This is a genomic window from Streptomyces sp. cf386 (assembly GCF_900103585.1).
Taxonomy (GTDB): domain Bacteria; phylum Actinomycetota; class Actinomycetes; order Streptomycetales; family Streptomycetaceae; genus Streptomyces.
Genome location: NZ_FNHV01000003.1, coordinates 56,557 through 171,311 on the forward strand (window position 1 = coordinate 56,557; position 114,755 = coordinate 171,311).

General features: G+C 70.3%; 101 protein-coding genes and 3 pseudogenes (1 of these 104 running past the window's edge). 53 read left to right on the top strand and 51 right to left on the bottom strand.

All coding sequences use genetic code 11. The features are described 5' to 3' along the window. Positions 1-439, top strand: partial view of an N-acyl-D-amino-acid deacylase family protein gene (locus BLU79_RS08155; RefSeq protein WP_093904987.1) — the 3' portion only. The gene continues 1,184 nt to the left of window position 1, outside the view; 439 of the gene's 1,623 nt are visible here — the last part of the coding sequence; its start codon lies beyond the left edge, outside the window; the stop codon is at positions 437-439. 4 nt (positions 440-443) lie between these two features. Here BLU79_RS08155 and BLU79_RS08160 read toward each other — a convergent pair whose 3' ends face one another. Together BLU79_RS08160 and BLU79_RS08165 are read right to left on the bottom strand one after the other, a co-directional pair. Next, positions 444-1,379 carry a S1 family peptidase gene (locus tag BLU79_RS08160; protein WP_093904988.1) on the bottom strand — a complete coding sequence of 312 codons (936 nt, stop codon included), beginning with the start codon at positions 1,377-1,379 and terminating at the stop codon, positions 444-446. A gap of 271 nt (positions 1,380-1,650) precedes the next feature. Then, a complete protein-coding gene (locus BLU79_RS08165; RefSeq protein ID WP_143052472.1) occupies positions 1,651-2,481 on the bottom strand; it encodes a hypothetical protein in 831 nt (276 codons plus the stop codon). Between the two features lie 125 nt (positions 2,482-2,606). Between BLU79_RS08165 and BLU79_RS08170 the strand changes: the two genes are divergently transcribed. From BLU79_RS08170 to BLU79_RS08185, 4 genes and pseudogenes are all read left to right on the top strand, one after another. Beyond that, on the top strand, positions 2,607-3,818 hold the full coding sequence (locus tag BLU79_RS08170; RefSeq protein WP_093904990.1) for a pyridoxal phosphate-dependent aminotransferase: 1,212 nt from the start codon (positions 2,607-2,609) through the stop codon (positions 3,816-3,818). A 103-nt stretch (positions 3,819-3,921) separates the two neighbouring features. Next, positions 3,922-4,332, top strand: coding sequence for an SCO4983 family protein (locus tag BLU79_RS08175; protein ID WP_093904991.1), 411 nt, complete (start codon positions 3,922-3,924; stop codon positions 4,330-4,332). Positions 4,333-4,425: 93 nt separating this feature from the next. After that, positions 4,426-5,280, top strand: a pseudogene (locus BLU79_RS08180) (VWA domain-containing protein); the annotation flags it as partial. A gap of 19 nt (positions 5,281-5,299) precedes the next feature. Continuing rightward, a pseudogene (locus BLU79_RS08185) lies at positions 5,300-5,901 on the top strand (hypothetical protein). Here the strand turns inward: BLU79_RS08185 and BLU79_RS08190 are convergent. Both BLU79_RS08190 and BLU79_RS08195 read right to left on the bottom strand, forming a co-directional pair. Next, a complete protein-coding gene (locus BLU79_RS08190) occupies positions 5,891-7,624 on the bottom strand; it encodes an Ig-like domain repeat protein (RefSeq protein ID WP_177000934.1) in 1,734 nt (577 codons plus the stop codon). The pseudogene BLU79_RS08185 and the gene BLU79_RS08190 overlap by 11 nt on opposite strands. Before the next feature lie 303 nt (positions 7,625-7,927). Beyond that, a complete protein-coding gene (locus BLU79_RS08195; protein WP_093904992.1) occupies positions 7,928-9,751 on the bottom strand; it encodes a phosphoenolpyruvate carboxykinase (GTP) in 1,824 nt (607 codons plus the stop codon). Between the two features lie 331 nt (positions 9,752-10,082). Between BLU79_RS08195 and BLU79_RS08200 the strand changes: the two genes are divergently transcribed. The 4 genes from BLU79_RS08200 to BLU79_RS08215 all read left to right on the top strand — a co-directional run bounded on the left by BLU79_RS08200 (position 10,083) and on the right by BLU79_RS08215 (position 13,871). Then, a complete protein-coding gene (locus BLU79_RS08200; protein ID WP_093904993.1) occupies positions 10,083-10,829 on the top strand; it encodes a PAQR family membrane homeostasis protein TrhA in 747 nt (248 codons plus the stop codon). Positions 10,830-10,932: 103 nt separating this feature from the next. After that, positions 10,933-12,474, top strand: a complete 1,542-nt coding sequence (locus tag BLU79_RS08205; RefSeq protein ID WP_093904994.1) for a DHA2 family efflux MFS transporter permease subunit — start codon at positions 10,933-10,935, stop codon at positions 12,472-12,474. 5 nt (positions 12,475-12,479) lie between these two features. Further along, a complete protein-coding gene (locus BLU79_RS08210; protein WP_093904995.1) occupies positions 12,480-13,109 on the top strand; it encodes a TetR/AcrR family transcriptional regulator in 630 nt (209 codons plus the stop codon). A gap of 33 nt (positions 13,110-13,142) precedes the next feature. After that, positions 13,143-13,871, top strand: a complete 729-nt coding sequence (locus BLU79_RS08215) for a Mut7-C RNAse domain-containing protein (protein WP_093904996.1) — start codon at positions 13,143-13,145, stop codon at positions 13,869-13,871. A 36-nt stretch (positions 13,872-13,907) separates the two neighbouring features. Here the strand turns inward: BLU79_RS08215 and BLU79_RS08220 are convergent, their stop codons facing one another. From BLU79_RS08220 to BLU79_RS08240, 5 genes are all read right to left on the bottom strand, one after another. Beyond that, entirely contained in the window at positions 13,908-16,325 is a 2,418-nt protein-coding gene (locus BLU79_RS08220) for a galactose oxidase family protein (protein WP_093904997.1), read from the bottom strand. Beyond that, positions 16,322-17,536 carry a glycosyltransferase gene (locus BLU79_RS08225; protein WP_093904998.1) on the bottom strand — a complete coding sequence of 405 codons (1,215 nt, stop codon included), beginning with the start codon at positions 17,534-17,536 and terminating at the stop codon, positions 16,322-16,324. Before BLU79_RS08225 ends, BLU79_RS08220 begins: the two co-directional genes overlap by 4 nt. Continuing rightward, on the bottom strand, positions 17,533-19,182 hold the full coding sequence (locus BLU79_RS08230) for an ArnT family glycosyltransferase (protein WP_093904999.1): 1,650 nt from the start codon (positions 19,180-19,182) through the stop codon (positions 17,533-17,535). The genes BLU79_RS08225 and BLU79_RS08230 overlap by 4 nt, the downstream gene beginning before the upstream one ends. Further along, on the bottom strand, positions 19,179-20,453 hold the full coding sequence (locus BLU79_RS08235; RefSeq protein WP_093905000.1) for a glycosyltransferase: 1,275 nt from the start codon (positions 20,451-20,453) through the stop codon (positions 19,179-19,181). Before BLU79_RS08235 ends, BLU79_RS08230 begins: the two co-directional genes overlap by 4 nt. 191 nt (positions 20,454-20,644) lie before the next feature. Continuing rightward, positions 20,645-22,678 carry a thioredoxin domain-containing protein gene (locus tag BLU79_RS08240; protein WP_093905001.1) on the bottom strand — a complete coding sequence of 678 codons (2,034 nt, stop codon included), beginning with the start codon at positions 22,676-22,678 and terminating at the stop codon, positions 20,645-20,647. A 71-nt stretch (positions 22,679-22,749) separates the two neighbouring features. On the opposite strand from BLU79_RS08240, the gene BLU79_RS08245 reads away from it, so the two are divergent. After that, a complete protein-coding gene (locus BLU79_RS08245) occupies positions 22,750-23,226 on the top strand; it encodes a hypothetical protein (RefSeq protein WP_143052473.1) in 477 nt (158 codons plus the stop codon). A gap of 111 nt (positions 23,227-23,337) precedes the next feature. Beyond that, positions 23,338-26,538 (top strand): ATP-binding protein, encoded by a 3,201-nt coding sequence (locus BLU79_RS08250; RefSeq protein ID WP_093905003.1) that lies wholly within the window; start codon positions 23,338-23,340, stop codon positions 26,536-26,538. A gap of 90 nt (positions 26,539-26,628) precedes the next feature. Here BLU79_RS08250 and BLU79_RS08255 read toward each other — a convergent pair whose 3' ends face one another. Both BLU79_RS08255 and mca read right to left on the bottom strand, forming a co-directional pair. Further along, on the bottom strand, positions 26,629-26,889 hold the full coding sequence (locus tag BLU79_RS08255) for a hypothetical protein (RefSeq protein WP_177000936.1): 261 nt from the start codon (positions 26,887-26,889) through the stop codon (positions 26,629-26,631). Then, positions 26,882-27,763: a mycothiol conjugate amidase Mca gene (gene mca / locus BLU79_RS08260; protein ID WP_093905005.1), complete on the bottom strand. Its 882-nt coding sequence runs from the start codon at positions 27,761-27,763 to the stop codon at positions 26,882-26,884. The genes BLU79_RS08255 and mca overlap by 8 nt, the downstream gene beginning before the upstream one ends. A gap of 103 nt (positions 27,764-27,866) precedes the next feature. Between mca and BLU79_RS08265 the strand changes: the two genes are divergently transcribed. Beyond that, entirely contained in the window at positions 27,867-28,265 is a 399-nt protein-coding gene (locus tag BLU79_RS08265) for a DUF4307 domain-containing protein (protein WP_093905006.1), read from the top strand. A 211-nt stretch (positions 28,266-28,476) separates the two neighbouring features. Then, positions 28,477-28,977, top strand: coding sequence for a transcription elongation factor GreA (greA, locus tag BLU79_RS08270; protein ID WP_093905007.1), 501 nt, complete (start codon positions 28,477-28,479; stop codon positions 28,975-28,977). Positions 28,978-29,068: 91 nt separating this feature from the next. On the opposite strand, the gene BLU79_RS08275 is transcribed toward greA, so the two are convergent. From BLU79_RS08275 to ilvA, 3 genes are all read right to left on the bottom strand, one after another. Then, positions 29,069-29,923, bottom strand: a complete 855-nt coding sequence (locus BLU79_RS08275; protein ID WP_093905008.1) for an ABC transporter permease — start codon at positions 29,921-29,923, stop codon at positions 29,069-29,071. Further along, positions 29,920-30,897, bottom strand: coding sequence for an ATP-binding cassette domain-containing protein (locus BLU79_RS08280; RefSeq protein WP_093905009.1), 978 nt, complete (start codon positions 30,895-30,897; stop codon positions 29,920-29,922). Before BLU79_RS08280 ends, BLU79_RS08275 begins: the two co-directional genes overlap by 4 nt. A 194-nt stretch (positions 30,898-31,091) precedes the next feature. Next, on the bottom strand, positions 31,092-32,321 hold the full coding sequence (ilvA, locus tag BLU79_RS08285) for a threonine ammonia-lyase (protein WP_093905010.1): 1,230 nt from the start codon (positions 32,319-32,321) through the stop codon (positions 31,092-31,094). Positions 32,322-32,484: 163 nt separating this feature from the next. Between ilvA and BLU79_RS08290 the strand changes: the two genes are divergently transcribed. The 3 genes from BLU79_RS08290 to BLU79_RS08300 all read left to right on the top strand — a co-directional run bounded on the left by BLU79_RS08290 (position 32,485) and on the right by BLU79_RS08300 (position 34,158). Further along, a complete protein-coding gene (locus BLU79_RS08290; protein WP_177000971.1) occupies positions 32,485-32,991 on the top strand; it encodes a MarR family winged helix-turn-helix transcriptional regulator in 507 nt (168 codons plus the stop codon). A gap of 409 nt (positions 32,992-33,400) precedes the next feature. Then, complete coding sequence (locus BLU79_RS08295; RefSeq protein ID WP_093905011.1) at positions 33,401-33,913, top strand: sigma factor-like helix-turn-helix DNA-binding protein; 513 nt, start codon at positions 33,401-33,403, stop codon at positions 33,911-33,913. After that, entirely contained in the window at positions 33,910-34,158 is a 249-nt protein-coding gene (locus BLU79_RS08300) for a hypothetical protein (protein ID WP_093905012.1), read from the top strand. The genes BLU79_RS08295 and BLU79_RS08300 overlap by 4 nt, the downstream gene beginning before the upstream one ends. A 13-nt stretch (positions 34,159-34,171) precedes the next feature. Here BLU79_RS08300 and BLU79_RS08305 read toward each other — a convergent pair whose 3' ends face one another. After that, positions 34,172-35,326 carry a cystathionine gamma-synthase gene (locus BLU79_RS08305; protein ID WP_093905013.1) on the bottom strand — a complete coding sequence of 385 codons (1,155 nt, stop codon included), beginning with the start codon at positions 35,324-35,326 and terminating at the stop codon, positions 34,172-34,174. A 304-nt stretch (positions 35,327-35,630) separates the two neighbouring features. On the opposite strand from BLU79_RS08305, the gene BLU79_RS08310 reads away from it, so the two are divergent. The 3 genes from BLU79_RS08310 to BLU79_RS08320 all read left to right on the top strand — a co-directional run bounded on the left by BLU79_RS08310 (position 35,631) and on the right by BLU79_RS08320 (position 38,579). Continuing rightward, entirely contained in the window at positions 35,631-36,749 is a 1,119-nt protein-coding gene (locus BLU79_RS08310; RefSeq protein ID WP_093905014.1) for a hypothetical protein, read from the top strand. A 156-nt stretch (positions 36,750-36,905) separates the two neighbouring features. Next, positions 36,906-37,571 carry a HEAT repeat domain-containing protein gene (locus tag BLU79_RS08315; RefSeq protein WP_093905015.1) on the top strand — a complete coding sequence of 222 codons (666 nt, stop codon included), beginning with the start codon at positions 36,906-36,908 and terminating at the stop codon, positions 37,569-37,571. Between the two features lie 3 nt (positions 37,572-37,574). Next, a complete protein-coding gene (locus BLU79_RS08320; protein WP_093905016.1) occupies positions 37,575-38,579 on the top strand; it encodes a MerR family transcriptional regulator in 1,005 nt (334 codons plus the stop codon). Between the two features lie 120 nt (positions 38,580-38,699). Here the strand turns inward: BLU79_RS08320 and msrA are convergent, their stop codons facing one another. Next, positions 38,700-39,212, bottom strand: a complete 513-nt coding sequence (gene msrA / locus BLU79_RS08325; RefSeq protein ID WP_093905017.1) for a peptide-methionine (S)-S-oxide reductase MsrA — start codon at positions 39,210-39,212, stop codon at positions 38,700-38,702. A 517-nt stretch (positions 39,213-39,729) separates the two neighbouring features. Here msrA and BLU79_RS08330 point away from each other — a divergent pair. Genes BLU79_RS08330 through BLU79_RS08340 form a run of 3 tightly spaced genes read left to right on the top strand, consistent with a single transcriptional unit; the run spans position 39,730 to position 43,316 of the window. After that, positions 39,730-42,144, top strand: a complete 2,415-nt coding sequence (locus tag BLU79_RS08330) for a glycoside hydrolase domain-containing protein (protein WP_256333204.1) — start codon at positions 39,730-39,732, stop codon at positions 42,142-42,144. Between the two features lie 57 nt (positions 42,145-42,201). Continuing rightward, positions 42,202-42,651, top strand: a complete 450-nt coding sequence (locus tag BLU79_RS08335; RefSeq protein ID WP_093905019.1) for a hypothetical protein — start codon at positions 42,202-42,204, stop codon at positions 42,649-42,651. Further along, positions 42,648-43,316, top strand: coding sequence for a M15 family metallopeptidase domain-containing protein (locus tag BLU79_RS08340; protein ID WP_177000937.1), 669 nt, complete (start codon positions 42,648-42,650; stop codon positions 43,314-43,316). Before BLU79_RS08335 ends, BLU79_RS08340 begins: the two co-directional genes overlap by 4 nt. 106 nt (positions 43,317-43,422) lie before the next feature. On the opposite strand, the gene BLU79_RS08345 is transcribed toward BLU79_RS08340, so the two are convergent. Further along, the gene (locus tag BLU79_RS08345) at positions 43,423-44,256 is read right to left on the bottom strand and encodes a carbon-nitrogen family hydrolase (protein ID WP_093905020.1); all 834 of its coding nucleotides are present in this window, start codon (positions 44,254-44,256) and stop codon (positions 43,423-43,425) included. Between the two features lie 101 nt (positions 44,257-44,357). Between BLU79_RS08345 and BLU79_RS08350 the strand changes: the two genes are divergently transcribed. After that, the gene (locus tag BLU79_RS08350) at positions 44,358-44,822 is read left to right on the top strand and encodes an SRPBCC family protein (RefSeq protein WP_093905021.1); all 465 of its coding nucleotides are present in this window, start codon (positions 44,358-44,360) and stop codon (positions 44,820-44,822) included. A gap of 99 nt (positions 44,823-44,921) precedes the next feature. On the opposite strand, the gene BLU79_RS08355 is transcribed toward BLU79_RS08350, so the two are convergent. Beyond that, a complete protein-coding gene (locus tag BLU79_RS08355; RefSeq protein WP_256333205.1) occupies positions 44,922-45,878 on the bottom strand; it encodes a helix-turn-helix domain-containing protein in 957 nt (318 codons plus the stop codon). 182 nt (positions 45,879-46,060) lie between these two features. Here BLU79_RS08355 and BLU79_RS08360 point away from each other — a divergent pair, with 182 nt between their 5' ends. Beyond that, a complete protein-coding gene (locus BLU79_RS08360) occupies positions 46,061-47,101 on the top strand; it encodes an NAD(P)-dependent alcohol dehydrogenase (RefSeq protein WP_093905022.1) in 1,041 nt (346 codons plus the stop codon). 66 nt (positions 47,102-47,167) lie between these two features. On the opposite strand, the gene BLU79_RS08365 is transcribed toward BLU79_RS08360, so the two are convergent. From BLU79_RS08365 to BLU79_RS08375, 3 genes are read right to left on the bottom strand one after another with little or no spacing between them, the layout of a single operon-like run. Next, a complete protein-coding gene (locus tag BLU79_RS08365; protein ID WP_093905023.1) occupies positions 47,168-48,220 on the bottom strand; it encodes a FecCD family ABC transporter permease in 1,053 nt (350 codons plus the stop codon). Between the two features lie 35 nt (positions 48,221-48,255). After that, positions 48,256-49,242, bottom strand: a complete 987-nt coding sequence (locus tag BLU79_RS08370) for a FecCD family ABC transporter permease (RefSeq protein ID WP_093905024.1) — start codon at positions 49,240-49,242, stop codon at positions 48,256-48,258. A 32-nt stretch (positions 49,243-49,274) separates the two neighbouring features. Then, the gene (locus BLU79_RS08375) at positions 49,275-50,333 is read right to left on the bottom strand and encodes an ABC transporter substrate-binding protein (protein ID WP_093905025.1); all 1,059 of its coding nucleotides are present in this window, start codon (positions 50,331-50,333) and stop codon (positions 49,275-49,277) included. Between the two features lie 219 nt (positions 50,334-50,552). Here BLU79_RS08375 and BLU79_RS08380 point away from each other — a divergent pair, with 219 nt between their 5' ends. Next, positions 50,553-50,936, top strand: a complete 384-nt coding sequence (locus BLU79_RS08380; RefSeq protein WP_093905026.1) for a VOC family protein — start codon at positions 50,553-50,555, stop codon at positions 50,934-50,936. Between the two features lie 12 nt (positions 50,937-50,948). On the opposite strand, the gene BLU79_RS08385 is transcribed toward BLU79_RS08380, so the two are convergent. Continuing rightward, positions 50,949-51,719: a group II truncated hemoglobin gene (locus BLU79_RS08385; RefSeq protein WP_093905027.1), complete on the bottom strand. Its 771-nt coding sequence runs from the start codon at positions 51,717-51,719 to the stop codon at positions 50,949-50,951. Beyond that, positions 51,716-52,000, bottom strand: coding sequence for a YceI family protein (locus BLU79_RS08390; protein WP_093905028.1), 285 nt, complete (start codon positions 51,998-52,000; stop codon positions 51,716-51,718). The genes BLU79_RS08385 and BLU79_RS08390 overlap by 4 nt, the downstream gene beginning before the upstream one ends. A 24-nt stretch (positions 52,001-52,024) precedes the next feature. Between BLU79_RS08390 and BLU79_RS08395 the strand changes: the two are divergent. After that, positions 52,025-52,660, top strand: a pseudogene (locus tag BLU79_RS08395) (sigma factor-like helix-turn-helix DNA-binding protein); the annotation flags it as partial. An 85-nt stretch (positions 52,661-52,745) separates the two neighbouring features. Here the strand turns inward: BLU79_RS08395 and BLU79_RS08400 are convergent. The 5 genes from BLU79_RS08400 to BLU79_RS08420 all read right to left on the bottom strand — a co-directional run bounded on the left by BLU79_RS08400 (position 52,746) and on the right by BLU79_RS08420 (position 60,816). Next, positions 52,746-56,054: a S8 family peptidase gene (locus BLU79_RS08400; RefSeq protein WP_256333206.1), complete on the bottom strand. Its 3,309-nt coding sequence runs from the start codon at positions 56,052-56,054 to the stop codon at positions 52,746-52,748. Between the two features lie 196 nt (positions 56,055-56,250). Beyond that, the gene (locus BLU79_RS08405) at positions 56,251-56,934 is read right to left on the bottom strand and encodes an ABC transporter ATP-binding protein (RefSeq protein WP_093905029.1); all 684 of its coding nucleotides are present in this window, start codon (positions 56,932-56,934) and stop codon (positions 56,251-56,253) included. Positions 56,935-57,342: 408 nt separating this feature from the next. Beyond that, complete coding sequence (locus BLU79_RS08410; RefSeq protein ID WP_093905030.1) at positions 57,343-58,821, bottom strand: ABC transporter permease; 1,479 nt, start codon at positions 58,819-58,821, stop codon at positions 57,343-57,345. A 156-nt stretch (positions 58,822-58,977) separates the two neighbouring features. Next, positions 58,978-60,228: a L,D-transpeptidase gene (locus BLU79_RS08415; protein WP_093905479.1), complete on the bottom strand. Its 1,251-nt coding sequence runs from the start codon at positions 60,226-60,228 to the stop codon at positions 58,978-58,980. 225 nt (positions 60,229-60,453) lie between these two features. After that, positions 60,454-60,816, bottom strand: coding sequence for a hypothetical protein (locus BLU79_RS08420; RefSeq protein WP_093905031.1), 363 nt, complete (start codon positions 60,814-60,816; stop codon positions 60,454-60,456). 161 nt (positions 60,817-60,977) lie between these two features. Here BLU79_RS08420 and BLU79_RS08425 point away from each other — a divergent pair, with 161 nt between their 5' ends. Then, positions 60,978-61,274 carry a hypothetical protein gene (locus BLU79_RS08425; protein ID WP_093905480.1) on the top strand — a complete coding sequence of 99 codons (297 nt, stop codon included), beginning with the start codon at positions 60,978-60,980 and terminating at the stop codon, positions 61,272-61,274. 42 nt (positions 61,275-61,316) lie between these two features. Then, entirely contained in the window at positions 61,317-62,078 is a 762-nt protein-coding gene (locus BLU79_RS08430; protein ID WP_256333207.1) for a hypothetical protein, read from the top strand. Between the two features lie 92 nt (positions 62,079-62,170). On the opposite strand, the gene hutH is transcribed toward BLU79_RS08430, so the two are convergent. The 5 genes from hutH to BLU79_RS08460 all read right to left on the bottom strand — a co-directional run bounded on the left by hutH (position 62,171) and on the right by BLU79_RS08460 (position 68,991). Then, positions 62,171-63,709: a histidine ammonia-lyase gene (gene hutH, locus BLU79_RS08435; protein WP_093905033.1), complete on the bottom strand. Its 1,539-nt coding sequence runs from the start codon at positions 63,707-63,709 to the stop codon at positions 62,171-62,173. A gap of 155 nt (positions 63,710-63,864) precedes the next feature. Next, positions 63,865-65,013, bottom strand: coding sequence for a GGDEF domain-containing protein (locus BLU79_RS08440; protein ID WP_093905034.1), 1,149 nt, complete (start codon positions 65,011-65,013; stop codon positions 63,865-63,867). A 113-nt stretch (positions 65,014-65,126) separates the two neighbouring features. Further along, a complete protein-coding gene (locus BLU79_RS08445; RefSeq protein ID WP_093905035.1) occupies positions 65,127-65,927 on the bottom strand; it encodes an enoyl-CoA hydratase/isomerase family protein in 801 nt (266 codons plus the stop codon). Between the two features lie 929 nt (positions 65,928-66,856). Continuing rightward, positions 66,857-67,987, bottom strand: coding sequence for an adenylate/guanylate cyclase domain-containing protein (locus BLU79_RS08455; RefSeq protein WP_093905036.1), 1,131 nt, complete (start codon positions 67,985-67,987; stop codon positions 66,857-66,859). 143 nt (positions 67,988-68,130) lie between these two features. Continuing rightward, positions 68,131-68,991, bottom strand: a complete 861-nt coding sequence (locus tag BLU79_RS08460; RefSeq protein ID WP_093905037.1) for a biotin--[acetyl-CoA-carboxylase] ligase — start codon at positions 68,989-68,991, stop codon at positions 68,131-68,133. Positions 68,992-69,101: 110 nt separating this feature from the next. On the opposite strand from BLU79_RS08460, the gene BLU79_RS08465 reads away from it, so the two are divergent. Together BLU79_RS08465 and BLU79_RS08470 are read left to right on the top strand one after the other, a co-directional pair. Beyond that, positions 69,102-70,724, top strand: a complete 1,623-nt coding sequence (locus tag BLU79_RS08465; RefSeq protein WP_093905038.1) for an acyl-CoA carboxylase subunit beta — start codon at positions 69,102-69,104, stop codon at positions 70,722-70,724. A 17-nt stretch (positions 70,725-70,741) separates the two neighbouring features. Next, complete coding sequence (locus BLU79_RS08470; protein ID WP_093905039.1) at positions 70,742-70,951, top strand: acyl-CoA carboxylase epsilon subunit; 210 nt, start codon at positions 70,742-70,744, stop codon at positions 70,949-70,951. A gap of 31 nt (positions 70,952-70,982) precedes the next feature. On the opposite strand, the gene BLU79_RS08475 is transcribed toward BLU79_RS08470, so the two are convergent. After that, on the bottom strand, positions 70,983-72,122 hold the full coding sequence (locus BLU79_RS08475) for an SGNH/GDSL hydrolase family protein (protein ID WP_093905040.1): 1,140 nt from the start codon (positions 72,120-72,122) through the stop codon (positions 70,983-70,985). 130 nt (positions 72,123-72,252) lie between these two features. On the opposite strand from BLU79_RS08475, the gene mmpB reads away from it, so the two are divergent. Further along, positions 72,253-72,381: a morphogenic membrane protein MmpB gene (mmpB, locus tag BLU79_RS48910; protein ID WP_093905041.1), complete on the top strand. Its 129-nt coding sequence runs from the start codon at positions 72,253-72,255 to the stop codon at positions 72,379-72,381. A 45-nt stretch (positions 72,382-72,426) separates the two neighbouring features. Further along, entirely contained in the window at positions 72,427-73,047 is a 621-nt protein-coding gene (locus BLU79_RS08485) for a Maf family protein (protein ID WP_093905042.1), read from the top strand. On the opposite strand, the gene BLU79_RS08490 is transcribed toward BLU79_RS08485, so the two are convergent. Continuing rightward, positions 73,016-73,516, bottom strand: coding sequence for a hypothetical protein (locus tag BLU79_RS08490; RefSeq protein WP_093905043.1), 501 nt, complete (start codon positions 73,514-73,516; stop codon positions 73,016-73,018). The two genes, BLU79_RS08485 and BLU79_RS08490, sit on opposite strands and share 32 nt — an antisense overlap. A 376-nt stretch (positions 73,517-73,892) precedes the next feature. Here BLU79_RS08490 and BLU79_RS08495 point away from each other — a divergent pair, with 376 nt between their 5' ends. Continuing rightward, positions 73,893-75,665 (top strand): acetyl/propionyl/methylcrotonyl-CoA carboxylase subunit alpha, encoded by a 1,773-nt coding sequence (locus tag BLU79_RS08495; RefSeq protein ID WP_093905044.1) that lies wholly within the window; start codon positions 73,893-73,895, stop codon positions 75,663-75,665. A gap of 132 nt (positions 75,666-75,797) precedes the next feature. Beyond that, positions 75,798-76,418 (top strand): TetR/AcrR family transcriptional regulator, encoded by a 621-nt coding sequence (locus BLU79_RS08500; protein WP_093905045.1) that lies wholly within the window; start codon positions 75,798-75,800, stop codon positions 76,416-76,418. Between the two features lie 110 nt (positions 76,419-76,528). On the opposite strand, the gene BLU79_RS08505 is transcribed toward BLU79_RS08500, so the two are convergent. Then, a complete protein-coding gene (locus BLU79_RS08505; RefSeq protein WP_093905046.1) occupies positions 76,529-77,479 on the bottom strand; it encodes a DeoR/GlpR family DNA-binding transcription regulator in 951 nt (316 codons plus the stop codon). A gap of 166 nt (positions 77,480-77,645) precedes the next feature. Next, the gene (locus BLU79_RS08510; protein WP_093905047.1) at positions 77,646-79,094 is read right to left on the bottom strand and encodes an NAD(P)H-quinone dehydrogenase; all 1,449 of its coding nucleotides are present in this window, start codon (positions 79,092-79,094) and stop codon (positions 77,646-77,648) included. A 96-nt stretch (positions 79,095-79,190) separates the two neighbouring features. Here BLU79_RS08510 and BLU79_RS08515 point away from each other — a divergent pair, with 96 nt between their 5' ends. The 4 genes from BLU79_RS08515 (at position 79,191) to BLU79_RS08530 (ending at position 83,841) form a co-directional block, all read left to right on the top strand. Next, complete coding sequence (locus tag BLU79_RS08515; protein ID WP_093905048.1) at positions 79,191-79,628, top strand: gamma-glutamylcyclotransferase family protein; 438 nt, start codon at positions 79,191-79,193, stop codon at positions 79,626-79,628. A gap of 154 nt (positions 79,629-79,782) precedes the next feature. Beyond that, entirely contained in the window at positions 79,783-80,607 is an 825-nt protein-coding gene (locus tag BLU79_RS08520) for a purine-nucleoside phosphorylase (RefSeq protein WP_093905049.1), read from the top strand. 269 nt (positions 80,608-80,876) lie between these two features. Continuing rightward, positions 80,877-82,508, top strand: coding sequence for a phospho-sugar mutase (locus BLU79_RS08525; RefSeq protein ID WP_093905050.1), 1,632 nt, complete (start codon positions 80,877-80,879; stop codon positions 82,506-82,508). A 142-nt stretch (positions 82,509-82,650) separates the two neighbouring features. Next, positions 82,651-83,841 (top strand): hypothetical protein, encoded by a 1,191-nt coding sequence (locus BLU79_RS08530; protein ID WP_093905051.1) that lies wholly within the window; start codon positions 82,651-82,653, stop codon positions 83,839-83,841. 282 nt (positions 83,842-84,123) lie between these two features. On the opposite strand, the gene BLU79_RS08535 is transcribed toward BLU79_RS08530, so the two are convergent. Both BLU79_RS08535 and BLU79_RS08540 read right to left on the bottom strand, forming a co-directional pair. Continuing rightward, a complete protein-coding gene (locus BLU79_RS08535) occupies positions 84,124-85,803 on the bottom strand; it encodes a hypothetical protein (RefSeq protein ID WP_093905052.1) in 1,680 nt (559 codons plus the stop codon). Between the two features lie 104 nt (positions 85,804-85,907). Continuing rightward, the gene (locus tag BLU79_RS08540) at positions 85,908-86,582 is read right to left on the bottom strand and encodes a PH domain-containing protein (protein ID WP_093905053.1); all 675 of its coding nucleotides are present in this window, start codon (positions 86,580-86,582) and stop codon (positions 85,908-85,910) included. A gap of 276 nt (positions 86,583-86,858) precedes the next feature. Here BLU79_RS08540 and deoC point away from each other — a divergent pair, with 276 nt between their 5' ends. From deoC to BLU79_RS08565, 5 genes are all read left to right on the top strand, one after another. Next, positions 86,859-87,821: a deoxyribose-phosphate aldolase gene (deoC, locus tag BLU79_RS08545; protein WP_093905054.1), complete on the top strand. Its 963-nt coding sequence runs from the start codon at positions 86,859-86,861 to the stop codon at positions 87,819-87,821. Positions 87,822-87,826: 5 nt separating this feature from the next. Beyond that, positions 87,827-89,263 carry an aldehyde dehydrogenase family protein gene (locus BLU79_RS08550; protein ID WP_093905055.1) on the top strand — a complete coding sequence of 479 codons (1,437 nt, stop codon included), beginning with the start codon at positions 87,827-87,829 and terminating at the stop codon, positions 89,261-89,263. After that, entirely contained in the window at positions 89,256-90,176 is a 921-nt protein-coding gene (locus BLU79_RS08555; protein WP_093905056.1) for an aldehyde dehydrogenase family protein, read from the top strand. Before BLU79_RS08550 ends, BLU79_RS08555 begins: the two co-directional genes overlap by 8 nt. 190 nt (positions 90,177-90,366) lie before the next feature. Beyond that, positions 90,367-91,002, top strand: coding sequence for a uridine kinase family protein (locus BLU79_RS08560; RefSeq protein WP_093905057.1), 636 nt, complete (start codon positions 90,367-90,369; stop codon positions 91,000-91,002). Between the two features lie 58 nt (positions 91,003-91,060). After that, on the top strand, positions 91,061-91,402 hold the full coding sequence (locus tag BLU79_RS08565; protein ID WP_093905058.1) for a DUF6281 family protein: 342 nt from the start codon (positions 91,061-91,063) through the stop codon (positions 91,400-91,402). 196 nt (positions 91,403-91,598) lie between these two features. Here the strand turns inward: BLU79_RS08565 and BLU79_RS08570 are convergent, their stop codons facing one another. Next, positions 91,599-92,345 (bottom strand): SigE family RNA polymerase sigma factor, encoded by a 747-nt coding sequence (locus BLU79_RS08570; RefSeq protein ID WP_093905059.1) that lies wholly within the window; start codon positions 92,343-92,345, stop codon positions 91,599-91,601. Positions 92,346-92,611: 266 nt separating this feature from the next. Here BLU79_RS08570 and afsQ1 point away from each other — a divergent pair, with 266 nt between their 5' ends. The 5 genes from afsQ1 to BLU79_RS08595 all read left to right on the top strand — a co-directional run bounded on the left by afsQ1 (position 92,612) and on the right by BLU79_RS08595 (position 96,643). After that, positions 92,612-93,289: a two-component system response regulator AfsQ1 gene (gene afsQ1, locus BLU79_RS08575; RefSeq protein ID WP_093905482.1), complete on the top strand. Its 678-nt coding sequence runs from the start codon at positions 92,612-92,614 to the stop codon at positions 93,287-93,289. Continuing rightward, complete coding sequence (locus BLU79_RS08580) at positions 93,286-94,887, top strand: sensor histidine kinase (protein ID WP_093905060.1); 1,602 nt, start codon at positions 93,286-93,288, stop codon at positions 94,885-94,887. The genes afsQ1 and BLU79_RS08580 overlap by 4 nt, the downstream gene beginning before the upstream one ends. A gap of 5 nt (positions 94,888-94,892) precedes the next feature. Further along, complete coding sequence (locus BLU79_RS08585; protein WP_177000972.1) at positions 94,893-95,543, top strand: hypothetical protein; 651 nt, start codon at positions 94,893-94,895, stop codon at positions 95,541-95,543. 231 nt (positions 95,544-95,774) lie between these two features. Continuing rightward, entirely contained in the window at positions 95,775-96,326 is a 552-nt protein-coding gene (locus tag BLU79_RS08590; protein ID WP_093905061.1) for a VanZ family protein, read from the top strand. A gap of 107 nt (positions 96,327-96,433) precedes the next feature. Further along, complete coding sequence (locus BLU79_RS08595; protein WP_093905062.1) at positions 96,434-96,643, top strand: PspC domain-containing protein; 210 nt, start codon at positions 96,434-96,436, stop codon at positions 96,641-96,643. 127 nt (positions 96,644-96,770) lie between these two features. Here the strand turns inward: BLU79_RS08595 and BLU79_RS08600 are convergent, their stop codons facing one another. After that, entirely contained in the window at positions 96,771-98,045 is a 1,275-nt protein-coding gene (locus BLU79_RS08600) for an MFS transporter (protein WP_093905063.1), read from the bottom strand. A 63-nt stretch (positions 98,046-98,108) separates the two neighbouring features. Between BLU79_RS08600 and BLU79_RS08605 the strand changes: the two genes are divergently transcribed. After that, complete coding sequence (locus tag BLU79_RS08605; RefSeq protein ID WP_093905064.1) at positions 98,109-99,068, top strand: LysR family transcriptional regulator; 960 nt, start codon at positions 98,109-98,111, stop codon at positions 99,066-99,068. Between the two features lie 71 nt (positions 99,069-99,139). On the opposite strand, the gene BLU79_RS08610 is transcribed toward BLU79_RS08605, so the two are convergent. Continuing rightward, complete coding sequence (locus BLU79_RS08610) at positions 99,140-99,901, bottom strand: alpha/beta hydrolase (protein WP_093905065.1); 762 nt, start codon at positions 99,899-99,901, stop codon at positions 99,140-99,142. A gap of 137 nt (positions 99,902-100,038) precedes the next feature. On the opposite strand from BLU79_RS08610, the gene BLU79_RS08615 reads away from it, so the two are divergent. The 3 genes from BLU79_RS08615 (at position 100,039) to BLU79_RS08625 (ending at position 102,939) form a co-directional block, all read left to right on the top strand. Next, entirely contained in the window at positions 100,039-101,202 is a 1,164-nt protein-coding gene (locus tag BLU79_RS08615; protein ID WP_093905066.1) for an adenosine deaminase, read from the top strand. Positions 101,203-101,339: 137 nt separating this feature from the next. Then, positions 101,340-101,723: an ATP-binding protein gene (locus BLU79_RS08620; RefSeq protein WP_093905067.1), complete on the top strand. Its 384-nt coding sequence runs from the start codon at positions 101,340-101,342 to the stop codon at positions 101,721-101,723. 196 nt (positions 101,724-101,919) lie between these two features. Next, positions 101,920-102,939, top strand: a complete 1,020-nt coding sequence (locus BLU79_RS08625; protein ID WP_093905068.1) for a sigma-70 family RNA polymerase sigma factor — start codon at positions 101,920-101,922, stop codon at positions 102,937-102,939. Here BLU79_RS08625 and BLU79_RS08630 read toward each other — a convergent pair. Then, positions 102,823-103,209, bottom strand: coding sequence for an STAS domain-containing protein (locus BLU79_RS08630; RefSeq protein WP_143052474.1), 387 nt, complete (start codon positions 103,207-103,209; stop codon positions 102,823-102,825). The two genes, BLU79_RS08625 and BLU79_RS08630, sit on opposite strands and share 117 nt — an antisense overlap. A 166-nt stretch (positions 103,210-103,375) precedes the next feature. On the opposite strand from BLU79_RS08630, the gene BLU79_RS08635 reads away from it, so the two are divergent. Next, complete coding sequence (locus BLU79_RS08635; RefSeq protein WP_093905069.1) at positions 103,376-104,296, top strand: AEC family transporter; 921 nt, start codon at positions 103,376-103,378, stop codon at positions 104,294-104,296. Between the two features lie 96 nt (positions 104,297-104,392). Here the strand turns inward: BLU79_RS08635 and BLU79_RS08640 are convergent, their stop codons facing one another. From BLU79_RS08640 to BLU79_RS08675, 8 genes are all read right to left on the bottom strand, one after another. Then, positions 104,393-105,670 (bottom strand): thymidine phosphorylase, encoded by a 1,278-nt coding sequence (locus tag BLU79_RS08640; RefSeq protein ID WP_177000938.1) that lies wholly within the window; start codon positions 105,668-105,670, stop codon positions 104,393-104,395. A gap of 93 nt (positions 105,671-105,763) precedes the next feature. Further along, a complete protein-coding gene (locus BLU79_RS08645) occupies positions 105,764-106,171 on the bottom strand; it encodes a cytidine deaminase (protein WP_093905071.1) in 408 nt (135 codons plus the stop codon). Beyond that, a complete protein-coding gene (locus tag BLU79_RS08650; RefSeq protein WP_093905072.1) occupies positions 106,168-107,433 on the bottom strand; it encodes an ABC transporter permease in 1,266 nt (421 codons plus the stop codon). The genes BLU79_RS08645 and BLU79_RS08650 overlap by 4 nt, the downstream gene beginning before the upstream one ends. Continuing rightward, positions 107,430-108,551, bottom strand: a complete 1,122-nt coding sequence (locus tag BLU79_RS08655) for an ABC transporter permease (RefSeq protein WP_093905073.1) — start codon at positions 108,549-108,551, stop codon at positions 107,430-107,432. The genes BLU79_RS08650 and BLU79_RS08655 overlap by 4 nt, the downstream gene beginning before the upstream one ends. Beyond that, positions 108,551-110,137, bottom strand: coding sequence for an ABC transporter ATP-binding protein (locus BLU79_RS08660; RefSeq protein ID WP_093905074.1), 1,587 nt, complete (start codon positions 110,135-110,137; stop codon positions 108,551-108,553). The genes BLU79_RS08655 and BLU79_RS08660 overlap by 1 nt, the downstream gene beginning before the upstream one ends. 219 nt (positions 110,138-110,356) lie before the next feature. Further along, a complete protein-coding gene (locus BLU79_RS08665) occupies positions 110,357-111,406 on the bottom strand; it encodes a BMP family lipoprotein (RefSeq protein WP_093905075.1) in 1,050 nt (349 codons plus the stop codon). A 333-nt stretch (positions 111,407-111,739) separates the two neighbouring features. After that, positions 111,740-112,795, bottom strand: coding sequence for a BMP family lipoprotein (locus BLU79_RS08670; protein WP_093905076.1), 1,056 nt, complete (start codon positions 112,793-112,795; stop codon positions 111,740-111,742). 420 nt (positions 112,796-113,215) lie between these two features. Continuing rightward, positions 113,216-114,436, bottom strand: coding sequence for a M20 family metallopeptidase (locus tag BLU79_RS08675; protein WP_093905077.1), 1,221 nt, complete (start codon positions 114,434-114,436; stop codon positions 113,216-113,218). Positions 114,437-114,755: the final 319 nt, after the last annotated feature.

Genomic DNA, 114,755 nt, shown 5'->3' on the forward strand with positions numbered 1-114,755 from the left:
GCTGGGCTCGACGATCCTCCAGCATGTCGGCCACGAGGAGAACGTGCGGACGATCATGCGGCACAGCGTCCACACGGGCGGCTCGGACGGCATCCTGCAGGGCACGAAGCCGCATCCGCGGGCGTACGGCACGTTCCCGCACTATCTCGGCCGCTATGTGCGGGAGTTGGGGGTGCTGTCGCTGGAGGAGTGCGTGGCCCATCTGACCTCGCGCCCGGCGGCGCGGCTGCGGCTGCCGGACCGGGGGCTGGTCCGCGAGGGCTACCGGGCGGACCTGGTGCTCTTCGACCCGGCGACGGTAGCGGCGGGCTCCTCCTTCGAGGAGCCGCGCACGCTACCGACGGGCCTCCCGTACGTCCTGATCGACGGCCGTTTCGTGATCGACGACGGCCGCCGTACGGACGTACTGGCGGGACGGGCGATCCGTAGAACCGCCTAGCCGGTTACGGCTTGGGCAGCACGCACCCGCTGGCGCTCAGGTCGAGCTTGTTGTCGACGCCGAAGCAGGCGTGGATCTGGTAGATCTCCTGGGCGTAGTTGATGCCCTGGCGGACGGTGACGTTGCCGCTCTCGTCCACCTCGCACGGGTTGTTGACCGTGCAGCGCTCGCCGTCCTCGTTGCCGGTGTTGTTGACGGCGACGACCTGGTTGGTGGCCTGGTCGATGACGGGAGAGCCGGAGGTGCCGCCGATGGTGTTGCAGGCGGAGGTGTAGCGGACCGAGTCCTTGAAGGTCCAGTCGCCTTCCTTGAGCTGGTACGCGAATCCGTCGATGTTGCAGTTGTACAGCCGCTTCCAGTAGCCGGAGGCGACGGTGATGGCGGTGCCCTTGACCGGGTGGGTGTCGGCCACGGTGAGCGGGTCGATGCTGTACGAGCTCTTGATCTGCGCGTACGTCGTGGTGAGTTGGTAGAAGGCGACGTCCGTGTCGGTCATCGTCCCGTAGGCGATCTTGCTGGCCCGCAGGGTGGCGACCCGGCTGCCCGAGGCGTTGAGCAGTCCGAATGTACGGCTGGAGGCCTGGTCGACGACGACATCGCCGGGTCCCGGCATGCCGGTCTCCAGACAGTGGCCGTTGGTCATCACCAGCGCCGGGTCGTTGGCCTCCGTGTCCGGGAAGCGGACGACGGAGCCGGAACAGTTGCTGAGCGCGACGGTGCCCGCGAAGCTGACGGCCTGGGCCTTTGGGTTCCGGTTCAGGACCTGGCCGAGGGTGTCCGCGGTGGAGGCGACGGTGTCATTGACCACCGACGTGACCGAGCCCGTGTCCACGCTCTTGCCGAAGGAAGCGGCCGAATCCACGGGAGCCGCGACCGCGGGTGCGGCGCCGGCCCCGGCTATCGCCAGGGCGAGGAGGGCGGCGCCGAGCGGTTTTCTCATGTGGGGGTCCCCTCATACGAGGAGGGTGACCGAAGAATCTCCGGCCACCCGCACTTTTGTCATGCGCATTCTCACGCAGGAGGGGGGTGCGGACAAGGACTTGATTACCGGTGAGTTCGGGCCGTAGGGCTTTCCCTATCACGGCGGTTGAGGGATACCGGGCCGACGGCGCAGGACGTTCACGAGAGGGCGATGGGATCACCACAGTCGGGGCGCTCGGGGCGGTCACCCGCGCTTCACGCGCCGAGTGCCATCCCCACCTCCCCGGCCTTCATTCGGGCTTCTTGGTGTTTCCCTGCCCCCGCCCCGGATTGCCGTCCGAGTTGCCCGGCAGGGTCGCGGTGGCCGTGGCGGTGGGTGCGGAGGGGGCCGTGGCGGTGGCGGTCGGGCCGGTCGAGGGCTCATCCGTCTTGCCGTCGTCGTCGGTGTCGTCCGACGCGGACGGGCTCGCCGAGGTACTCGGGGAGGTGGTTCGCGACGGATCGCCGCCCTCGGAGCGACGGGCACCGGCCGACGCACCCGAGGAGAGCTCCTCCGGCGCCGCCGAGTCGCCGGACGTCGTGCTCGTCCGGTCGCCCTTGGTCTTCGCGCCACCCTCCGACGAGGACCCGGACAGGGAGAACCCGGCTATCAGCGCCCCGACGGACAGCGCCCCCACGACACCGGCGGCCACAGCGACGCGCCGCGAACGCCAGAGGCCGGGCCGGACGGCGGGCTGGTGCCGGCCTCGGTGGCTGCGGCGGCCGCCGCGTTCCGCGTCGTAGTCGTCGGCGTAGTCGTAGCCGTCCTCGTAGACATAGTCGTAGCCACCGCCGGATCCGGAGGCGCCGCCGGCACCGCGGCCCTCATGGACACCGTCCGCCTCGCCGACCACCCGAGGCAGCTCGGCCGTCTCGTCGTATGCGTTCTGCCACCCGTGGGCGGCCGCCGGGTCGGCGTACGCCTCGTACTCAGGGGACGGCTCAGCCTGCGGGTGATACACGTTCAGCGCCTCGGGCTCATCGGCCGCCCGGCTCCCGCCAGGGGTGTCGTACGCACCGGGCGTACCGTTCGCGGCGTTCACCCCGTACGTTCCGTTCTCGTGGTCAGACGGCCTGGACATGACCGCGCATTCTAGGGACGGGAGCGCCCACGGGACAGCTACCGGCGATAACAGCCCAAACCCACGCGTCTCACGTGTCGGAAAACACGGCCCAAGGGGCTTTACCGAGCCGTAAGCTCCTTGACATGCAGGTGATCCAGTCGACCAAGCTCGCCAACGTCTGTTACGAGATCCGGGGCCCGGTGCTCGAGGAGGCGATGCGGCTCGAGTCGGCGGGGCATCGGATCCTCAAGCTGAACACCGGAAACCCGGCCGCGTTCGGCTTCGAGTGCCCGCCCGAGATCCTGGAGGACGTCCTCCGCAACGTGTCGTCGGCCCATGGCTACGGCGACGCGAAGGGCCTGCTGGCCGCGCGCCGGGCCGTCGTCATGCACAACCAGACCCTCGGCATCGAGACCGACGTCGAGCACGTTTTCATCGGCAACGGCGTCTCCGAGCTGATCGTCATGGCCATGCAGGGGCTGCTCGACGACGGTGACGAGGTGCTCGTCCCCGCCCCCGACTACCCCCTGTGGACCGCCGCCGTGTCCCTGTCCGGCGGCACCGCCGTCCACTACCGCTGCGACGAGCAGTCCGACTGGATGCCCGACCTCGCCGACATCGAGCGCAAGGTCACCGACCGCACCAAGGCCATCGTCGTCATCAACCCCAACAACCCGACGGGGGCGGTCTACGACGAGGCCATGCTCCGGGGACTGACGGACATCGCCCGGCGGCACAACCTCCTGGTCTGCTCCGACGAGATCTACGACAAGATCCTCTACGACGACGCCACGCACACCCCGACCGCCGCTGTCGCCCCCGACCTGCTCACCCTCACCTTCAACGGCATGTCGAAGGCGTACCGGGTCGCCGGGTACCGGGTGGGGTGGATGTCGATCTCGGGCCCCCGCGCCCACGCCGACTCCTACATCGAGGGCCTCACGATCCTCGCGAACATGCGGCTGTGCGCGAACATGCCCGGTCAGCACGGGGTCGTGGCCGCGCTCAGCGGGCGGCAGTCCATCAAGGACCTGGTGCTGCCCGGGGGGCGACTGAAGGAACAGATGGATGTCGCCTACGAGCTGCTGACGCAGATCCCCGGCGTGACATGCGTACGGCCGAAGGGCGCGCTGTATCTCTTCCCGCGCCTCGACCCCAACGTGTTCAAGATCAAGGATGACCGGCAGATGGTCCTGGACCTGCTGCGACGCGAGAAGATCATGGTCGTCCAGGGTTCGGGCTTCAACTGGCCGGAGTCGGATCACTTCCGGGTGGTGACCCTGCCGACGGTCACGGATCTGCGGGACGCGGTGGGGCGGATCGCGCGGTTCCTGGACGGCTACAGCCAGCCGTGACGCTCACGCTGAGTGTACGCGCGGTCCTGTTTTGTGAACCGCTCAACTTTAGACGAAATCTAAGCTAGGATGGTTTCCTGTCAGCGCACAGGAGGCCATCCCCATGTACGAACCGATCCGCACCAAGTCGGTCCACAGCACGATGGCCGGCGACCCCACGGACTTTCCGCATCGCTCGCGTGAGGAAGAGCTGGACATTCAGCTCGCGAGCCATCTCGCTGCGCTGCTTGCCGTGACGGATGAGTTGCGCGCGGCGGCGCCCTCGGAGGACCTGGACGTCGCGGCCGAGCGGCTCGCCGGCCAGGTGGCCCGGCTCCGGGAGGGACGTAAGCCGGCCCGGGCGGCCGGCTCCGCCACTGACCCGAGGGTTGCGGCGCTGCACGAGCGTGCGCATGCCCTTGCCGGGCGGGCGTTGGTCGTTGCCGCGTCCCGTGCCGACACCGCTGCCGCGATTCTCGCCGCCGAGCGGATGGATGCGCATGCTGCCGCGCAGGAGCTGACCGGCGTCGGCTGAACGCCCCTTTGAACGGCCCCGGTCCGCGTGCACCCGCAGCGACGCGCGGACCGGGTGCCACAGCTCTGCGTTGGCCTTGGCCGCGTTCGCCGTTCCGTCCTCAAGGGCATCCCGGGCCTCACCGTGATCCGCCCCAAGGACGGCGTCGTCACCGCCGACCACCCGCTCTCCTCCCTCGCCTCGACGAACGCCGCGACCCGCGACGACGTCCGCCGCCTCACCGAGGCCCTGCGCACCGAGGACGTCCAGCGGCTGATCACCGAGCGCACCCATCGCCGCCCGGTGGTCGCCTCCGTCCCGCCCGCGTCCGGCCTCGACACCGGCCGTCGGCGCGAACTGCCCTTCCCGGGCAGCCGTTCCGTCGCCGACGGACTGCTCGACGCGTACGAGAACGAGCTGCGCCGCCCTTCCAGGACGGTCTACGTCCTCGACACCTCGGGCTCGATAGAGGGCGACCGCCTGGAACAGCTGAAGCGGGCGCTCACCGACCTCACCGGCGACTTCCGCGAACGCGAGGAGGTCACGCTGATGCCCTTCGGATCGGGGGTGAAGAGCGTGCGCACCCATGTCGTGGAGCCGGCCGACCCGAAGGCCGGGCTGGACGGGATCCGCAAGGACACCGAGGCGCTGTCGGCCGAGGGCGACACCGCGATCTACACCTCGCTGGAGGCGGCGTACGACCATCTGGGCACCGGCCGGGACACGTTCACGTCGATCGTGCTGATGACGGACGGCGAGAACACCACCGGCGCCGAGGCGGCGGACTTCGACGCCTTCTACGCCGGGCTCGACCGCGACCGGCGGGAGACGCCCGTCTTCCCCATCCTCTTCGGCGACTCCGACGAGTCCGAGCTGAAGCACATCGCCGAGCTGACCGGCGGCCGCCTCTTCGACGCCCAGGAGGGCTCGCTGGACGGCGCCTTCGAGGAGATCCGTGGCTACCAGTAGGACGGCCGCCGGTAAGGCGTTGGCGTATCTGGAGTCCCGCAAGAACATCGCGGGCAGCGCGTGCGGGCTGGTCGGCCTGGTGCTGACGTTCACGGGGGTGGCGGGCCCGTACTGGCCCGTCGTGGTCGCGGGACTGTACGGCGCGGGAGCGCTGATCGCCCCGCCGGAGCGGCCCGCACCGCCCGACTTCCCGGATCCGTCGGCCCAGCTCGACGAGTTGCGGGCGACTTCGAGAAGCTGCGCGGCTATCTGACGGACATCGAGCTGCCGGTCACGGCCGCCGCCCGGCTGCGTGAACTCACCGAACTGCTGGCCGCGTTGCTCGACCGGGGCTGGGTGGCCGAACTGCTCGCGCACGATCCGGAGGGCGTGCATGTGCTCTCCCGGATCGTACGGCGCGATCTTCCCGAGGCCGTCGACAGTTTCGTACGGACGCGGTGGTGGACGCGGATGACGCCCGGCACCGAGTCCCCCGAACTGCATCTGGAGCGGCAGCTCGGCCTGTTGAAGAAGGATGCCGAGCGCCTGGCGGCGGGCCTGCGCGAGGCGGAGCCCCGCCGCCAGGAGTCCCACACCCGGTACCTGGAGGACCGGGGCGGGACGGGTGGCATCAGCGCCTGACGTAGACCGTCGCCGAGGCCGTCGACGCCTGGTGCAGGTCGTCGCCGGGCCAGCTCACCGTGTAGGTCGCGTTGCCCCGGGTGCGCGGCAGGTCGTTGATCGTGAACGTGCCGTCGGCGGCGACCGTCACCGACGACAGCGTGCCGGTGCCGAGCCGGTCCGTGCGGGTGACCTTGAGGACCGCACGGTCGGGCAGCGCCTTGCCCTGCGCGGTGAACGTGCCGGTGATCTCGACGCCCGTGCTCAGCGAGCCCTCCTCGGGCGCCGTGAGCGCGATCGAGGTGGGCGCCTTGCCGACGGACACCGTGGTGGTGACGTCCTCGGCGGGGCGGTGGGTCAGGTCGCCGAGGAAGGAGACGGTGTAGGTGGCGTCGCCGACGAGGTCGGGCTCGTCGAGGACGGTGAACGTGCCGTCGTCCTTGACGGTGAAGGTGCCCAGCTCGTGGGTGCCGTTCGCGTCGGTGCGGGTCGCCTTGACCTTCAGGGGCTCGGCGGGCGCCGGGCCGTCCTGCTCCAGCTTGCCGCGCACGGCGAGCGGTTCGCCGGCCGCGGCAGCGGCGGGGCTGTGGGTGAGACCGCCGGTGAAGCGGGCGTCGTACTGGACGGCCGGGGGCTGGATGATGTGCAGCCAGTACTGGCTGCCGGCCGCGTTGGTGGTCACCGCGAACAGCCGGGAGCCGTCCGCCGCCCACTCCAGGCCGCGCGGCACCACCCGGTCGCCGTCGAGGCTGCCCTCGAAGACGAACTCCAGCGGGGCGGTGGAGTCGGTCGGGTCGGCGGGCTGCACCAGCAGGTCCGGCGTCGAGCCGGTGGCCGAGGCACCGCGCGCGATGTACGTGCCGTCGCCGCCGAAGGCGACCGCACTGGCGGTGGCGCCGGACGGGAGCGCCGGGTAGCCGGTCGCCGCGTCCGACAGGTCGGCGGTGTTGAGCAGCCGGGTGCCGGCGGTGGAGTCGGCCACGGCGACCTTGCCGCCGTCGGCGGACAGCGCCAGGTCCTTGAGGTCCAGGGCACCCTTGCCCTCGGCGTCGGCGAAGCGCCGTGCGCCCTCGCGCACGGGGCTGGGGCCGCTGGTGTCGTACACGGTGAGGAAGGGGTCGGCCGCCTTGGCGTTGAGCGGCTGGCCCATGAGCATCTTGTCCCCGGCGCCGGCTTCCAGCAGGAGATCGCCGAAGTCGTTCCAGCCGGTGCGGGTGTGCGTTCCGTTGATGACCGCGTCCAGGTAGGTCTCGGCGGTGGCGCACTGGGAGACGTTGGACGCGAACGGCGTCGTGAAGTAGACCTGGCCGCCGGACTGGGCGACCTCGCGGCCGCAGTAGTCGGTGTTGGCGTAGGCCACGACGGTGCGCTCGTAGGTGGTGGTGTCGATGGCTTCGATCCGGTCGCGCAGTCCGGCGTAGAGCTTGCTGCCGTCGGCGCTGACCGCCAGGCCGGAGACATGGGCCTGGTTGGTGGTGATCGTCGTGAGGCGCTCACCCGCGAAGTTGTAGACGGTGATGGTGCCGGAGTTGAGGTAGTAGCCGACGTTGCTGTCCGCCACGAAGACACGCTGATGGACGTTGTCGACGGCCAGCGCCGAGTACGACGAGATCGGCAGCTTGGCCACGGAGTCGGACGCCGCCGCGTGCGCCGCCGGTGCCGCGGCGACGGTCAGGCCGGTACCGGCGAGTGCGGCGGCGAGCAGCGTGGCCGCGAGACGTCTGGGACGGTGTGCAGTATTCAACTGTGCCCCCCACAGGCTGAATTGAGCGGCACTGGGATCAGTGACACTCCTGTGGAGACCATGAAACAGTGGTGAAGATCCCGCGATCAAGGCGGCGCGACCGCACAGGGGAGCGAATACAGGCGAAGGCCTGCCGCCGCGCTCCTCCCATCGGGGCGGACGGGAACGCGCGACGACAGGCCCCGAGCCCCGCACGCCGTTGTACGGAACCTCGCCGGTCTGTGATGCACCGCGGCCGGCCGTGACGATATTGCTGGTCAGGGCACGATCGGAGCCGGCCGCGGCGTTTAAGGGAGGGCTACCTCAGCCCAGGCGCGCAACCAACGCGCGGTACTCGTCCCACAGCTCCTTCGGCGTGTGCTCACCGAAGGTGTTGAGGTGGTCGGGAACGAGCGCGGCCTCCTCGCGCCAGACCTCCTTGTCGACGGTGAGAAGGAAGTCCAGGTCGGAGTCCGACAGTTCCAGACCGTTGGTGTCGAGGGCGCCCTTCGCCGGCAGGATGCCGATCGGGGTCTCGACGCCCTCGGCCCTGCCGTCGAGGCGCTCGACGATCCACTTCAGGACGCGGCTGTTCTCGCCGAAGCCGGGCCAGACGAACTTGCCCTCGTCGTTCTTGCGGAACCAGTTGACGTAGTAGATCTTCGGCAGCTTGGCCTGGTCCTTGCCCTGGGCGACCTCGACCCAGTGGGCCATGTAGTCGCCCATGTTGTAGCCGCAGAAGGGCAGCATCGCGAACGGGTCGCGGCGCAGCTCGCCGACCTTGCCCTCGGCGGCGGCGGTCTTCTCGCTGGCCACGTTGGCGCCGAGGAACACGCCGTGGTTCCAGTCGAAGGACTCCGTCACCAGCGGTACGGCGGTGGCGCGCCGGCCGCCGAAGAGGATCGCGGAGATCGGCACGCCCTTGGGGTCCTCCCACTCGGGCGCGATGATCGGGCACTGGGAGGCCGGGACGGTGAAGCGGGCGTTGGGGTGGGCGGCCGGGGCGTCCGAGGACGGCGTCCAGTCGTTGCCCTTCCAGTCCGTCAGGTGGGCCGGGGTCTCCTCCGTCATGCCCTCCCACCAGATGTCGTTGTCGTCGGTGAGGGCGACGTTGGTGAAGACGGAGTTGCCCCACAGCGTCTTCATCGCGTTGGCGTTGGTGTGCTCACCGGTGCCGGGCGCGACGCCGAAGAAGCCGGCCTCGGGGTTGATGGCGTACAGGCGGCCGTCCTCGCCGAAGCGCATCCAGGCGATGTCGTCGCCGATCGTCTCGACGGTCCAGCCGGAGATGGTGGGCTCCAGCATGGCGAGGTTGGTCTTGCCGCAGGCGGAGGGGAAGGCGGCCGCCACGTACTTCGACTCGCCCTGCGGCGGCGTCAGTTTGAGGATCAGCATGTGCTCGGCGAGCCAGCCCTCGTCGCGCGCCATCACCGACGCGATGCGCAGGGCGTAGCACTTCTTGCCGAGCAGGGCGTTGCCGCCGTAGCCGGAGCCGTAGGACCAGATCTCGCGGCTCTCCGGGAAGTGGGAGATGTACTTGGTCTGGTTGCACGGCCAGGGGACGTCCGCCTCGCCGGGCTCCAGCGGGGCGCCGACGGAGTGCACGGCCTTCACGAAGAAGCCGTCCTCGCCCAGCTCGTCGAGGACGGCCTGTCCCATGCGGGTCATGGTGCGCATGGACACGGCGACGTACGCGGAGTCGGTGATCTCCACGCCGATCGCGGAGAGCTTCGAGCCGAGCGGGCCCATGCAGAACGGGACGACGTACATCGTCCGGCCGCGCATCGAGCCGCGGAAGACGCCCTTCTCGCCGGAGAAGACGTCGCGCATCGCGGCGGGGTCCATCCAGTGGTTCGTCGGGCCGGCGTCCTCCTCCTTCTCGGAGCAGATGAAGGTCCGGTCCTCGACGCGGGCGACGTCGGTCGGGTCGGAGGCGGCGTAGTAGGAGTTGGGGCGCTTGATCGGGTCGAGCTTCCTGAAGGTGCCCTTCGCGACGAGCTCCTCGGACAGGCGCTCGTACTCGGCCTCGGATCCGTCGCACCAGACCACGCTGTCCGGCTGCGTCAGTTCGGCGATCTCGTTGACCCACGAGACGAGTTCCCGGTGGTGGGTGGGGACGACGGGGGGAGCCGCGATGTCGCGCGCCACGGTTGCTCCTAAGTGAGGGATTTTGTCCTGAATATGCCCTTGTATGCCCCGTGGGGGCCGCGACCCGGATGCTGCGCTGACTGGATCTTCCCGCGCTCATCCGGTGCCGACCGCACTCATTTGATCATCCGACGCGTCTGCGCATATGTCCAGAGGGCGTCACAAGTGAGCGGCGTGAGGATCGCCACTCATCCAGATGTTTTCGATGCGTCACCACGGCTTCACCGCGGGTGCGCCCATTCCGGGTACCCCATGAGACGATGGCCACTTCCGGACGTCCATCCGGCCGCCCTGACGCGTAACTTACGGCTCCGTAGGTACGATGCCCCGCATGACTGCGCCCGTCCCCGACGCGCCCAGGGACACGCGAGCCGCCGGCCGCGGTTCCGACGCGCCCTCCTTGCCGCATCAGATCGCGCACCACGCCCAGCACCTCACGGACGAGATAAAGCCCAGACTCCGGGGCTGGCTGCATCTGGGCATGTTCCCGGCCGCGCTCGTCTCGGGCCTGGTGCTCACCGCCCTCGCGGACTCGGCGCGAGGCCGCCTCGCCTGCGGGATCTTCGCCCTCACGGCCTGCCTGCTGTTCGGCGTGAGCGCGCTGTACCACCGGGGTAACTGGAGCCCGCGGATGGACGGCATCCTGCGCCGACTGGATCACGCCAACATCTTCCTGATCATCGCGGGCACGTACACGCCCCTGACGATGCTGCTCCTGCCGGGAGCCAAGGGTCAGTGGCTGCTCTGGGGCATCTGGGGCGCCGCCGCCGCGGGCATCGTCTTCCGGGTGTTCTGGGTCGGCGCCCCGCGCTGGCTCTACACGCCCTGCTACATCGCGATGGGCTGGGCGGCCGTCTTCTTCCTGCCCGACTTCATGCGCACCGGCGGCATCGCGGTGCTGGTCCTGGTGATCGTCGGCGGTCTCCTCTACAGCGCGGGCGGCGTGATCTACGGCATCAAGCGCCCGAACCCGTCACCGCGCTGGTTCGGCTTCCACGAGGTCTTCCACTCCTTCACGCTGGCGGCGTTCATCACGCACTACGTGGGGATCTCACTGGTGGCCTACCAGCACGCGTAGCCCACCGCACAGCTCCTTCGAGGGCCACGGCTTGCGAGCCGTGGCCCTCTTTCACGCCCAAAAACATTGACAGCCCCTCTCTTTTGAGAGTTACTCTCATTTCATGGTTACTGTCACCACAGATGAACGCCGTTGGTGGGCGCTCGGCGCCCTGGTCGCGAGCATGCTCACGCTCGGCTTCGACATGACGATCCTCAACGTGGCGCTGCCGACGATGGCCGCCGACCTCGGCGCGAGCACCGGCGAGCAGCAGTGGATGGCCGACGCGTACGTCGTCGTCTTCGCGGCGCTGATGCTCCCCGCGGGCCTGCTCGGCGACCGCTTCGGCCGGCGGCGGATGCTGATCACGGGGCTCGGGATCTTTCTCGTCGGGTCGCTGGTCGGCGCGCTGGCCGGCGACGTGAACACGGTGATCGCCGCACGAGCGGTGATGGGCGTCGGAGCGGCCCTGGTCACCCCGCTCGCGCTCGCCGTCCTGCCCTCGCTGTTCGGCCCCGACGAGCGCACCAAGGCCGTCGGCATCGTCTCCGCCGCCTCCGCGCTGGGCCTGCCGCTCGGCCCGATCATCGGCGGCTGGCTGCTGAACCACTTCTGGTGGGGCTCGGTCTTCCTGGTCAACGTCCCGATGGCCGCGATCGGCATCGCCGCCTGCGTCTTCCTGCTCCCCGAGACCCGGGACCCGGCCTCCCCGAAGGTGGACACCCTCTCCACCGCGCTCACCGTGACCGGCCTCGGCGCGCTGATCTACGCGATCATCGAGGTGCCCACGCGAGGCTGGGGCGACGCCCTGGTCCTGGCCGTGTTCGCCGCCTCCGTCGTGCTGATCGCCGCGCTGGTCCTGCGCGAGCGGCGGGTCGAGCGGCCGATGCTCGACATGAGCCTGCTCGCCCACCGCGGCTTCCTCCTCAACACGATCGCCGCGACCCTGGTGATGTTCGTCCTGACCGGCCTGCTGTTCGTGCTGCCGCCGTACCTCCAGGCGGTCCTCGGCCACGACGCCCTCGGCACCGGCGTCCGGCTGCTGCCGATGATGGGCGGCATCCTGGTCGCCTCCCGGACGGCCCCGCCGGTCGTCACCCGGTTCGGCGCGCGGGCCACGGTGAGCGCGGGCCTGGTGGTGCTGGCCTTCGCCGCGTTCCTCGGCAGCCGTACGACGGTCGACTCCGGCTACGGCTTCACCGCGCTGTGGCTCTCCCTCACCGGTCTCGGCTTCGGCTTCTCGCTCATGCCGGCCATGAGCAACGCCCTGGGCACCCTGCCCCGCGACCGCGCCGGCAGCGGCTCCGGGCTGCTGATGACCTTGCGTCAGGTCGGCGGCGCGATCGGTATCGCGCTGCTCGGCAGCCTGCTCTCCAGCGCCTTCCGGGACCGGCTCGACGTCACCGGGCTGCCCGCGCGGGCCGCCGACACCGCCGGGGAGTCCGTGGTCGCGGCGCACCTCGTCGCCGAGCGGGCGGGTTCGGCGCAGCTCGCGGCCTCCGCGAACGGCGCCTACGTCCACGGCATGGGCCTCGTCCTGCTGGTGTGCGGCCTCGCGGCCCTCGTCGCCGCGCTGCTGGCGGCGGCGTTCCTGCCGGGCACACCCCGTACCCAGAGCCCCGAGAACCCGGACATGGCTGCGGAGCGGGCCGATGCCCGACAATGACCCCCATGACCCCCGCACGCCGCTCTCCCCTCACCGACCGTCCCCAGCTGGGGCTTCGTGAACGGAAGAAGATCAAGACCCGGACGACGATCCGCGACGCGACGTACGCGCTCATCCGGGAGCAGGGCTACGACGCCACCACGATCGAGCAGATCGCCGAGCGCGCCGAGGTGTCGCCGTCCACGGTCTTCCGCTACTTCCCGACCAAGGAGGACATCGTCCTCACGGACGAGTACGACCCGATCCTGTTGGAGGAGCTGCGCAAGCGGCCGGCGGACGAGCCGTGGATGGAGTCCCTGCGGTACGTCATGAAGCTGGCCGTCACCGCCGCGACTCAAGAGGATCCCGAGGCGATCCGGCTGCGCTCGCACCTGCTTGTCCAGGTCCCCGCGGTGCGGTCCCGGATGCTGGAGAGCATGTCGGTCACCGGCCGGATGCTCTCCGAGGCCATCGCCGAGCGCACCGGCCTGCCACAGGACAGCTTCGAGGCGCGGGTCTTCACGATGTCCCTCATAGGCGGCCTCGCGGAGATCTCCCTGTACTGGGCGGAGAAGGACTTCCAGGACGACCTGGGCGACCTCCTCGACCGCGCCCTGGACGTCATCGAGCACGGCCTCCCCTCGAAAAACACCTGAGGCACGAGCGCGGGGCCGTGACATCCTGGCCGGGTGAACGGTCCCGAGATCCAGGTCGAGTTCGCCCCCGAGCTGCGCGTGTTCCTCCCCAACGGGCGGCGCCAGGACGGTGCCGCCCAGGTCGCCGCCGACGGTGTCTCGACCCTCGGCCATGTCGTCGAGTCCCTCGGCGTCCCGCTGACCGAGGTCGGCACCCTGGTCGTGGGCGGCCGGTCGGTGCCGGTGTCGCACATCCCGGCGGCGGGCGAGTCCGTGGCCGTACGGCCCGTCGAGCGCCCCCAGCGGGTGCCCGGCGCTCCCCTGTGCTTCCTGCTCGACGTCCACCTCGGCACCCTCGCCCGCCGTATGCGCCTGCTCGGCGTGGACACGGCGTACGAGTCGACGGACATCGGCGACCCGGCCCTCGCCGCCCGCTCGGCCGCCGAGCAGCGGGTCATGCTCAGCCGCGACCGGGGCCTGCTGCGCCGCCGCGAACTGTGGGCCGGCGCCTATGTGTACAGCACCCGCCCCGAGGACCAACTCCGCGACATCCTCGACCGGTTCCGCCCCGAGCTGCGCCCCTGGACGCGCTGCACCGCCTGCAACGGCCTGCTCAAGCAGGCCACCAAGGAGGAGGTGGCGGAACAGCTGGAGGGCGGGACGCGGCGGTCGTACGACGTCTTCGCGCAGTGCACCCAGTGCGGGCGGGCGTACTGGAAGGGCGCGCACCACGAACAGCTGGTAGCCATCGTGGAGCGCGCCCTCGCGGACTACGCGAACTAGGAACCAGGACTGAGAACCAGTCCTGAGAACCAGTAACTAGCGCTTGCTCACATCACCCTTCCCGCAGGCGATTCCGTCCCTGTTCCTGTCCAGCCGCAGCGGGTCGTCCTTGCCGTTGACCTTGAGGCGGCCGTAGTCGTTCTTCTTCAGCCAGTCGCAGCGGGACTTCGTCGTCGCTTTCACGGTCGGCGGGAAGTCCGTCGGGACGCACACGTTGGCGGAGCCGTAGTGCCGGTCGCAGCCGGAGACGGTCGGGCTGACCTTCTGGGACGTGCGCTTCTTGCCGGGGCCCGTGACCTTGCCCTTGAGGTTGTCGGCGAAGTCGTGGACGTGGGCCGAGGAGTCGGTGGCGCCGAGGGCCTGGGGGCCCTGGAGGTGCACCCACTTGGCGACCGACGGGACGCCGTTCGCGTCGACCGCGAAGAGCATGTACCAGCCGGGCGGGGCCAGGTTGGGGTTGCTCGTCACGTTCAGGTCGACGTTGTTGCCGTCCACCGACAGCGGGAGGTCCAGGAAGCGCTGGTTCGGGTCGGAGGAGTGCGTGACGGCGGCCGGGCGGATCAGTTCGGCCTTGGCGATGGGCCGGTCGACGGTGATCCGCTGGGTGTCGCCGTACGTCCACTCGGTGTCGATCAGCGAAGTGATCGTCGGGCGCTCGCCCTTGAGGAGATAGGGCGGGGTGTAGACCGACACGTCGTGGTTCCAGGTGCCGTTGCCCGGGTTGTCGCCCGTCGTCATCACGCGGCCGTCGGGCAGCAGGAACGCGGAGGAGTGGTAGCCGCGCTCCTCCGGGTCCGCCGCCACCGGGTCGAAGGTGTTGGTCGCCGGGTCGTAGATCGACGACTCGTACACCGGGTCAGCCCGGTTGTGGAGGGCGCCGCCCGTCTCCAGGACCTTGCCGTCGGGCAGGAGTACGGCGGAGACGTACATCTTGCCCTGGTTGCCGGTCTGCGGGACCTTGCCGCCTCCCACGTCGACCTGGCCCTGCGGGATCGGGGGCCCGGCGACGTAGGACGGGTTGGGCTGCTTGAGGTCGATGACGTCGGTGAGGCGGTTCGCGTCCGGGTTGGAGTCGATGTTGCCGCCGCCGATGGTGAGGACCTTCTGGTCCTGGGCCGGGGGCAGCAGCACGCTCGCGGACTGGTCGCGCTGGTCCTTGTTCTGCAGGCCGGGGATCTGGGTGACCGTGTTGGCGTCGTAGTCGTAGATCGCCGAGCCGGTGCCCGGGATGTTGTTGCCGAAGACGTGGCTGCCGGAGTAGAAGAGGCGGCCGTCCTGCATGAGGATCATCGACGGGTACAGGCCCCAGTAGGACCAGGTCTGGTTGACCTTCCAGAGCTCCAGCCACTTCTGCTCGGCGTCCGACCACCGCTCGGCGGTCACCGAACCGGTCGAGTCCTCCTTCAGCCCGCCGAAGGAGATCACGTCACCGTTGCCGAGGACGGTGGCCGACGGGTACCAGTGGCCGTCGTTCATGTCGTTGGTCTTGCTGTACGTCTCGGTGGCCGGGTCGAAGATGTACGAGTCCTTGTAGCCCTGGTAACCGATCGTGCCGTCGGCCGACGGATAGCCCTTGTTGCCGCTCATCACGAGCACCCGGCCGTCGTCGAGCTGGACGTGCCCGGCGCAGAACATGTCCTTGGGCGTCGGGATCTGCTTGTACGTGCCGTTCTGCGGGTCGTAGACCGCGCTGGTGAACGTGCCCGCCTCGAACATCGTCGCGTCGTTGCCGGAGCCCGCGATCAGCAGCACCTTGCCGTTGTGCAGGACGACGGAGTGCATGGAGCGCACGGGGTTCTTGGTCGGCAGCACGTCCCAGCGGCCGTTCGCGCACTCCTCGGCCGTCCCCGTACACACAGGGTCCGGGACCGGGTCGGCGACCTGGTCCATCGTGTAGTCGTCGGTGGTGACGGAGCCGGTGCCGTAGACGGAGACGCCCCAGGCGATCCGGTCGGTACCGGCGGGCACCTCCGGGGTGCGGACCGTGGCCTCGGTCCAACTGCCCGCCATCTCCAGCGTCTTGAGGTCGGTCCAATACTGCCAGCCCGCCGTGGGGTCGTGCCGGAAGAGGGTGACCGAGGTGTCGGGGGTGGTCGACTTGTACCAGAGCCCCAGGTCGTACTGCTTGCCCGGCGTGACGACGGGCGCGCACTCGGCGGACTCGGTGATCAGCGCCTTGCGGTCGCCGTCGACGCGGCGGGTCAGCGACACCTTCATCGCCTTGGAGCCGCTGTGGGCGTCGGCCACCGTCTCGAAGGTGAAGTCGTTGTCGCCCCAGCCGGACTTCTTCCAGCAGTAGGGCATGTCGTCGGTGCCGGCGGTCTCGAAGCCGGGGTTCTTGATGAGGTTGGCGGCGGAGGCGGACTGGGGCGAGGTGAGGAGAAGGCCTCCGGTGAGGCCGACGACGGCCAACAGGGCCGTTCTCCGTCCGGATCGCAAGCGGCTGGGTCTCATGCAGTACTCCTTGCGGTGCGGCTCCCGCGCCCGGCTTCCTTCCGGCCCTTCCGGTCCCGGCGCGGCAGATAGACCAGCGCTTCGGTACCGCCGAAGCGCAGGACGAAGGTGATGACCAGGGCCAGTGCCGTGGCGGGCAGCACGGCCAGCCCGAACTGCCCGACGAGCAGCGCGATCAGCGGGATGCGCAGCACCAGGTCGGCGTTGGCGAGCAGCGCGAACCGTACGGTGCGGTCGGCCCAGTGGCGGTGCTGCCGCCGGTCGCGGAACAGCAGCTTCTCGATGAGCAGGAAGTTCCAGGCCACGCCGAACTGGTTGGCGACGATCTCCGCGGGGAGGTAGTGCAGCCCCGCCTCGGTCATCGCCCACAGCGCGGCCAGGTTCGGCACGAAGCCGGTCAGGCCGATCAGCCCGAACACCACCATCCGGGCCAGCGGGTCGGCCGTACGCAGCCCGGCGAGGTGCCGCAGGAAGCGCCGGCCCTCCGCCGCCGTGGACTTGGACTCCCCCGCGAACCGCTCCTGGAACACGAACGGCACCTCGGTGACCTGGCGCGGGCGGCTCCGTACGGCCAGCTCCAGCAGGATCTTGTAGCCGAGCGGCTTCAGCGCCTCCGCCGTGATGTCGCTGCGCCGGATGGCGAAGAAGCCGCTCATCGGGTCGCTGATGCCGTGCAGCCGGCGCGGGAAGAGGGACTTGGTCAGCCAGGTCGCCGCCCGCGACACGGCCACCCGGTAGCTGCCCGCGAGCCCGGCCCGGCTGCCGCCCTTGATGTACCGGGAGGCGACGACGAGCCCGGCGTTCGCGCGCTCGCCGGTGGCGACCAGATCCGGGACCAGGGACGGCGGATGCTGGCAGTCGCCGTCCATGACGACGATCCAGTCCGACCCGGCCGCCTTCATCCCCTCGACGACCGCACCGCCGAGCCCGCCGACGGGGTCGTCCCGGTGGATGACGGTGACGGGGAACGGGCAGTCCTGCGCCGCCTCCTCGATGACCTGCGGAGTGTCGTCGGTGGAGTCGTCCACGAAGACGACCTCGCAGGGCAGCCGGGACGGCACCGACTCGGTGATCTGGTGCAGCAACTGCCGTACGTTCGCCGACTCGTTGAAGGTCGGGACGACGATGGTGACGGCGCCCGGCTCGGGCACCTCCACGGCCTCCATCGACGCATCGCCCAGCTCCTCGGGGGCGGTGTACTCCTGGCTCATCGAAGGCCTCCGGAGGCTGTCTGGATCTGGCGGATCTCGACGCGGTCCTCGCCGCTGCCGAAGACCGCGACGGGCGTCGAGTGCTCGATGGCCGCCTTGACGTTGGGCAGGTCGACCGCGTCGCGGCGCACCGTCGGCGAGGCGACGACGTAGTCGAGGTCCTTCCAGCCGCGCGGCATCGTCTTCGTCACGGCCGGGTCGAGGTCGGCCTTGTAGAACCAGATGACGCCGAGCCCCGGCTTGTACCCGGCGTGCACCAGGTCCAGCCACAGCGCGTCGTCGACGAGGACGCGGGTGTCCTTCGGGTCCTCCACCTCGGTGGACAGCCACTTCGAGGCGGCCTGGTAGGGCGCGTTGGCGTCGGCGGTGACGGCGGTGCGGCCGCCGTCGTACCAGCGGGGTACGACATAGGCGCCGGCGGAGATCGCGAGCACGGCCGCGAGGGCGTACCGCCCGCCGGTGACGTACCGGTGCTCGGCCTCGGACCGCCACCGCCGCAGCACGGCGTGGGCGACGGAGGCCGTTCCGCCGGCGAGGACCAGGGCGAGGAACGGCAGCGCCTGGATGACGTACATGGCGGGCAGGTAGCCGCTGGGGCGCATGGCCACCAGGGCGAGGATCACCACCGCGAACGAGGGTCCGGCGAAGGCGCGGGCGGTGACCGACCAGCGCCAGGTGACCAGGAGCAGCAGCGCGCCCGCGAGGCCGCCGACGATGAGGACGCGGTCGTAGTAGAGCCACGACTGGAGCACACCGTGGGAGCCGGACCCCTGGTCGAGGATGAAGCCCGAACCGGGCCTGGTCATCTGGTACTTGATGCCGTCCCACAGCGAGACGTGCCCGCCGCCGGGCAGCAGCTCGCCCTTCAGCAGGGCGAACAGGGGATACGACAGACCGATCAGGGCGCAGGCGGTGACGGCGCCGGTCAGGGCGAACTTGCGGGTGTCGCGGTGGCTGTGCCGCCACATGGTGACGAAGACCGCGGGGAGGACGAAGAGCATCGTCTCCTTGGTCAGCACGGCTGTGGCGGCGGCCATCCCGGCGCCGAAGTGGTGCCAGAGGTGGCGGCTCGGCGAGGCGGCGAGGGCGAAGGCGAGGAGCGTCCACATCACCGCGAGGTTGTCGAGGAAGATCTCCCGCTGGAGGACGACCGACAGCGGGGACAGCCCGAACAGGACCATGCCGAGCCCGGCCGCCCAGCGCGGCAGGGAAAGCCGCCGACCGAGGACGTACACCAGGACCGCGCTGACCGCGCTGACGACCAGCATCGCGGCGCGCATGGAGCCGACGGTCATCGACTCGGGGCTGAGCGCGGCCGGTATCCAGGTCAGCAGGGCTATCTGGATCCAGCCCAGCGGCGGGTGGTCGTACCAGTAGGTGTAGTGGGCGAGGCCCCGGCCCTCCTGAACGGCCCAGGCCTGGGCGAGGTAGGTGCCCTCGTCGTCGCTGAGGGTGGGGTAGTCGGAGATGTTCCAGCCCTGCACGACGAGGATCGCCACCAGGAGCGCACCGCACAGGAGCAGGTCGGGGCGGGAGGACCGGAGACGGCTCGACGGGTCTGTTCGACCGGTCGAACGCGTTTCAGGGACAGGCTGTCTCTGCGCGGGGACCTTCGGAGTGGTCACCGCGGGAAGGGTGGAGGTCACGCAGGGACGTCCTCTCGGAGGTCGCGGGTCACGTCGAAAAAAAAGTGCGCGCCGACGTGGCTGGTCAACTCCCAGTCGTTCTGGCCGCGCTGCTCACGCCATACGGCGCGGACGGCGGCTCCGGCGAGGAGTACCTGGTAGAAGGGGCCGCCCACGACGAGCTTCACGTAGTGCGCGAAGCGCACGCGAAGCCCGTACTGCTTGCCGAAGTCGTGCAGTCCGACGACCTCGAAGACGAAGGTGACGAGCGCGGTGACGGCCGGCAGGAAGGTGATGAAGGCGACGCTCACGGGCACGTCGAGGAAGACCGCGATCGCGATGTTGAGCGGGATGATGAGCCCGGTGAAGGCCTGCATGAACGGCGTCATGAGGGTGTACCGGGCGAGCAACCGCTGCCCGAAGGTGGGCAGTTGCCGCCAGTCCTTCTTCCGGTAGACCTGAAGGAAGCCCTGGTTCCAGCGGGTGCGCTGCTTGAGCAGCGACATGAGGCTGCCGGGCGTCTCCTCCTTGGTCACCATGTCGGAGTCGTAGGCGACGACGACCTTCTTGCCGACGCTGGAGAGCCGGACCCCCAGGTCGCAGTCCTCGGCGAGGCAGTTGGGATCCCAGCCGTCGGCTTCCCTGAGCACGTCGGTGCGTACGAAGACGGTGTTCCCGCCGAGCGGGATGAACCCCTTCTGCGCGTGCAGATGCAGCCTCGACCGGAACCAGAAGAAGTACTCCAGGCAGTTGCGCAGGCTGTACCAGCTGGAGTGGAAGTTGATGAGCTGGACCCCGCCCTGGACCACGTCCGCGCCGGTCGTGCGGAACGCGTGGTCGACATGGGCGAGCAGCTCCGGATGGACCTGGTCCTCGGCGTCGAAGACCCCGACGACATCGCCGCGGCAGTGCGGCAGCGCCGTGTTCATGGCCTTCGGCTTGTTCTTCTTCTCGTGGGTGTCGACGACGACGCGGACGCGCGGGTCGCGTGCCGCGGCCTTCTCGGCCACCTCCGTGGTCTCCGGGTCGTCGTGCCCGACGATGACGATGATCTCGAAGTCGGTGTGTGTGGACTCCAGCAGCCGCTGGATGGTGTGGTCCAGCACGGCTTGTTCGTGCCGGGCCGGCAACAGCAGCGAGAACGACACGTGCTCGCCGCCGTCCGGTCTGCTGAACCGGGTGGAGGCGAGCACTTCGGGCGTACGCCACGCGTGCATCTGCCACCACAAGGTGAAAGCCGCCATCCAGAACAAGGCCAGCGAGACGACGGCTATGAAGACAGACGTCAGCAACAGATCCCCCCAGATCCCCAATGCCCCCTGCCGCGACAGTGAGCTACATCTGTCGCGGAACTGTGTAGACATTAAGGGCGATCTGTGAAGTCCGCAGGCCGTTTCAGTGAAGAGCGCGTTTCATCACAACGATCCCCGAGAGTGAACAATTCGAACACAGCATGCGTAAGTGCCCCGCGCCCGCCGTCGTTTCAGCTGCTCAGCGCGGTTTTCAACCGGCTCGGATCGGTGGTCGGGGCATCGCAGGTGAAGTTACGGCAGACATAGGCAGCGGGTTCCCCCTGCTGCAACGGCCGGTCGGCGAGGAGCGGAAACTCGTCACTCTCCGGAGTTCCCACGGCCACGACTGCGCCCGGGGCGGTGCCCAGAAGTGCCGTACGGTGCAGGGCCCTTGTGCCCTCGTCGGCCAGGGACGGACCGACCACCGCGACCTCACGCGGCCCGTCGAGGTTGGCCTCGGCGACGGCCAGACCCCAGCCGATGAAGCGGGGGACGCGCGGGCCGAGGGCCTTCACCACGCCCAACGCCCGCTCGGCGGCGGTGCGGTGGGGCTCGGCGCCGGTCTGCGCGGCATAGCTCAGCAGGGCGCCGGCCGCCGCGGTCCAGCCGGACGGGGCGGCGTTGTCCGTGGGGTCCTGCGGGCGGCGGATCAGCTGCTCGGCGTCGGCGGCGGTGTCGTAGAGGGCGCCGGACTCCGCGTCGGTGAAGCGGGCGAGGACGTGGTCGAGCAGGAACCCGGCGAACTCCAGCCAGACGCCCTCGCCGGTGACGGAGGCCAGCGCGAGGAAGCCCTCGGCGACGTCGGCGTAGTCCTCCAGCACACCCGCGTTCGCGCCGACCTGGCCGTCCTTGCTGGTGCGGGCGAGACGGGCGTGGTCGTCGAGGTGCAGCCGCACGAGGAGGTCGGCGGCGCCGAGGGCGGCGTCCACGAGGTCGGGGCGGTCGAAGAAGGCGCCGGTCTCGGCGAGGGCGGCGATGGCGAGGCCGTTCCAGGCGGCGACGATCTTGTCGTCGCGCCCGGGGGCGGGGCGCGTGTCACGCTGCCGGAGGAGCCGTTCGCGGATCGACGAGATTTTCTCGGCGTCGAACAGCCCGTCCTGCTGCGGAAGTTGCAGAACCGAGGAACCGTGCTCGAACGTGCCCTCCTCCGTCACACCGAAGTAGCGGGCGGCGAGCTCGGCGTCGTCGTCGCCGAGCACCTCGCGCAGCTGCTGCGGGGTCCAGGCGTAGTAAGCGCCCTCGACGTGCTTGCCGGTCCCGTCGTCGCTGTCGGCGTCGAGCGCGGAGGCGAACCCGCCCTCGTTGGTGCGCAGTTCGCGCACCATGAAGTCGGCGGTCTCCAGCGCGACCCGGCGAGCGAGCTCGGAGCCCGTGGCGCGCCAGAGGTGGGCGTAGACACGACACAGCAGGGCGTTGTCGTACAACATCTTCTCGAAGTGCGGCACGACCCAGTCACGGTCGACGGAGTAGCGCGCGAATCCGCCACCCAGCTGGTCGTAGATGCCGCCCCGGGCCATCCGCTCACAGGTGTCCTGCGCCATCTCCAGCGCACCCTCGGAGCCGGTCCGCACATGGTGGCGCAGCAGGAACTCGATCACCATGGACGGCGGGAACTTGGGCGCCCCTCCGAACCCGCCGCGCTGCGGGTCGTACTCCCGGGTGAGCCCGAGCAGCGCCTGCGCCAGCTCCGGCGCGCCGGGTGCCTCGGGGCCGCCGTAGGAGATCTCCCGCCCCGCGAGGTCCCGCACGATCTTCCCCGCGACCTCGGCGACCTCGTCCCGCCGGTCGGCCCACGCACTGCGCACACCCTCCAGCACCTCCCGGAAGGACGGCATGCCGGAGCGGGGGGCGGGCGGGAAGTAGGTGCCGAAGTAGAAGGGCTCGGCGTCCGGGGTGAGAAACACGGTCATGGGCCAGCCGCCCTGGCCGGTGGCCGCCTGGACGGCCTCCATGTAGACGGCGTCCACGTCGGGGCGTTCCTCGCGGTCGACCTTGACGCTGACGAAGTGGGCGTTGAGGTAGTCGGCGGTCTGCTGGTCCTCGAAGGATTCGTGGGCCATGACGTGACACCAGTGACAACTGCTGTAACCGACACTGAGCAGGACCGGTTTGCCGCTCTTACGGGCCTCCTCGAAGGCCTCGGCCGACCACGGCCACCAGTCGACGGGGTTGTCCGCGTGCTGGAGCAGGTAGGGGGACGTCTCGTGAGCCAGTCGATTCGGCATGGGGTCCATCCTGCCGCAGTACCCGGGATACGCCGGACAGCACATGGGTCGGTGCGCTAACGTCCTGATGCATGAATATGTCGGCGGACGCATACTCAGCCATATTCGCGGGATTCGGCTGTCTGGTCTCGGCCCTGGCCATCCTCCACCTGGCCCGGCAGACCAGATCCCTGGCCGAACAGACCAAGGTGGGCCACGACCAGGCGGCCCTCGCGACGAACCACACCATCCTGTCGTCCTTACGGGAACTCAACTGCCAGCTGGCGCAGCGGGAGTTGCTCGGGTTCTTCTACGACGGCGTGGACTGCCCTCCGGAGCACGCCCGGCACCGCGAGGTGACCGTCATGGCCGACACGCTGGCCGACATCCTGTGCTCGGGGCTGCACGCCCACGAGACCATGGCGGCCACCGAGAGCCTGGGGCCGTGGCGCGCGTACTGCCTCGACATGCTGCGGCGCAGCCCCGTTCTGCGGTCGCGCGTGAGCGCCGACGGGGTGTTCTGGCCGCATCTGGACCGGCTCCGGCAGCGGGCCGACGGCTCCGTCTGATCGCCCGCGCGTCCCCGCCCGGCCTCGGGACCGCCTCGGCCCTCTCCCCACAACGCCCCGTCCGCCGCACACTTGACCAAGAACGCCGTTGCCGCCGGAGGGGGACCTGACATGCGTGACAGCCATCGGACCGATGCCGAGCGGCTGTTGGCCCGGGCCGTGGAGGAGGAGGTGCGGCGCTCGGGTGGGCGAGTCGACGGGCAGGTGCTGTTGTCGCGGGCGCGTGGGGCGTTGGACTCCATGGCGCAGACCGCGGCCGAGGAGTACGAGGCGTACACCCGGGCGCTCGACGAGGCGGAGGCCGGCCGGCTGACGTTCGGTCAGCGGTTCGCGCGGGAGGGCGGTGCGACGCCGCTGATGGTGGCGGGCGTCGCCGCGGTCGCGGCCGTCGTATCCGACCTGGCCCTCGGCACGGGCCCGACCACCGCCGTCGGCGCGGGCGTCACCGTGGGCGTGGTCGGCGCGGCGGCCACGGTCGTGAAGGTGGCCGGCGCCCATCTGCCCGCCGCGCACCACCGCGCGGGCGCCGTAAGCCAGCCCGGCGGCCCGGAACAGCTGCGGCTGCAGTGGCTGACGGCGCTGGAGGTACGGGGTATCCGCCCGTTCCTCGACCAGCAGCGGGTGCTGAGCGCGTCCACCGGCCCGAAGAAGACGGGGCCGCGACTGAAGGGCGCGGACAAGAGCGCGGCGGCCCGGGGGCGCAGTGTGCTGGAGCAGTCGTTCGGTCAACTCCCGGACCCGGCGGGTCCGTTCGCGGGCCGCAGGCAGGAGATGTCCCGTATCCGGCAGTGGGTGCAGGCGGCGCGCGCGAGTACGGAGACCAAGCCGACGGTCGTCGTGCTGCACGGGGCGCCCGGAAGCGGTCGTACGGCACTGGCGGTCCGTGCGGCCCATGATCTGAAGGACCAGTTCCGCGGCGCGTGCGTGGTGGATCTGCGCGGCGACACCGCCGAGGAGCCGCCGCTGTCGACGAGAGACGCGCTGCTGCATCTGCTGAACCGTTTGGGCGCCCCTCGCGAGCAGCTTCTGTTCCGGGAGCGCTCCTCGGCCGACCAGCAGGTCAAGCGGCTGAGCGAGCTCTACCACCAGCACCTCACCGGCCTGCCGGTCACGGTCGTACTGGACGACGCCTCGGACCCGGAGCAGGTCCGCACCCTCGTCCCCGAGCGCTCCGACAGCCTGGTCCTGGTCACGGCCCGCGAGCCCCTCGACCTGCCCGCGGACCTCGCCGCCTGGGTGCACGAGCTGCCGGTGGAGTCGCTGGACGCGGCGGGCGCGGAGGAGCTGCTGACGGTTGCGGCGCAGGATTCCTCCGGCCCCTACGACGCCGAATCCGCCGACCTGATACGGCAGTTGTGCGGCGGACTGCCGCTGGCGCTGCGCATCGCGGGCTCGTCGCTGGGCCCGCGTTCACCGCGCACACTGGCGACGGATCTGGGCGCGTACGGCCCGGTGGAGCCGATCGAGCGGGTGCTGTGGCTGCGCTACACCGACCAGTCGGAGGCGGGGCGGCGTCTGCTGCGCAGGCTGGCTCTGGCCGGCCGGGCCTCGCTGGGCGCCGCGGCGGCGGCATCGCTCCTGGCCACAGATGAGGCGGAGGCGACCCGCCATCTGGTGGCCCTGTCCCGGTCGGGCCTGATCGACCACGTCCGCGGCAGCCGTTACCGCCTGCACGACCTGGTCCGCGCCTTTGCCCACGCCCGCCTCCTCGACGAGGAGGAGCCGGCGGAGCGTACGGCGGCACAGGAGCGGCTGATCGTGAACTACGGGGAGCTGGCGGACTCCGTACTGCGCCTGGTCGACGGCAACATGTCGACCCGCTCGGACCGCTTCAGCCCGCACGGCTTCACCTCACTGGACGACGCGCTGCGCTGGCTGGACGACGAGTCGAGCTTCATCACGGCGGCCCTTCGGCACGCGGAGGACGTGAACCAGGCGGCGGTCCTGAATCTGCTCGGCGCCCTGTGCGACTACTGCCTCCTGCGGGGCGACCTCTACCGCCTCGGCGAGATCAGCGAGCTGGCGCAGGCCGTGGACCAGGGCCTGCTGGTCCGCTCGGTGCAGTGGCGCACCGGTATCGCGGCCCGTCAGCTCGGCGAGCTGGACAAGGCCCGCACGACCCTGTCCTCGGTGGTCGACCTCTATATGGAGGCCCACCACGACGCGGGCGCGGCCCGCGCCCTGTGCTCCCTCGGCATCACGCTGCACCACCAGGGCAACCTCACCGAGGCGGCGGCGAAACTCCGCGAGGCCCTGGACCTGCAGTCGGCCCCCGCGCTGGCGACGGACCGCGCCTGGACGATGCACGCGCTGGCCGCGGTGGAGCGGGACCGCGGCCGGATCTCCGAGTCGCACACCCTGCTGGCCGACTCCCTGGCCCTGCACCGCGCCGGCGAGTCGATCCACGGCGAGGCGTGGGCCCACTTCCAGCTGGGGCAGCTGAGCCTGCGCATGGGCGACGTGCCGCGCGCGGAAGCAGATCTGCGGACGGCTTTGGACCTGTACGGCCGTACGCGCGACGCCCGGGGCGAGGCCTGGGCGATGACCCAGCTCTCCCGCGCCCGTCTGGTCGCCGGCGATCCGTCCCCGGCGGTGGACGGACTGCGCCAGGCTGCCTCCCGCCACCGCGACAACGAGGACGCACGCGGCGAGGCCTGGTCCGTCTACTACCTGGGCCAGGCTCTGGAGGAGACGGGCAACCTGGATCTGGCGGTCCGCGAGCTGGAACGTTCCCGCACGATGTTCTCCCGTATGCGCGACGTGTACGGCCTCGCCTGTGCCCGCCACCACTCGGCCCGGGTGACCCGCGACCAGCGGGCGGCCCAGACGGGCTCGTTGAAGAACTCCGGGTTCGCCCGCCAGCTGCTGATGGACGCCCGCGCCGACTTCCAGCGCATCGGCGTCGCCCACGGCGAGGCATGGACGTGCCTGGAGCTGGCGGTGGTGGACGCCGGGAACACCCGGACACAGCAGGCGCTGACGCTGTGCGACGAGGCGGTGGGCCTGTTCGCGTCGTACGACGACCGGAGAGGCGAGGACTGGGCCCGCTTCCTGCGCTGCACACTGCTGCCGTACGCGGCACCGGGCGGTGTCGAGATCGGCACCGCCGTGGCACAGGAGGAGCTGGCACAGCTGGGACGCGACGGGCATGCGCTGCGGGACGGGAAGCTGAGCGACTACGTCGAGGCGTATCTGCTGTTGCTGGAACGGGGCGTGAACCTGGAGGCCGGATGGCAGGCCTGGCGGCTCGGCATGGTGCCGAACCGCCACGCACGGGAGGTCATGGGCGTGCCGGTGACGGCCCGGCAGTGAGCCGGCCGCCCAGCCGCCCACCGGCAGGTGCCGAACCAGCCGAACGCCCGCGTCCGGCCGGTGCCGAACCGGACGGACGCCCGGTCGCCCTCAGCCCTGCTTCGACCCCGCCGGGCCGGTCGCCTCGGCGCTCTCGCCGGAGACCGGTGCCTTCGGCTCCGGGGGCTCCTTGAAGTCGACCCTGTTCATGTGGCGGTTCATGGACCTCATCAGGCCCCACACCGCCAGGGCCATCACCGCGAAGACGATGAAGCCGAGGACACCGGGGGTGACCTTGTCCTCGTCCACCTCCTTGGCGAGGGTGACGAGCTGTGTCATTGCCAGGCTTGCGCTTGCGCTCATGTCAGGCATTGTCGCGGACGCCCGCGAAGAGGTCGTCCTCGGGGAGGGACGTATCGACGAGGGACTTCGCCAGCTCGTACTCCTCCGTCGGCCAGACCTCCTTCTGGAGCTCCAGCGGGACACGGAACCAGCCGCCGTCGGGGTCGATCTGGGTGGCGTGCGCGATCAGTGCCTTGTCGCGAATCTCATAGAAGTCGGCGCAGGGGACATGCGTGGTGATCGTGCGCCCGACGCGCTCGAACTCGTCCCAGCGCTTGAGCCAGTCCCCGTACGGCGACTCCATGCCGCGCTCGAGCAGCGCGTTGTGCAGGGCCTCGGTGCGGGGGCGGTTGAAGCCCTGGTTGTAGTAGAGCTTGAGCGGCTGGTACGCGGGGCCGAACTCCGACTCCGGGTACTTCTCGGCGTCCGCCGCGCCCTCGAAGGCCACCATCGAGATCTTGTGGGTCATGATGTGGTCGGGGTGCGGGTAACCGCCGTTCTCGTCGTAGGTGGTGATCACCTGGGGGCGGAACGAGCGGATCTGCTTCACCAGCTCCCCGGCCGCCTTGTCGACGTCCTCCAGGGCGAAGCAGCCCTCCGGCAACGGCGGCAGCGGGTCGCCCTCGGGCAGACCGGAGTCGACGAAGCCGAGCCACTCCTGCTGCACGCCGAGGATCTCGCGCGCCTCGTCCATCTCCTTCTTGCGTACCTCGTGGATGTGCTCCTCGATGTACTTGTCGCCCTGGAGCTTCGGATTGAGGATGGAGCCGCGCTCCCCGCCCGTGCAGGTCACGACCAGCACATCCACCCCCTCGGACACGTACTTCGCCATGGTGGCCGCGCCCTTGCTCGACTCGTCGTCGGGGTGGGCGTGCACGGCCATCAGTCGCAGCTGGTCAGTCAAGACTCATCCTCATAAGTCGGCGCCCGGTGTGAACCGGTGCGATCGGCGGCTTCTATAGTGACCGAATCGGGGGGTGGATAATTCCGGGGCCGAGAGGACGATCATGAGTACGGCGAGCACGCGGCTGCCCGAGGGCCGCTACGGCCGCTCCTCGGACGCGCGCGCCGACCGCACGCTCAAGGTCGTCGGCGCCGTCCTCGGAGTGGCACTGCTGGCACTGGTCGGCTACTTCGGCTACCACTACGTCGGCCAGAACAAGATCAGCGCCGAGGTGATCGAGTTCGACGCGACGAAGGACGCGGTGAAGGTCCATCTGGAGGTCCGCAAGGACTCCGGCGCCTCCGGCTACTGCACGCTGCGCTCCCAGGCGGAGAACGGCGCCGAGGTGGGCCGGGCCGACTTCCGCTTCGACGGCGACGCCTCGCGCATCGACAAGGTCGTCACACTCCGTACGACGTCCCAGGGGACGACGGCCGAGCTGCTCGGCTGCCACGCGGACTGACCCCGCTGATCGAAACCGACCGACGCTGGTCGACACCGACCGCCTCTGTCTGGTTTACGTAGGCGCTGACCTGCGTTGACGTGATTCTGATGGCTTATGTCCTCCCCCTTCGGCCATTGAATTGTTAGGCTCGTGGTTTCGCCCATCCGTGAAGGAACATCCTTCTGGGTAGGGCGATGCTTTGTATTCCCAGTACCTACGAGGAGCACCTGTGACCCAGACCAGCGAGAACGTCACCTGGCTGACCCAGGAGGCGTACAACCAGCTCAAGGCCGAGCTGGAGTACCTGTCTGGTCCTGCGCGCACGGAGATCGCCGCCAAGATCGCGGCCGCGCGCGAGGAGGGCGACCTGCGCGAGAACGGCGGGTACCACGCGGCCAAGGAGGAACAGGGCAAGCAGGAGCTCCGTGTGCGCCAGCTGACCCAGCTCCTGGAGAACGCCCAGGTCGGCGAGGCACCGGCCTCAGCGGACGGTGCGGTGGCGCCCGGCATGGTCGTGACGATCGCCTTCGACGGTGACGAGGACGACACCATGACCTTCCTGCTCGCCTCTCGCGAGTACGCGAGCGCCGACGTCGAGACCTACTCGCCGCAGTCGCCGCTGGGCTCCGGCGTCATCGGCCACAAGGTCGGCGAGGACGCCGAGTACGAGCTGCCGAACGGCAAGAAGGCCTCGGTGAAGATCCTGAAGGCCGAGCCCTACAGCGGCTGATCCGGACCGTGCGGCGGCTGACCCCGACCGACACCCCGACCGACAAGTCCTTGACCGGCCCCCGGCGCCCACGTGGCGCCGGGGGCTTTCGTCATGCCGTCGCCGAGCGGTACTTCCGTACCGCGAGGGTGCGGAATATGACGATGATCAGGAGCGAGTAGATCAGCGAGGCCCAGACCGGGTGCTGCATGGGCCAGGCGTCCGAGGGCGAGACCCCCGGGTTGGCGAAGAGCTCGCGGCAGGCCTGGACCGTGGCGCTGAAGGGATTCCAGTCGGCGACGTGACGCAGCCACGGGGTCATGTGGCTGGTGTCCACGAACGCGTTCGAGATGAAGGTGACCGGGAAGAGCCAGATCAGTCCGCTGGACGTGGCCGCCTCGGGCGTGCGCACGGACATGCCGATCAGGGCGCCGATCCAGGTGAACGCGTAACCGAGCAGGAGCAGCAGCCCGAAGGCCCCCAGCACGCGGCCGGCGTTGATGTCCCCGTCCGACCCGACGCGCCAGCCGACCAGCACGGCGACGACCGCCAGAACAACCAGCGTCAGGGCGGTCTGGATGAGGTCGGCGAAGGTGCGCCCGGTGAGCACCGCGCCCCTCGCCATGGGCAGGGAGCGGAAGCGGTCGATGAGCCCCTTGTGCATGTCGTCGGCGATGCCCGCGCCGGAACTGGCGGTGGCGAACGTGACGGTCTGCGCGAAGATGCCGGCCATCAGGAAGTTCTTGTAGGCCTCGGCGCTGGTGCTGGCCCCGATCTGCATGGATCCGCCGAAGACGTAGGTGAACAGCACCACGAACATGATCGGCTGGATGAGCCCGTAGATGATCATCTCGGGGATCCGGGACATCCGGATCAGGTTGCGTTTCGCGACGACCACGGAGTCCCGGACGGACTGTGTGACCGGGTTCGTGGACGGAGCGACGCGCACGGCGTCGAGCGCACTCATTTGACGGCCTCCTTGCCGTTCTCCTCGTCCTTCATCTCGGCCAGGTGTCCCGTCAGGGACAGGAACACGTCGTCAAGGGTCGGGCGACGCAGGCCGATGTCGTCGATCTCGATACCGCGATTGTCGAGCTCGCGGATGACCTCGGCGAGGAGCTTGGCGCCGCCGGTCACGGGCACGGTGAGCTTGCGCATGTGCTCCTCGACCGTCGTCTCGCCCTTGCCGAAGCCGCGCAGCACCTCGGACGCGGGCTGGATCTCCTCGCGCTCGTGCACCACGACCTCGACCCGCTCGCCGCCGGTGCGGGCCTTGAGCTGGTCGGAGGTGCCCGTGGCGATGACGCGGCCTTGGTCGACCACCGCTATGTCGTGGGCCAGGTGGTCGGCCTCTTCGAGGTACTGGGTGGTCAGCAGCAGGGTCGTACCGCCCGAGACCAGCCGCTTGATGACCTCCCACAGCATCTGACGGTTGCGTGGGTCGAGGCCGGTCGTCGGCTCGTCCATGAACATCACGGGCGGCGAGACGACCAGGGCGGCCGCCAGGTCGAGGCGACGGCGCATGCCGCCGGAGTAGGTCTTGGTGGGGCGGTCGGCGGCGTCGATGAGGTCGAACTGCTCCAGCAGTTCGACCGCGCGGGCCTTCGCCGCCTTGGCCTTCATCTGGTAGAGCTGGCCGACCATCTGCAGGTTCTCCCGGCCGGTGAGGTACTCGTCGACCGCCGCGAACTGGCCGGACAGGCCGATGGAGCGGCGCACGGCATCGGGATGCTTGAGGACGTCGATGCCCGCGACGACCGCCGAGCCGCTGTCGGGACGCAGCAAGGTCGTCAGACAGCGGACGGTCGTCGTCTTGCCCGCGCCGTTCGGCCCGAGCAGTCCGAGGACCGTGCCCTCGGGGACGTCGAGGTCGACGCCGTCCAGAGCCCTTACGTCGCCGAAGGTCTTCACCAGGCCTTCGGCATAGATGGCGCCTGGCATATGAATCTCCACGTCGTCGGGAAGCGTTCGGAAAGCCTAGGTTTGCACTTTTCGTTCCGCGCCATCACGCAGCGCTGCGGCAGGAATACGAGACACACCATAACGCGATGTATCGCGTCTTTCAACGGGATTCGCTCGATTTACTCGAACGAGTGACAAAGGGTCTCCGACCTGCGCTTTCGCCGATCCGTGCCTCAGTCGATGACGGTGTAGCCCGCCTCGCGCAGGGCCTGACCGACCTCGACGCAGTGCACGGGGCCCTTCGTCTCCAGGTGCAGCTCGACCTCCGCCTCCGTGAGCCCGAGCCGTGGGTCGGTCCGTACGTGACTCACATCGAGGACGTTAGCGTCCACCACTGACAACACCCCCAAAAGCGTGGCGAGCGCGCCCGGCCGGTCCGTCAGCCGCAGCCGTACGGCCAGGTAGCGGCCCTGCGCGGCCATGCCGTGCCGCAGGACGCGCTGGAGCAGCACCGGGTCGACGTTGCCGCCGGACAGCACCGCGACGACCGGGCCCTCGAAGGCGCCGGGGTCGCTCAGCAGCGCCGCGACGGGGCTCGCCCCGGCCGGCTCGACGACCAGCTTCGCCCGCTCCAGGCACAGCAGCAGGGCGGTGGCCAGCTCGTCCTCGCTGACCGTGCGCACCTCGTCCACCAGGTCGCCGACGATGCGGAACGGCACGTCACCGGGCCGGCCGACCCTGATGCCGTCGGCCATCGTCGCCGGGTTGTCGACCGCGACCGGGTGCCCGGCCGCCAGCGAGGGCGGGTACGCCGCCGCGCCCGCCGCCTGCACGCCCACGATCCGCACGTCCGGCCGCAGCGCCTTCACCGCCGTCGCGATCCCCGCCGCGAGCCCTCCCCCGCCGATGCCGACGACGATGGTCCGCACCTCCGGGCACTGTTCGAGGATCTCCAGGCCGACCGTGCCCTGGCCGGCGATGACGTCGGGGTGGTCGAAGGGGTGGATGAACACCGCGCCCGTCTCGGCCGCGTACTCCTGCGCGGCGGCCAGCGTCTCGTCGACCACCTGGCCGTGCAGGCGCACATCGGCGCCGTAGTCCTGGGTTGCGCTGATCTTCGGCAGCGGGGCGCCCTTCGGCATGAACACCGTGGCGTGCACGCCGAGCAGCGACGACGCCAGGGCGACGCCCTGCGCGTGGTTGCCGGCGCTCGCGGCGACGACCCCCGCCGCCCGTTCCTCCGGGAGCAGCCCGGCGATCCGCACGTAGGCGCCGCGCAGCTTGAACGATCCCGTCCGCTGGAGGTTCTCGCACTTGAGGTGCACCGGCGCACCCACCAGCTGGGACAGGTGCCTGCTGCCCTCCATCGCCGTCACCCGCGCCACGCCCGTCAGCATCTTCTGGGCGCCGCGCACGTCGTCGAGCGTGACGGGTGGCAAGGAGTCAGCCGTGCTGTAGCTCATGACACAAGTCTCGCAGTTCACAGGCGCGAGGCCCTGGTGTGACCAAGCACCGAGATGGGTTTCGCCAGCGCTGGTACACCCCGCGTCCGGGCCGCGTACCCTGTCCCCCAACCCAGCAGCCCCTTCATGAAGTGAGCCCCCGGCCATGCCCACAACACCTGAAATGTCGATGGACATGACGACCGTCGCTGACAGCGGTCTCCTCGACACGCTGCAGCACGAGGTGGCAGTGTTCGCCCGCCGTGCCGAACAGACCCGGCTCGGTGGGGTCGGGCAGGTGCGCAACTCCATGGACCGCGCCGCATATCTGCTGCTCAACCGCCTCGACAAGGAAGGCCCGATGGGCGTCAAGGCGCTCGCCGCGAGCATGGGGATCGACTCGTCGACGGTCACCCGGCAGGTGGCGCCGCTCGTCGACACGGGGCTCGTCAAGCGGACCTCGCACCCCGAGGACGGGCGTGCGGTGGTGCTCCAGCTGTCCCCGCGCGGGCAGTCTCGGCTGGAGGAAGTGCGGTCGTCCCGGCGTCAGTTGATGGCCGAGCTGACGCATGACTGGGCGCCGGAGGAGCGGGAGGCGTTCTGCACGCTCCTCACCCGGTTCAACACCGCGCTGTCCTCTCGGATGGCGGCGCAAGGGATTTCGGGGGCGGAGGCGCCTGCGGCCTCCTGAGGCGGGGGTTCCGCGGGGGCGGTTCGTCATCGGCGCGTCGTGGGCCGCAAGTGGGTTTCGCCCCCGCCGCCCCTACCCGTCCCATCCTCCAGGGGCTCTGCCCCTTCAACCCCGGGCGCCTTCCTGGGGCTCCGCCCCCAGACCCCCGTTTCGGCCCTTAAGGGGCCTCGTCCTCAAGCGCCGGACGGGCTGAAATGCGCGGGCCGACGCCAAGAGGGTGCCCTCGCTCCGCCGCTCGAGCGCCGGATGGGCTGAAACGGTCGTGTGCTCGTGTGGTCCGGTCCCGGCTCTTGACCCCGGGCCGTCGCTGGCCTCATATGAAATCGGGTCCTCTTCTCGTACGCGGGCGACGCGTCGCGTACCTGGTCCGGGGCCTGGTTCCGCAGGGTTCACTCAGGCGGGAGGGGCGGTGGGACGACGGCGTGCGGCTCAGGACGCCCGTCGGGCCCGGGAGTTCGAGGCGTTCGTCGCGGGCGCGGCAGGGCGGCTGCTGCATGCCGCCACGCTGCTCACCGCGGAGCCGCCGCAGGACAACCCGCGCGCGAGGCGCCTGTTGGCGCTGTCCCTCGCGCGCACGTACGCGTGCTGGGAGCGGCTGCGAGGCGAGGACCCGTACGACCGGGCCCGCCAGTACCTGGCCACCCGGTTCTCCCGGGCCGCCTGGCACCAGTACGGCGGCCTGGCCGCGCTCGGCCGGTTCCGACCGCGCTCCCACGGCCCGCTCGCCGGGCTCGCCCCGCAGGAACGCCTGATCCTGGTGCTGCGACTGTACGAGGGTGTCGCCGAGGAGCAGGTGGCGGCTCTGCTCGGCCTGCCCAGGGAACGCGTCCACGCGATCTGCGACCGGGCGACCGCGACCCTGCTGAATCCGCCGCGGGAACCCGCACCGGCCGTGCTGGGAGCGAAGGCGGTGTCGCCGTGAATCGCCAGCAACGGGAAGCGGCCGTACGGCAGATCATGGAAGGAACGCCGCCGCCGGTGCCGCCGGAGCTGTACGCGGAGATCGTGCGGCGCGGTGGCCGCATGCAGCGCCGCAGGACGGTCGCCGTACGCCTGATGTGGCTGCTGCTGTTCGCCTCGGCGGTGGCGTTCGTGGTGTGGGCGGTGATGGCCCGCCCGTGGGTGGAGCCGCCGTCGGAGACGACTCCACCGCTGACGGGCTGGTGAAACCTTTCGGTGACTAGCCGAGCGCCTGCTGGAGGTCTTCCAGGAGGTCGTCGACGTTCTCGATGCCCACGGAGAGGCGGACCAGGTCGGCGGGGACCTCCAGGGCCGAGCCGGCCGCGGACGCGTGCGTCATGCGTCCCGGGTGCTCGATGAGGGACTCGACACCGCCCAGGGACTCGCCCAGCGTGAACACCTTGGCGCGGTTGCAGACCTCGACGGCCGCCTCCTCGCCGCCGGTGACCTGGAAGGAGACCATGCCGCCGAACGACTTCATCTGCTTGGCGGCGACCTCGTGACCAGGGTGCTCGGGCAGGCCCGGGTACAGAACGCGCGTCACGCGCGCGTGCCGGGTGAGCATGTCGGCGATCTTCGTGGCGTTCTCGCTGTGCCGGTCCATGCGCACCGACAGCGTCTTGGTGCCGCGCAGCACCAGCCAGGAGTCGAAGGGCCCGGCGACCGCGCCCATCGCGTTCTGGTGGAAGGCGAGTTCGTCGCCGAGGTCCGGGTCGCTGACGATCAGCGCGCCGCCGACGACGTCCGAGTGGCCACCCATGTACTTGGTCAGGGAGTGCACCACGACGTCCGCGCCGAGGGACAGCGGCTGCTGCAGATACGGCGTCGCGAAGGTGTTGTCGACGACGAGCTTCGCTCCCGCGTCCCGGGCGATCTGGGCCACGGCGGCGATGTCGGTGATGCCGAGCAGCGGGTTGGAGGGGGTCTCCACCCACACGATCCTGGTCTTCGGGGTGATGGCGGCCCGGACGGCCGACGGGTCGCTGGTGTCGGCGACCGACCACTCCACCCCCCACCGGGCGACGACCTTGGCGAAGAGGCGGAACGTGCCGCCGTACGCGTCATTGGGGATGACCACGTGGTCGCCGGGGCTGAGCAGCGTACGCAACAGGCAGTCCTCGGCCGCCAGTCCGGACGCGAACGCAAGTCCGCGGCGACCGCCCTCCAGGGCGGCGAGGTTCTCCTCCAGGGCGGTCCTGGTCGGGTTGGCGCTGCGGCTGTACTCGTAGCCACCGCGCAGGCCGCCCACGCCGTCCTGCTTGTAGGTCGAGACCTGGTAGATCGGCGGGACGACCGCACCGGTGAGGGGGTCCGCCGTGTTGCCCGCGTGGATGGCGAGCGTCTCGAAGTGCTGACTGATGTGCCTGTCGCTCATGTGCACCGAGCGTAGTCCGCGAACGGGGTGGATGCCGCCGGGTGAACACGCCAGCTGAGCCGGACCACCATGTACCGCGCGTTTCCGGTGCCCCGGTGCTGGTGCGGGCGCTGCTGGGGGCCGCCGCCCCCCCCCAGCCCCCCCCCAGACCCCCGCTTCGGCCCTGAAGGAGCCTTGTCCTCAAGCGCCGGACGGGCTGGATCTGCCACCGTTTCCACAGGCCCGATCCCCCACGGACCCAGGGTTTTCCACAGGTCGCCCACCTCGTTGGCCAATTGTCCGCGGCGTCTGGAACGCTGGAGGCATGGAGATTCTCTGGGTCCTGATCGCGCTCGTCATGCTCGGCTTTGTGGTGTTGCCGTACATGAGGCGTCGGCGGGGCATGATCGAGCAGGTCCCGCCGGGCCACCCGGACGCCGCGGACCCGGCGAACTACGGCTTCGTACGGCAGGAGGAGCTGGACGTCCGGATGCCCGGCCCGGACCAGGACCTGCTGGACGTCCTCGACCTGGTGCAGCGCACCCAGGACTACCGCGCGGCCTCGCAGCTGCTGGCCGGCACGGAGGCGGAGGGCGAGCGGCGCTGGCAGCGTGTGCAGGCCTTCGCCGGTGCCGCGTCGCTGGAGCTGCAGCAGCGGCCGGGCGGCGTCAGCGAGTCCCCGGGCGGGCAGTGGCTGCGGGTGTGGCGGGCCGAGCAGCCCAAGGACGCGGGCGGCGCGGCCGTCCACGCCGAGTTCCTCGTACAGCAGGCGTGGCGCACGGCGACGCCTGGCACGGACGAGTTCCGGATCATCATGGAGGAGGCGAGGTCGGCGTGCGCCGACGCGGCGCTGCTCGCCCCCGGTGACCCGATCCCGTACATCGTCGAGCTGTCGGTGGCCCGTGGACTGGCCTACCCCCGGTCGGAGTTCGAGCAGCTCTGGCTGAGGATCCTGGACCGCGCCCCGGCCCATATGGGCGCTCACCTGGCGGCCCTGCACTACTGGTGCGAGAAGTGGCACGGCTCGCGCCAGCAGGCGTACGACTTCGCGGAGGCCGCGGCCGCCCGCGCTCCCCAGGGCTCCCTCCTCGCCGCCATGCCGCTCTTCGCGGTCTTCGAGCACCTGCCCGAGGTCAACCTGGTCAGCGGCTTCTACCAGAGCGAGGTCGTGACGAAGGCGATGCACGGCGCGCTGTTCGCGGTGCACTCGGCCCGCTCCGACGACCCGATGCTGGCGCACGTACGCCATCTCCTGCTCTTCTTCCTGGTCCGCGGGGAGCGCTGGGCGGAGGCCATGAACCAGCTGATACACGTCGACGGCCATGTCGGCGCCCTCCCTTGGACCCTGTCCGGCGACCCGGCGGCGGAGTTCGCGGTCTACCGCGCGCTGGCGGTCGCGGGCTACGAGGCGAACGGCGGCAGCCCGGCGACGCTCCCGCACTGAGCCCGGCGCCCATCCGGCGCGCGGCTCCTGAAGACCTTCCGGGAGTCCCACGACCTCACTCAGGTTCTCCCCAAGGTGCGGAGTCCGCCGGTGAGCCTTGACCTTGACACGGTGACAAGGCCTTCACTGCTTGCCGAGGAGGTGGTCTCGGTAACCATGACGGGACAGGACGCGGAGGCGATACGAGCGCTTCAGGGCCTGGAGGACAGCCGTTCGTCCGTGCGGCTGCGGGCGGCTCTGGCGGTCGGCACGACGCCGAATCCGCGCTTCGTCGACAAACTCGTCGAGCGATGCGCGATCGAGCCCGAGTTCTTCGTCCGCGACATGCTGACCTGGGCGCTCACCCGCCACCCGGTGTCCAGGACGCTCCCCGCGCTGCTCCGCGAGGTCTGTTCGGAGGGTGCGCAGGCACGGAGCCAGGCGCTGCACACACTGTCCAAGATCGGGGACCGGCAGGCGTGGCCGGCGATCACACGGGCGCTCCTGTCCGACGCCGACGACGAAGTGGCGCGGAGCGCCTGGCGGGCCGCGGTCGTGCTCGTGCCGGAAGGTGAGGAGTCCGGGTTGGCCATGGTGCTGGCGACGCAGCTCGGGCGCGGCGAGCGGGAGACGCAGCTGAGTCTCAGCCGGGCGCTGGTCGCGCTGGGTGAGGTCGTGCTGCCGGCTCTGCGTGGTGCGACGACGGACCCTGCCCGGCATGTGCGCACACACGCGCTCGCCACGGAACGGCTGCTGCGCGACCCGGATGCCGGATTCGAGTTCGCGATCGAGGAGGCGAAGCGCGTCGTGGCCCTCGGCGGGGCCGGTCGGAAGGGACGGTAGGAAGTGTTGATCGGTGAGGTGGCGCGACGGTCCAGGGTCAGTGCCCGCATGCTCAGGCACTACGAGTCCCTCGGCCTGCTGCGGCCTTCGGGGCGTACGGGCTCCGGCTATCGGGAGTACTCCGGCGAGGACATCCGGCGGATCTTCCACATCGAGAGCCTGAGGTCGCTGGGGCTGTCGTTGCGTGAGATCGGACGCGCGCTCGACGACCCCGGTTTCACGCCCTCGGCGCTCGTCGACGACCTCATCCGACAGACGCGCGAACGCATCGCGGCCGAGACCGAACTGCTCACGCGGCTCCGCCGGATCGATGCCACGGAACCCGCCGGCTGGGAGGACGTCCTCCAGGCCGTCGCATTCCTCCAGGCGCTGGGGTCGAAGAGCGCCGCCGCGCGCCAGCGCGCAGCCCTTTCCTCGGTCGACGAGGTTCCGGTGCCGGTGGAGGCCCTGGTCGAGGCGGTGCTGAGGGAGACGGAGCCGAACGTCGCCGGAGCCCTGCGATGGGCGCTGGCGCGATCGGGCGACGGCGGCACGGCACTGCTGGCGGACGGCCTCGGCTCACCGGTGGCCGCGGTGCGGGAACGTGCCGTTCGGTCCCTCGCCGAGATTCCCGGTGATGAGGCGACCGCCCGGCTGCGGGACGCCCTCGCGGACCCCGATGCCGCGGTCCGCGGCCACGCGGCTCTGGCGCTCGGGACGCGTGGGGTGCCGGATGCGGTCCCGGCGCTCATCGACATGATCGTGGCGGGACGGAACGACACCGACGCAGCCGATGCCCTGAGCATGCTGGCGAGCGACATCGCGATGGTGGATCAGATCGCCACCGGGCTCGTCGACCGCCTCGCCCACGACACCACCGAAGCGCCTGCGCGCGTACGGCTGACCCAGGCGCTGGCGGACATCCCGGGGAGTACGGCTTCACGTGCCCTCGTGGAGTTGTCGCATGACGGGGAGCGTGGCGTTGCGCTGACTGCGACGTACCTCCTTCGGCTGCGGGACGCACGGTGACGGATCTCCGCTGCCCACCCCTTCGCCACAGCGGGGCGCCGTCGGCCCCGCAGAGCGAGCGCGGCCCGGCTGCGGAGCCTCCGCCGGTCAGGCTCCGCCGTCCGCCGGGCCGCCTCGCGGTCAGCCCTCGGCGCGGGCGGGCAGCCGCCATCCCGGGCGCGGGAAGTGGCAGGTGTAGCCGTCCGGGTAACGCTGCAGGTAGTCCTGATGCTCGGGCTCGGCCTCCCAGAAGGGGCCAACCGGCTCCACCTCGGTGACGACCTTGCCCGGCCACAGGCCGGAGGCGTCCACATCCGCGATCGTGTCCTCGGCGATCCGCTTCTGCGCGTCATCCACGTAGTAGATCGCCGAGCGGTAGCTGAGGCCGATGTCGTTGCCCTGGCGGTTCTTCGTGCTCGGGTCGTGAATCTGGAAGAAAAACTCCAGGATCGCGCGGAAGTCGGTCCTCTCGGGGTCGAAAAGGATCTCAATGGCCTCCGCGTGCGTGCCGTGGTTACGGTACGTCGCGTTCGCCACGTCACCCCCGGTGTATCCCACCCGGGTCGCCGTCACGCCCGGAAGTCGGCGGATCAGCTCCTCCATACCCCAGAAGCATCCGCCGGCCAGCACGGCCCTCTGCGTCTGCGCAGCCATCGCGGCCCTCCAATATCTGTCAGCTCGGTCACTCGGGCTGCTCTGCTCGCACATCACCGGCATCCCATGCCCACCCTCGTCAACGCACGAGGGGCCCAGCCGATTCCGTACCCGTCCGACCGGCCCGCGGTCGCCGACCGCCGCCCACGGCGAGAAGCGCACCGCCCTGTTGTCCACCACCGTGCCGGTGAGGCCACAGAACGCTCCGCGGTGGCCGGGAGCCCCACCACTCACGGCGCGGGAGCGTCGTGCCGGAGGTGGGCCGGTAGACGGTCGAGCTCGCCCTTCCTGCGCTCCCTTTCATCCGAAGACCTGCCGGGCCGATCCTCCTGCAGACGGCGCTGATCCCGAGAACCGCGCCCCAAACCGCCGCAACCCCTCCCCTCCTCTCCCCGCCCCCTCAACTCCCCCACCAGGAAGGACGGAACAAAGAGATCCGCTTCATACACTGCCCGCCCCGGCGCCGAAGGCCCCTCTCCGGCGCCGCCCCATGTCACCCCAGCGGAAGGTGTCACCTGTGGCGGACGAGCAGGTTCTCAGAGCCCAGAAATGGGTGAACTCCACGTATGGCAACGTCACCGGCTACGTGCGCTGTCCCGAGAACGGCAATACCGGCTGGGCCACCATGAACTCCCTGATCATGGGCCTGCAGCACGAGTTGGGTATCAGCCCGGTCGTCGCGTCCTTCGGCGCCACCACCTACTCGAAGTTCGCGGCCCTCGGAGACATCGGATTCGGGTGGGACAAGAACCGCAACATCGTGGCCGTCCTTGAGTACGGCCTGTGGTGCAAGGGGTATTGGGCGGTCGAGCCCGGCAGCGAAGGGTGGTTCACCGGGGTCACCCGGGCGGCCGTCGAGGATCTCCGCGAGAACATGGGCATCGGTGGCGACGGTGTCATCAACGCCAAACTCGCCAAGGCCATCCTCAACATGGACGCCTACGTCGTTGTGGCCGGTGGCAGCGACAAGATCCGGTCCATTCAGCAGTGGCTCAACGGCCGGTACTGGACCCGTAGTGAGTTCAATGTCGGGCCCTGCGACGGCATTTACTCCCGTGATGTGCAGAAGTCGCTGATGTACGCCATCCAGTACGAGCTGGGCCTGACCCCGAACGGCAACTTCGGCCCCGGGACCCAGGCCGGCCTGAAGGCCAACACCGTCGGCTCCGGATCGTCCGGCATCTTCATGCAGCTCTTCTCCGCCGCCTGCGTGTTCAACGAACCGACTCCCGGCGCCGACACCCCGCGCGCCGGCTTCACCAGCTCCTGGAACGGCGACATCGAGAAGTGGGTGACGGACTTCCAGTCCTTCAGCAGGCTGTCGGTCAGCCGCAGAGGCGACTACCAGACCTGGGCCCAGCTCCTGGTCTCCATGGGAGACCCCGACCGCGACGCGACCGGCAGCGACACCCGGTACGAGATCACCGCCTCCCGCGCCAAGTGGCTCTACGACAACAAGTACCGCGTCGTCGGGCGGTACATATACGACCCTCCCGGCTCCACCCTCGACAAGGAGATCAAGCCGGGCGAGCTGAAGACCATCTTCGACGCCGGGCTGAAGGTCTTCCCGATCTACCAGGACAACGCGCGCCAGCTCACCGACTTCACCTACTCACAGGGCTATCAGCACGCCCTCAACGCCAACAAGCTGGCCTCCGACTACGGCTTCAACCGCGGAACCACGATCTACTTCGCCGTCGACTACGACGCCACCCAGGACGAGATCGACGGCAGCACGTACGGCATCGTCACCTACTTCCACGGCGTGCAGGCCGGACTGGCCAGCCAGGGCAAGAAGTACAACCACGGCGTCTACGGCTCCCGCAACGTCTGCATCAACGTCACGGAGAAAACGTTCGCCCGCCACTCCTTCGTCTCCGGCATGTCCTGGGGCTTCTCCGGAAACCTCGGCTTCCCCCTGCCGGGGAACTGGTCGTTCAACCAGATCAAGGAGTTCAAGGTCACCAACGGGTCCGACACCTTCGACCTGGACCGTGACGTCGTATCCGGCAGTGACCCGGGCGTCTCCTCCGTCAACGACCAGGCGGGCCCGGCGGACGACTTCATCAACTACGTCAGCAGGCTGTACGACCTCGCCGGCGAGTACGGGGCCTCCGGGACGAGGCGCAGCCAGCTCGTCATGGAGTACGTCCGCCATGTCACCTACGGCGACTGGCAGTGGAAGATCCTGATCGGCGGCTACGACTCCGGCTTCGTGGACTTCGCCAACTCCAAGGGCATGTCGGTGAAGCAGGGGTTCACCGACCCGTTCACCGGATACACGCTGGGCGCCGAGCACATGATGGCCACGGCCAACGCCCATGTGCTCATCGACCACCCCGGCGACCGCGGCGAGGCGAACGGCGGCGACGTCGGCGGCTGGGCCGGCGACATCATGACGTTCTGGTCCGACTGGCGCCACTCCGAGGAGGAGTACGCCAATCCGCTCGACTTCTGCCGTGCCAAGCTCGCCCTTCCCGGCGTCTCCTCCTCCTTCGGGTTCACGGACCTCATCGAGGACGCCGACGGCTACCTCCTCGCGCGTGCCGTCCGGGGCGGTACGAGCATCCTCGACGCGGTGAAGGCCCACTACCAGGGCAGCGGCGGCCTCCGCCGGTTCAACAACTACTTCGCGCAGCGCTGGGTCAACTCGACCACCTGCAAGAACTCCGTGAACTTCGCGCTGTGCGGCACCGAATCGAAGATCATGGCAGCCCAGCTCGGTCTCATCACCAAGAGCGGCGCCGTCCTTCCCAACGACTACAAGCTCACGCCCGGCGGAGAGGACAAGGTCAACAACTTCTGCCAGGGCTTCGTCGACGCCATCAACGCCCGACGCGGCATGGAGTCCCGTATGGCGTCCCAATACCGCGCCAACCACGAACGGTTCCTGCGCGACGCGGGTGTGCGCGCACAGCGGCGCGACAGGTAGACACCAGTACAGGCAGGCACCCGTACAGGCAGACACAAGTGCAGGTAGACACAAGTCATGAAGGAAACAGCGCTGTTCGCCGTGGTCCTCGGACTGGCCGCGTGGTTCGTCTGGAACATCTGGAATGTGATCCAGATCTTCAAGGAGCTGCGTGAACGCTTCTGGGCCCGTCCGATGTGGTGGCTTCGCGCCCTGTCCGTCTCCCTCTTCGCCGGCACGGCCGCCTGGCTGTTCGGAGCCTTCTCCGGAGGGCTCGACGTCGAGGAGTCGTGTCGGCTCACCCACCATCAGCCGTACGACGCGGCCTACCGCTCGGCCCACACCGAGGATTTCCAGCGCCTGTTTCCGCTGAGCAACAAGTGCAACGCCTCTTACGACCTCGTCCCTTCCTGGGTCAACCCGACGGTCGCGGCCTGCTTCGTCGTCGCGGTGCTCTGTGTCGTCGCGCTCGGCCGGCTCGGCCTCTCCCGTGCGTTGACCGTGAAACGAAAGGAACTTCGGTCATGATCAAGACCGACTTGTCCAGGCGCCACTTCATCGGTGCCTCCGCCGGCGTGGTCGGCGCGCTCACTCTCACCACCGTCAGCGAAGCCGCCGCGGCCCCGGCGGCCCCGGCAGCCGACCGCGTCTGGTCCAAGGAGCGGTCCACAAACGGCTGGCAGGTCCTGCAGAGAGCCGAGTCGTTCCGCATCGAGGGCAGCGACCACACGGTCCGGCTCGCCGGCGGGGATGCCGCGACCGTCCTGCTGCACGTGGCGAGACGCTTCAACTACGAGATCGACTCCCTGCGTTCCGGGGATGTCCACGGCTGGACCGACCACCGCGAGGTGGCGGCGGACTACGAGTCCAACCATCTGTCCGGCACCGCGCTCGCGATCCGCCCCCTGGCCTACCCGGTCGGTTCGAAGGGGAACCTGTATCCCAACGAGCTGATCGTGGTGCGGGACATCCTCACCGAGCTGGACGGCGTCGTCGCCTGGGGCGGCGACTTCACGACGCCGAAGGAGTCGCACTTCGAGATCGCCGTCAAGCCCGGACACCCCCGTCTGAAGGGTGTCGCCCGCAAGATCCGCGGGTGGGAGGCAGGGCCCGGCGACGAGGGCGCCGGCGCGATCGACGCGTTCGACCCGAAGCGCCGCAGCGCGGCACGCGCGTTTCGACGGCGCGCTTGAGCAACCCGGTGATCACCGGTCGAGACGATGGCCCTGGCTCCGAACGCCGGGGCCGTCGCTCGCGGTCCGTCGCTCACGGTCCGTCGCTCACGGTCCGTCGCCGGGTTCACCGTAGCCCGGGCGCCTCGATGGCGAGGACGCGATCGCGCAGCACGGGGAGTTCGGTGCGGATCCGGGCGACCTCGGCCAGGTCCACATCCACCGTCACCGTCTCCTCCTCCATGCGGGCCTCGCCCAGGACGGTTCCCCAGGGGTCGACGACCACGCTGTGGCCGCCCTGCTTCATCCCGCCATGGGTACCCGTGGCGCAGCAGGCGAGGAGGAAGACCTGTTCCTCCAGGGCCCTGGTGCGGGTGAGGAGCTGCCAGTGGCTGAGCCGGGCCGCGGGCCACGCCGCGGGCACCACGATCAGCTCCGCGCCCGCGTCGAGCAGGCCCCGGAAGAGCTCCGGGAAGCGGAGGTCGTAGCAGATGGCGAGGCCGATCGCGCCGAAGTCGGTGGGCACGGTGACGATGTGGTCGCCGCCGCCCATCAAGGTCGCCTCACCGGTGTCGAAGCCGTACCGGTGGATCTTGCGATAGCTGCCGCGCAGCTCGCCGGCCCGGTCGAAGAGGAGGGCGGTGTTGTACAGCGTCCCGTCCTCACCCCCGTTCCCGTCTCCGCCCCCGTCCCCGTCCCCGTCCCGCTCGACGATCGACCCGGCGTGGAGCCACACCCCGGCCTGACGAGCGGCGGCGGACACGACCTCGGCGGTGGGACCGTCGACCCCTTCGGCATCGCGCCCCCAGCCGTCGTACGCCCAGGCGCCGGCCGCCCACAGCTCCGGCAGCACCACCAGATCGTCGCCCGCCCGGCCGCGGACCAGCGAAGCCGCCCGGTGCCGGCGCTCGTCGGCGGATTCCGACGAGTCCACGGACAGCTGTATCAGCGAGACACGCATGGCTGTCACCTCCGTGACCGTGCACGCACGGTCCAAGGGAAACCCGTTCCCTTCGAGCGTAGGCCGAGCGAGGGGCGGACCCTGCTGCTTTCATGGGTGGCATGACCAGCAGAAGCGTGCTCGTGGAGCGGCGTGTCGCCGCGGGCCAGGGGCCCGTGTGGGAGGCCCTGACCGACCTTCGGGGCATGGAGCGGGTGCTCAGCGGTGTCACGAAGGTCGAGGTCCTCACGGACGGGGCCTTCGGTGTGGGGACTCGGTGGCGGGAGACCCGGCGGATGTTCGGCAAGGAGGCCACCGAGGAGATGTGGGTGACCGCCTGCGATCCGCCCGAGCGCTATGTCGTGGAGGCCGAGTCGCATGGCACCCGCTACATCTCCGAGTGGGCGCTACGCGCCGACGGCCCCTCGGTGACCACCGTCGGGATGACCTTCACCGCCGTGGCCTCCGGCGGCGTCACGGGCCTGCTCGCCAAAATTCTGGGCGGCCTGGGCGCACGGGCGGTGCGGAAGGCGATCGCGAAGGACCTGGACGAGGTCGCCGCGGCGGTCGAGCACGGCGGCGGCTGAGCCCCGGCCGTCAAGCACCACAGCGGTCAAGCACCACAGCGGTCAAGCACCCAGCGACCGAGCCTCGCCGCAAGCCCCCTCACCCCTGCGGAGCCGACGTCACCCCTGCGGAGCCGACGTCCCCGCCTTCGTCGCGTCCGCCCCCCAGCTCGCCAGCAACCGCAGCGCCTCCGCCGACGGCGACCCCGGCTCCGCGTGGTACGTGATCAGGCTCTGCTCCGAGCCGTCGGACAGGCGGAACGACTCGAAGTTCAGGGTCAGCTCGCCCACCAGGGGATGCCGGATGTGCTTGACGCCGTAGCTCTTCTCCTTGACGTCATGCGTGGCCCACAGCCGCCTGAACTCCTCGCTCTTGACGGAGAGTTCGCCGACCAGGGCGGACAGGCGAGGGTCGTCGGGGTGGCAGCCCGCGTCCATGCGCAGATAGCTGACCATGTCGGAGGCCTTCTGGTCCCACTCCACGAACAGCTCGCGGTACTCGGGCTTCAGGAACACCAGTCGCGCCCAGTTCCGCTCCTGCACCGGCAGCTCCGCCCAGTCGCCGAAGACCGCCGCCGCCATCCGGTTCCAGGCGAGGATGTCCGACCGCCGGCCCGAGATGTACGCGGGCACCCCGTCGATCGAGTCCAGCAGCTGCGCCAGCGCCGGCCGTACCTGCTCCGGTCGCGTCGTCGGCTTTTTCTTGTGCTGCTTCGGCTTCGCCAGGTGGGTGAGGTGCGCGTGCTCGGCGTCGCTCAGCCGCAGCGCCCGGGCGATCGCGTCGAGGACCTCCGCGGAGACGTTACGCCCGTTGCCCTGCTCCAGACGCGTGTAGTACGCCACGGACACCCCGGCCAGCTGGGCCAGCTCCTCGCGCCGCAGCCCGGGCACCCGGCGGTGCCGCCCGAAGTCCGGCAGCCCGACGTCCTCGGGCTTCAGCCGGGCCCGCCGGGTGCGCAGAAACTCGCTGAGCTCGGCGCGCCGGTCCAGGCCGGCACCGGTGTCGCCGGCGGTACCGGGGGCCTGGCGGGCCTGGCCGGCGGTGCGTCCCGGCACGGATTCGGGCTTATCGTCCATGCCTCAAGTATTCCCGGTCGTACGTACACGAGCCTGACCCCGTCAGTGGTAGGACCACCGGACGTACGAACAACCGAGGTCTGGGTGGCTCCGCGGCCTTTCGGCAGGCTGGATGCCGTGCCCGGACGAAAGCTGGACCAGAAGGCAGCCGGGCGCACCACCCCCGCTAGGAGATCCCCGGCATGACCACCGTCGCCGCATACGCAGCACCCGCCGCCAAGGCTCCGCTGGAGCGCACCACGATCGAGCGCCGCGAGGTTGGCGAGTTCGACGTCCTGATCGACATCAAGTTCGCCGGTATCTGCCACTCGGACATCCACCAGGTCCACGAGGGCTGGGGCGAGGCGATCTTCCCGATGGTCCCCGGCCACGAGATCGCGGGCATCGTCTCCGAGGTCGGCCCCGGCGTCACGAAGTACCAGGTCGGCGACCGGGTGGGCGTCGGCTGCATGGTCGACTCCTGCCGTGAGTGCGAGAACTGCAAGGCCGGTCTGGAGCAGTACTGCACCGGCGGCAACGTCGGCACGTACAACGCCCTCGACAAGAACGGCGAGCCCACCTACGGCGGCTACTCGGAGAAGATCGTCGTCGCCGAGAGCTTCGTCGTCCGCATCCCCGACAGCCTGTCCCTGGACGTCGCCGCACCGCTCCTGTGCGCCGGCATCACCACGTACTCCCCCCTGCGCCACTGGAACGCCGGCCCCGGCAAGAAGGTCGCGATCCTCGGCATGGGCGGCCTCGGCCACATGGGCGTGAAGATCGCGCACGCGCTCGGCGCCGAGGTCACGGTCCTCTCGCAATCCCTGCGCAAGCAGGAGGACGGGCTGAAGCTGGGCGCGGACCACTACTACGCCACCAGCGACGAGAACACCTTCAAGGAGCTGGCGGGCACCTTCGACCTGATCCTCTCCACGGTCTCGGCCCCGCTGAACCTGGACCGGTTCCTGTCCCTCCTCAGGACGGACGGCGCGTTCGTGAACGTCGGCGCCCCCGAGGAGCCCGTCGCGATCAACCTGTTCTCGGTGATCGGCGGCCGCAAGACCCTCGCCGGCTCCGGCATCGGCGGCATCCAGGAGACCCAGGAGATGCTGGACTTCTGCGCGGAGCACGGCTTCGGCGCCGAGATCGAGCTGATCAGCGCGGACCAGATCAACGAGGCGTACGAGCGGGTGCTGAGCAGCGATGTGCGGTACCGGTTCGTGATCGACACGGCGACGATCTGACCCACGCCGGATGAGCCGGGCCCCGGAGCCGCACTGCTCCGGGGCCCTCAGCGTGTCGCCGGTCCCTCAGCGTGTCGCCGTACGACGCCCCAGCAGCCACAGCAGATACGGCCCGCCGACCAGTGCGGTGAGCGCGCCGACCGGGATCTCCAGCGGGGGCAGCAGGGTACGGGCCACGAGGTCGGCGGCGACGAGCACGATCGCGCCCGTCAACGCGGCGTTGAACAGCGGGAGTTGGGGCGTACGGGTCAGCCGCCGGGCCAGTTGCGGCGCGGTCAGCGCCACGAACCCGATCGGCCCCGCGGCCCCGGTCGCGGTGGCGGCGAGGACGACGCCGAGGACGGTGAGCCCGAGCCGCGCCCGGTCGACCCGTACGCCCAGCCCGGCCGCCGTGTCCGCGTCGAGCCCGAGCGGCCGCAGCGCCCGGCTCGCCCACACCAGGCCGGGCAGGGACAGACCCAGGACGAGGGCCAGGGGCCCCGCCTGCGCCCAGCCCCGCCCGTTGAGGCTCCCGGTCAGCCACAGCTTGATCTGTTCGGCGGCCTCCAGCTCGCTGTCGGTGAGATAGAGCTGCACGACTGCGGAGAGCGCGACCCCGATACCGACGCCGGTGAGCACGAAACGGCTCGGCTGCATGCCGTGTCGCCAGGCGAGGACGTAGACGAGGGCGGCCGCGGCGAGTCCCCCGACGACGGAGACGACGGGCATGGCTCCCGGCGCGCTCACGGCACCGGTCGCGAGCGCCAGCACGGTCGCGGCGGCGGCTCCGTGCCCGACGCCGATGACGTCCGGGCTGGCCAGCGGATTCCGGGTGACGGTCTGCACGAGAGCGCCGGCCAGCCCGAGCGCGGCGCCGACGAGGGCGCCGACGGCGATCCGGGGGACGCGCAGTTCGTTGACCACGAGGTCGTGGGGGCCGGTGCCGGTGCGCAGGGCGCGCCAGACCTCGGGGGGCGCGATGTACGTCTGGCCCACGCAGGCCGAAGTGATCATCACGGCCGCGAGCAGGACGAGGAGGACGCCGGCCACGGCGGCGGAACGGCGGTGGAGGAGCAGGGAGACGCGGGGGTGCGGACGGAGGAGGGTGAGGCCCGCCGCCGGAGCCGTACGGCCGCGCACGGCACCGCTCCTCTCCGCCGGAGCCGTACGCCCGCTCACGACACCGCTCCTCTCCGCCGCACCAGCACCACCAGCACCGGCACCCCGACCAGCGCCGTCATCACCCCGGCCGGCACCTCGGCCGGAGCCCGCACGACCCGCCCCACGACATCGGCCGCCAGCAGCAGCGCGGCCCCGAGCAACCCGGACAACGGCAGTACGGCCGCATACCCGCCCCGCACCAGCCGCCGGGCGAGGTGCGGCACCGCCAGCCCCACGAAGGCGACCGGTCCCGCGGCGGCCACCGCGGCGGCGGTCAGCAGGGTGGCCCCGAGCGCCGCGCACCCCCGTACGACCGCGACCCGATGCCCCAGCGCCCGGGCCGTCTCGTCGCCCAGGGCCAACGCGTCCAGCCCCCGCGCACAGGCCAGCACCAGCACCGCCCCGGCCACCAGGAACGGCAGCATCCGTACGACCGTCCCCGCGTCCCGCCCGCTCAGCGCCCCCACCTGCCAGAACCGGAACTGGTCGAGCGTGGCCGAGCTGGAGGTGAGGACGACGGTGGTGCCGCCGGCCGTCATCGCCGACAGCGCGGTCCCTGCCAGCGCCAGCTTCACCGGCGACGCGCCGCCCCGCCCCCGTGCCGCGATCCCGTAGACCAGGCACGCGGCGACGACGGCACCGGCGAAGGCGTACCAGACGTGGCCGCCGAAGCCGTCTCCGAGACCGAGGGCGATGGCCAGGACGACTCCCGCCGCGGCCCCCTGGCTCAGCCCGAGGATGCCGGGATCGGCGAGCGGGTTGCGGGTGACGGCCTGCAGCGCCGCCCCGGCCATGCCGAGCGCGGCACCGGCGGCCAGCCCCACCTCGGTGCGCGGCAGCCGCAGCGACCGTACGACCAGGGCGTCCGGCGAACCGCCGCCGTGCAGCAGGGCGTCGAGCACGGCGGACGGCGGCACGGCACGGGTGCCGACGGCGAGGCTGAGGACGACCGCGGCGGCCACCGCGAGGGCGGCCGCCGGAAAGGCCAGACGGGAATTCATCGCCCGCGCACGCGACTCATGCCGTACGCGGCTCACTTGCCGATGTGCTCGGCGAGCTGCCGTACGACCAGACGCGCCGCCGTGGGACCGGCGTTGAGGTACCACGGGTCGTCGTCCACCTTGACCGCGTGCCCGGCCTCGACGGCCTTCATCGACTTCCACAGCGGCCCGGCCACGACGCTCGCGGCGTCCGTCTTCGCCGCGTCCCCCTGCACGGAGTAGAAGATCCAGTCACCGTCGGCGGTGTCGACGCTCTCGGGGCCGATGTCCTCCGAAATGGCGTTGAACTGCTGGGACTTGGGCCGCTTCAACCCCATGTCCACGGCGATGGACCCGGTGAAGGACGAGACCCCGAACATCCGGGTCCGGTCGGGCGTGAACCGCACCATGGAGACGGCGGGGTCGCCTTCGGCCTCCTGCCCCGCCTTCCCGGCGTCGGCAACGATGTCATCGAGCAACTCCTGCGCCTGCTGCCCCTTGCCGACGGCCTCGCCGACGAGCAGCAGGTCGCGCTTCCAGTTGATGCCGTTGCCGGCGGTGATCACGGTGGGCGCGATCTTCGACAGCTTGGGGTAGAGGTCGCCGAGGGAGTCGTTGGCGAGGATCAGGTCGGGCTTCGCGGCGGCCAGCGTCTCCAGGTTGGGCGCCTGCCGGGTGCCCACGTCGGTCATCCCGTCGAGCCGCGCCTTGTCCTTGGGGAAGGCGTCGGCGAGGTAGTCCGGCACGAGGCCGGCGTTGTCGGCGCGGGTGGTGGCCGTGGGCACGAGGCCGAGGGAGAGCAGGTCGTCGAGCTGGCCGGTGCTGAGGACGGCGATCTTCTCGGGCTCGGCCTTGAGGGTCGTACCGCCCTTGAAGTGCTTGACGGTGCGCGGGAAGTCGCCGTCCTTGTCGGTGTCGGCGCCCATGCCGTCGGCGAGGGCGCTGGGCGCGGCGGAGGGCCCTTCGCCACCGGCGGCGCCGATCACCTCGCTGCGCGAGCCGTCCTCTTTCTCGGCGCCGCTCCCACCGCCGTCCGCCGAGGTCGAGCAGCCGACGAGCAGCCCTCCGACGACGGCCGTGGCCAGGACGGCCCTCGCTCCGACGGCCCTCATTCCGACTGCACGCACGACGACTCCCACGATTCACGATCACCAGTTAGCAATTAGGCAAGGCTTACCTTAACCCGATCACCTCTAGGCGGAACGCGCGGCTCCGGTGGCTGAGTACCAGAGGAGTACGGCCGCCCCTCCCTACGGCCGATGTGCCGCGCAACCGGCCCGCCTAGCGTGAAAGCAGGCCAGTCCGAACCGTGCACACGTGGAGGCAGCCCGATGACCGTCCAGCTCAACCACACCATCGTCGCCGCGCACGACAAGGAGGCGTCGGCCCGGTTCCTCGCGGACATCCTGGGCCTGCGGGTGAGTCCGCAGTACGGCCCCTTCATCCCGGTCGAGATCCCGGGCGGCGTGACGCTGGACTACCTGGACTCGCCCGGCACCATCGCGCCGCAGCACTACGCGTTCCTGGTGTCGGAGGACGAATTCGACGCGATCTTCGGCCGTATCCGGCAGGCCGGCCTGAGGTACTGGGCCGACCCCTTCCACAGCCGCCCCGGCGAGATCAACCACAACGACGGCGGCCGCGGCGCCTACTTCGACGACCCGAGCGGCCACAACCTGGAGATCCTGACGAGGCCGTACGGGAGTGGGGGCTGACCGGGGTGGCCGTCAGCCCTGATACGGCGGTGCGGCCCCCCAGTTCCACTTCGGCACCGGCTGCTCGGCCGGCGCCACCGCGTCCGGACCCGAGAAGTACACCGCCAGCCGCGTCCCCCACTCCACATACGCCAGGAACGCCGAGCGGAACTCCGCGTCCGTCGGCAGGCCCGCCTCGTCGGCCGCGTCCTGGATGAGGTTGACCCAGCGGCGGCGCTGGGGCTCGGTGATCCCCCGGCCCATGTGCTTGGCGACCATGTGGCCGTGGCCGCCCTGGGTCTCGGAGTAGGCGGGCGGGCCGCCGAAGACCTCGCCGAGCCAGAGCGCCACGTGCTGCGCGTGGGCGGGGTCCAGGTTGGCGAACAGCGGGGCCAGCAGGTCGTCCTTGAGGACCTTGTCGTAGAAGGCCGAGGTGAGGCGGCCGAACGCCTCCGCGCCGCCCGCCCAGGCGTACAGCGTCGGCACCGACGCGCCCGCCCCGCGCACCGTCGTCGGCTTGTAGTGGCGCATCTCCTCGATGTGCGTGATGTAGGAACGGATCTCGGCGAGGAAGTCGGGGAACAGCTCCGACTTGCGGAAACCCTCGACGTGGTCCTCCGTCGACGTCCAGGTGATGCGCAGGACGTAGTGCTCGAAGTCCTCCTCGCAGCGGGCGAGTTCGTAGTCGACGCAGTGCGGGGACGCGGCCAACTGGGCAGCGGCGCGGGTGTAGGCGGCGAGGAACTCCGCCGACTTCTGCTCGGGGATGCGGTACCGGATGTATTCGACCGTGTGAGCCGTCATGGCCTCACAGAAACACGAAATCCGACCGGACGCTCGCACTCCGGCACGTCCGTCGGCCAGGACCGCCGGATCACGGCGACGTCGAGCTCCAGCACCACCTTCCGGCCGATCAGCCGGCCATCCCAACTGACGCCCCAGCCGTGGCGGTTGATGATCGCGCTGCCCTTGAAGCCGGTCCGACCTATCTGCTCCACCCCGGTGGAGGTGAAGGTCATGGTCGCGTGGTGGTCGGTGTCGAGGAAGTCGCCGCTGCGCAGATGGTCGTCGTTGAGCGCGATCATGAGCGAGCGCCGTCAGCTGATCAACGGGTCCGGCGGGAGAGCTACGTGGGCGAGTGGGTTCCCGAGCCGCCGGCCGACCGTACGGAGTGGATCGACGGGGGACGGGGGCCGGCCCGGCGGACCCCGCGGACCGCGTCACCCTCGACGAGTCGGTCAACATGGCCTTCCTCGTCGTGCTCGAATCGATGACCCCGGCCGAGCGCGTCGCGTTCGTCCTGCACGACGTCTTCCGGTACTCGTTCGCGGAGGTGGCCGAGATCGTCGGCCGTACGCCGGTGGCCTGCCGTCAGCTGGCCTCCTCGGCCCGCCGCGCCGAAGTCGTCCGGGACTTCAAGGAGGCCTGGGAGGCCAAGGACCTGGAGGCCCTGGTCCGCGTTCTCGACCCCGACGCCGCGGCGGTCGGCGACGGCGGCGGCCTGGTCAGCGCGGTGCTCCACCCGGTCGAGGGCGGCGAGCGGATCGCGCGTCACTTCGTCGGTCTCGCCGGCCGGGCGCCCTCCGTGGAGATCCTGGAGCGCACGGTCAACGCCCAGCCCGGCCTGGTGGTGCGGCAGGACGGCGTCACGGTGACGGTGCTGGCTTCGACGTCGTCGGCGACCGGATCAAGCACGTCTGGGTGGTCCGGAACCCGAGAAGCTCCGGCCCTGGACGACGGTCTGACGCACCGACGCCCCCGGCGGCCCCGGCGCACACGAAGGCCCCGCCGGAAGCAGCGCCTCCGGCGGGGCCTTCGCTCAGTGATCTCCTACTTCGCGTAGTACGCGTTGTAGATCGAGATCGTCGACTTGTTGCCCTTCTTGTCGGCGATCTTGGCGTGGAAGGAGATGGCCTTCCCCTTCGCCGGGTTCTTCACGGTGATCTTGCCGTTCTTGACCTCGAGCTTCTTCCAGGTCTGCCCGTAGTCGTACGACACGTACACGTGCAGCGACTTGAGGTTGCTGCCCGCGGCCGCACCCACGACGGTGACCGGGAACGTCTCCTTCTTGTCGGCCACGACCCGGCTGTCCAGGCCGGTCTTGGCGTTGAAGCGGACCGTGGAGGCCGGGAGCACGACCTGCTCGGCGGCCGACTTCTTGGAGCGGAAGGTCCAGCTCGCGTCGATCCGCGTGGAGGCGGCCGCGACCTTGACGCTCCGCTTGACCGAGGTCGTCAGCTTGTACTCGGCGTCCGCGGCCGGGACCTTGAACGGCTCACCGAACAGCGGGTCCTGATTGGTGCCGATCTTGGTGCCGTTGCGGTACAGGTTCGTGGTCACCGCGGTGAAGACCGACGAGCCGGCGTGCTTGTTGGCATCGGCGAACAGGGGCAGCGAGCCGTAGATCTCGTTGCCCTCGCGGAAGAGGCCGAAGTACTTGTTGAGGTGCGGGCCGAAGACCGCGGTGTTGAAGGTCTTCGAGTAGCTCTGACCCGCCTTGAAGGTCTGCGGGTCGCCCAGTGAGTAGTAGGCGTCGCTGATCGGGACGCCGTCCGGGTCCTTGCCGGCGTACTGCTCGAAGTCGAAGGTCCACTGGATCTTGTCCGACGTCGACAGGTACACCGTCCGCGAACCGGGCAGCTTCTGCTCGACCGGTATGCCGATCGCGGCGTCCTCGGGGAAGACCCCGATGGGCAGCAGGGCGCCGGTCTTGTTCGGGGCCGAGGCACCGAGGTTGTTCTTCACCTTGGCGAGATCGCCCGCCTTGAAGTGGCGGACCTTGTTGCCCTGGATCTTCTTGACCTTGGTGGTGGTGGCGACGTCGTACTCGGTGTCGGCACCCTTGGTCCACTGGCCGCTCCAGGTCTGGGTGAGACCGCTCGGGATCTCCGGGCCCAGGTGCGCCATCCGCAGGTTGGCGAAGGAGTCGAGGCTGACGCTGACGCCGGCGACCGCCGCGGCGTAGTAGTAGTTGATGCTGGCGGACACCGGCTTGGCCTGGGCGTCCGGCACGGTGATGTCGGCGCTCTTGGCGGTCCGGGCGTCGATCGTCACCGAGGTGTTCTTGGTGACGCTCAGCTTCGGCTGGACCAGCCAGTCGAGGCCGCCCTCCAGGTTCACCCAGTCCTTGGCGATCCAGGCGTCCAGCAGATACGTGCCCTTGGGCAGCCGCATCTTGGTGGTACCGGACTCGGCGAGCGGCACCTGGTAGGCGCGGTCGGCCGCCAGGCCCGTGTAGCCGAACAGGGCGGTGTTGTACTCGGGGGCCGGGTTGCCGTCCTTGCCGATGTGCTTGACGGTGACGTCGTACGACTCCATCTCACGCTGCACCGCGGCGCCCGTACGGACACTCTGCCCGCCGCCCGTCGCGGTCACATACGCGGAGTAGGCGCCGTCGAGCGTGCCGCCCAGCTTGGTGTTGACGGTGAAGTCGACGGAGGCCTTGCCGCCCGCCGGCACCGTCACCTTCGTCGCGCCGAGCTTGAAGAAGCCGGCGGGAGCCGCCTGGCCCTTGGGGTCGGTGGCGGTCGAGGAGAGCGTGAGCGTGACGTCCTCGGTACCGAGGTTGCGGTACGTCAGCGCCTTGGTGACCGGCGTGTCGTCGGTGTGCGGCCAGGCCTGCGTGCCGAAGCTCACCGACACCGGGTCGGCGATCACGGTCTGCTTGATGGCCTTGTCGACCTGGATACGACCCGAACCCTGCTGGAACGGCGTGTACTTGCCGCCCTTCGTGGAACCGGTCAGCGCGCCCTTGAGCTCGGCGTACGTCCAGTCCGGGTGCTGCTGCTTGAGGATCGCCGCCGCGCCCGCGACATGCGGGGTCGCCATGGACGTACCGGAAATGGTCAGGTAGCCGGCCGGATTCTCGCCGACTTCCTGCTCGATGAGGCTGCCCTTGGCGGACGCGGCCGTGATGTCCACGCCCGGTGCGGTGACGTCCGGCTTGATGGCACCGTCGCCGAGCCGGGGGCCGGTGCTGGACCAGGGCGCGAGCACGTCCTTGTCGTCGACGGCGCCGACGGTGAGGGCGGCCTCGGCGCTGCCCGGCGAACCGACCGTCTCCGGGCCGGAGTTGCCCGCGGCGATCGCGAACAGAATCCCCTTCTCGGCGGACAGCTTGTTGACCGCCGCCTCCAGCGGGTCGATCTCCGGGGTGTCGCCGCCGCCCAGGCTCATGTTGACGACCTGGGCGCCCTGCTCGGCCGCCCACTCCATGCCGGCGAGGATGCCGGAGTCGTCGCCGAAGCCCTGGTCGTCGAGGACCTTGCCGTTGAGGATGTCGGCGCCGGGCGCCACACCCTTGAACTTGCCGCCCGACTTGGCGCCGGTGCCCGCCGCGATGGACGCGACGTGCGTGCCGTGGCCGACCTTGTCCTCGGCGGTGGCGGCCGGCGTGAAGTTCTTGGCCGCGATCACCTGGTCCTTGAGGTCCGGGTGGGTCGCGTCGACGCCGGTGTCGAGTACGGCGATCTTGACGCCCTTGCCGTCGTAGCCGGCCTCCCACGCCTTGGGGGCGCCGATCTGCGGCACGGACTTGTCGAGGCTGGCCTTGCGGACGCCGTCGAGCCAGACGTGCGCGATGCCGGAGGTCGCCTTGTCGCCGTTGGTGAGCGCGTCCCACAGCTCGGGCGCGTCCTGGTGCGCGGTCTGCACCGCGTCCGCGTTCAGGGACTTCAGGGTCCGGCGCAGCTTGCCCGCGTCCCGGACGTCCGCCTTGGCGCCGGCTGCGGCGCCCTGGTAGCCGACGATGACCTTCAGGCCCTTGGCCTGGGAGGCGCGGGTCTCGGACTTGGCCAGTTCGGTGATGTCGAACAGCCGCTGGTCGAGCTTGCCGGTGGCGACCAGGCGGGCCGCGTCGGCCGGGATGACGAGCGTGCGCCCGTCGATCTTGCGTATCTGTACGGGAACGTGCTCGCGCCCCTTGGCCCGGTCCAGGCCGACCACGCGGCCCTTGGAGTCGACGGACACCCGGTCACCCGTGATCAGGGTGATGCGGTGGGGGGACGTGAAGGAGGCGGCGGCGCCGGGCGCGCGCTGCTCCGGTTCGGCCGACGCCGGGCTGGTCATTCCCGCGGCGAGGGCCACGGCGGCCGCCGTGGCGACAGAGGCCGTGCCTATTCTTTTGACTTTTCTGCGCAAGTTTCCCCCTTGCAGAAGGTCCGGGTGAATTTCCCCGTTCACCCGGCCGAGGGAGATCCCTTGTGCATGCGTGTCACCCCCCGGAATACGCAGTATGCCGAGGGGTGATCAGGCTCCTCAATAGATGAGAAGAAGATGAGAAGCACGCGGGCCGACTGTTACGCGACGGCGCGAACTCCGTTACAGAGTCGCCGGGTTACGCTCCCGCGTTCTCCTTGACAGTGATCCGTCCCTTGCGGATGGTCGCCACCCGCGGGGCCTTCTTCGCGATCGCCGAGTCGTGGGTGACCATGATGAAGGTCAACCCGAGTTCCTTCCACATGCGTTCGAGTACGTCCATGATCTCGTCGCGCATCGACTCGTCGAGGTTTCCGGTGGGTTCGTCGGCGAGGAGCACCTTGGGCTGCTTGACGAGTGCTCTGGCTATGGCGACCCGCTGCTGCTGCCCGCCGGACATCTCGCTCGGCAGATGCCCGAGCCGCTCCCCCAGCCCGACCGACTTCAGCGCCTCGGCGGCCCGTTCGCGTCGTTCCTTCGACTTGACGCCGAGGGGGACGAGGGCGGTCTCGACGTTCTCCTGTGCGGTGAGGGTGGGGATGAGGTTGAAGGACTGGAACACGAACCCGATGTTCTCGCTGCGGACCTTGGTGAGCCGGGCCTCGGACAGCTTGGCCAAGTCGGTCCCGTCCAGGACGACTTCACCTGCGGTGGGCCGGTCCAGACCGCCGAGCATCTGCAGCAGGGTGGACTTGCCGCCGCCGGTGGGGCCCTGGATGACGAGACGGTCCCCGTCGGCGATGGTGAGATCGACTCCGTCGAGAGCGTCGACGGTGTCCTTGCCTCGGGTGTAGCGCTTGGTGACGCTTCTGAGTTCGTACATGGTGGGTTGCTCCTGGGTGGGGTTCGGTTCGGGGGTGGTGCGGATCGTCTTTGGCTGCGGGTGGGTGGCGGCTGGTCGCGCAGTTCCCCGCGCCCCTGAGGTGGGTCTGCTCACGCCCGCTGGACCGCTGGCCGCGGGTTGTCGTGGGTTCGGTTCGGGGGTGGTGCGAATCGCTTTCGGCCGCGAGCGAGTGGGGGCTGGTCGCGCAGTTCCCCGCGCCCCTGAGGTGGGCGCAGTCCCGCCGGCCTCAACGGACCGCTCCTCGCCGCGACGCAAGGCGTCCGCCGGGCGCAGCGTGCGCAGCTGCGGGCAGTCGTGCCGCTGGGGCGGCACCCGTCCCGAAGAGAGCGGCACCCCGCCAGCGCCGGGTTGCGCGACCCACCCCCGCCCAGCCGCAGCCGACGTCAGCTACTCGACGCGGCGCAGTGCATCCGCCGGACGGAGCCGCGATGCGCGCCAGCCGCCAAAGGCGCCGGCAATCAGGCCTCCCGCCACCGCAAGCCCGACCGCAAGCGCAACCGTCGTAAGGCTCACCGGCGCCGTCAGTGCGACGTCCAGCGTGGTGGATGCCGTCTGTCGCCCAGGGCCGCCGCCCCCGAAGCCACCGCCGCCCATACCGCCGCCACCGCCACCCGTACCGCCGCCCAACTGCGCCTGCAGCGTCGGGCTGATCGCCGTCACCACGTACGCCCCCGCAAGCCCGACCGCGATCCCCAGCGCCCCGCCGAGCAGCCCGTTGACGACCGCCTCACCGACCACCTGCCGAGTCACCCGCCCCGACTTCCACCCCAGCGCCTTCAGCGTGCCGAACTCCCGCACGCGCCGCGACACCGCCGAGGACGTCAGCAGCCCGGCCACCAGGAACGCGGCCACGAGCACCGCGATGGACAGCCACTTGCCGACGCTGGTCGCCAACGACGACGCCGTGGACAGAGAGCCCGACACCGTGTCCGCGAGGTCCGCCGAGGTGGTCACCGTCGTACCGGAGATGTTCTTCTGGATGGCCGACTTGACGGAGTCGATCTGCTGAGAGTCGGACGCCTTGACATAGATCGTGGTGACCTTGTCCTTCGCGTCGGCGAGCGTCTGCGCCTGCTTCAGCGGGATGTAGAGGTTGGCGGCCGCGTCCCCGCTGTCGGGCGTGGCGATGCCGATCACCTTGAACTTGGTGCCCTTGACGGTGACGGTCGAGCCGACCTTGAGCTTCTTCTCCTTGGCGTAGGAGGTGTCGGCGACGACGACCTTGGCGTTCGTCTCCGTCGACTTGAACGTACGGCCGCTGGTGATCTTCGAGGAGGTCAGCGGGCCGAGCGCCGGCTTGGTGACGTCGGTGCCGTAGACGGAGTAGTTGTTGACGTCGAAGTTGGCGCCGCCCCCGCGCACTTCGCCCTGCGGCTGCCCGCTGCCGCCACTGCCCTGCTGCCCGGGACCACCGCCCTGCTGGCCCCCGCTGCTCTCGTCCTGCTGGAACTCTCCCCGGGTGAACTCCCCGCTGACCTTGATGACCTGGAGGCTCAGCCCGCCCACGGCATCGGAGACCCCGCTCTGCGAGCCGACCTTGGACACGGTCGAGCCGGCCAGCGTCTGGAAGCCCTGGACCATGACGCGGTCGCTGGACTGCTCCTCGTCGGAGTCGCTGTCCTGCGCGTCGAACTCGAAGCGCGGCCGCTCGGAGCTGTTCGCGGCCGGTTCGGCGGCCTTGGTGACGGTCATGTCCGTGCCCAGGCCGTACAGGGACTGCAGGACCTTGTCCTGGGCCTTGCTCATGCCGGAGGAAACGGAGTTGACCACGATGACCAGCGCGATACCCAGCGCGAGTCCGGAGGCGACGACGAGGGCCGCCTTTCTGCGGCGGCGCAGCTCGCGCCTCAGGTAGGTGAAGAACATGGCCGCAAGCTAGGGACAGTGCGTGATGAAGGGATAAGGCCGAAATAAGAGATGGATGAGAAGGCTGAGACGACCCCAGGAAACACCGATGCCGCCCCTGAGGGCGGCATCGGTCAGCTGTGAGGCAGCTGTGGGACTCCTACGCGTGGCAGTGCGTCAGGCGGCCGAACCGGCCTTCCACTGCGCCCAGTCCATGTTCCAGCCGTTGAGGCCGTTGTCCGGCGCGATCGTCTTGTCGCCGGTGTTCGAAACGACCACGACGTCACCGACGATCGAGTTGTTGTAGAACCAGTAGCCCGCGGTGCCCTTGTCGTTGGCACCCTTGGTGTCCGACAGGCCCACACAGCCGTGGCTGGTGTTCACGCTGCCGAAGATGGACTTCGCGCCCCAGTAGTTGCCGTGGATGAAGGTGCCGGAGGTGGACAGGCGGATGGCGTGCGGCACGTCCTTGATGTCGTACTCGCCCTTGCCGTCGTCGTCCGTGAAGCCCACGGTCGCGCCGTTCATGCGCGTCTCCTTGAACTTCTCGGACATCACCATGGTGCCCTGGTAGGTCTTGTTGTCCGGCGAACCGGCCGAGATCGGGATGGTCTTGATGGTCTTGCCGTCCTGCGTGACCTTCATCTGCTTGGTCTTCGCGTCGACGTAGGAGACCTGGTTGCGGCCGATCTTGAAGGTGACCGTCTTCTCCTGGACGCCGTAGACGCCGTCGGAGCCCTCGACGCCGTCCAGGGCCATCTTCAGGGTGACGGTGGCGCCCTCCTGCCAGTAGTCCTCGGGCCGGCAGTCCATGCGGGTGTCGTTGAACCAGTGGCAGACGACTTCCTGGCCGCTGGTGCTGGAGACGGTGACGCCCTCCTGGACGGCCGCCTTGTTGCTGATCGCCTTGTCGAAGTTGATCGAGACCGGCATACCGACGCCGACCGTGGAGCCGTCCTCCGGCGTGAAGTAGCCGAGGAAGCTGTTGTTCGGGGAGACCGTGGTGAAGGAGGCGTTCTCGTGGGCCTCCAGGCCCTTGGAGTCCTTCGCGCTCACCGCGATCTTGTAGGTCGTGGAGCGCTCCAGCTGGGCGCTGGGCTTCCAGCTGGTCTTGTCGGCGGATATCTCGCCCTCGACCGCCGCGCCCTCGGAGGTCGTCATCGTCACCTCGGTGAGCGTGCCCTTGCTCACGGTGACGGCGGCGGACTTGTTGATGGAGGCGTTGTCGGTGCCGTCCCCCGGCGTGATCTTGATCTGCGCCGCGGAGGTCTTCTTGGCCGCCGCCTCGTCGACCTTGGACTGCGAGCTGTCGCCGCCGTCGCTGCCGGAGGCGCTGTCGTCGCCGCCGGAACAGGCCGAGAGCACCAGGACACCGCCGAGCAGTGCGGACGCGACCGCGAGGCCCTTGCGCCGCTTACTGTTCGTCATCACACGCTTCTCCATAGTTCCCGAATCCCAAAAACCCCGAGAGTCCCCGTCAAGAATCTTCAACGCTGCGACCGGTTCGTCCCGTTCCACATACCGCGTATGTGTGGGGCACACCACGTCACGTAAGTCGTGACGGGTGATGCGGATGTCGGCCAGTGCGCACCATGAGACGACGAAACCCCGGGCGGCGGTTGCCGCCCGGGGTCACGATTTCCCCAAGACGCCTCAGCCGACCTTGTTTGCTGCGTTTGCCGCTTCGTCGTCGAAGTCCTCGTCGACATCATCGTCGTCGAAGTCCCACTCGGGCGAATCCGGGTCGCGCCCGATGCGTTCGCTGGACCAGGAGGCCTGCGCGAGTTCGATCCCCGGTACCTCACTGACCAGGTCGAACGGATCGACGAGATAGGCGACGGCCTCCGCGGTGTCTTCCGTCACACTGCCCTCGGCATGGGCCCGTTCGTCGGCCGGCATGGTGCTGTCGTCGGCGATGCGCCGCAGCGCGGCCTTGGTGAGGGCGTCCTCGTCGTCCACTTCCAGGACGACTTCCACGCGAAGCCGCACAAACCGTGATGATTCTGGATTGCTCATGCCCGGAGAGTACGGCTCGGTACGGCTCTTTTCCCCCGTGACTTTCCCGTGACCCGCGACTTTCACTAACATCGCCCCACACGGCCAATTCGCCAGCACCACAAGGGGATCGATATTCCGTGTCCGCCGCTCACCGATCGTCGTCCACCGCACGCCGATCGCTGCTGACCGCCACCGCCGCGGGAGCCCTGCTGGGCGCCCTCTGGTTCGTGCCCTCCGCGAACGCCACGGGCGACGAGCCGGCGAGAACGGACCCTTCGGCGACCCCCACGACGCAGACCACCCAGCAGGCGCGGGCCACGTCCGAGAGCGCGAGCGACACGACCGCCACCGGCACCCGGCTCGCCGACACCGGAAGCTTCGACACCACGCCGTACATCGTCGGCGGGACGGTCTCCCTCGCACTGGGCGCGGGATTCGTGGCCTACTCGGTACGCCGGGAACGTCTCGGGTTTTGAATCCACTTGACGCTCTCTTCACCTGGGCTTCATAGTCCGCGCATGAAGAGATCATCGGGCGTGCGTTCGGCCGCCACGGTTGCTGTGAGCGTGCTGTCGTTCGCCCTTGTCACGGGTTGCGGCGGGGACTCCGGCGGTTCTGACGCGAAGGCGCTCAGCTCCGCGGAGTTGAAGAAGGCGATCATCGCCGAGGGCGATGTCGAGGGGCACAAGGTCTCGGCGGTCGAGGCCAAGAAACTCCCGTCCGCCAAGAGCGAGATCAGCGGGGACGAGCAGTGCAAGCCGCTCGTGTACGTCATCGGCGGCCTCGCCCCGGGTGACGCGGCCAGCGAGACGAGGACGGTGGCCACGGAGGAGAAGAAGCCCACGGACGCCGCCTCCAAGTCCCTGGAGGAGTTGTCCGAGGGAGAGATCGAGGACGCGCTCAACGAGTCGATGAGCGTCAACGTCACCGTGGTGGGGCTCTCGTCCTACGACGGCGACGGCGCCGAGGAGGCGTTCAAGTCCGTCTCCGACGCGGTCGAGAAGTGCGCGGGCGGCTTCACCGCCGGGCAGAAGAAGGACGAGGGCAAGTTCACCAAGGTCGCCGCCGAGAAGGGCGCGGGCGCCGGCGACGAGTCGGTGGCGTTCGCGCTCACCTCCGACCTGGAGGACGGTGACAGCGGCCAGGCGCACGCCGAGGTCGTCCGCCACGGGAACACCGTCGCGACGTACTACACGATGAACCTCGGCTCGTTGATGACCGGCAAGGCCTACACGGTCCCGGCCGCGGTGGTCGACGCCCAGGGCGCCAAGCTGAAGTAACGAACGCAGGGGCCCTGTCCGCCGTACGCCACATTCGGCTCGTACGACGGGCAGGGCCCCCTTCCATGCCACTCACTGAAGCGGCCCGGCTGTCACTGAAGCGGCCCGGTGACCTTCTCCGTCGCCGCGACCAACTCCCCGGCGCGCACGAACGCGTCCGCCGCCGCGAGGTCGGGTGCCAGGAACCGGTCGGGCCCGGCGCCCTGGACCCCGGCGGACCGTACGGCGTCGATGACCGCCCGCGAGGCCGGTGCCGGGGCGAGCCCCTCGCGCAGTTCGATGGCGCGGGTAGCGGCGTACAGCTCGACGGCGAGCACACGCGTGAGGTTGTCGACGGCGCTGCGGAGCTTCCGCGCGGCCGACCAGCCCATGGAGACGTGGTCCTCCTGCATGGCCGAGGAGGGAATCGAGTCGGCGGACGCGGGCACGGCCAGCCGCTTCAACTCGCTCACCAGGGCGGCCTGGGTGTACTGGGCGATCATCAACCCGGAGTCGACCCCCGCGTCGTCGGCCAGGAACGGCGGCAGCCCGTGGCTGCGGTTCTTGTCCAGCAGCCGGTCGGTGCGGCGCTCGGCGATGGAGGCCAGGTCGGCGACGGCGATGGCGAGGAAGTCGAGAACGTAGGCGACGGGCGCCCCATGGAAGTTGCCGTTGGACTCGACGCGCCCGTCGGGCAGCACGACCGGGTTGTCGACCGCCGAGGCCAGCTCCCGCTCCGCGACCAGCCGCGCGTGCGCCATGGTGTCCCGCCCGGCCCCGGCAACCTGGGGAGCGCACCGCACCGAGTAGGCGTCCTGGACGCGGGGCGCGTCGTCCTGGTGATGCCCGGTCAGCTCCGAACCCTTCAGCACGGCCAGCATGTTGGCGGCGGAGGCACCCTGCCCCGGGTGCGGCCGGATGGCGTGCAGCTCGGGCGCGAGGACCTTGTCCGTCCCGAGCAGGGCCTCCAGGCTGAGGGCGGCGGTGACGTCGGCGGACTTGTACAGGGTGTCCAGATCGGCGAGGGCCATGATCAGCATGCCGAGCATGCCGTCGGTGCCGTTGAGGAGGGCGAGCCCTTCCTTCTCCCGCAACTCGACGGCCGCGATCCCGTGCGCGGCAAGCAGCTCACCGGCGGGCCGCACGACCCCGTCGGGCCCCTCGGCGTCGCCCTCCCCCATGAGCGTGAGAGCGCAGTGCGACAGCGGAGCGAGATCACCGGAACACCCGAGGGACCCGTACTCATGAACGACGGGCGTGATGCCGGCGTTGAGAACATCGGCCATGGTCTGCGCGACCTCGGGCCGTACGCCCGTGTGCCCCGAGCAGACGGTCTTGAGCCGCAGGAACATCAGGGCCCGTACGACCTCCCGCTCCACGCGCGGCCCCATCCCCGCGGCGTGCGAACGGACGATGTTGCGCTGCAGCTGGGCCCGCAGCTCCTGGCTGATGTGCCGCGTCGCCAGGGCACCGAACCCGGTGGAGACGCCGTAGACGGGCTCCGGCTTGGCCGCCAGCGCATCCACGATCCCGCGAGCCGCGGCAAGAGCGGCCACAGCCTCCCCCGACAGCTCGACCCGAGCCCCGCCCCGCGCCACGGCAAGAACGTCGGACGCGGCGACCCCGGACGTCCCCACCACCACAGTGTGCATATCCATATTCAGGAGCGTACGCAGTGAAGACGAAGATGTCACTAGTGGATGGGGGGTACACCCCTTACCGCGTTCGGTCCAGGCACTTCAGCCCGTCCGGCGTTTGAGGACGAGGCCCCTCAAGGGCCGCGGCACCCGCACCGCCACCGCCACCGTCACGGCACCCGCCCCCGGAACCGCCGCCGCTCCACAAGCCCCTCCCCGGACGGCTCCGCGTCAGCGAGCCGCACCACCGGATCGTCCGGCCCCTCCCGCCCCGCGACAACCGCCCGCTCCGCCCGCACGGCCTTCGCCTGGTACTGCGCCGCATCCGCAAGCCGGAACAACCGCCGAGCGGACCGAACGACCCCGATGTCGTCCTCGGTCGACGCCACCCCACACGCGACCCCCTCCCCGAGCTCCAACTCCCCGGCCCGACGGCACAGTTCATCCGCGGCCTTCACCACATCATCGGCAGGCGACCCGACAGCGAGCAGACAGAACTCGTCCCCCCCGAGCCGCGCGGCCAGCGCCCCGGGCAACATCGCCCCGCACAACGACAACACCGACCCGAACCGCTCCAACAGCCGGTCCCCCACGGCATGCCCCCGCGTGTCATTGACCCGCTTGAGCCCATTGAGGTCACAGACGACGAGGCTGACGACGACACCCTGCCGCCGATGCCGCTCGATGGCCTCCTCCAACCGCACATCGACCGCCCGACGATTGGCCAGCCCGGTGAGCGCATCGGTGAACGCCAACCGCCGCGCCTCCTCCAGCCGCTCACTCTGCGCGATCCCGGCGGCCACGACGGACGCCAGCACGGTGGCGAAGTCGGCGTCCCCCCGGTCGAAGACGGGCGAGCCGGCGCGACGAGCGACATACAGCTCCCCCCAGGCCCGCCCGTTCAGCACGATCGGCGCGACGACACAGCACCCCCGCCCCCGGCGCCGCAGAGCGGCGACCCGCTGATGGCAGTACCCGGGGTGACCGGCGGCGGGACCCTCGGCCGTCTCCACCCAGGCGTTGGGCTCACCACCGGAGGCCCACCGCTCGTGCAGAAACTCGGTGATCTCCGGGAACTGATGCACCGGATAGGCCTCGTCGCCCGGAAACTCCTCTTCCCCCTGCGCCCGGTCCCCCACATTCACCAGCACCCGCAACCGCCCGAGCTCCCGCTCCCACACCGACAGCGCGGCAAAGCTCCCCGCCAGCGCCCGACACGCCCCGAGCGCCGCCGCCCGCCAGGACTCACGCGGGGTGTGCGCCGCAGCCATCCCCTGCGCCAGCGCCACCACGGCCGCGAGCCGTCTGTCCTCACCCATCACTCCAGGCTAGGAGGTTTGGGACGAACTGGGACATTGATACGGCGCTGGAGTGACGGACAGGCCCGCAGAAGACAGCGCACCAGGTCAGGCACGGCACACGAGCGAGCCCCCTACTCCCCCGGCCACTCCGGCTTCCGCTTCTCGTTGAACGCCGCCACGCCCTCCGCCCGGTCCCCCGAGAACGCCACCGCCCGCCAGGCCGCGTCCTCGACCTCCAGCCCGGCCCGCAGATCCAGCCCCTGCCCCAACCGCAACGCCCGCTTGGCCGCCCGCAACCCCACCGGTGAGTTCGCGGCGATCCGGGCGCCCAGGGCCAGGGCCTCCTCCCGGGCCCGCCCCTGCTCCACCAGCTCGTCCACCAACCCCAGCTCCCGAGCCTCGGCGGCCTCGACCCGCCGCGCCGTGAAGATCAGCTCCGCCGCCCGCGCGGCCCCCACCCGCCGGGGCAGCAACTGCGTACCTCCACCCCCCGGAATCACCCCGACCGACACCTCGGGCAGCCCCACCACGGCCGTACGGTCGGCCACGATCACATCGCAGGCCAACGCCAGCTCGAAGCCACCCCCCAGCGCGAAGCCGTGCACCGCCGCGATCGTCGGCACCGGCAACTCCAGCACCCCGGTGTACGCCCCCCTCGCCACCGGCCGCTGCCGCACCAGCTCCGCGTCACTGAAGGAGTTCCGCTCCTTCAGATCCGCGCCGACACAGAACGCCCGCTCATGCGTCGAGGTCAGCACCACCGCCCGCACACCGCTGTCCGCACCCAGCGCCGCACACGCCCCCGCGATCGAACGGGCCATCTCCGTGGAGACGGCGTTCATGGCCTTGGGCCGGTCGAGGACGAGCTCCGCGACATGCCCGTCACCGTGCCGCCGCACCAGCACGAACTCCCCGTACCGCTCCTCGCTCATGACACCCTCCGGTTAACGCGGGTTAACAACACTCGCCCCGATCATCGCAGCCGGACCCCGCCAGGGAAAGGGACACCCCGTTCGAGTGACATCCCGCCCAACTCCCACCGCACCGCCGACGCCGGCGCATAGCGTGCGCGAACCACGGCGCGTTGGGGGCGCGAGCGCAGGGGAGGGGCAGCGATGGGTGGTACGGCGAAAGGGTCACCGGCGGAAGAGCCGGCACGGGAAGCCGAGACGCCCAGGACACCGCCGGCACTCTTCGGCCCCCGAGGCCGCCACCGCCGTCCGCGCCCCCGCAAGGTCCTCCTGGCCGCGGGAGGCCTCGCCCTGGCCGCCGGCGCCCTGAGCCTCGTACGCCTGACCCCGGACCCCGACATCACCGGTCTCGGCACCACGGAAACCGACCCCACCCCGGACCTGGCCACCGACACGGACACGGACGGCTCGGCCAACGCCGCCGCCACATTCCCGACACCCACCCCGCCCCCAAGCCCCTCGGCCACCTCGGCCATGGGCGGCCTGGGCACGACCCCGACAACGGGCACGATCGTCGTACCGACCACGAACGCGACCACTCCGCCGCTGCCCACTACGGCCGACACCGCGACGACCGACGCTCCGGCGGACACCCCCGCGCCCCGTCCACCGACGACCCACGCACCCCGACCGGCCCCGACTCCGGCACCCGGCCAGACAGCGACGAACCCCCCGGCCCCCCAGCCGACTCAGCCCGACGACAGCACAGTCTGCGTTCCGATCATCGGCCTATGCGTAGACCCGCCGACAGTCGGCGACTGACAAACGTCCAGCACTACAACGCCGCTTCTTCAGGGGCGCGGGGCTGTATCGATATGCGGCTCCGCCGCGTGGGCGCGACCAGCCACGACGAACCCGCAGCCGACAAACCACCCAAGGCCCAACGGCGCTCACTCGCCCCCGGCGGACGCCCTCCGCGTCAAAAGCCACGGCTCCACCACGCCCAACCCCCGCACCGGCCGCTGCCACATCGGCTGCAACGCAAACCGATACACCGGCGGCTCCTCCCCCTCTTTCTCCGCCGCCGCAGCCGCCTCCGCCGCCTCCGCCTCCGACACCGGCGCTTCACCCGTTCGGACGAGTTCCTCCGCGAACGCGCTGTCGACGAGCACGGCATCCCGCGGAGCTATCGACGTCAGCCGGGACGCAAGGTTCACGGTCGTACCGAAGACATCGCCCATCCGGGTGGTCACCGTGCCGAACGCGATGCCGACCCGCAGCTCGGGCATCGTCTCGTCGCCCGCCATCGTCTCGATGAGGCGCAGGGCGATCTCCGCGGCGATCCCGGCGTCGTCGGCCGCGTACAGCACCTCGTCGCCGAGCGTCTTGACCAGTCGTCCCCCGCGCGCGGCGACCAGGTCGGCCGCCGTGGTCTCGAAGGCCTCGACGAGTTCGCCGAGTTCCTCCTCCTCCATCCGGCGGGTCAGCCGTGTGAAGCCGACCAGGTCGGCGAAGCCCACGGCGAGGCGCCGGTCGACCATCTCCTCGTCGTCGGCGGCCTGGATGACCCGGCCGGCCGAGGCGGCGAGCTGACGCCGCCAGACGTAGACGAGGAACTCCTCCAGCTCGGGCAGGAGCAGTTCGATGATCGGGTACGTGACCTCGGTGCGGGTCATGCCCGGCTCCGGGGGCTCGGTCAGGCCCTCCAGGAAGGAGTCGATCTGCCACTCGGCCAGCCGGGCGGTGGTCTGCCCCGTCGACCGCGCCACCTGCACGGCCATGGCCTCGCTGAGCAGCCCCGCCTCGACGAGACCGGCGAGGCGCCTGAGCGCCAGTACGTCGGCCTCGGTCAGCGCCTTGGCCTGCCCGATGTCGGCGAAGCCCATGGCCCGCCAGAAGCGGGACGCCAGTTCCATGGAGACGCCCGCGCTGCGAGCGGCCTGAAACGGGGTGTAGCGCCGCTCGGCACCGAGGATGAGCTGTTCCAGACGCAGGGCGAGCGGATCCTCGCCGGGGTCGGCGGCGTGGGGGTCCACCCGGCCGTCCGCGCCCGTGCCGGAGCCCGAATCGTCGACGGTCACGCCTGCTGCCCTTCCGATCTGCCGCGGTCAGTAATCGACCGGCCTTCACTGTACGGCAGGTGTGGGCCACCTCACTCCGTAAGAGAAGGCCGACGGTGGTGTACCGGCCCTGGTGAGGGGCCGGACGGGCCGGGTCGGCGCCCTCACGCCAACCGCAGGTGCACGATGTCTCCCGCTCCCACGGGCTCCTGCACCCCGTCCCCCGTGGCCAGCACCAGCCGCCCGTCCCCGTCGATCGCGACGGCCTCCCCCGTGACCTCCCGCTCGCCCGGCAGCTCGGCCCGCACGACCCTCCCCAACGTCGCGCACCCCGCCGCGTAGGTCTCCTGCAGTCCGCTCACCACCGGGTCCCCCACCGCGGCCCGCCAGCGCCCGTACCACTCCTCCAGCGACCGCAGCACGGCCCGCAGCAGCGGATCCCGGTCCGTGCTGACGGCCCCGGCGAGCAGCAGCGAGCCCGCCTGGGGCACCGGCAGCTCGTCCTCACGCAGGGTGACGTTGATGCCGACCCCGACGACCACCCCGGCGTTCCCGGCCCGTTCCGCGAGGATCCCGCCGGCCTTGCGCTCCTCGCCGCCGACGGTCACCAGGAGGTCGTTCGGCCACTTGAGTGCCGTGTCGACGCCCGCCGACCGCGACAGCCCCGTCGCCACGGCGACCCCGGTGAGCAGCGGCAGCCACCCCCAGCGGGCCACCGGCACCTCGGCGGGGTTCAGCAGCACCGAGAAGAACAGCCCCGAGCGGGCCGGTGCCGTCCACTGCCGGTCCAGGCGTCCCTTGCCGGCCGTCTGCTCCTCGGCGACCAGGATCGCGCCCTCGCCCGCCTTGCCCCCGGTCGCCAGGTCCACCAGGTCGGTGTTGGTGGAGCCGGTGCTCGGCACCACCTCCACGTCGCGCCACAGCCCGCCCTCCCGAACGAGCCCGCGCCGCAGTGCGGCGGCGTTCAGCGGCGGACGGTCCAGGTCGGACCAGCGGCTGTCATCTGATGCATCTCGCGGCGTCATGCAAGCCACCCTAGGTGTGTGAAACGCCGCACTGCTGTTTCGTAGGCCCCCCACTACTCTACGGATGAGTAACCGTCCCCCCTTTTGAGCAGGCAGGGAGCGCCATCCCGATGTCCGAGCCGGAAGAGCGTCACGAGATCCAAGAGTCCTCAGGGATCGACATCCACACCACCGCGGGCAAGCTCGCGGATCTCCAGCGCCGTATCGAGGAAGCGACGCACGCCGGCTCCGCACGCGCCGTCGAAAAGCAGCACGCCAAGGGCAAGTTGACGGCCCGTGAGCGCATCGAGCTGCTCCTCGACGAGGGGTCCTTCGTCGAGCTCGACGAGTTCGCCCGGCACCGCTCCACCAACTTCGGCCTGGAGAAGAACCGCCCGTACGGCGACGGCGTGGTCACCGGGTACGGCACGGTCGACGGCCGCCCCGTCGCCGTGTTCTCCCAGGACTTCACCGTGTTCGGCGGTGCGTTGGGCGAGGTCTACGGCCAGAAGATCGTCAAGGTCATGGACTTCGCGCTGAAGACCGGCTGCCCGGTCATCGGCATCAACGACTCCGGCGGCGCCCGCATCCAGGAGGGTGTGGCCTCGCTGGGCGCGTACGGCGAGATCTTCCGCCGCAACACCCACGCCTCCGGGGTCATCCCGCAGATCTCGCTCGTCGTCGGCCCCTGTGCGGGCGGCGCGGTCTACTCCCCGGCGATCACCGACTTCACGGTCATGGTCGACCAGACCTCGCACATGTTCATCACCGGCCCGGACGTCATCAAGACCGTCACCGGCGAGGACGTCGGCTTCGAGGAGCTGGGCGGCGCGCGCACCCACAACTCGGCCTCCGGCGTGGCGCATCACATGGCCGGGGACGAGAAGGACGCCATCGAGTACGTCAAGCAGCTGCTGTCGTACCTGCCGTCGAACAACCTCTCCGAGCCCCCGGCGTTCCCGGAGGAGGCGGACCTCGACGTCACCGACGAGGACCGCGAGCTGGACACGATCGTGCCGGACAGCGCGAACCAGCCGTACGACATGCACGCGGTGATCGAGCACATCCTGGACGACGCCGAGTTCTTCGAGACACAGCCGCTGTTCGCGCCGAACATCGTCACCGGCTTCGGCCGGGTCGAGGGCCGTCCCGTCGGGATCGTCGCCAACCAGCCGATGCAGTTCGCCGGTTGCCTCGACATCGCCGCCTCCGAGAAGGCCGCGCGCTTCGTGCGCACCTGCGACGCCTTCAACGTCCCGGTCATCACCTTCGTCGACGTGCCCGGCTTCCTCCCGGGCGTCGACCAGGAGCACGACGGCATCATCCGCCGCGGTGCCAAGCTGATCTACGCCTACGCCGAGGCGACGGTCCCGCTCATCACGGTCATCACCCGCAAGGCCTTCGGCGGCGCCTACGACGTCATGGGCTCCAAGCACCTCGGCGCCGACCTCAACCTGGCCTGGCCCACCGCCCAGATCGCCGTGATGGGCGCCCAGGGCGCGGTCAACATCCTGCACCGGCGCACGATCGCCGAGGCGGAGGCCAACGGGGAGGACCTGGAGGCGGTGCGCGCCCGGCTGATCCGGGAGTACGAGGACACCCTCCTCAATCCCTACATCGCGGCCGAGCGCGGCTACATCGACTCCGTCATCATGCCGTCCGACACCCGCCGCCATGTCGTACGCGGCCTGCGTCAGCTGCGCACCAAGCGGGAATCCCTGCCTCCGAAGAAGCACGGCAACATCCCCCTCTAGGCCTGCTGGGAGCCACGATGAACATCAAGGTCCTACGGGGCAACCCGACACCGGAGGAGCTGGCCGCCGCACTGGCGGTGGTCCGCGCCCGCGCCGCGGCGGCGAGCACCCTCCCGCCCGGCGCACCCACCCCGCGCGACTCCTGGTCCGACCCGGCCCGCATCGCGGCACAGCGGCTGCCGCAGCCGGGGCCGACGACGTGGTCGCGCACGTACTGGCCCAGCTAGTTCGGATAGTTCAGATAGTTCTTCGGATAGTTCAGATAGTTCGGAGAACCGTCGACACGGCTTCGGCCATCACCTCGTATCCCGCGTCGTTCGGGTGCAGGTGATCGCCGAAGTCGTACGACGGGTGCAGTCGGTCGGTGTCCGCGGGGTCGGCCAGCGCCCGGTCGAGGTCCACCACCGCGTCGTACTCCCCCGAGCAACGGATCCACTCGTTCAGCTCGTGACTCACCTTGGCCGCGTGCTCACCCCAGTGGTCCGAGCCCCCGAACGGCAGCAGCGTCGCCCCGATCACCCTCAGCCCGGCCGCCCTGCCCTGCCGTATCAACTCCCGGTGCCCGGCGATGAGTTCCTCCGCCTCCACCACGGGCGCCGGCTTGTACGTCGGCTGCTCGTCCGTCTCGCTGAAGCCGATGTCGTTGAGGCCGAGCAGGACGACGAGCGTGTCCACGCCGACCTGGTCGAGGACGTCCCGGCGCAGCCGCCGGACGCCCCGCTCGCCATACCACGCGGAGTCGTTGAGCAGCAGGTTCCCGCCGATCCCCGCGTTGAGGACCGGCCGCCCCGCGCGCCGGGCGAGCGCGTCCGACCAGCGCCGGTTCGTGCCCGGTGTCGAGCCGAACCCGTCCGTGATCGAGTCGCCGAAGAGGGCGACGGCATCCGCGCGGCCGGCGTCGACCTCCACGGCCGACAGGAAGTACCAGGACTCGGTCGCGGCATCGAAGCCCTCACCGTCCGGGTCCGCCGACCGGTCGCCCTCACCCCGGTAGCCCGCCGTGAAGGCCTGCGCGTGGAAGGTCGCGGGGCCGGTCGCGGCGTCGAAGTACAGGGTCACGGTCACCGACTCCCCGGCGGCGACGGCGAGCGGGACATCGTCGCTGACGATCTCCCCGCGCGCCGGTATCCCGGCCTCGTCGGCGCCCGCGAAGGTGAGCCGGGTGAGCGACCCCGGCCGCACGTCGGCCCCGGCGGCCGTAACCCCCACGCTCGCCCCCGCGACCCGCACCGGCGAGGTGCCGTAGGCGTGGGAGAGCCGCACCCGCACCCGGCCACCCCCCGCCGACAGCCGTACGACCTGCCGCAGTGACTGGCGCCAGAAGCCCTCGCGGGACCAGTTGGGCGTGAAGCCCTCGCTGGGCGGCTGCGGTGACGCGATCCAGGAAGCGGTGAACATGGCACACCCTCCAGAGGTCATTAAACGGAACTGTAGCCCCATTAGCTAATGGCACGCTAGCACCGTTTGGAGGAAAGTTGAGTACGCGTACTCAGGCGCCGCCCCGGACCCCCGACCGACGATGGAAGGCATGCTGTGGTCCGACCCGGAGAACGAGCCGCCCAAGGAACTGCGCGACATGCAGGAGATGTTGCGGCGGCTGGGCGTTCTCATGGCGCTGGCCATGGTGCTCACGATGATCGTGCTCGGACTGTGGTGAATCCGGCTGCCGTGCGTCCGGCCGGGCCGCCGATACGCTGACCGCATGACTGATCAGCCGCGCCGCCGACTCGTCCTCGCCTCCCAGTCCCCCGCCCGCCTCAATCTGCTCCGCCAGGCAGGACTGGATCCCGAGGTCATCGTGAGCGGCGTCGACGAGGACGCCGTCACCGCGCCCACCCCCGCCGACCTGGCGCTGGCCCTGGCCGAGGCGAAGGCCTCCGTCGTGGCGGCGAAGCCGGAGGTCAAGGGCGCGATCGTGATCGGCTGCGACTCGGTCCTCGACCTGGACGGCGAGGCCCTGGGCAAGCCGGCCGACGCCGAGGAGGCCACGGCCCGCTGGAAGTCGATGCGCGGCCGGGCGGGCACACTGCAGACCGGCCACTGCGTCTACGACACCGTCACCGGCCGGTACACCTCCGCGACCGCCTCCACGGTCGTCCGCTTCGGCGAGCCGACCGACGAGGAGATCGCGGCGTACGTCGCCTCCGGCGAACCCCTCTACGTCGCCGGGGCGTTCACGCTCGACGGCCGCTCGGCGCCGTTCATCGACGGGATCGACGGCGACCACGGCAATGTGATCGGCATCAGCCTGCCGCTGGTGCGGCGACTGCTCGGCCAACTGGGCATCGGCATCACGGAGTTGTGGGCGCCGGCGGAGGGGTGACCGGGGAGCCCCCGGCCGGGGAGCCGTCGTCGCCCTTGTCCCCGTCGGGGACAGCGTCGGCGGGCCCCTCGGGCGCGCCCTGGGCGTCGTACGTCATGAGCAGCAGCACTATCAGGCCGAGGACGACCATCATGAACACGAACGCCGTCCAGCCCACCAGGCCCCAGGTGAGGGCGCCCAGCAGCCCGTGCACCACGGCCGCGCTGATCAGCAGGATGCGGCCGAGGCCGGCCGGGGCACGGTTGCGCAGGGCCACGAGCAGGGCGACCAGGCCGCACAGCGCGAAGTAGGCGCCGAAGACCAGGCCGCCGACCTTCGAGGACATCGACATCACGTCAGGGTCCAGGCCCGCCAGGGACATGTGCTGACCGTCGACGACATTCCCGAGGAGCCAGTTCAGCCCCGCGATGCCGAGCGCCTCGACGAAGAGCACGAGTGCCAACACCCACGCCACCGACCTGCGCACCATCCGGCCCCCACCCACTTTCGACTGCCGCCCAAGCCGGACGCCCGTTACTCCAAGTACGTTCGAGACATCGCGAACGCTACTAACGGGTAAACCCCGGGACAAGGGTTCGGGCAGGGGCAAAGAATCATTGGGCCATTCGTAGGGATTCCACAAAGAAACCAAGTGGCCCGCAGCACGTGATGACAGAGACCTTGACCACAGCGGAGGGCTAGGGTTTTCCGGGAGAGACCTGCGTGCCGAGGCGCGACATGGGATTTCGCGGGTCGAGCGAGCCCGGAGTCACGCTCCGTGTGGGCAAGCTCACCACCGGGGACGGGTCGATGTTGCGTGTCGGCAGTCCCTAAACTCGGCTTGTTTCAAGGAGGGAGCCTCAATCGTGCGCAAGGTGCTCATCGCCAACCGTGGCGAAATCGCTGTCCGCGTGGCCCGGGCCTGCCGGGACGCCGGGATCGCGAGCGTGGCCGTCTACGCGGACCCGGACCGGGACGCATTGCATGTCCGCGCCGCGGATGAGGCGTTCGCCCTGGGCGGTGACACACCGGCCACCAGCTACCTGGACATCGACAAGGTCCTCAAGGCGGCCCGGGAGTCCGGCGCGGACGCCATCCACCCCGGGTACGGCTTCCTCTCGGAGAACGCCGACTTCGCCCAGGCGGTCCTGAACGCCGGTCTGATCTGGATCGGCCCGCCGCCGCAGGCCATCCGTGACCTGGGTGACAAGGTCGCCGCCCGGCACATCGCCCAGCGCGCCGGCGCGCCCCTGGTCGCGGGCACGCCCGACCCGGTCGCCGGTGCCGACGAGGTCGTCGCCTTCGCCGAGGAGCACGGCCTGCCGATCGCGATCAAGGCGGCGTTCGGCGGTGGCGGACGCGGCCTGAAGGTCGCCCGCACCCTCGAAGAGGTGCCCGAGCTGTACGAGTCGGCGGTGCGCGAGGCGGTCGCCGCGTTCGGCCGCGGGGAGTGCTTCGTCGAGCGCTACCTGGACAAGCCCCGCCACGTGGAGACGCAGTGCCTGGCCGACCAGCACGGCAACGTGGTCGTGGTCTCCACCCGTGACTGCTCGCTGCAGCGCCGCCACCAGAAGCTCGTGGAGGAGGCCCCGGCGCCCTTCCTCTCCGACGAGCAGGTGGCCGAGCTGTACTCGTCCTCCAAGGCGATCCTGAAGGAGGCCGGCTACGTCGGCGCCGGCACGGTCGAGTTCCTCGTCGGCCTGGACGGCACGATCTCCTTCCTGGAGGTCAACACCCGCCTCCAGGTCGAGCACCCGGTCACCGAGGAGGTGGCCGGCATCGACCTGGTGCGCGAGATGTTCCGCATCGCCGACGGCGAGGAACTCGGCTACGACGACCCCGCCCTGCGCGGCCACTCCTTCGAGTTCCGCATCAACGGCGAGGACCCGGGCCGCAACTTCCTGCCCGCCCCCGGCACGGTGACCACCTTCGACGCGCCCAGCGGCCCCGGTGTCCGCCTCGACGCGGGCGTCGAGTCCGGCTCGGTCATCGGCCCGGCCTGGGACTCCCTGCTGGCCAAGCTGATCGTCACCGGCGCCACCCGCGAGCAGGCCCTGCAGCGCGCGGCCCGGGCGCTGGCCGAGTTCCAGGTCGAGGGCATGGCCACCGCCATCCCGTTCCACCGCGCGGTGGTGAAGGACCCGGCGTTCGCGCCCGAACTCACCGGCAGCGAGGACCCGTTCACGGTCCACACCCGCTGGATCGAGACCGAGTTCGTCAACGACATCAAGCCCTTCGCCGCCCCCACCGACACCGAGGCGGACGAGGACCCGGACCGCGAGACGATCGTCGTCGAGGTCGGCGGCAAGCGCCTGGAGGTCTCCCTCCCGTCCTCCCTCGGCATGACGCTGGCCCGCACCGGCCTCGCCGCCGGGGCCAAGCCCAAGCGCCGCGCGGCGAAGAAGTCCGGCCCCGCGGCCTCCGGCGACACCCTCGCCTCCCCGATGCAGGGCACCATCGTCAAGGTCGCCGTCGAGGAGGGCCAGGAGGTCAAGGAGGGCGACCTGATCGTCGTCCTCGAAGCGATGAAGATGGAACAGCCCCTGAACGCCCACAAGTCGGGCACCGTCAAGGGCCTGTCCGCCGAGGTCGGCGCCTCGCTCACCTCCGGCGCGGCCATCTGCGAGATCAAGGACTGACCGTACGACGATTTCCGTACGACATCCCGGGGCGCCCGGCGGACTGGAGCAGTGGTCCGCCGGGCGCCCCGTTTTCGGCTCGGTGGCATCCTGGAGGCACGCCGAGGGCGTGAGAGAGGGCAGGTGGAAGCCATGGTGGGCGCGACCTCACACGAGAGTGCGGGGCACGGGAGCGCGGCGGCGACGCCGGTCCAGCCGCGTGCCATGCGCGCCGACGCCCGCCGCAACTACGACCGGCTGCTCAGCGAGGCCCGCTCCGCCTTCGCCGAGCACGGCACCGACGCCTCCCTGGAGGACGTGGCCCGTCGGGCGGGCGTGGGCATCGGCACCCTCTACCGCCACTTCCCCAACCGCGACGCCCTGTTGAGCGCCGTCTTCGAGGAGGCGGCCGGCGACCTCCTGACCCGCTCCCGCGAACTCCTGCACGCCCCCGAGCCGTGCGCGGCCCTGGTGAAGTGGCTGCGCGAGATGGTCACCCACGCCGGCGAGTACCGCGGCCTGGCCCGCTCCCTGATGTCCGTCTCCTACGACACCACCTCGGCCCTGGCCCGCTGCAGCGGCCCGATCCGCGAGGCGGGCGGCGCACTGCTGGCACGCGCCCAGGAGGCGGGCACGGTCAGAAAGGACGTGGCGATCGGCGACCTCCTCCAACTCACCCACGCGATCGCGTTGGCGGCGGAGGAGACACCGGGGGACCCGGAACTGGCGGACAGGTTGCTGTACCTGACGCTCCGGGGTTTGAAGGACAGTTGAAACCAGTAGGCCCAGGGGCAGTGCCCTAAGGGGCGCGGGGAACTGCGCGATCAACCACACACAGCCCGCACCCGCGCGACAACGCAAACCCCTACGGCGAACAGGCGAACCTAACGCCGCCGCAGATCCGCAACGCGAGCCCGCTCAGCTCCCTGCTCACCCAGCACCGCCGCAGCAGCACTCCGCAACCCGGCCCCCGGCGGTTGCCCTCGCCGCGGCCCCGGCAGAGCAGGCCGCTGTTGACGCCGGGCCGGGACCTCCTCACCCCCCGGGTTCCCGCTCGCCCCCGCCACGGCGATCTGCACCCCTTGGTCGGCAAGAGCCTGCAGCTCGGTGTGGGCACGGTCGTCATGGCCCGGCGGCTCGTCGGTGACCAGTCGCGTGATGACATCCGTGGGCACCGTCTGGAACATCGTGTCCGTGCCGAGCTTGGTGTGATCGGCGAGGACGACGACCTCCGCGGCCGCCTGGACGAGCGCCCGGTCGACGGAGGCCGAGAGCATGTTGGACGTGGACAGCCCACGCTCGGCGGTGAGGCCGCTCCCGGAGATGAAGGCCCTCGACACGCGCAGCCCCTGCAGGGACTGCTCGGCACCGCTGCCGACCAGGGCGTAGTTCGAGCCGCGGAGCGTACCGCCGGTCATCACGACCTCGACCCGGTTGGCATGGGCCAACGCCTGTGCCACCAGCAGGGAGTTGGTGACGACGGTCAGACCGGGGACGCGAGCGAGCCGACGGGCGAGCTCCTGTGTGGTGGTCCCCGCCCCGACGACGATCGCCTCGCCCTCTTCCACGAAATTCGCGGCGAGGTCGGCGATGGCCGTCTTCTCGGCGGTCGCGAGATGTGACTTCTGCGGAAAGCCGGACTCCCGCGTGAACCCGCCCGGCAATACCGCACCGCCATGCCGGCGGTCGAGGAGTCCTTCTGCCTCCAGTGCGCGCACGTCCCGCCGTACGGTCACTTCGGAGGTCTGGACGACGCGGGCGAGCTCACGGAGCGACACGGCCCCGTTCGCTCGCACCATTTCGAGGATCAATTGGCGACGTTCTGCAGCGAACACGAAACTGACAGTAACCCCAACGACCGTCTGGTTTCAGCAGTTTGCGCCGAATAACAGAAGTTGTTCGCACGCGAGGGCAAGGAGTGGTATAGGGCCTAGTCCCGCCGCCTATGCCGTACGCATGCTCGACAACTCCCCGTGACCAGCGAGGAGTTGGTTCCGGCCGTCAGAGTTCGCCGCCGGACTTCCGCGTATGCAACTGCCGTGCCACCTCGGCGATCGACCCCGAAAGGGAGGGGTACACGGTGAAGGCGTTCGCGATCTGTTCGACCGTCAGATTGTTGTCGACCGCGATCGAGATCGGATGGATCAGTTCCGAGGCGCGCGGTGACACGACCACACCGCCGACCACGATGCCGGTGCCCGGACGGCAGAAGATCTTGACGAAGCCGTCCCGGATGCCCTGCATCTTCGCGCGCGGGTTGCGCAGCAGCGGCAGCTTGACGACCCGGGCGTCGATCTTGCCCGCGTCCACGTCCGCCTGGGAGTAGCCGACGGTGGCGATCTCGGGGTCGGTGAAGACGTTGGAGGACACGGTCTTGAGGTTCAGCGGGGCCACGGCATCGCCCAGGAAGTGGTACATGGCGATACGCCCCTGCATGGCGGCGACGGACGCGAGCGCGAACACACCGGTCACGTCACCGGCCGCGTACACACCCGGCGCGGTCGTCCTGGACACCTTGTCGGTCCAGATGTGCCCGGACTCGCGCAGCTTGACACCGGCCTCCTCCAGGCCCATGCCCTCGGAGTTCGGGATGGCACCGACGGCCATCAGACAGTGGGAGCCGCTGATGACGCGGCCGTCGGCGAGGGTGACCTCGACCCGGTCGCCGACCCGTTTGGCGGCGGCGGCGCGCGAGCGGGCCATGACGTTCATGCCGCGGCGTCGGAAGACGTCCTCCAGGACGGCGGCGGCGTCCGGGTCCTCGCCGGGCAGCACGCGGTCCCGGGACGAGACGAGGGTGACTCGCGAGCCGAGCGCCTGGTAGGCACCGGCGAACTCGGCGCCGGTGACACCCGAGCCGACCACGATGAGCTCCTCGGGCAGCTCGTTGAGGTCGTAGACCTGGGTCCAGTTGAGGATGCGCTCGCCGTCGGGCTGGGCGTCGGGCAGCTCGCGCGGGTGACCGCCGGTGGCGATGAGGACGGCGTCGGCGGTGAGGGTCTCCTCGGTGCCGTCGGCGGCGCGGACGACGACCTTGCGTGACCCGTCGAGGCCCTGCATGCCCTCCAGCCGGCCGCGGCCGCGAAGGACCCTGGCGCCGGCGCGGGTGACGGAGGCCGTGATGTCGTGGGACTGGGCGAGCGCGAGCCGCTTGACACGCCGGTTGACCTTGCCCAGGTCGACGCCGACGACCCGGGCGGGCGTGTCGACGTGCGGGGTGTCGTCGGCGACGATGATGCCCAGCTCCTCGTACGAGGAGTCGAAGGTGGTCATCACCTCGGCCGTAGCGATAAGGGTCTTCGACGGCACGCAGTCGGTGAGTACCGACGCCCCGCCCAGACCGTCGCAGTCGACGACGGTCACCTCCGCGCCGAGCTGGGCGGCCACCAGGGCCGCCTCGTATCCGCCGGGTCCGCCACCGATGATCACGATCCGAGTCACGTACTCCATTGTCACGCACGCCTCACGGTGGTACTGCCTGGGGGCCCGCCCGAGACACCACTGTTACGGGAGGGGCGAGCGATTCGGCTGCCGTACCCTCTCTGCATGTCGCTCTACGCCGCGTACGCCGGCAATCTCGACGCGCGGCTGATGACCCGCCGCGCCCCCCACTCGCCGCTGCGCGCCACCGGCTGGCTGAACGGGTGGCGACTGACGTTCGGGGGCGAGCAGCTCGGCTGGGACGGTGCGCTGGCGACGCTCGTCGAGGAGCCGGGCGAGCAGGTCTTCGTCGCGCTGTACGACATCGCGCCGATGGACGAGGAGTCCCTGGACCGCTGGGAGGGTGTCGGTCTCGGGATATACCGCAGGCTCCGGGTACGGGTGCACACGCTGGAGGGCGAGGAGCCGGCGTGGGTGTTCGTGCTGAACGCCTACGAAGGCGGGCTGCCGTCGGCCCGTTATCTGGGCGAGGTCGCGGACGCGGCGGAGTCGGCGGGGGCACCGCACGACTATGTGATGGAGCTGCGGAAGCGACCGTGTTGAGCGGGCGCTGACCTCACCGGCTGCTCGGCACGGGCTCCCTCGTCCCTTCCGCCCCTCCCGTCACATTCTTCGTTGGAAACGACAAGACAACGATCGCCATCCCGTGAGCTCTGTCATCTACGCGCGTAGGCCCAAACCGGCTACCCTCAGTCGCGTGAACGCATCTCTTCTTCCGGACGACATCCAGGGCGACCCCCACGCGGCCGCCGACGCCGCCGCCTCGCGCCTGCGCGAACTCACGGGCGCCGAGACCCACGACGTCGCCCTCGTGATGGGCTCCGGCTGGGCTCCGGCCGTGGACGCCCTCGGCGCACCCGAGGCCGAGTTCCAGGTCACCGAGCTGCCCGGGTTCCCCCCGCCGGCGGTGGAAGGGCACGGCGGCAAGATCCGCTCCTACCGGATCGGAAACAAGCGCGCGCTCGTGTTCCTGGGCCGCACGCACTACTACGAGGGCCGCGGTGTGGCCGCCGTCGCGCACGGCGTCCGTACGGCGGTGGCGGCCGGCTGCAAGACGGTCGTCCTCACCAACGGCTGCGGCGGTCTGCGCGAGGGCATGCGCCCCGGCCAGCCGGTCCTGATCAGCGACCACATCAACCTCACGGCGACGTCCCCGATCATCGGCGCGAACTTCGTCGACCTCACCGATCTGTACTCGCCGCGGCTGCGTGCCCTGTGCAAGGAGATCGACGCCACGCTGGAGGAGGGCGTCTACGCCCAGTTCCCCGGCCCGCACTACGAGACGCCGGCGGAGATCCGGATGGCTCGGGTGATCGGCGCGGACCTGGTGGGCATGTCGACGGTGCTCGAAGCGATCGCGGCGCGTGAGGCGGGGGCCGAGGTGCTGGGCATCTCCCTGGTGACGAACCTCGCCGCCGGGATGACGGGCGAGCCCCTCAACCACGAGGAGGTCCTGCAGGCCGGGCGCGACTCGGCGACGCAGATGGGCTCGCTGCTGGCGCAGGTGCTGGGGCGGCTGTAGGGCGTTTTCGCCCCCGCCGCCCCTACCCGTCCCGTCCCTGGGGGCTGCCGCCCCCAGACCCCCGATTCGGCCCTGAACGGGCCTCGTCCTCAAACGCCGGACGGGCTGAACCACTCAGCCCCTTGGGGGTGCCCCCTCTGGGGGAGTTTGAGGAGCGGGGTCTGGGGCGGAGCCCCAGAAGGATGGGACGGGTAGGGGCGGCGGGGGCGAAACCCTCCGAGCCCGCACCCGACCCGCTCCGATCGACACACAACGAGAGGCTGACCGACGTGCACGACGATCTCATCGCCCGGGCCCAGGCGTGGCTCGCCGAGGACCCGGACCCGGAGACCCGCGACGAGCTCGCCAAGCTCATCGACGCCGTGGACATCGACGAGCTCGCCGACCGCTTCAGCGGCACCCTCCAGTTCGGCACCGCGGGCCTGCGCGGGGAGATCGGCGCCGGCCCGATGCGGATGAACCGCACCGTCGTGATCCGCGCCGCCGCGGGCCTCGCCGCGTACCTCAGGAAACAGGGCCACGAAGACGGCCTCGTCGTCATCGGCTACGACGCCCGCCACAAGTCGGAGGACTTCGCCCGCGACACGGCGGCCGTGATGACGGGCGCGGGCCTGCGCGCCGCGGTACTCCCCCGCCCCCTCCCCACCCCGGTCCTGGCGTACGCCATAAGGCACCTCGGCGCGGTCGCCGGCGTGGAGGTCACCGCCAGCCACAACCCGCCCCGCGACAACGGCTACAAGGTCTACCTCGGCGACGGCTCCCAGATCGTCCCGCCCGCGGACATCGACATCGCGGAGGAGATCGCCGCCGTCCCGTCCCTCACGGTCGTCCCCCGACCGACCGAGGGCTGGGAGATCCTCGACGACAGCGTCCTGCAGGCATACCTGGCCCGCACGGACGCCGTACTGGCCGAGGGCTCCCCCCGCACCGCCCGCACCGTCTACACGGCGATGCACGGCGTCGGCAAGGACGTCCTCCTCGCCGCCTTCGACCGCGCCGGCTTCCCCGCCCCCGCGCTCGTCGCCGAGCAGGCCGACCCCGACCCGGACTTCCCCACGGTCGCCTTCCCCAACCCGGAAGAGCCCGGCGCGATGGACCTCGCCTTCGCCAGGGCCCGCGAGACCGAGCCGGACCTCGTCATCGCCAACGACCCCGACGCCGACCGCTGCGCCGTGGCCGTGAAGGACGGCGAGGAGTGGCGGATGCTGCGCGGCGACGAGGTCGGTGCGCTGCTCGCCGCCCATCTGGTCGACCGGGGAGCACAGGGCACGTTCGCGGAGTCCATCGTCTCCTCCTCCCTCCTCGGCCGGATCGCCGAGAAGGCGGGGCTGCCGTACGAAGAGACCCTCACCGGCTTCAAGTGGATCGCCCGCGTCGACGGCCTGCGCTACGGCTACGAGGAGGCCCTCGGCTACTGCGTCGACCCCGAGGGCGTACGCGACAAGGACGGCATCACGGCCGCCCTGCTGATCACCGAGCTGGCCTCCGTCCTCAAGGCCGAGGGCCGCACGCTGCTCGACCGGCTCGACGACCTCGCCGTGGACCACGGTCTGCACGCCACGGACCAGCTCTCGGTCCGGGTCCAGGACCTGTCGGTCATCGCGAACGCCATGCGGCAGCTGCGGGAGCAGCCGCCGACGCAGCTCGCCGGTCTGGCCATCACCCGCGCCGAGGACCTCACCCAGGGCACCGAGACGCTGCCGCCCACCGACGGACTGCGCTACACCCTCGACGGCGCCCGCGTCATCGTCCGCCCCAGCGGCACGGAGCCCAAGCTGAAGTGCTACCTGGAGGTCGTCGTCCCGGTCGGGACACACGCCGACCTCCCGGCGGCCCGCGCCAAGGCGGCCGATCTGCTGGCGGCGATCAAGCGGGACCTGTCGGCGGCGGCCGGTATCTGAGGGTTCTCGACGGGGTGCCCCCATCCGGAGGCACCCCGTCGGGTGATTTCCTCGCGGCGGTTGACCCGGGCTCCACGCCCGGCCCCAGCCCCCGGGCAACGGTGGACGGAACCGCCTCACCGAGCCGTCTGGAGCCGCCGCCGTGTCCACGACCGCATCCCGGCCGACACCCCGAGCGACCACCGCCCCCGGCTCCCCGCCACCGTCGCCCCCGCGTGCGCTCCCCGCTCCCCTGCACGCCCTGCGCCGCGCGGCCCCCGCCCTCCTCGCCTACCTCGCCGTACGCGGCACAGGCCTCGCGCTCCTCACCGTCTGGGCGCACCGCCGGGGCCACGGCGTCTGGCCGATCCTGGCGACGCAGTGGGACGCCGACTGGTACCTCGGCATCGCCGACCACGGCTACGCGCGCGAACTCGGCACCGCGCCCAGCGCCAACAACCTCGCCTTCTTCCCGCTCTACCCGATCCTGATCAAGGCGGTCGCAGCGGTCACCCCTGGCACGCGGGCCAGCACCGGCCTCGCCATCGCCGTCATCGCCTCCGTCGTCGCCGCATGGGGCGTCTTCGCCGTCGGGGACCGGCTGTACGGCCGCCGGGTGGGCGTCCTCCTCGCCGTCCTGTGGGCCGCGCTCCCGGTCGGTCTTGTGCAGTGGATGGGCTACACCGAGCCCCTGTTCACGGCGCTCGCGGCGTGGTCCCTGTACGCCGTGCTCACCGGCCGCCTCCTCACCGCGGCCTGGCTCGCGACCCTCGCCGGCCTGACCCGTCCGACCGGCGTCGCGGTGGCGGCGGCCGTCACGGTGGCGGCCCTGCTCGCCCTGCGCCGCCGCTTCTCGCCACGCGCCCTCGCGGCCGCGGCGATCGCGCCGCTCGGCTGGTGCGGATACGTCGGCTGGGTGGGCCTGCGCCTGGGCCGCTGGGACGGCTACTTCGCCGTACAGCGGCTGTGGCACAACGAGTTGGACGGCGGTCGCGAAACCCTGCGTCTGATGCGGCAGTTGCTCGCGCGCGACTCGACTCCCGAGCTGTTCCTGGTGATGGTGACGCTCACGCTGGTCGCGTCGGTGGTGCTGTTCGGGCTGTCGGTGGCGGACCGGCAGCCGGCGGTGCTGCTGGTCTTCACGGCCGTACTGCTGGCGATCGTCCTGGGCAGCGGCGGCGTCTACTTCCCACGCGCCCGCTTCCTCCTGCCCGCCTTCCCGCTCCTGCTCCCCGTCGCCCTCCATCTGTCCCGCGCCTCCCGCCGCTACCGCACGCTGGCCCTCGCGACGGCGGTCGTCGGCTCGGCGTACTTCGGCGCGTACATGGCACTGGTGTGGCCGGCCGCGCCCTGACGTCCAACACGGGCCGGTTCACCGGCACTTGGGGCTCTCGGCGCTCCTGGGGCGCCGTATCGCCCAGCGCTCACCCCCAGAACACCAGCACCGTCCACCCCAGCGCGATGACCACCGCGAGCGGCCACAGCGGACGCTCGTCGCCGCGCTGGTCTTCGCGCGGCGGTCGTCCGCTCCGCGTACATGACGCTGGTGTGGCCGGCCGCCCCCTGAGGCCCAACACAGGGCGACTCACCGGAACTTGGGGCCCACCGTGTTCCTGGGACGCCGTCCCGCCCAGCCTCACCCCCAGAACACCAGCACCGTCCACCCCAGCGCGATGAGCACCGCGAGCGGCCACAGCGGGCGCCCGCGTCGGCGTTCGTCGCTCACCCCGGCCGGACGTGCGTCCGGGTCCCGCCACATCGCCGTGACCTCGGCGGCGAGCCGGTCGTAGGGGTGGACCAGGCCCATCTTCCGCTCCAGGCGGCGCCAACGGAGCGTGTCCACCGACCACTCCCCGAAGACGCTCCGGCCGCTGCCGATCTTCAGCTCGGGCCCCTTGCTCTCGACGATCCGCACGTCGTCCCACGCGAGGTGCCGGATCCTGCGCAGGCCGTTGAACCACAGCCCCTCGCGGTCGGCGGTGACACTCCAGGCGAGTTGGCGCGGCACCATCAGGGCCATGCCGAGTCCCAGCAGCGCGCCGAGGACGTACCGCCACAGCCCGCCCTCGGTCACGAAAAGGACGCCGATCCATACGGCGCCCAGCGCCACCGACAGCCAGTCGGCCCACCCGGCCCGCCACCGCCGCACCTCCACGGCCTCCTGCCCACGCAGCCGCCCCGCGACGTCGTCGACGGCAGCCCGCTGCCGCGCCTCGTCCGCCACCGCGCGCTTCTCCCCCGCGAGCCGACGCCGCACGGCACCCGCGGAGAACGGCCGCACAGGCCCGGTGGACCACTCCACCACCGCCGGCTCGTCGGGCTCCACCGCGGCGATGACGAGCAGCACCTCGGCACCGTCGTAGGGCAGGCCGTGGAGGACGGCTTCCCGGAGGGGGCCGGGCTGGTCGGCGTCGATGCGGTCGAGGAGTTCCTGGATCTCCTCGTCGTCGCCTTCGTCGTCGTCATCGGCTTCGGCTTCGGCTTCGGCTTCGCCCTTGGGTTCGTCATCGTCATCGTCATCGTCCAGCTCCGACGTCGCGACGGTGAACAGCGGCCGCACCGCCTCCAGGTCGTCGGCGGCGTACACCTCGGCGTCCACGTCGGTGTTCACCCGCATCAGCACCCGCAGCACGGGCACCGGCTCCCGGCGCAGCCCGGCGGCACGCCACCGGCCGAGCGCGGCGGACGCCAGGACCGTGACGCCGAGTCCGACGACGAACCAGCCGACGGCCGGGGTGGTCCGCGGGTCGTCGGTGAGCTGCCACCCGCCGGAGGTGGCGACCAGGACGGCACCGGCCATGAGCGGTACGGCCCCGACCCAGGCGAGGAACTTCCCGCGCTCCAGCGGTGCGTCGCCGACCGGCAGTGCGCCGGTCACGCCACCGGCGGCAGCCCGGGCCGCCGCCCGCTGCCGGGCCCGCGCGACGAGCCGCAGCACGGCGGTCACCCACAACAGCACGAGTACGGCGGCCAGGCTCACCGCCCAGGGCAGGGCGGCCCCCTGAAGCAGCACGACAATGACGAGGGCGGGCGCCGACACCCCTACGAACTCGGGCCGTACCACCGCCCAGACGAGCTGCAGGGCAAGACACGCGGCGGCCCACCCCGGCAGCCCGGCGAACACCGCCAGCGCACCGGCCAGCACACCGGAGGCCGGCACGACGGCCAGGACAACGGACGCCCGCAGCCGCAACGGCACCCAGCGCGGCGGCAGGGCACCGACCCAGCGCCGGGCCTGCTCACCCTCCCAGGGGAGGCAGCCGTCGGGTATGGCGGAGGCGGGCAGCGGCAGGGGCTGCCGAGGATTCGTACTCATCGCTTTCCAGACGTTCGGATCGTGGAGGTGGTTGCGCTCCTGAATCCGGTATCTGGGTGGATCCGGTATCCGGGTGGGGCTCCGATATCCGGGTGGGGCTCCGGTCAGGGCATGGTCAGCAGGATCAGCAGCAACACGGCACCCGCGAGCGCCGGCCCCGCCACCTCGTACGCCCACCGCACGGTCACCTCGCCCTGCGCGGACTCCTCGTTCTCCCGGCGCACCAGGAGTTCCCGCAGTTCGTCCATGATCTTGTCGGTCTCGGCGCGCACCGGCCCGTCGGCGCCGAGCCCTCCGCCCCCCAATCCGCCGCCCCCGCGGCGCCGCTTCTCACCTCGCGCGGCGGCGTTCCGCTCCGCGGCCGCCTGGGCCTGCTCGCGCGCCGCCTTCTTGCGGGCCCGCAGCGAGACCGGGATCGCCCAGAGCTGGAATTTGGTGCCGGACTTGGTGAGGACCTCGTTCGAGTAGCCGGAGCGCAGTGAGGCGACCTGGCCCCAGGGCAGCACGATGACGCGGAGCGGGTTGCGGATGCGCAGTCGTTCCTCGTTGGCGTAGACGGCCGGGCGCAGGGTGAACGCGGACACGAGCGGCACGAGGAGGATCAGTGCGGCGAGAGCGAGCCACTGTGTGCGGCCCTCGCCGCGGATCAGGGCGTCGATGCCTAGCCAGAGCACGAGGGCCAGGAGTAGGACGCCTCCGACGATGCCCATGGGTGAGCGGTAGATCCGGTCCCTTGATACGGGGTCCGGGGTGGAGGGCTGGGGCTCGGGGGTCGTCATGAGCCCGATTCTGCCGCATGCCTGCCGGCAGCTTGGCGGGGCGCCCATTCGCCGTGGGCGTGACGTCTCCGGTGCGCGGGTGCGGGTTGTGGTGGGCTGGTCGCGCCCACGCGGCGGAGCCGCATATCGACACAGCCCCGCGCCCCTTGGGTGGGGCAGGTCCCCGGCATCATTCAGATCCGTTCCTCAGATCCTGAACCGTCCTCCGAGGTGTAACAGATCCATCCCTCCGGGGTGTACAGCCGCTACGCGCGTAGATATGCTCGTCTGGTGACCATGCCCACCAACGCACCCACCGCAGCTCACGCCCTCTCGGACGTCACCGCGTCCGACAGCACGCTGCGCCGCTTCCTTCACGGGCTGCCCGGCGTCGACGCGGTCGGCCTGGAGTCGCGCGCCGCGTCGCTCGGTACCCGTTCCATCAAGACGACCGCCAAGGCGTACGCCATCGACCTCGCCATCTCGATGGTCGACCTGACGACGCTGGAAGGCGCGGACACCCCGGGCAAGGTCCGGGCGCTCGGCGCCAAGGCGGTGCATCCCGACCCCACCGACCGTACGACCCCGGCGACCGCCGCCGTCTGCGTGTACCCGGACATGGTGGCCACCGCCAAGGAGGCCGTCGCCGGGTCCGCCGTGAAGGTCGCCTCCGTCGCCACCGCCTTCCCGGCCGGCCGCGCCGCCCTCGGTGTGAAGCTGGCCGACGTCCGGGACGCCGTCTCGGCCGGTGCGGACGAGGTCGACATGGTCATCGACCGCGGGGCGTTCCTCGCGGGCAACTACATGAAGGTGTACGACGAGATCGTCGCCGTGAAGGAGGCCTGCGGGGCGAGCGCCCGGCTGAAGGTCATCTTCGAGACCGGCGAGCTGTCGACGTACGACAACATCCGGCGGGCCAGCTGGCTCGGCATGCTGGCGGGCGCCGACTTCATCAAGACGTCCACCGGCAAGGTCGCCGTGAACGCCACCCCCGCGAACACGCTCCTTATGCTGGAAGCGGTGCGGGACTTCCGCGCCCAGACCGGCATCCAGATCGGTGTGAAGCCGGCCGGCGGGATCCGGACGACCAAGGACGCCATCAAGTTTCTCGTCCTGGTCAACGAGACCGCCGGCGAGGACTGGCTGGACAACCACTGGTTCCGCTTCGGCGCCTCCTCGCTCCTGAACGATCTGCTGATGCAGCGGCAGAAGCTGGCCACCGGCCGCTACTCCGGCCCCGACTACGTGACGGTGGACTGATCACCATGGCTTCGGTATTCGAATACGCGCCGGCCCCCGAGTCCCGCTCGATCGTCGACATCGCGCCCTCCTACGGCCTGTTCATCGACGGCGAGTTCGCGGAAGCGGCGGACGGCAAGGTCTTCAAGACCGTCTCGCCGTCGTCCGAGGAGGTCCTCTCCGAGATCGCCCAGGCCGGCGAGGCGGACGTGGACCGCGCGGTGAAGGCCGCCCGCAAGGCCTTCGAGAAGTGGTCGGCGCTGCCCGGCTCCGAGCGCGCCAAGTACCTGTTCCGCATCGCCCGGATCATCCAGGAGCGCAGCCGTGAGCTGGCCGTCCTGGAGACCCTGGACAACGGCAAGCCGATCAAGGAGACCCGCGACGCCGACCTCCCGCTGGTCGCCGCGCACTTCTTCTACTACGCGGGCTGGGCCGACAAGCTCGGCCACGCCGGCTTCGGTGCCGACCCGCGTCCGCTGGGCGTCGCCGGTCAGGTCATCCCCTGGAACTTCCCGCTGCTGATGCTGGCCTGGAAGATCGCCCCTGCGCTCGCCACCGGCAACACGGTGGTGCTCAAGCCCGCCGAGACGACCCCCCTCTCCGCGCTCTTCTTCGCGGACATCTGCCGCCAGGCGGGCCTGCCCAAGGGCGTCGTCAACATCCTGCCCGGGTACGGCGACGCGGGCGCCGCGGTCGTCGCGCACCCGGACGTGAACAAGGTCGCCTTCACCGGCTCCACGGCCGTCGGCAAGGAGATCGCCCGGACCGTCGCCGGCAGCCGCAAGAAGCTCACCCTGGAGCTCGGCGGCAAGGGCGCCAACATCGTCTTCGACGACGCCCCGATCGACCAGGCGGTGGAGGGGATCGTCAACGGCATCTTCTTCAACCAGGGCCAGGTCTGCTGCGCGGGCAGCCGTCTGCTGGTCCAGGAGTCGATCCAGGACGAGCTGCTGGACTCCCTCAAGCGCCGCCTGTCCACGCTCCGCCTCGGCGACCCGCTGGACAAGAACACCGACATCGGCGCGATCAACTCCGAGGAGCAGCTCACCCGCATCACCTCGCTCGTCGAGCAGGGCGAGGCGGAGGGCGCCGAGCGCTGGTCGCCTGCCTGTGACATCCCGGAGAGCGGCTACTGGTTCGCCCCGACGCTCTTCACGAACGTCACCCAGGCGCACCGGATCGCCCGCGACGAGATCTTCGGCCCGGTGCTGTCGGTCCTGACCTTCCGTACGCCGGACGAGGCCGTCGCCAAGGCCAACAACACGCCGTACGGCCTGTCGGCGGGCATCTGGACGGAGAAGGGCTCGCGGATCCTCGCCGTGGCGGGCAAGCTCCGCGCCGGCGTCGTCTGGTCCAACACGTTCAACAAGTTCGACCCGACCTCGCCGTTCGGCGGCTACAAGGAGTCGGGCTTCGGCCGCGAGGGCGGTCGCCACGGCCTGGAGGCGTACCTCGATGTCTGACAAGAACGACAAGACCGAGCGCGCCGAGCGGCTCTCCGTCTTCAAGACCTACAAGCTGTACGTCGGCGGGAAGTTCCCGCGTTCCGAGAGCGGCCGGGTGTACGAGGTGAGCGACTCGAAGGGCAACTGGCTGGCGAACGTGCCGCTGTCGTCCCGCAAGGACGCCCGTGACGCGGTGGTCGCCGCCCGCAAGGCCTTCGGGGCGTGGTCCGGCGCTACGGCGTACAACCGCGGCCAGATCCTCTACCGCATCGCCGAGATGCTGGAGGGCCGGCGCGAGCAGTACGTCCGCGAGGTCGCCGACGCCGAGGGCCTGTCCAAGTCGAAGGCGGCGGCGCAGGTCGACGCGGCGATCGACCGCTGGGTCTGGTACGCGGGCTGGACCGACAAGATCGCCCAGCTGGTCGGCGGCGGAAACCCGGTCGCCGGCCCGTACTTCAACCTCTCCTCCCCCGAGCCGACGGGCGTGGTGGCCGTCCTGGCCCCGCAGGAGTCGTCGTTCCTGGGCCTGGTGTCGGTCGTCGCCCCGGTGATCGCCACGGGCAACACGGCGATCGTGGTGGCGTCCGAGAAGTCCCCGCTGCCCGCTTTGTCCCTCGGCGAGGTCCTGGCCACCTCGGACCTCCCCGGCGGTGTGGTCAACGTCCTGTCCGGCCGTACGGCGGAGATCGCGACGCCGCTCGCCGCGCACCAGGACGTCAACGCGATCGACCTCGCGGGCGCCGACGACGCCCTGGCGAAGGAGCTGGAGATCGCCGCGGCGGACAACCTCAAGCGCGTCCTGCGTCCACAGCCTGTGGACGAGGTCGACTGGTCGGCGACGCCGGGCATCGACCGTATGACGGCGTTCCTGGAGACCAAGACGGTCTGGCACCCGACGGGTTCGCTGGGCGCGTCGGGCTCGTCGTACTGAGGGCCGACGGGCACTGAGGCCGGAGAGCCGCGCTTCCCCTCCGTCCGGGGGAAGCGCGGCTCTCTGCCGTGAACCGTCTGCTGCGCAGGGTGTCCAGGTGAACGCGAGATGTAGTCGAGGTGTGACGCGCACTGCAAAGTCGGTACGCACGGTCGTCCCCTGACCGGAACATGCCGCACACTGGTGTCCCGTGAGTTCCCCATCGCCCATACCGACGCGAGTCGTGCTGCTCTGCGGCCCCTCCGGCTCCGGCAAGTCCCTGCTCGCCGCCCGTTCCGGTCTTCCGGTGCTGCGGCTCGACGACTTCTACAAAGAGGGCGACGACCCGACTCTGCCGCAGGTCCCCGGGAGTTCCGACATCGACTGGGACCACCCCGACTCGTGGGACGCCGACACGGCCGTGGCGGCGATCGTGGAACTGTGCCGCACGGGCCGTACGAACGTTCCGCTGTACGACATCTCGCTCAGCGCCCGCACCGGCGAGGAGAGCGTCGAGATCGGGCGGACCCCCCTGTTCATCGCGGAGGGCATCTTCGCGGCCGAGATCGTGACCCGCTGCCGGGAACTCGGCGTGCTGGCCGACGCGCTGTGCCTGAGCCGCGGCCCGGTGAAGACGTTCCGCCGCCGCTTCCTGCGCGACCTGCGGGAGGGCCGCAAGTCGGTGCCCTTCCTGCTGCGCCGCGGCTGGCGCCTGATGCGCCTGGAGCGGTCGATCATCTCCCGCCAGACCGCACTGGGCGCGTATGCCTGCGACCGGGACGAGGCCCTGGGCCGGCTCTCCGCCGCCGCCGCGGGGCGCTGCCCGGCGGCGACTGCGGCCGGCTGAACGAAGACGGCGCCTGCTCCGTCGTAGGACCGGAAAACGGTCCCGCGGAAGGAAGCCGATGACCACTGCGCAACGGGTCGGCCGACGGCTGATCGTGCCGGCCCTGCTCCTCACGGCGGCTGTCGGCTGTACGGAGTCGGGCGGTGCGGCCGAGGCGTCGTGCGCCTACGTGGTGACGTACGAGGGCCGCTCCTATCTGGATGTCGCGAACATCGACTTCACCGTCGGGGAGAGACTGGGCACCGCCACGATCCCGGAGTGCGACGACACCCCGAACGATCCCGGGGTCACCGTCCCCGAGGGCAGGATCACCGCGTACGCGGTCGAGGGGACGGACCCGGCCGTCGCCATCGCCGTAGGCGACACGCCCGCCGAAGCGACGCTCATGAAGGTCCGCTGAGCGCACAACAAGAACGGGACTGGATGGACCCCCCGGCCCTCCAGCCCCGCTCTCGTCCTGCTCCCCCGTTCCCCCGTGGGAGCATCCCCCGTGATTCCCCCCGGTTGGTCCCCCGTGGGCCCCCCGGCCCGCGTGGGTCCCCCCACTTCCTACCGCTCCCCCGTTACCGCTCCCCCCGGTGCGTCCCCCCGGACCTTCAGGCGACGAGCTCCCCGAAGGCGTCCTCCTCGTCACGGCCGAAGCTGAGGACCTCGTCCTCGCGCAGCCGGCGCAGGGAGCGCCAGATGCTGGACTTCACCGTGCCGACACTGATGTCGAGGATCTCCGCGATCTCCGGGTCGGTGCGGCCCTCGTAGTAGCGAAGGACCAGCATCGTGCGCTGGAGCTCGGGGAGGCGGGCGAGCGCCTGCCACAGGACCGCGCGCAGTTCGGTGCCGCGCATCGCGTCCGTGTCGCCGGGCGTCTCCGGCAGTTCCTCGGTCGGGTACTCGTTCAGCTTGCGGCGGCGCCACGCGCTGATGTGCAGGTTCGTCATGGTGCGGCGGAGGTATCCGCCGACCGCGGCCTTGTCACTGATCCGGTCCCAGGCCTTGTACGTCGAGAACAGCGCGCTCTGGAGCAGGTCCTCGGCCTCGAAGCGGTCCCCGGTCAGGTGGTAGGCGGTTGCGTACAGGGAGGCGCGGCGCTCCTGGACGTAGGCGGTGAACTCCGCCTCCGACAGCGAGCGACGACGCTCCCCCGAGTCCTCCCTGTACGCGGCTCCCCCGTGCGGTTCCCCCGTGAAACCGTCAACCACCGTCATGAACGCGGTGTGCTGACGCCCGGTGCCGCGAGCGCACCCCCGCCCGCTCACGGCACCGGACTTCTCCGAACCCCGGCCCCCGTTCACGTCGTGCAGACGCGTGATCACTGCGCTGTTGCTGGTGCCGTGCAGCGTGTTCATCTCGCGCCCCCCGTCGTGGACTTCCGGTGTTCTGCTTGGTGCGGCTTGCTGTGTGGCGACTTGCTGTCTTGCCTGTGCCGAGAAGCTTGCCCGGGCACCTTCATGGCCGTGTCCGCCGACTGTCACAGACCTGTCACAGGGCCCTGTGTCAGAGGTCGCTGCCAGGCGTGCGACAGCACGGGCACAGACAAGAGCGCTACGTGCGCGTAGCCGTACAGCTCGTACAGGTGTCGAAACAGAGCCCCGCATGGGCCAGAATGACCCCCGTGCCTTCCCTGTTGCTGATCGAGGACGACGACGCCATCCGTACGGCCCTGGAGCTCTCACTGACGCGCCAGGGACACCGTGTGGCCACCGCTGCCACCGGCGAGGACGGTCTGAAACTGCTGCGTGAGCAGCGGCCGGACCTGATCGTGCTGGATGTGATGCTGCCCGGTATCGACGGCTTCGAGGTGTGCCGCCGCATCCGGCGCACCGACCAGCTGCCGATCATTCTGCTGACCGCGCGCAGCGACGACATCGACATCGTGGTCGGACTGGAGTCCGGCGCCGACGACTACGTCGTCAAACCTGTGCAGGGACGCGTCCTCGACGCCCGGATCCGGGCCGTCCTGCGACGCGGGGAGCGGGAGTCGAACGACGCGGCGACCTACGGCAGCGTGGTCATCGACCGTGCCGCGATGACCGTCACGAAGAACGGCGAGGACCTCCAGCTCACCCCGACGGAGCTCCGGCTGCTGCTCGAACTGTCCCGCCGCCCGGGCCAGGCCCTGTCCCGCCAGCAGCTGCTGCGCCTGGTCTGGGAGCACGACTACCTCGGCGACTCGCGCCTCGTGGACGCCTGCGTCCAGCGCCTGCGCGCGAAGGTCGAGGACGTACCGTCCTCCCCCACCCTCATCCGCACGGTCCGTGGTGTCGGCTACCGCCTGGACGCGCCTCAGTGACGGACGCGCAAGAGGGTTTCCGCGGCTGGTTCGCGGCTCGCAAGGGAGTGTGGTCAAGGCTGCGTTTCACCAGCCTGCGACTACGGCTCGTCGTGGTCTTCGGACTGGTGGCGCTCACGGCCGCCGTGTCCGCGTCCGGGATCGCCTACTGGCTCAACCGGGAGGCGGTGCTCAGGCGCACCCAGGACGCGGTGCTGCGCGACTTCGAGCAGGAGATGCAGAACCGCGCGGGTCTGCTGCCGCCGGAGCCGACGCAGGACGAACTGCAGCACACCGCCGGTCAGATGGCCAACAGCAGCCAGCGCTTCTCCGTCCTGCTGGTCGCCCAGGACGCAGGCGGCAAGCCGGTCTACAGCAGCTCCGGCGGCCTGGACGGCTTCACGCTCACGGACGTGCCCAAGTCGCTGCGTACGGCGGTGAACGAGAAGCAGACCGACTCGGACGGCAAGTCGGAGTACCACCTGTACTGGCAGCGGATCGTGGAGGACGACACGCCGTATCTGATCGCCGGTACGCGGGTGAACGGCGGCGGTCCGACCGGCTACATGCTCAAGTCCCTGGAGCAGGAGGCCAAGGACCTCAACTCGCTGGCCTGGTCGCTCGGTATCGCCACCGGCCTCGCGCTGATCGGCTCCGCACTGCTCGCGCAGGCCGCCGCCACGACCGTACTGAAGCCCGTGCAGCGCCTCGGAGCCGCCGCCCGCCGCCTCGGCGAGGGCAAGCTGGACACCCGTCTGCTCGTCTCCGGCACGGACGAACTGGCCGACCTGTCCCGGACGTTCAACAACGCGGCCGAGGCGCTGGAGAAGCGGGTCGCCGACATGGCCTCGCGCGACGAGTCGTCCCGCCGCTTCGTCGCGGACATGTCCCACGAACTCCGTACGCCCCTCACCGCGATCACCGCCGTGACGGAGGTGCTGGAGGAGGAGCTGGAGGCGGAGTCCGGGTCGATGGACCCGATGATCGAGCCCGCCGTACGCCTCGTCGTCAGCGAGACGCGCCGCCTGAACGACCTGGTCGAGAACCTGATGGAGGTCACCCGCTTCGACGCGGGCACGGCCCGTCTGGTCCTGGACTACGTCGATGTCGCCGACCAGATCACGGCGTGCATCGACGCCCGCGCCTGGCTGGACGCGGTCGACCTGGACGCCGCGCGCGGCCTCATGGCCCGCCTGGACCCACGCCGTCTTGACGTCATCCTGGCCAACCTCATCGGCAACGCGCTCAAGCACGGCGGGTCGCCGGTACGCGTCGCGGTCCGTGAAGCGGACGACTCCGTCGTCATCGAGGTCCGGGACCACGGCCCCGGCATCCCCGAGGACGTCCTCCCGCACGTCTTCGACCGCTTCTACAAGGCCAGCGCCTCCCGCCCCCGCTCCGAGGGCAGCGGCCTCGGCCTCTCCATCGCCCTGGAGAACGCCCACATCCACGGCGGCGAGATCACCGCCGCCAACTCCCCCGAGGGCGGCGCGGTGTTCACCCTGCGGCTGCCCCGGGACGCCTCGGAGCTGGCCGAGCAGACGAACGGCAACGGGGGCAACGGGGCCAACGGCAAGGACGCCGACGGCGCGAAGAACGCGAAGAAGGGGGACGCCTGATGAACATGCGAAACTCTGCGGGCGTTCCGGCCCGCCTCGACGGCCGACGCGTACGGGTCACCCGCCTGCTGACGCTCTCCGCCCTCTCCGCCACCCTCCTCGCCGGTTGCGGCATACGGTCCACGGAGGTCCCGACCGACTTCGGCCCGGCCCCCTCGCGTGTGCACTGCTCGCTCTCCGAGCCGGACGTCTCGACGCAGGCCGCGCGCGGCCTTCCGGTCCAGGTGTTCCTGCTGTGCGGCTCGCAACTGGTGGCCGTGGAGCGGACCGTACGCGTCCCGGACGGCACGGCGGACTCCAAGCGCCGTGTGCTGGTCGCCCAGGGCCTCCTCGACGAGCTGGAGGCAACCCCGTCGGCCGACGAGAAGGAGGCCGGCTACACCACGGACGTCCGCGGCGCCATGAGCGTGAGCGGCCCCCTCCGCGACGACCCCGAAGAGACACTGCGCCTGAGCACCCCGCCCAACGACCTCACGTCGTACGCCCTCGCCCAGATCGTCTGCACCTTCTCGGACTCGACGGCAGCCGAGGGCGACGGCTCGGTGATCCTGGGCGGCCCGACCACCGCGCCTCCGCTCCGCTACGAGTGCACGGACGAGGTCCGCACGCGCCCCGGCAGCAACGAGCCTCCGGCGAGCGAGGTATCGGTCGGCTGACGCCCTGTCGGCCAGGAGGCGCCCGGCGTTGGTGCTGACCCCGCTGGGGGCTGCCGCCCCCAGACCCCCGCTTCGGCCCTGAACGGGCCTCGTCCTCAAACGCCGGACGGGCTGAAATGCACGCACCCCGACCCACTCGCACAGGCCGCCGGAGGCACCGTGTGGCGGACGCCTCACCCCACCCTGGCGTGTCCCGGAACCGATCCCGCCGGGGGGCGCGTCTAGGGGGGCGTGCAGCGTCAAGGCTCCATCGGCGGCAGCGCCGTGATCCGCATCCGTGCGACGGGGGGTGTCCTCCTGGTCGCACACCTCGCGTTCGTCGCCTGGCTCACACTGCGCCCCCTGGACGTCCCTTGGGTGATGCCCGCCAACCTGCGGCCGTTCGCCGGGATAAGAGCCGACCTCGCCCTGGGCTGGCAGCAGGCCGCCCGCCACATCATCGAGGGCCTCGCCCTGCTCGCACCGCTGGGCGTCCTCATCCCCACGGCACACGGCAGGCTCCACACCTCCCCCCTCGGCTCCCTGGTCCGCACGGTCGCCGCCAGCGCGCTGATCTCCCTGGGCATCGAGCTCCTCCAGACCGGCGTCCCGGGCCAGGTCGTCGACGTCGACTCACTGCTCCTGAACACGGTCGGCGTGGCCCTCGCACACGCGGCGATCGTCCCCGCCAGCCGCGCCTGGCTCCGCCGAAGGTCCCGGCGCGCACAGCGGACGACGGTCCCCCAGGAGGAGCCGTCTCAGGGTCTGACCCCGACGATTCCCAGGGTCGGGATAGCCCCGTAGAGCGACGCTTTGCCCCCTTCGTCGGCCTAGCGTGGATGTCAGATGAGGCAATCACTCGGAAGGCCCCGCAGGGGGGCCTGAGGCCCACGCTCGCGAAGGAGCCCACCATGACCGCGCTCGCCCGACCCACCAACGGCCGCATGATCGGCGGAGTGTGCGCCGCGCTGGCGCGACGCTTCGGCACCTCCGCGACGACGATGCGCGTGATCTTCCTGGTCTCCTGCCTGCTCCCGGGCCCGCAGTTCCTGCTCTACATAGCCCTGTGGCTCCTGCTCCCCTCTGAGGACAAGGCGAACAAGGCACGCGCGGCCTGGTAACCGCGCCATCAGCCTGGCAATCGCACCATCAGCCTGGTCTCCGTATAACGCGTGCGCCCCGGCACCGCCTCAGCGGCCGGGGCGCACGCACGTCGGTACGAGAACCGGAAAGGAGAACCCTGAAAACTCAGGCGGCCGTCGCCAGCCGCGCCCGCTGCAGCCGTGCCGCCCGCGTCCCGAACACCGTAATCGTCACGACGCCGAGCACCGCCAGCAGTCCGACCCCGACGGTCCCGCCCCAGCCGCCCGCGTGGAAGGCGAAGGCACCCACGGTGCTGCCCGCGCTGGAGCCGATGTAGTAGGCGGACTGGTACAGCGCCGAGGCCTGGGCACGCCCGCTCGTGGCCGTCTTGCTGACCGCCGAGGACGCCACCGCGTGCCCCGCGAAGAAGCCACCGGTGATCAGGACCAGACCCAGCAGGACCAGCGGCAGCGAGCCCGCGAGGGACAGCAGCAGACCCACGGCCGTGGTCGCGCCCCCCGCGTACAGCGCGCCTCGGCGGCCCAGCCGGCCCACCAGCCGTCCCGCCGTCGACGCCGACACCGTGCCGACCAGGTACACCAGGAAGATCGAGCCGATGACGCCCTGGGGCAGCGAGAACGGCGCCTCCGTCAGGCGGTAGCCGATCACCGTGTACACCCCGCCGAAGACGGTCATGAACAGCGCGCCGATCGCGTACAGACGGCAGAGCAGCGGGTTGGAAAGGTGGTCACGCACCGTCCGGATCAGCACCCGCGGCCGCAGCGAGCCCGGCTTGAAGTGGCGCGGCGCCGGAAGCAGCAGCCGGAAGGCGACGGCGCACGCCACCGCGATCACGCCGATCACGCCGAGCGCGACCCGCCAGCCCCATTCCTGAGCGACCCAGCCGGTGATCACGCGCCCGCTCATACCGCCGACGCTGTTGCCCGCGACGAACAGCCCGATCGCCGTGACCAGCGCCTTCGGCCGGACCTCCTCGGCGAGATAGGCCGTGGCCGACGCCGGCAGCCCCGCCAGCGCGGCGCCCTGGACCGCCCGCAGCGCGACCAGCGCGGTCAGGTTCGGCGCGAAGGGAACCAGCAGCCCGACCATCACCGCGACCGCCAGCGAAGCCGTCATGACCGAACGGCGTCCGTAGCGCTCCGACAGCGCGCTCATGGGCAGCACGAACAGCGCCAGTCCGCCCGTCGCCGCCGCCACCGTCCAGCTCGCCTCGCTCGCCGCCACCCCGAAGTCACCGGAGATCAGTGGCAGAAGGGCCTGCGTGGAGTACAGAAGGGCGAAGGTCGCGACACCGGCGAGGAAGAGGGCGAAGCTCATCCGGCGGTAGCCGGGGCCGCCCGGGGCCATACGGGAGTCGACGACAGGGACTGAGGGTGCGGCGCCCACGATGGTGGACGCCCCGGTACTAGCGGGAGACATGCTTCGAAGCTACGTACCCGCCCACTCATCCGTCCAATGCATGGAATCGTCATAATCGTTCCCATGACGCATCAGCACAGCTCACAGCCTCGCCTGTCACCATCCAGTGACACAGAAGACATGGAAGATCTCGCAAGGTTGCTCGCCCCACGCCTCGCCCATTTCGTCGGCGTCGCCCGCACCGAGCACGTCACCCGGGCCGCCCAGGAGATGCAGGTCCCGCAGTCCACGCTGTCCCGTGCCATGGTGCGCCTGGAACAGGACCTGGGCGTCGACCTGTTCGCCCGCCACGGCCGTACGGTCTCCCTGACCCCCGCCGGCCGCACCTTCCTCGCCTCGGCCGAGCGCGCCCTCGCCGAGATCCGGCGCGCCGCCGACGAGGTCCGCGCCGACGCCGACCCGGCCACCGGCAAGGTCGCCTTCGGCTTCCTGCACACCATGGGCGCGGAAACCGTCCCCGGCCTCCTGCACGCCTTCCGCGCCCACCACCCGCGCATCCGCTTCAGCCTCGTCCAGAACTACGGCGAGGCGATGATCGAGCGACTGCGGGCCGGCGAACTCGACCTGTGCCTGACCTCCCCGGTGCCCGACGCCCCCGACCTGGTGGCCCGCCGCCTCGACGAACAGAAGCTCCGCCTGGTCGTCCCCGCCGACCACCGCCTCGCCACCCGCAAACGCATCCGCCTGACCGAGGCGTCCGACGAGATCTTCGTGACCCTGGAGCCCGGCTACGGCCTCCGCCGCATCACGGACGACCTGTGCAAGGAGGCGGGCTTCAGGCCCCGTATCGCCTTCGAGGGAGAGGAGGCGGAGACGCTGAGGGGCCTGGTGGCGGCAGGCTTGGGGGTCGCCCTGCTGCCACCACCGGCGGTGCCTCGCCCGGGAGTGGCGGAACTGACGGTCACGGCCCCACGAGCGGCACGAGAAATCGGCGTCGCCTGGCTGGAAGGCCGCCCGGACACACCTCCGGTGGCAGCCTTCAAGAAGTTCCTGCTCTCAAGAAGGGGAAGTCTGTTGCCCTAAGGGGCGCGGGGAACTGCGCGAGCAACCACAACCCACCCGCACCCGCCGACGAACCCTCCACCCCAACGGCGCTACCGCCGCAACGACTTACCGAACCCCGCAGCCAACGGCATCCGAAGCCCCAAAGGAGGCGGAGCCGCAAACGCATCGGCGACCGGCCGGGAGAACGCCCGCCCGAACAACACCCCCATGACAAAGTCCTCGGCCAACGCGAGGACTTCATCCCGGTACTGATGCAACCCGTGTCCATCGGCGTGCACTTCGAACCGGCACACATCCCGATTCGCCTTCTTCGCCCGCGCCGCCAGCCGGAACGACAACTCGGGATCGGTCCGCTCGTCATTCGTGCCGTGCACGATCAACACCCGCCGCCCCCCGAGCTGCTTCACCGGTTCGGGCGAGGCCGCCACATCCTCCTCCGGCAGCCAAGGTGCCACCGCGAGCACGGAGTTGACGGCCTCATGACCCGCCGCGCGCAGGGCCGCCCGCCCGCCCATGTCCACGCCGGCGAGGCACACCGGGACGTCCCCATAGCGCCGTACGACCTCGTCCGCGGCCCACAACGCGTCGCTCGCCTGGTTCGCGGCGCTGCCGTTCCACCCGCGGTAGCGGTAGTGGACGACGTGCGCGGCGAGCCCCTCCCCGCGTCCCGCCCGCACCAGACGGCGCCCCAACGACCGTACGTACGAGGTCGCCAACAACGTCGCCGGTTTGCGATGTGAGACCTCGTCACCACCGGGAAGCAGGAGCACCACCCCGCTCACCGCTGTCGGCTCCGGCCCGATCGCCCTGCCCAGCCGGGCCCTGCGAACCGGCGTCGCTTGTTGTGCCATGACAGAACAGTGTCAGAAGCGCGGGTGTACGCGACCCGTCCGTGGGGTCACCGTTACGTATCGACGGATGCGTAAAGCACAAAACAAGACGGGCGATGTAACCCACCCTCTACGCGCGTAGGCGTTACAGTGCGAAAATGACGAGCGAGACTGCCCAGAAGGCGACCACCCCGAGCTCGGATCAGATCCGCCGGGCGCCGAAGGTTCTGCTGCACGACCACCTCGACGGCGGGCTCCGCCCCGGCACGATCGTCGAGCTCGCCCGCGAGTCGGGCTACACCCAGCTCCCCGAGGCCGACCCGGACAAACTCGGCGTCTGGTTCCACGAGGCCGCCGACTCCGGCTCGCTGGAGCGGTATCTGGAGACCTTCTCCCACACCGTCGGCGTGATGCAGACCCGCGACGCCCTCGTCCGGGTCGCGCGCGAGTGCGCCGAGGACCTCGCCGAGGACGGCGTCGTCTACGCCGAGGTGCGGTACGCGCCCGAACAGCACCTGGAGGGCGGGCTCAGCCTCGAAGAGGTCGTCGAGGCGGTCAACGAGGGCTTCCGGGAGGGCGAGCGGATCGCGCGGGAGAACGGCCACCGCATCCGCGTGGGCGCCCTGCTCACCGCCATGCGGCACGCCGCCCGCGCGCTGGAGATCGCCGAACTCGCCAACCGCTACCGCGATCTGGGCGTCGTCGGCTTCGACATCGCGGGCGCCGAGGCCGGGCACCCGCCCACCCGGCATCTCGACGCGTTCGAGTACCTCAAGCGCGAGAACAACCACTTCACCATCCACGCGGGCGAGGCCTTCGGCCTGCCGTCCATCTGGCAGGCCCTGCAGTGGTGCGGCGCCGACCGGCTCGGACACGGGGTGCGCATCATCGACGACATCCAGGTGCACGCCGACGGCTCGGTGAAGCTCGGCCGGCTCGCCTCGTACGTACGGGACAAGCGCATCCCGCTGGAGCTGTGCCCGAGCTCCAACCTCCAGACGGGCGCCGCCGACTCCTATGCCGCCCACCCCATCGGCCTGCTGCGCCGTCTGCACTTCCGGGCGACCGTGAACACCGACAACCGCCTGATGTCCCACACCAGCATGAGCCGGGAATTCGAGCATCTTGTCGACGCATTCGGTTACACGCTCGATGACATGCAGTGGTTCTCCGTCAATGCGATGAAATCATCGTTCATTCCTTTCGATGAACGCCTCGCGATGATCAATGACGTGATCAAGCCCGGATATGCCGAACTGAAGTCCGAGTGGCTGTTCCGGCAGACCACGTCTACCAGCGACTCTGCCGCCGAGGACGAGTAACCGGCGGACCTTCGCGTGCACGGCATGCGAACGCCATTCACAATCCGTCCTCATTTCGATGTTTGCGGTGGCATGCGGGGCGTGTTTACGGTCGAGAACCGCTCACAACCCCGTAACGAATTTCGAGGACGCATTTCATGAAGCAGTCTGCTGCCAAGACCCTCGGTGTCGCCGCTCTCGGTGCCGCCTTCGCCGCCGCGGGTGCCGGCGCCGCGAACGCCGCGCCGGCCGCCCCGGACGCCGCGGGCACGGCGCTGGGCGTCGCCCAGTCGCTGCCGGCCGAGAGCCTCGCCGCCCAGGCCACCCCGGCCGCCACCTCGGGGCTCGCCCAGGGCCAGGAGGCGCTCACCACCGGCGTGGCCGCCGCGCAGCCGGCTGCCGAGCAGGCGCTGGCGGGCGGCCCGACCGGTGTTGCCGGGCTGCTCGGCGGTCTGCCGGTGCAGGGCCTGACCACCGAGGCGCTGCCGACCCAGGGGCTGCCCCTCCAGGGCCTGCCGGTGAACGGCCTCCCGCTCGGCTGAGCCCTCCGCACCGGAGAACCACATCGCCGGGGCGCACTCCTCATAGGGGGGTGCGCCCCGGCGGCGTGTCGTCGGCAGGGCATTCGACCTGCGCCTTTGTTCGCTCCGGGGGCCATTGTCAGTGGGCTGCGGTAGCTTCCGAAGGGTGGGCGCGACGAGGCGCATCACGGGATACGGCCACAGGGGTGGGTGGACGATGAGCGACGGCACGGCGACGACGACAACGGACCTCGACATCAGACTGGAGAAACACCGCGTCGAACTGACCGGGTACTGCTACCGCATGCTCGGCTCGTCCTTCGAGGCCGAGGACGCGGTGCAGGACACGATGGTCCGCGCCTGGCGGAGCTACGACAAGTTCGAGGGCCGCTCCAGCCTCCGGTCGTGGCTGTACCGCATCGCGACGAACGTGTGCCTGGACATGCTGACCGCCGGCAACAAGCGGGCCCGGCCGATGGACCTGACGGAGGCGACGCCGCTCGCCCAGGCGGCGCTCTCGCCCCGGCCGGACAACACCTGGCTGGAGCCGATGCCGGACAGCCGGGTGCTGCCCACGACCGACGACCCGGCCGAGGCGGCCGTCGCCAAGGAGTCGGTGCGGCTCGCCTTCATGGCCGCCCTGCAGCAACTGCCGCCCAAGCAGCGGGCGGTACTGATCCTGCGCGAGGTGCTGACCTGGAAGGCGAGCGAGGTCGCCGAGCTGCTCGGCACCACGGTCGCGTCGGTCAACAGCGCGCTGCAGCGGGCCCGCGCGACGCTCGCCGAGCGGGAGCAGCCGGGGGCCGAGGCGGCCGTCTCCGACCCGCTGGACGAGGAGCAGCTAAAGCTCCTGGAGCGGTATGTCGCGGCCTTCGAGGGCTACGACATGACGGCGCTCACCGCCCTGCTGCACGAGGACGCCATCATGACGATGCCGCCGTTCGACCTGTGGCTGACCGGCGCCCGGGACATCACCGGCTTCATGACGACGCTCGGCGCCCCCTGCGCGGGCTCGCGACTGGTGCCGGTCCGGGTCAACGGGCTGCCGGGGTTCGCACAGTACAAACCGGATCCGGAGAAAGGCGGCTTCAGCCCCTGGGCGGTCCAGGTCCTGGAGCTCTCAGACGGCCGGATCACCGGGTTCCACTGCTTCCTCGACACCCAGCGCTGGTTCCCGCTGTTCGGGCTGCCCCTCCGCCTCGAAGCGGAGCCCGACAAGGTCGAGGAGGGCGTGTAGCGAGGGGTCCGCGTCCCGCAGCCGGATCCGTCCCCCGGCGCGTCGCGCGGCCAGCTGCAGGCGCGCCAGCAGATCCACGACGCCCAGCCCCGGCGGCCCGAGCCCACCGACATCGCACACCAGCACCCCCACCCCACTGGCCTCCAGCCGCCCCCGCACCTCGTCGCACAGCCCCGGCACCTCGTCCCTGGTGACGGGGCCGGCCAGCACGAGTACAGCGGGTGTCATGGCGTCCACGATCGGTAGACCGGGCGGGGGGACAGAACTCATCGGGCCGGGCGCCGGTCGGTGATTTCCGCTGCTCACGGCCCGTGCGGTGTCCGCCGACCGAGATCACGTTGACCCGGTCCCCTCCTCCCCGGAGGGTTAGCTGCATGCCCCATGTATCAGCGCGTCCCCGAATACCCTGCGTCTCCCTCTCCGCCAAGGAGGTGCCGTGCAGGGGGTGTTGACGGGGTTCGCGGTGATCGCGGTCGTCATCGGGGTGGGCTATCTGATCGGCCGACGCGGTTACCTCGGTGACCAGGGCCGCGAGGTCCTCACCAAGCTGGCCTTCCACGTGGCGTCCCCGGCCCTGCTGTTCACCACGCTCGCGCAGACCGACCTCTCGGTGATCTTCTCCAGCAGACTGCTGGTCACGGCGCTGAGCACGGCCGCCGCGGCCGGAGTCTTCGTCGCGGTCGGTGCCCTACGGGGCTGGGGTGTGGGCCGTACGACGATCGGCGCCCTGTGCTCCAGCTACGTCAACTCCGGCAACCTCGGCATCCCCATCGCGGTGTACGTCCTGGGCGACGCCTCCCTCGTGGCGCCGGTCCTGCTCTTCCAGCTCGTCGGCGTCACCCCCATCGCCCTGACGGTCCTCGACCTGTCCGGCAAGGGCGCGAAAGGCCCACTGCGGCGCCGGCTCCTGGTACCGCTGCGCAACCCGATCGCCGTCGGCTCACTGGCGGGCGTCGCGGTGTCGGCGGCGGGGGTGAAGGTCCCGGCGCCCGTCCTGGACCCGCTGACCCTGATCGGCGGGATGTCGGTCCCCGCGGTCCTGCTGGCCTTCGGTATCTCCCTGTGTGGCAGCACGATGCCGGGCCGCGGGCCGGACCGGCTGCCGGTGCTGCTGTCGGTCGCGCTGAAGTCGGTGGGCCAGCCGGCGGTGGCGTGGGCACTGGCGGTGGGGGTGTTCGGGCTCCGGGGCGCTCAACTGCTGGACGTGGTGGTCACGTCGGCCCTGCCTGCCGCGCAGAACCTGTACACGTACGCGTCGAGTTATCGGGTCGGTGAGCGGTTGGCCCGGGACTCGATTCTGCTGTCGACGGTGATCTCGGTGCCGGTGTTGGTGGTCGTCGCCGCGCTCCTGGGCTGACCTGAGCCGAAGCCCGGCAAGCGCGACGGGCCGGGAACCCGAAGGCCCCGGCCCGTCGCATGGTCACCCGCCTCGGGCGATACGCGCCAACTCGCCTCAGGCGATGCGCTCCAGCACCACCGGCGACGCCGTGAAGTCCGTTCCCGCCGCCGCGATGTCGTAGGAACCCTCCACCGCCTGCAGCGCGTACTCGAACCGCTCCGGCGTGTCCGTGTGCAGGGTCAGCAGGGGCTGGCCCTCGGTCACCGTGTCGCCGGGCTTGGCGTGCAGTTCGATGCCCGCGCCCGCCTGCACCGGGTCCTCCTTGCGGGCGCGCCCGGCACCCAGGCGCCAGGCGCCGACGCCGATGTCGTAGGCGTCGAGGCGGGTCAGGACGCCGGACGACGGGGCCTTGATGACGTGCTGTTCGCGGGCCACCGGCAGTTCCGCGTCCGGGTCGCCGCCCTGGGCCGCGATCATGCGCCGCCAGACGTCCATCGCCGAGCCGTCGGCCAGCGCCTTCGCGGGGTCGGCGTCCTTCACGCCGGCGGCGTCCAGCATTTCCCGGGCCAGCGCGATGGTCAGCTCCACCACGTCCGCCGGGCCGCCGCCCGCCAGGACCTCCACGGACTCGCGGACCTCCAGGGCGTTGCCCGCCGTGAGGCCGAGCGGGGTGGACATGTCGGTGAGGAGCGCGACCGTCTTCACGCCGTGGTCGGTGCCGAGGCCCACCATCGTGGAGGCCAGCTCACGCGCGTCCTCGATTGTCTTCATGAAGGCGCCGGTGCCGACCTTCACGTCCAGGACCAGGGAGCCCGTGCCCTCCGCGATCTTCTTCGACATGATCGAGGAGGCGATCAGGGGAATCGCCTCGACCGTGCCGGTGACGTCGCGCAGCGCGTACAGCTTCTTGTCCGCGGGGGCCAGGCCGTCGCCCGCCGCGCAGATAACCGCGCCGGTGCCGTCCAGCACGGACAGCATCTCCTCGTTCGACAGCAGCGCGCGCCAGCCGGGGATCGACTCCAGCTTGTCCAGGGTGCCGCCCGTGTGGCCGAGGCCTCGGCCCGACAGCTGCGGGACGGCGGCACCGCACGCCGCGACCAGGGGCGCCAGCGGAAGGGTGATCTTGTCACCAACACCGCCCGTGGAGTGCTTGTCGGCCGTCGGGCGGGACAGGGACGAGAAGTCCATGCGCTCGCCGGAGGCGATCATCGCGGCCGTCCAGCGGGCGATCTCGCGGCGGTTCATGCCGTTGAGCAGGATCGCCATGGCGAGCGCGGACATCTGCTCGTCGGCGACCTCCCCGCGGGTGTACGCGTCGATGACCCAGTCGATCTGCTCGTCGCTGAGCTCACCGCGGTCCCGCTTGGTGCGGATGACAGAGATTGCGTCCATGGCCATGGCTTTCCTTCCGGCCGAGCATTCTTCAAAAACGACGCGGCCCCTCCGAGCGGCTCGCTGGAGCAACTCGGAAGGGCCGCACAGGAGTTACCTGGTGAGGTGGTCCGGCCCGAAGGCCTGGGGCAGCATCTGGGAGAGCGGCAGGATCCCCGCCGGAGTCTCCAGCAGCAGTTCCGGGCCGCCGAACTCGTGGAGCAGCTGACGGCAGCGGCCGCACGGGACCAGGACATCGCCGTTGCGGTCGACGCAGGTGAAGTGCGTCAGCTTGCCGCCCCCTGTGTTCTGCAGCTCCGAGACCAGCCCGCACTCGGCGCACAGGGAGAGACCGTACGACGCGTTCTCGACGTTGCAGCCGGTGATCGTCCGGCCGTCGTCGACCAGGGCCGCGACGCCGACCGGGTAGCCGGAGTACGGGGCGTAGGCGCGGGACATGGCGTCCCGGGCCGCCGCGCGCAGCTTGTCCCAGTCGACGTCGTGGGAGGCGGCCGTACTCACTTGCCCTGGCCCTTCTTGTACGGCAGTCCGTCCGCCTTCGGCATGCGCAGGCGTTGCGCGGACAGTGTGAGGACGATGAGCGTGATGACGTACGGCGTGGCGGAGACGACCTGGTTCGGGACCTCGTTGGTGGTGGCGTACCAGGCGTATACCAGGGCGCCGATGACGGCGGTGATCATCGACGAGGCGTACTTCTTGGTGACCACGAGCCAGATGGCGCCGATGATCAACAGGAGCGCACCGAGCAGCAGCAGGGCGTGGACGTTCTGGGAGCCGCCGCGCAGGTTGAGGCTGTCGGTGTAGCCGAACAGGCCGGCGCCGAGGGCGAGGCCGCCCGGCATCCAGTTGCCGAAGATCATCGCGGCGAGACCGATGTAGCCGCGGCCGCTGACCTGGCCCTCCAGGTAGAAGGGGTTGGCCACGATGGAGAGGAACACGCCGCCGAGGCCGGCCAGGCCGCCGGAGATGACCACGGCGATGTACTTGTACTTGTAGACGTTCACGCCGAGGGACTCGGCCGCGACCGGGTTCTCACCGCAGGAGCGCAGGCGCAGACCGAAGGCGGTGCGCCACAGGATCCACCAGGTCGCCGGGATCAGCGCGATGGCGATCAGGGTCAGCCAGGAGACGTTGGTGACCAGGCCGCCGAGCAGGCCCGCGATGTCCGAGATGAAGAACCAGCCGTGGTTGTTCAGGTCCCGCAGCCCGTCGGACAGGCCCGGCACGGTGAAGTGGCCGAGCGAGTCGATCGCCGGGGACTGCTTGGCGGAGCCGCCCGCGTGGCCCTCGAAGGCGAGGGGCGCGAGGTAGCGGGTGATGCCGAGGGCGAGGATGTTGATCGCCACACCGGAGACGATGTGGTTGACCCTGAAGGTGACGGTGGCGATGGCGTGCAGGATGCCGCCGATGCAGCCGCCGATGATGCCGACGACGACACCGGTCCACGGCCCCCACTGGAAGCCGGCCCAGGCGCCGAACCAGGTGCCGAGGATCATCATGCCTTCGAGGCCGATGTTGACGACGCCCGCGCGCTCGGCCCACAGACCGCCGAGACCGGCGAGGCCGATCGGCACGGCGAGCTGGAGCGCGGTGGACATCTGGCTGACGTTGGTGATGCCGTCGGCGCCGGTGATGATGCGGACGATCGAGGTCAGCGCCAGGGCGCCGGCGATGACCAGCAGCAGCACGGGCCACGACAGGCGGCGACCGGTCGGCGCGGCGGGCTGCAGCGTGGGCTGGTTGACGTCGGTGGCGGTGGTCATCGGCCAGCCACCTCCTTCGTGTTGTTGTCGGCGCCGAGCACGTGGCCGGCGGCGAGTTCCGCGCCGACCCGGCGCTGCTGGCGGCGCAGGCCCCACTCGCGTACGGCTTCGTAGGAGACGACGACGGAGAGCACGATCAGGCCCTGCATGATGACCGCGATCTCCTTGTCGTAGTCGTGGAAGTCCAGCTCGGGCGACGCCTTGTCGAGCCAGGCCCACAGCAGGGCGGCGAAGGCGATGCCGACCGGGCTGTTACGGCCGAGCAGGGCGATGCCGATACCGAGGAAGCCGATGCCGGTGGGGAAGTTCAGGCTGTACGTGTGGGTGTCGCCGAGCAGGATCGGCAGGCCGGCCAGGCCCGCGATGCCGCCGGAGAGCAGCATGGCGGTGAGCACCATGCGCTTGGGGTCGACACCGCTGGCCGCCGCGGCGGACTCCGAGGCACCGGAGGCGCGCAGGTCGAAGCCGAAGCGGGTGCGGTTGAGGACGATCCAGTAGGCGATGCCGAGCAGCACGGCGAGGAAGACCAGGCCGTAGATCTCGCCGGCGTCGCCCATGTCGATGCCGGGGACCCAGCCGGACTCGTGCATCTCGCCGGTGGTGTTGTTGTTGCCGACCTTGACGCCGAAGACGTTCGGCAGCCACAGGTAGGCGATGACCGAGGTGGCGATCGCGTTCAGCATGATCGTCGCGACGACCTCGCTGACGCCGCGGGTGACCTTGAGGACACCGGCGATGCCGGACCAGAAGGCGCCGGTGCAGACCGCGGTGAGGATCAGCAGCGGGATCTGCAGAGCCGCCGGCAGGTTCGCGTGGGCGCCGACGACGGCGGCCATCATGGCGGCGAGCTGGTACTGGCCGTCGACACCGATGTTGAACAGGTTCATCCGGAAGCCGATGGCCACCGCGAGGGCCGCGATGTAGTACATCGAGGCCTGGTTGATGATCAGGACCTGGATGTCGGAGTACGAGGCCTGCTCGAACATCAGGGTGTACGGCTCGATCGGGCTCTTGCCCGAGGCGATCAGCACGATCGCGCTGAGCACGAAGGCCACGGCGAGCGCGATGACCGGTCCGGCCACCGCGAGGAGCACACGCTCCTTGTCGAACTTCTTCATCAGCGGGCCTCGTCTTCCGGAGCCTCGGGAGACTTACGGATCTCGGGGGTGTCTGCGCCGGGCTCGGCGGTCTCGTCGTGTTCCAGGTGGCCGGTCGCGGCACCGGTCATGGCCGAGCCCAGCTCCTCCGGCGTGATGGTGGCCGGGTCGGCGTCGGCGACCAGCTTGCCGTTGTAGATCACGCGGAGGGTGTCGGACAGGCCGATCAGCTCGTCCAGGTCGGCGGAGATCAGCAGCACGGCCAGGCCCTCGCGGCGGGCCTCGCGGATGTGGTCCCAGATCGCGGCCTGCGCGCCGACGTCCACACCACGGGTCGGGTGCGCGGCGATCAGGAAGCGCGGCTTGTGGCTCATCTCGCGGCCGACGATCAGCTTCTGCTGGTTGCCGCCGGACAGGGAGGCGGCGGTGACGTCGATACCGGGGGTGCGGACGTCGTACGCCTCGACGATGCGGCGCGTGTCCGCCTGCGCGGCCTTCGGGTCCAGCCATACGCCCTTGGCGTTGGGCTTCTCGGTGACGTGGCCGAGGATGCGGTTCTCCCAGAGGGGGGCCTCCAGGAGCAGACCGTGGCGGTGGCGGTCCTCGGGGATGTAGCCGATGCCCTGCTCGCGGCGCTTGCGGGTGGTCCAGCCGGTGATCTCCTCGTCGATCATCGTGATCGTGCCGGAGTCGGCGCCCTTGAGGCCGATGAGCGCGTCGACCAGCTCGGTCTGGCCGTTGCCCTCCACGCCGGCGATGCCCAGGACCTCGCCCGCGTGGATGGTGAAGGTGATGTCGTCCAGCAGGGCCTTGCCGCCGGCCGTCTCCAGGCGCAGCTTGTCGACGGTGATGACCGGGCGGTCGGTGACCGTGGACTCGGCGGTCTCCGGCGTGGGCAGCTCGCTGCCGACCATCATCTCGGCGAGCTGACGCGGGGTCGTCTCGGCGGGAACGGCCGTACCGACCGTCGTACCACGACGGATGACGGTGATCTCGTCGGCGACGGACAGCACCTCGCCCAGCTTGTGGGAGATGAAGATGACCGACAGGCCCTCGGCCTTCAGCTCGCGCAGGTTGTCGAAGAGCGCGTCGACCTCCTGCGGCACCAGGACGGCCGTCGGCTCGTCGAGGATCAGCGTGGTGGCGCCGCGGTAGAGGACCTTGAGGATCTCCACGCGCTGGCGGGCGGCGACACCGAGCTCCTCGACGAGGCGGTCGGGCTGCACGCCGAGGCCGTAGCGCTCGGAGATCTCCTTGATCTTCTTACGGGCCTTGGCGCCGATGCCGTACAGCTTCTCGCTGCCCAGGACGACGTTCTCCAGGACGGTGAGGTTGTCGGCGAGCATGAAGTGCTGGTGCACCATGCCGATGCCGCGCACGATGGCGTCGGCCGGCGAGGAGAAGCTCACCTGCTCGCCGTCGATCGCGATGGTGCCCTCGTCCGGCTTCTGCATGCCGTAGAGGATCTTCATCAGCGTCGACTTGCCGGCGCCGTTCTCGCCGACGAGGGCGTGGACGGTGCCCTTGCGGACGGTGAGGTGGATGTCGTGGTTGGCCACGACGCCCGGGAATCGCTTGGTGATCCCGGCGAGCTCGACGGCGGTCACCTGACCGTTGACCGCCGCTCCGGCCGGAGGGCTGCTGGACGCGTTGATGGCGCACTCTCCTGGGGACGGGGGTCGTCTACGCGCGTAGCGCCCCTATGGCCTGAAAGGGGCCGACGCACCGCGAACAACGGGGTACGGGGAAAGCCCTTGGAAAGCCTCCCCGTACCCCGTTGAGCGGACGTAACCCCGGGGTTACCGCTGCTCAGGGTGTTGCTGCAATCAGCTGGACTTGACCTTGATCTCGCCGCTGATGATCTTCTCCTTGGCCGTCTTGATGGCGTCCTGCAGCTCGGTGTTGTCCGCGAACTTCGGGTTGGAGTTCGACAGGCTCACCTCGCCGGTCTTCAGATCGCCACGAACGATACCGGTCTCCGGCTTGCCGTCCTCGACCGACTGCGCCAGGTTGTACACCGCCTTGGCGACGTCCTTCATCGCCGAGGTCAGGATGTGGTCCTTGTACTTTGCGAGAGCTTCCTGCTTGTACTGGTCCGAGTCCACACCGACCGCCCACACCTTGTTGGCGGCGGCGGCCTCGATGACACCCTGGCCGGACAGACCTGCGGCCGCGTAGACGACGTCGGCCTTCTTCTCGATCTGGCCCTCGGCGGCCGACTTGCCCTTGTCCGGGCTGGAGAAGCCACCCTCCTCCGCGGTCTGCGTGAGGTACTGGGAGAGGACCTTGACCTTGGGGTTCGTGTCCTTGACGCCCTGCTCGAAGCCGGCCTGGAACTTGTGGATCAGCGGGATGTCCACACCGCCCACGAAGCCGACCGTGTTCGTCTTGGTGCTCTTGGCGGCGGCGACACCGGCGAGGTACGACGCCTGCTCCTCGGAGAAGACCAGGTCGGCCACGTTCTTCGACTCGACCGTGGAGTCGTCCACGATGCCGAAGGTGGTGTCGGGGAACTTCTCCGCGGCACCCTTCACGGCGGCGGCGTACGCGTAGCCGACGCCGATCACCGGGTTGTAGCCCTGCTTGGCCAGCGACACCAGTCGCTGCTCCTTGTCGGCGTCCGTCTCGCCCTCGGTCGGCTCGACGTCCTGGGTGTCGTACCCGAACTCCTTCTTCGCCTGCTCCAGACCCGCGTACGCGGCGTCGTTGAAGGACTGGTCGCCCTTGCCGCCGACGTCGTACGCGATGGCGAGGCCCTTGTCGCCGTCCTTCGACTCGGACGAGGCCGAGGTCGAGGTGCCGCCGCAGGCGGAGAGCGCGAGGGCCAGAGAGGCGGTCGCTGCGCCTGCGACCGTGATCCGGGAAATCCGGCGCATGTGTCGATGCTCCTGTCGTACGAGCGCCGGGACGGGTACTGCTTCACAGGTACTGCTACACAGATACAGGTTCACAGCTACGGCGCTGGCTTTCGCCGCAGATTAACGCGCGTAGACCTGCCTGAAAACCCCTTCTGTCCACCTTGTTATCCGCCCGTGGCCAAGTCCACGCGAGGCCTTGACCAATGGCTTGCCGACAGCGAAGGGAGGGTGGCGGTGGGTGATCCGCGTACGGGCGCTCCGAGCGCCGGGAACGACGGAGCGGGCGGGCACCCCCCGGATGCCCGCCCGCCCTGTGTGCGTACGACCGCTACTGCTCGGTGACGACCGCTACTACTCGGTCTTGACCTTGATGGAGCCGTCGATGATGCCCGCCTTGGCCTTCGCCACGGCGTCGGAGAGACCCGCGATCTTGGCGAACTCCGGGTTGGACTCGGACAGGCCGACGCCGTTGACCTTCAGGTCGAAGGTCTGGGTGCCGGTCAGCGGCTTGCCGTCCTCGACGGACTTGGCCAGCGCGAAGACCGCGCCGCCGACGTCCTTGAGGGCGGAGGTGAGGATGTAGCTCTTGTAGTTGGCGAGCGCCGCCTGCTTGAACTGGTCGGAGTCGACGCCGATCGCCCAGACCTTGGCCTTCGCGGCGGCCTCGATGACGCCCTGACCCGACAGACCGGCCGCCTGGTAGACGACGTCGGCCTTCTTCTCGATCTGGCCCTCGGCGGCGGCCTTGCCCTTGTCGGGGCTGGAGAAGCCGCCCTCCTCGGCGGTCTGGGTCAGGTACTGCGAGACGACCTTGACCTTGCCGCCGCTGGTGTCCTGGACACCCTGCTTGTAACCGGCCTCGAACTTGTGGATCAGCGGGATGTCCACACCGCCCACGAAACCGACCGTGTTCGTCTTGGTGGCCTTGGCCGCGGCGACGCCGGCCAGGTACGAGGCCTGCTCCTCGGCGAAGACGAGGGAGGCGACGTTGTCGCCCTCGACCACCGAGTCGACGATGCCGAAGGTGGTCTTCGGGTACTTCTTGGCCACGGCCTCCATCGCGGGACCGTAGGCGAAGCCGACGCCGATCACCGGGTTGTAGCCCTGCTTGGCCAGGGAGGCCAGGCGCTGCTCCTTGTCGGCGTCCGTCTCGCCCTCGGTGGGCTCGATGTCGGCGGTCTTGTAGCCGAACTCCTTCTGGGCCTTCTGCAGGCCGGCGTACGCGGCGTCGTTGAAGGACTGGTCGCCCTTGCCGCCGATGTCGTACGCGATGGCGAGACCCTTGGTGTCGCCGCTGCTGTCGCTGTCGCCGCTGCTTTCACTGCTGGTACCGCCACAGGCCGTGGCAGCGAGCGCGATCGACGCGACCCCCACCGCGACACGGGTCAGTTTGGAAATCCGACGCATCGTGAAGTCCCCATTCTCCAAGCCCCGCAGTGGGTGCTGAGTTCGGCGCACATTAACGCGCGTAGACACTCCTGGGAACGGGGTTCCGCCGTGCCGTTATCCATTCGTGCCGATGGCCGGTTACGTCCTTGTGAACCATCGGATCGAAAGGCACGCATGGGGCGACCGCACCGGAGGTACCTCCGCTGCGATGGCGCTCGGGACGGCCCGCCATGGGGCAAGACTCCCCCCGCTGTGCGTTGGCCGCAAGCGGACAGGAAGGTCCGGTCGGCGATCACACTCAACGCCGCGCAGGGCAACGTCCCTCAGGGGCGCGGGGCTGTATCGATATGGGGCTCCGCCGCGCGGGCGCGACCAGCCACGACGGACCCGTAGCCGCCGCACGACCGCACCCCCTACGGCGAAGGCGTGCCACCCCGCCTAACCCGCGGAGTCGATCAACGCCGCCGCAGTGAACAGCTCCACCCCCACCGTGATGGCGGACTCATCGACGTCGAAGTCACCCTGATGCAGATCCCGGCCGACCCGATCACCCGGCAGACGCACACCCAGCCGAGCCATGGCGCCAGGGACATGCTCCAGGTACCAGGAGAAGTCCTCACCCCCGAGGCTCTGCTCGGTCCCCTCGACGGAGTCGGCCCCACGGCGAGCGGCCATGGCGGCACGCATCAGCTCCGTCGCGTCGGGGTCGTTGACGACGGGCGGGACCCCGCGGACGTAGTTGATCTCCGACTTGGCGCGGTGCAGGTTGGCGACCTCGTCGATGGCGGCGACGACCAGGTCCGGCGCCTGCCGCCAGGTGTCGAGGTCGAGGCAGCGCACGGTCCCGGAGAGCTCGGCGTGCTGCGGGATGACGTTGGGCGCGTGGCCGGACTCGACGCGCCCCCAGGTCACGGCGAGCCCGCTGCGGGCGTCGGTACGCCGGGCGACGATGGCGGGTACGTCGGTGACGACCCGGGCGGCCGCGGTGACGAGGTCCGTCGTCAGGTGGGGGCGGGCGGTGTGGCCGCCGGGCCCGTCGAGGGCGATTTCCAGCCGGTCGCAGGCGGACGTGATGGCGCCCTCCCGCAGCCCGATCTTCCCCGCGTCCACCTTGGGATCGCAGTGCACGGCGAGCATCCGCCCCACTCCATCCAGCACCCCGCACTCGACGACGTCGGCGGCGCCCCCGGGGAGCACCTCCTCGGCGGGCTGGAAGATCAGCCGGACGGGACGGGGCAGCTGCCCGCGCTTGAGCAGCTCGGCCAGGACCAGCCCGGCGCCCAGCACGACGGTCGTGTGGACGTCGTGGCCACAGGCGTGGGCCCGGTCGGGCACCCTCGACCGATACGGGCACTCACTCTTCGTGTCCGGGATGGGCAGACCGTCGATGTCGGCGCGCAGGGCGAGCATGGGCCGCCCGCCGTCCCACTCCCCGATGTCACAGATGAGCCCGGTTCCGATGGCCAGCACACGGGGCTTCAGGCCGGCCTTCTCCAGACGGGCCTTGATCGCGGCGGTCGTACGGAACTCCTGGTTACCGAGCTCCGGGTGCATGTGCAAGTCGCGCCGGAACTCGACGAGTTCGGCACGGAGCGCCTCCGGCAGGGTGCCGGGAAGGGCGGCTTCCCCTGGGTGATCGACCTCGGACTCTGCGGACATCAGTTGGTTCACCCTCTGAAGGGTAGGACGCCGAGGTGGCCAACTGACCCTCGATCAACAAAAGTTCAACCCGTTTGGGGAAGAAAATCTGGCCGCCCGACGCATAGGTATCGATTTGGGTGGGTAAACTCGCCCGCCTTTCCGCCGAGTCGATCATGGAATCGACGGTGGCGGAGAGTGACGGCGGTAGTCATCTACACCTCAACGCATACCACGCCGCGGACAGAACCGTCGGTTGTGTTCGTCTGTCGGGATCGCTGACCCGGGATGAACACCCGAACGTCCGCCCAGTCGCCGCACGGCCGGCCCCGGCGGCGCT

Bases quoted from the DNA above. Each gene is read 5' to 3' on its own strand.
- hutH (WP_093905033.1), bottom strand. From the start codon at position 63,709: ATGCACACTGTGGTGGTGGGGACGTCCGGGGTCGCCGCGTCCGACGTT.
- BLU79_RS08170 (WP_093904990.1), top strand. From the start codon at position 2,607: ATGCAGGTGATCCAGTCGACCAAGCTCGCCAACGTCTGTTACGAGATC.
- BLU79_RS08550 (WP_093905055.1), top strand. From the start codon at position 87,827: ATGGCTTCGGTATTCGAATACGCGCCGGCCCCCGAGTCCCGCTCGATC.
- BLU79_RS08265 (WP_093905006.1), top strand. From the start codon at position 27,867: ATGAGTACGGCGAGCACGCGGCTGCCCGAGGGCCGCTACGGCCGCTCC.
- BLU79_RS08585 (WP_177000972.1), top strand. From the start codon at position 94,893: ATGCGAAACTCTGCGGGCGTTCCGGCCCGCCTCGACGGCCGACGCGTA.
- BLU79_RS08630 (WP_143052474.1), bottom strand. From the start codon at position 103,209: ATGAGTTCTGTCCCCCCGCCCGGTCTACCGATCGTGGACGCCATGACA.
- BLU79_RS08670 (WP_093905076.1), bottom strand. From the start codon at position 112,795: ATGCGTCGGATTTCCAAACTGACCCGTGTCGCGGTGGGGGTCGCGTCG.
- BLU79_RS08555 (WP_093905056.1), top strand. From the start codon at position 89,256: ATGTCTGACAAGAACGACAAGACCGAGCGCGCCGAGCGGCTCTCCGTC.
- BLU79_RS08340 (WP_177000937.1), top strand. From the start codon at position 42,648: ATGATCAAGACCGACTTGTCCAGGCGCCACTTCATCGGTGCCTCCGCC.
- BLU79_RS08610 (WP_093905065.1), bottom strand. From the start codon at position 99,901: ATGGCACAACAAGCGACGCCGGTTCGCAGGGCCCGGCTGGGCAGGGCG.
- BLU79_RS08360 (WP_093905022.1), top strand. From the start codon at position 46,061: ATGACCACCGTCGCCGCATACGCAGCACCCGCCGCCAAGGCTCCGCTG.
- BLU79_RS08245 (WP_143052473.1), top strand. From the start codon at position 22,750: ATGAATATGTCGGCGGACGCATACTCAGCCATATTCGCGGGATTCGGC.
- BLU79_RS08370 (WP_093905024.1), bottom strand. From the start codon at position 49,242: ATGAATTCCCGTCTGGCCTTTCCGGCGGCCGCCCTCGCGGTGGCCGCC.
- BLU79_RS08160 (WP_093904988.1), bottom strand. From the start codon at position 1,379: ATGAGAAAACCGCTCGGCGCCGCCCTCCTCGCCCTGGCGATAGCCGGG.
- deoC (WP_093905054.1), top strand. From the start codon at position 86,859: ATGCCCACCAACGCACCCACCGCAGCTCACGCCCTCTCGGACGTCACC.
- BLU79_RS08570 (WP_093905059.1), bottom strand. From the start codon at position 92,345: ATGAACACGCTGCACGGCACCAGCAACAGCGCAGTGATCACGCGTCTG.
- BLU79_RS08335 (WP_093905019.1), top strand. From the start codon at position 42,202: ATGAAGGAAACAGCGCTGTTCGCCGTGGTCCTCGGACTGGCCGCGTGG.
- BLU79_RS08595 (WP_093905062.1), top strand. From the start codon at position 96,434: ATGACCGCGCTCGCCCGACCCACCAACGGCCGCATGATCGGCGGAGTG.
- BLU79_RS08485 (WP_093905042.1), top strand. From the start codon at position 72,427: ATGACTGATCAGCCGCGCCGCCGACTCGTCCTCGCCTCCCAGTCCCCC.
- BLU79_RS08355 (WP_256333205.1), bottom strand. From the start codon at position 45,878: ATGGACGATAAGCCCGAATCCGTGCCGGGACGCACCGCCGGCCAGGCC.
- BLU79_RS08290 (WP_177000971.1), top strand. From the start codon at position 32,485: ATGTCGATGGACATGACGACCGTCGCTGACAGCGGTCTCCTCGACACG.
- BLU79_RS08415 (WP_093905479.1), bottom strand. From the start codon at position 60,228: ATGACGAACAGTAAGCGGCGCAAGGGCCTCGCGGTCGCGTCCGCACTG.
- BLU79_RS08410 (WP_093905030.1), bottom strand. From the start codon at position 58,821: ATGTTCTTCACCTACCTGAGGCGCGAGCTGCGCCGCCGCAGAAAGGCG.
- BLU79_RS08615 (WP_093905066.1), top strand. From the start codon at position 100,039: ATGACGAGCGAGACTGCCCAGAAGGCGACCACCCCGAGCTCGGATCAG.
- BLU79_RS08315 (WP_093905015.1), top strand. From the start codon at position 36,906: ATGACGGGACAGGACGCGGAGGCGATACGAGCGCTTCAGGGCCTGGAG.
- BLU79_RS08640 (WP_177000938.1), bottom strand. From the start codon at position 105,670: ATGGACGCAATCTCTGTCATCCGCACCAAGCGGGACCGCGGTGAGCTC.
- BLU79_RS08600 (WP_093905063.1), bottom strand. From the start codon at position 98,045: ATGTCTCCCGCTAGTACCGGGGCGTCCACCATCGTGGGCGCCGCACCC.
- BLU79_RS08445 (WP_093905035.1), bottom strand. From the start codon at position 65,927: ATGAGCGAGGAGCGGTACGGGGAGTTCGTGCTGGTGCGGCGGCACGGT.
- BLU79_RS08375 (WP_093905025.1), bottom strand. From the start codon at position 50,333: ATGAGGGCCGTCGGAGCGAGGGCCGTCCTGGCCACGGCCGTCGTCGGA.
- ilvA (WP_093905010.1), bottom strand. From the start codon at position 32,321: ATGAGCTACAGCACGGCTGACTCCTTGCCACCCGTCACGCTCGACGAC.
- BLU79_RS08565 (WP_093905058.1), top strand. From the start codon at position 91,061: ATGACCACTGCGCAACGGGTCGGCCGACGGCTGATCGTGCCGGCCCTG.
- BLU79_RS08625 (WP_093905068.1), top strand. From the start codon at position 101,920: ATGAGCGACGGCACGGCGACGACGACAACGGACCTCGACATCAGACTG.
- BLU79_RS08620 (WP_093905067.1), top strand. From the start codon at position 101,340: ATGAAGCAGTCTGCTGCCAAGACCCTCGGTGTCGCCGCTCTCGGTGCC.
- BLU79_RS08605 (WP_093905064.1), top strand. From the start codon at position 98,109: ATGACGCATCAGCACAGCTCACAGCCTCGCCTGTCACCATCCAGTGAC.
- BLU79_RS08305 (WP_093905013.1), bottom strand. From the start codon at position 35,326: ATGAGCGACAGGCACATCAGTCAGCACTTCGAGACGCTCGCCATCCAC.
- BLU79_RS08345 (WP_093905020.1), bottom strand. From the start codon at position 44,256: ATGCGTGTCTCGCTGATACAGCTGTCCGTGGACTCGTCGGAATCCGCC.
- msrA (WP_093905017.1), bottom strand. From the start codon at position 39,212: ATGGCTGCGCAGACGCAGAGGGCCGTGCTGGCCGGCGGATGCTTCTGG.
- BLU79_RS08465 (WP_093905038.1), top strand. From the start codon at position 69,102: ATGTCCGAGCCGGAAGAGCGTCACGAGATCCAAGAGTCCTCAGGGATC.
- mmpB (WP_093905041.1), top strand. From the start codon at position 72,253: ATGCTGTGGTCCGACCCGGAGAACGAGCCGCCCAAGGAACTGCGCGAC.
- BLU79_RS08250 (WP_093905003.1), top strand. From the start codon at position 23,338: ATGCGTGACAGCCATCGGACCGATGCCGAGCGGCTGTTGGCCCGGGCC.
- BLU79_RS08205 (WP_093904994.1), top strand. From the start codon at position 10,933: ATGGTTACTGTCACCACAGATGAACGCCGTTGGTGGGCGCTCGGCGCC.
- BLU79_RS08440 (WP_093905034.1), bottom strand. From the start codon at position 65,013: ATGGGTGAGGACAGACGGCTCGCGGCCGTGGTGGCGCTGGCGCAGGGG.
- BLU79_RS08535 (WP_093905052.1), bottom strand. From the start codon at position 85,803: ATGAGTACGAATCCTCGGCAGCCCCTGCCGCTGCCCGCCTCCGCCATA.
- BLU79_RS08675 (WP_093905077.1), bottom strand. From the start codon at position 114,436: ATGTCCGCAGAGTCCGAGGTCGATCACCCAGGGGAAGCCGCCCTTCCC.
- BLU79_RS08470 (WP_093905039.1), top strand. From the start codon at position 70,742: ATGAACATCAAGGTCCTACGGGGCAACCCGACACCGGAGGAGCTGGCC.
- BLU79_RS08210 (WP_093904995.1), top strand. From the start codon at position 12,480: ATGACCCCCGCACGCCGCTCTCCCCTCACCGACCGTCCCCAGCTGGGG.
- BLU79_RS08510 (WP_093905047.1), bottom strand. From the start codon at position 79,094: ATGGAGTACGTGACTCGGATCGTGATCATCGGTGGCGGACCCGGCGGA.
- BLU79_RS08490 (WP_093905043.1), bottom strand. From the start codon at position 73,516: ATGGTGCGCAGGTCGGTGGCGTGGGTGTTGGCACTCGTGCTCTTCGTC.
- BLU79_RS08405 (WP_093905029.1), bottom strand. From the start codon at position 56,934: ATGTACGAACTCAGAAGCGTCACCAAGCGCTACACCCGAGGCAAGGAC.
- BLU79_RS08175 (WP_093904991.1), top strand. From the start codon at position 3,922: ATGTACGAACCGATCCGCACCAAGTCGGTCCACAGCACGATGGCCGGC.
- BLU79_RS08665 (WP_093905075.1), bottom strand. From the start codon at position 111,406: ATGCGCCGGATTTCCCGGATCACGGTCGCAGGCGCAGCGACCGCCTCT.
- BLU79_RS08650 (WP_093905072.1), bottom strand. From the start codon at position 107,433: ATGACCACCGCCACCGACGTCAACCAGCCCACGCTGCAGCCCGCCGCG.
- BLU79_RS08220 (WP_093904997.1), bottom strand. From the start codon at position 16,325: ATGAGACCCAGCCGCTTGCGATCCGGACGGAGAACGGCCCTGTTGGCC.
- BLU79_RS08390 (WP_093905028.1), bottom strand. From the start codon at position 52,000: ATGATCGCGCTCAACGACGACCATCTGCGCAGCGGCGACTTCCTCGAC.
- BLU79_RS08430 (WP_256333207.1), top strand. From the start codon at position 61,317: ATGAAGAGATCATCGGGCGTGCGTTCGGCCGCCACGGTTGCTGTGAGC.
- BLU79_RS08475 (WP_093905040.1), bottom strand. From the start codon at position 72,122: ATGTTCACCGCTTCCTGGATCGCGTCACCGCAGCCGCCCAGCGAGGGC.
- BLU79_RS08275 (WP_093905008.1), bottom strand. From the start codon at position 29,923: ATGAGTGCGCTCGACGCCGTGCGCGTCGCTCCGTCCACGAACCCGGTC.
- BLU79_RS08240 (WP_093905001.1), bottom strand. From the start codon at position 22,678: ATGCCGAATCGACTGGCTCACGAGACGTCCCCCTACCTGCTCCAGCAC.
- BLU79_RS08380 (WP_093905026.1), top strand. From the start codon at position 50,553: ATGACCGTCCAGCTCAACCACACCATCGTCGCCGCGCACGACAAGGAG.
- BLU79_RS08500 (WP_093905045.1), top strand. From the start codon at position 75,798: ATGGTGGGCGCGACCTCACACGAGAGTGCGGGGCACGGGAGCGCGGCG.
- BLU79_RS08280 (WP_093905009.1), bottom strand. From the start codon at position 30,897: ATGCCAGGCGCCATCTATGCCGAAGGCCTGGTGAAGACCTTCGGCGAC.
- BLU79_RS08385 (WP_093905027.1), bottom strand. From the start codon at position 51,719: ATGACGGCTCACACGGTCGAATACATCCGGTACCGCATCCCCGAGCAG.
- BLU79_RS08655 (WP_093905073.1), bottom strand. From the start codon at position 108,551: ATGAAGAAGTTCGACAAGGAGCGTGTGCTCCTCGCGGTGGCCGGACCG.
- BLU79_RS08350 (WP_093905021.1), top strand. From the start codon at position 44,358: ATGACCAGCAGAAGCGTGCTCGTGGAGCGGCGTGTCGCCGCGGGCCAG.
- BLU79_RS08540 (WP_093905053.1), bottom strand. From the start codon at position 86,582: ATGACGACCCCCGAGCCCCAGCCCTCCACCCCGGACCCCGTATCAAGG.
- BLU79_RS08165 (WP_143052472.1), bottom strand. From the start codon at position 2,481: ATGTCCAGGCCGTCTGACCACGAGAACGGAACGTACGGGGTGAACGCC.
- BLU79_RS08460 (WP_093905037.1), bottom strand. From the start codon at position 68,991: ATGACGCCGCGAGATGCATCAGATGACAGCCGCTGGTCCGACCTGGAC.
- BLU79_RS08255 (WP_177000936.1), bottom strand. From the start codon at position 26,889: ATGCCTGACATGAGCGCAAGCGCAAGCCTGGCAATGACACAGCTCGTC.
- BLU79_RS08310 (WP_093905014.1), top strand. From the start codon at position 35,631: ATGGAGATTCTCTGGGTCCTGATCGCGCTCGTCATGCTCGGCTTTGTG.
- BLU79_RS08200 (WP_093904993.1), top strand. From the start codon at position 10,083: ATGACTGCGCCCGTCCCCGACGCGCCCAGGGACACGCGAGCCGCCGGC.
- BLU79_RS08420 (WP_093905031.1), bottom strand. From the start codon at position 60,816: ATGAGCAATCCAGAATCATCACGGTTTGTGCGGCTTCGCGTGGAAGTC.
- BLU79_RS08515 (WP_093905048.1), top strand. From the start codon at position 79,191: ATGTCGCTCTACGCCGCGTACGCCGGCAATCTCGACGCGCGGCTGATG.
- BLU79_RS08225 (WP_093904998.1), bottom strand. From the start codon at position 17,536: ATGAGCCAGGAGTACACCGCCCCCGAGGAGCTGGGCGATGCGTCGATG.